At 68.0% G+C, this 90,977-nt stretch carries 91 protein-coding genes and 1 pseudogene; 63 read left to right on the top strand and 29 right to left on the bottom strand.

Annotated elements, in window-relative coordinates; translation table 11 throughout:
- Positions 1 to 310 precede the first annotated feature (310 nt).
- The 8 genes from A5727_RS26575 (at position 311) to A5727_RS26540 (ending at position 6,805) form a co-directional block, all read left to right on the top strand.
- A complete protein-coding gene (locus A5727_RS26575) occupies positions 311 to 574 on the top strand; it encodes a hypothetical protein (protein WP_157521581.1) in 264 nt (87 codons plus the stop codon).
- 60 nt (positions 575 to 634) lie between these two features.
- Positions 635 to 2,299, top strand: coding sequence for a DUF8189 domain-containing protein (locus A5727_RS27965; protein WP_082950057.1), 1,665 nt, complete (start codon positions 635 to 637; stop codon positions 2,297 to 2,299).
- Entirely contained in the window at positions 2,292 to 2,726 is a 435-nt protein-coding gene (locus A5727_RS26565; RefSeq protein ID WP_068257778.1) for a hypothetical protein, read from the top strand. Before A5727_RS27965 ends, A5727_RS26565 begins: the two co-directional genes overlap by 8 nt.
- Before the next feature lie 180 nt (positions 2,727 to 2,906).
- On the top strand, positions 2,907 to 3,350 hold the full coding sequence (rplM, locus tag A5727_RS26560; protein ID WP_068257777.1) for a 50S ribosomal protein L13: 444 nt from the start codon (positions 2,907 to 2,909) through the stop codon (positions 3,348 to 3,350).
- Positions 3,351 to 3,409: 59 nt separating this feature from the next.
- Complete coding sequence (rpsI, locus tag A5727_RS26555; protein WP_231992238.1) at positions 3,410 to 3,841, top strand: 30S ribosomal protein S9; 432 nt, start codon at positions 3,410 to 3,412, stop codon at positions 3,839 to 3,841.
- Positions 3,842 to 3,915: 74 nt separating this feature from the next.
- Positions 3,916 to 5,253 carry a phosphoglucosamine mutase gene (glmM, locus tag A5727_RS26550; protein WP_068257776.1) on the top strand — a complete coding sequence of 446 codons (1,338 nt, stop codon included), beginning with the start codon at positions 3,916 to 3,918 and terminating at the stop codon, positions 5,251 to 5,253.
- Positions 5,254 to 5,293: 40 nt separating this feature from the next.
- Positions 5,294 to 5,587, top strand: coding sequence for a type VII secretion target (locus A5727_RS26545; RefSeq protein WP_068257775.1), 294 nt, complete (start codon positions 5,294 to 5,296; stop codon positions 5,585 to 5,587).
- A gap of 3 nt (positions 5,588 to 5,590) precedes the next feature.
- On the top strand, positions 5,591 to 6,805 hold the full coding sequence (locus A5727_RS26540; protein ID WP_068257774.1) for a hypothetical protein: 1,215 nt from the start codon (positions 5,591 to 5,593) through the stop codon (positions 6,803 to 6,805).
- Between the two features lie 9 nt (positions 6,806 to 6,814).
- On the opposite strand, the gene A5727_RS26535 is transcribed toward A5727_RS26540, so the two are convergent.
- Positions 6,815 to 7,855 carry an LLM class F420-dependent oxidoreductase gene (locus A5727_RS26535; RefSeq protein ID WP_068257773.1) on the bottom strand — a complete coding sequence of 347 codons (1,041 nt, stop codon included), beginning with the start codon at positions 7,853 to 7,855 and terminating at the stop codon, positions 6,815 to 6,817.
- A 189-nt stretch (positions 7,856 to 8,044) separates the two neighbouring features.
- Here A5727_RS26535 and A5727_RS26530 point away from each other — a divergent pair, with 189 nt between their 5' ends.
- Positions 8,045 to 8,740, top strand: a complete 696-nt coding sequence (locus tag A5727_RS26530) for a DUF3298 domain-containing protein (protein WP_231992236.1) — start codon at positions 8,045 to 8,047, stop codon at positions 8,738 to 8,740.
- Here the strand turns inward: A5727_RS26530 and A5727_RS26525 are convergent.
- The 11 genes from A5727_RS26525 to A5727_RS28310 are packed head-to-tail and all read right to left on the bottom strand — an operon-like array spanning position 8,718 to position 20,671.
- Entirely contained in the window at positions 8,718 to 10,178 is a 1,461-nt protein-coding gene (locus tag A5727_RS26525) for a carotenoid oxygenase family protein (RefSeq protein WP_068257772.1), read from the bottom strand. The two genes, A5727_RS26530 and A5727_RS26525, sit on opposite strands and share 23 nt — an antisense overlap.
- Before the next feature lie 28 nt (positions 10,179 to 10,206).
- Positions 10,207 to 10,848 carry a hypothetical protein gene (locus A5727_RS26520; protein WP_157521580.1) on the bottom strand — a complete coding sequence of 214 codons (642 nt, stop codon included), beginning with the start codon at positions 10,846 to 10,848 and terminating at the stop codon, positions 10,207 to 10,209.
- A 13-nt stretch (positions 10,849 to 10,861) separates the two neighbouring features.
- A complete protein-coding gene (locus A5727_RS26515; RefSeq protein ID WP_068257770.1) occupies positions 10,862 to 12,136 on the bottom strand; it encodes an MlaD family protein in 1,275 nt (424 codons plus the stop codon).
- 2 nt (positions 12,137 to 12,138) lie between these two features.
- On the bottom strand, positions 12,139 to 13,263 hold the full coding sequence (locus tag A5727_RS26510; protein WP_068257769.1) for an MlaD family protein: 1,125 nt from the start codon (positions 13,261 to 13,263) through the stop codon (positions 12,139 to 12,141).
- Positions 13,260 to 14,363, bottom strand: coding sequence for an MCE family protein (locus A5727_RS26505; protein ID WP_068257768.1), 1,104 nt, complete (start codon positions 14,361 to 14,363; stop codon positions 13,260 to 13,262). Before A5727_RS26505 ends, A5727_RS26510 begins: the two co-directional genes overlap by 4 nt.
- Positions 14,360 to 15,391, bottom strand: a complete 1,032-nt coding sequence (locus A5727_RS26500; protein ID WP_068257767.1) for an MCE family protein — start codon at positions 15,389 to 15,391, stop codon at positions 14,360 to 14,362. Before A5727_RS26500 ends, A5727_RS26505 begins: the two co-directional genes overlap by 4 nt.
- Before the next feature lie 2 nt (positions 15,392 to 15,393).
- Positions 15,394 to 16,434, bottom strand: a complete 1,041-nt coding sequence (locus tag A5727_RS26495) for an MlaD family protein (RefSeq protein ID WP_068257766.1) — start codon at positions 16,432 to 16,434, stop codon at positions 15,394 to 15,396.
- Positions 16,431 to 17,693 carry an MlaD family protein gene (locus A5727_RS26490; RefSeq protein ID WP_068257765.1) on the bottom strand — a complete coding sequence of 421 codons (1,263 nt, stop codon included), beginning with the start codon at positions 17,691 to 17,693 and terminating at the stop codon, positions 16,431 to 16,433. The genes A5727_RS26495 and A5727_RS26490 overlap by 4 nt, the downstream gene beginning before the upstream one ends.
- Complete coding sequence (locus A5727_RS26485; protein WP_068257764.1) at positions 17,693 to 18,550, bottom strand: ABC transporter permease; 858 nt, start codon at positions 18,548 to 18,550, stop codon at positions 17,693 to 17,695. Before A5727_RS26485 ends, A5727_RS26490 begins: the two co-directional genes overlap by 1 nt.
- A gap of 1 nt (position 18,551) precedes the next feature.
- Entirely contained in the window at positions 18,552 to 19,391 is an 840-nt protein-coding gene (locus A5727_RS26480) for an MlaE family ABC transporter permease (RefSeq protein WP_068257763.1), read from the bottom strand.
- The gene (locus A5727_RS28310) at positions 19,388 to 20,671 is read right to left on the bottom strand and encodes a cytochrome P450 (protein ID WP_082950055.1); all 1,284 of its coding nucleotides are present in this window, start codon (positions 20,669 to 20,671) and stop codon (positions 19,388 to 19,390) included. Before A5727_RS28310 ends, A5727_RS26480 begins: the two co-directional genes overlap by 4 nt.
- 127 nt (positions 20,672 to 20,798) lie before the next feature.
- Here A5727_RS28310 and A5727_RS26470 point away from each other — a divergent pair, with 127 nt between their 5' ends.
- Genes A5727_RS26470 through A5727_RS26445 form a run of 6 tightly spaced genes read left to right on the top strand, consistent with a single transcriptional unit; the run spans position 20,799 to position 27,088 of the window.
- On the top strand, positions 20,799 to 21,572 hold the full coding sequence (locus A5727_RS26470) for an SDR family NAD(P)-dependent oxidoreductase (protein ID WP_068257762.1): 774 nt from the start codon (positions 20,799 to 20,801) through the stop codon (positions 21,570 to 21,572).
- Positions 21,569 to 22,969, top strand: coding sequence for an aromatic ring-hydroxylating oxygenase subunit alpha (locus tag A5727_RS26465; protein WP_197507763.1), 1,401 nt, complete (start codon positions 21,569 to 21,571; stop codon positions 22,967 to 22,969). The genes A5727_RS26470 and A5727_RS26465 overlap by 4 nt, the downstream gene beginning before the upstream one ends.
- Positions 22,970 to 23,006: 37 nt before the next feature.
- A complete protein-coding gene (locus A5727_RS26460) occupies positions 23,007 to 23,645 on the top strand; it encodes a TetR/AcrR family transcriptional regulator (protein ID WP_068257789.1) in 639 nt (212 codons plus the stop codon).
- Positions 23,646 to 23,672: 27 nt separating this feature from the next.
- Positions 23,673 to 25,043 (top strand): aldehyde dehydrogenase family protein, encoded by a 1,371-nt coding sequence (locus A5727_RS26455; protein WP_068257761.1) that lies wholly within the window; start codon positions 23,673 to 23,675, stop codon positions 25,041 to 25,043.
- 57 nt (positions 25,044 to 25,100) lie between these two features.
- On the top strand, positions 25,101 to 26,549 hold the full coding sequence (locus A5727_RS26450; protein ID WP_082950054.1) for a carotenoid oxygenase family protein: 1,449 nt from the start codon (positions 25,101 to 25,103) through the stop codon (positions 26,547 to 26,549).
- Positions 26,546 to 27,088 carry a TetR/AcrR family transcriptional regulator gene (locus A5727_RS26445; protein WP_068257760.1) on the top strand — a complete coding sequence of 181 codons (543 nt, stop codon included), beginning with the start codon at positions 26,546 to 26,548 and terminating at the stop codon, positions 27,086 to 27,088. The genes A5727_RS26450 and A5727_RS26445 overlap by 4 nt, the downstream gene beginning before the upstream one ends.
- A gap of 6 nt (positions 27,089 to 27,094) precedes the next feature.
- Here the strand turns inward: A5727_RS26445 and araA are convergent, their stop codons facing one another.
- Genes araA through A5727_RS26405 form a run of 8 tightly spaced genes read right to left on the bottom strand, consistent with a single transcriptional unit; the run spans position 27,095 to position 36,522 of the window.
- On the bottom strand, positions 27,095 to 28,606 hold the full coding sequence (gene araA, locus A5727_RS26440; RefSeq protein ID WP_068257759.1) for an L-arabinose isomerase: 1,512 nt from the start codon (positions 28,604 to 28,606) through the stop codon (positions 27,095 to 27,097).
- Complete coding sequence (locus A5727_RS26435) at positions 28,603 to 29,313, bottom strand: L-ribulose-5-phosphate 4-epimerase (protein ID WP_068257758.1); 711 nt, start codon at positions 29,311 to 29,313, stop codon at positions 28,603 to 28,605. The genes araA and A5727_RS26435 overlap by 4 nt, the downstream gene beginning before the upstream one ends.
- On the bottom strand, positions 29,310 to 30,977 hold the full coding sequence (gene araB, locus A5727_RS26430; RefSeq protein WP_068257757.1) for a ribulokinase: 1,668 nt from the start codon (positions 30,975 to 30,977) through the stop codon (positions 29,310 to 29,312). The genes A5727_RS26435 and araB overlap by 4 nt, the downstream gene beginning before the upstream one ends.
- On the bottom strand, positions 30,974 to 32,002 hold the full coding sequence (locus A5727_RS26425) for a LacI family DNA-binding transcriptional regulator (protein WP_157521579.1): 1,029 nt from the start codon (positions 32,000 to 32,002) through the stop codon (positions 30,974 to 30,976). The genes araB and A5727_RS26425 overlap by 4 nt, the downstream gene beginning before the upstream one ends.
- On the bottom strand, positions 31,999 to 33,003 hold the full coding sequence (locus A5727_RS26420) for an ABC transporter permease subunit (protein ID WP_068257756.1): 1,005 nt from the start codon (positions 33,001 to 33,003) through the stop codon (positions 31,999 to 32,001). The genes A5727_RS26425 and A5727_RS26420 overlap by 4 nt, the downstream gene beginning before the upstream one ends.
- Positions 32,991 to 34,016 carry an ABC transporter permease gene (locus A5727_RS26415; RefSeq protein WP_068257755.1) on the bottom strand — a complete coding sequence of 342 codons (1,026 nt, stop codon included), beginning with the start codon at positions 34,014 to 34,016 and terminating at the stop codon, positions 32,991 to 32,993. Before A5727_RS26415 ends, A5727_RS26420 begins: the two co-directional genes overlap by 13 nt.
- Positions 34,013 to 35,542, bottom strand: a complete 1,530-nt coding sequence (locus tag A5727_RS26410; RefSeq protein WP_068257754.1) for a sugar ABC transporter ATP-binding protein — start codon at positions 35,540 to 35,542, stop codon at positions 34,013 to 34,015. The genes A5727_RS26415 and A5727_RS26410 overlap by 4 nt, the downstream gene beginning before the upstream one ends.
- Positions 35,542 to 36,522, bottom strand: coding sequence for an ABC transporter substrate-binding protein (locus A5727_RS26405; protein ID WP_068257752.1), 981 nt, complete (start codon positions 36,520 to 36,522; stop codon positions 35,542 to 35,544). Before A5727_RS26405 ends, A5727_RS26410 begins: the two co-directional genes overlap by 1 nt.
- A gap of 304 nt (positions 36,523 to 36,826) precedes the next feature.
- Between A5727_RS26405 and chvE the strand changes: the two genes are divergently transcribed.
- From chvE to A5727_RS26320, 17 genes are read left to right on the top strand one after another with little or no spacing between them, the layout of a single operon-like run.
- Positions 36,827 to 37,903, top strand: coding sequence for a multiple monosaccharide ABC transporter substrate-binding protein (gene chvE / locus A5727_RS26400; RefSeq protein ID WP_502687714.1), 1,077 nt, complete (start codon positions 36,827 to 36,829; stop codon positions 37,901 to 37,903).
- A 41-nt stretch (positions 37,904 to 37,944) separates the two neighbouring features.
- Positions 37,945 to 39,456, top strand: a complete 1,512-nt coding sequence (mmsA, locus tag A5727_RS26395; protein WP_068257786.1) for a multiple monosaccharide ABC transporter ATP-binding protein — start codon at positions 37,945 to 37,947, stop codon at positions 39,454 to 39,456.
- Positions 39,453 to 40,685, top strand: a complete 1,233-nt coding sequence (mmsB, locus tag A5727_RS26390) for a multiple monosaccharide ABC transporter permease (RefSeq protein ID WP_068257749.1) — start codon at positions 39,453 to 39,455, stop codon at positions 40,683 to 40,685. The genes mmsA and mmsB overlap by 4 nt, the downstream gene beginning before the upstream one ends.
- Before the next feature lie 4 nt (positions 40,686 to 40,689).
- A complete protein-coding gene (locus A5727_RS26385; protein ID WP_068257745.1) occupies positions 40,690 to 40,905 on the top strand; it encodes a DUF3263 domain-containing protein in 216 nt (71 codons plus the stop codon).
- Positions 40,902 to 41,987 (top strand): galactose-1-phosphate uridylyltransferase, encoded by a 1,086-nt coding sequence (gene galT, locus A5727_RS26380; protein ID WP_231992235.1) that lies wholly within the window; start codon positions 40,902 to 40,904, stop codon positions 41,985 to 41,987. Before A5727_RS26385 ends, galT begins: the two co-directional genes overlap by 4 nt.
- On the top strand, positions 41,984 to 43,087 hold the full coding sequence (locus A5727_RS26375; protein ID WP_068257741.1) for a galactokinase: 1,104 nt from the start codon (positions 41,984 to 41,986) through the stop codon (positions 43,085 to 43,087). The genes galT and A5727_RS26375 overlap by 4 nt, the downstream gene beginning before the upstream one ends.
- Positions 43,084 to 44,037: an aldose 1-epimerase family protein gene (locus A5727_RS26370; protein ID WP_082950053.1), complete on the top strand. Its 954-nt coding sequence runs from the start codon at positions 43,084 to 43,086 to the stop codon at positions 44,035 to 44,037. Before A5727_RS26375 ends, A5727_RS26370 begins: the two co-directional genes overlap by 4 nt.
- Positions 44,038 to 44,083: 46 nt before the next feature.
- Positions 44,084 to 45,070, top strand: coding sequence for a thiamine pyrophosphate-dependent dehydrogenase E1 component subunit alpha (locus A5727_RS26365; protein WP_068257739.1), 987 nt, complete (start codon positions 44,084 to 44,086; stop codon positions 45,068 to 45,070).
- A complete protein-coding gene (locus A5727_RS26360; protein ID WP_068257737.1) occupies positions 45,067 to 46,107 on the top strand; it encodes an alpha-ketoacid dehydrogenase subunit beta in 1,041 nt (346 codons plus the stop codon). The genes A5727_RS26365 and A5727_RS26360 overlap by 4 nt, the downstream gene beginning before the upstream one ends.
- 5 nt (positions 46,108 to 46,112) lie before the next feature.
- Positions 46,113 to 47,603: an AMP-binding protein gene (locus tag A5727_RS26355; protein WP_068257735.1), complete on the top strand. Its 1,491-nt coding sequence runs from the start codon at positions 46,113 to 46,115 to the stop codon at positions 47,601 to 47,603.
- Positions 47,600 to 48,577 (top strand): acyl-CoA dehydrogenase family protein, encoded by a 978-nt coding sequence (locus A5727_RS26350; protein WP_068257734.1) that lies wholly within the window; start codon positions 47,600 to 47,602, stop codon positions 48,575 to 48,577. The genes A5727_RS26355 and A5727_RS26350 overlap by 4 nt, the downstream gene beginning before the upstream one ends.
- On the top strand, positions 48,570 to 49,697 hold the full coding sequence (locus A5727_RS26345; protein WP_231992234.1) for an acyl-CoA dehydrogenase family protein: 1,128 nt from the start codon (positions 48,570 to 48,572) through the stop codon (positions 49,695 to 49,697). Before A5727_RS26350 ends, A5727_RS26345 begins: the two co-directional genes overlap by 8 nt.
- A gap of 1 nt (position 49,698) precedes the next feature.
- The gene (locus A5727_RS26340) at positions 49,699 to 50,007 is read left to right on the top strand and encodes a 2Fe-2S iron-sulfur cluster-binding protein (RefSeq protein WP_231992233.1); all 309 of its coding nucleotides are present in this window, start codon (positions 49,699 to 49,701) and stop codon (positions 50,005 to 50,007) included.
- Entirely contained in the window at positions 50,004 to 50,423 is a 420-nt protein-coding gene (locus A5727_RS26335) for a Zn-ribbon domain-containing OB-fold protein (protein WP_068257728.1), read from the top strand. The genes A5727_RS26340 and A5727_RS26335 overlap by 4 nt, the downstream gene beginning before the upstream one ends.
- Positions 50,423 to 51,571 (top strand): thiolase family protein, encoded by a 1,149-nt coding sequence (locus A5727_RS26330; protein WP_068257725.1) that lies wholly within the window; start codon positions 50,423 to 50,425, stop codon positions 51,569 to 51,571. Before A5727_RS26335 ends, A5727_RS26330 begins: the two co-directional genes overlap by 1 nt.
- Positions 51,568 to 51,759: a ferredoxin gene (locus A5727_RS26325; protein ID WP_231992232.1), complete on the top strand. Its 192-nt coding sequence runs from the start codon at positions 51,568 to 51,570 to the stop codon at positions 51,757 to 51,759. The genes A5727_RS26330 and A5727_RS26325 overlap by 4 nt, the downstream gene beginning before the upstream one ends.
- Positions 51,760 to 51,773: 14 nt before the next feature.
- Positions 51,774 to 52,004, top strand: a complete 231-nt coding sequence (locus tag A5727_RS26320; protein ID WP_068257724.1) for a biotin/lipoyl-containing protein — start codon at positions 51,774 to 51,776, stop codon at positions 52,002 to 52,004.
- Here A5727_RS26320 and A5727_RS26315 read toward each other — a convergent pair.
- Positions 52,001 to 52,843, bottom strand: coding sequence for a dienelactone hydrolase family protein (locus A5727_RS26315; protein WP_068257722.1), 843 nt, complete (start codon positions 52,841 to 52,843; stop codon positions 52,001 to 52,003). The genes A5727_RS26320 and A5727_RS26315 overlap by 4 nt on opposite strands.
- 66 nt (positions 52,844 to 52,909) lie before the next feature.
- On the opposite strand from A5727_RS26315, the gene glmS reads away from it, so the two are divergent.
- Positions 52,910 to 54,784, top strand: a complete 1,875-nt coding sequence (gene glmS, locus A5727_RS26310; protein ID WP_068257721.1) for a glutamine--fructose-6-phosphate transaminase (isomerizing) — start codon at positions 52,910 to 52,912, stop codon at positions 54,782 to 54,784.
- A 25-nt stretch (positions 54,785 to 54,809) separates the two neighbouring features.
- Here glmS and A5727_RS26305 read toward each other — a convergent pair whose 3' ends face one another.
- Positions 54,810 to 55,145: a hypothetical protein gene (locus A5727_RS26305; protein WP_082950052.1), complete on the bottom strand. Its 336-nt coding sequence runs from the start codon at positions 55,143 to 55,145 to the stop codon at positions 54,810 to 54,812.
- Between the two features lie 47 nt (positions 55,146 to 55,192).
- Here A5727_RS26305 and A5727_RS26300 point away from each other — a divergent pair, with 47 nt between their 5' ends.
- Genes A5727_RS26300 through A5727_RS26260 form a run of 9 tightly spaced genes read left to right on the top strand, consistent with a single transcriptional unit; the run spans position 55,193 to position 63,323 of the window.
- The gene (locus A5727_RS26300) at positions 55,193 to 56,608 is read left to right on the top strand and encodes an NAD(P)H-hydrate dehydratase (RefSeq protein WP_068257717.1); all 1,416 of its coding nucleotides are present in this window, start codon (positions 55,193 to 55,195) and stop codon (positions 56,606 to 56,608) included.
- A gap of 10 nt (positions 56,609 to 56,618) precedes the next feature.
- Positions 56,619 to 58,007: a glutamate decarboxylase gene (gene gad, locus A5727_RS26295; protein ID WP_068257712.1), complete on the top strand. Its 1,389-nt coding sequence runs from the start codon at positions 56,619 to 56,621 to the stop codon at positions 58,005 to 58,007.
- Between the two features lie 37 nt (positions 58,008 to 58,044).
- On the top strand, positions 58,045 to 59,199 hold the full coding sequence (gene alr / locus A5727_RS26290) for an alanine racemase (RefSeq protein WP_068257710.1): 1,155 nt from the start codon (positions 58,045 to 58,047) through the stop codon (positions 59,197 to 59,199).
- Positions 59,196 to 60,284 (top strand): alpha/beta fold hydrolase, encoded by a 1,089-nt coding sequence (locus tag A5727_RS26285; protein WP_068257708.1) that lies wholly within the window; start codon positions 59,196 to 59,198, stop codon positions 60,282 to 60,284. The genes alr and A5727_RS26285 overlap by 4 nt, the downstream gene beginning before the upstream one ends.
- A complete protein-coding gene (gene tsaE, locus A5727_RS26280) occupies positions 60,277 to 60,747 on the top strand; it encodes a tRNA (adenosine(37)-N6)-threonylcarbamoyltransferase complex ATPase subunit type 1 TsaE (protein WP_068257706.1) in 471 nt (156 codons plus the stop codon). Before A5727_RS26285 ends, tsaE begins: the two co-directional genes overlap by 8 nt.
- Positions 60,744 to 61,382 carry a tRNA (adenosine(37)-N6)-threonylcarbamoyltransferase complex dimerization subunit type 1 TsaB gene (gene tsaB / locus A5727_RS26275; protein WP_068257781.1) on the top strand — a complete coding sequence of 213 codons (639 nt, stop codon included), beginning with the start codon at positions 60,744 to 60,746 and terminating at the stop codon, positions 61,380 to 61,382. The genes tsaE and tsaB overlap by 4 nt, the downstream gene beginning before the upstream one ends.
- Positions 61,379 to 61,855 carry a ribosomal protein S18-alanine N-acetyltransferase gene (gene rimI / locus A5727_RS26270; RefSeq protein ID WP_068257704.1) on the top strand — a complete coding sequence of 159 codons (477 nt, stop codon included), beginning with the start codon at positions 61,379 to 61,381 and terminating at the stop codon, positions 61,853 to 61,855. The genes tsaB and rimI overlap by 4 nt, the downstream gene beginning before the upstream one ends.
- On the top strand, positions 61,852 to 62,877 hold the full coding sequence (gene tsaD / locus A5727_RS26265) for a tRNA (adenosine(37)-N6)-threonylcarbamoyltransferase complex transferase subunit TsaD (protein ID WP_068257698.1): 1,026 nt from the start codon (positions 61,852 to 61,854) through the stop codon (positions 62,875 to 62,877). The genes rimI and tsaD overlap by 4 nt, the downstream gene beginning before the upstream one ends.
- Positions 62,874 to 63,323 carry a nuclear transport factor 2 family protein gene (locus tag A5727_RS26260; RefSeq protein ID WP_068257692.1) on the top strand — a complete coding sequence of 150 codons (450 nt, stop codon included), beginning with the start codon at positions 62,874 to 62,876 and terminating at the stop codon, positions 63,321 to 63,323. The genes tsaD and A5727_RS26260 overlap by 4 nt, the downstream gene beginning before the upstream one ends.
- Positions 63,324 to 63,334: 11 nt before the next feature.
- Here A5727_RS26260 and A5727_RS26255 read toward each other — a convergent pair whose 3' ends face one another.
- The gene (locus A5727_RS26255) at positions 63,335 to 64,903 is read right to left on the bottom strand and encodes an HNH endonuclease signature motif containing protein (protein ID WP_068257689.1); all 1,569 of its coding nucleotides are present in this window, start codon (positions 64,901 to 64,903) and stop codon (positions 63,335 to 63,337) included.
- Between the two features lie 253 nt (positions 64,904 to 65,156).
- Here A5727_RS26255 and groES point away from each other — a divergent pair, with 253 nt between their 5' ends.
- On the top strand, positions 65,157 to 65,459 hold the full coding sequence (gene groES / locus A5727_RS26250; RefSeq protein WP_003929249.1) for a co-chaperone GroES: 303 nt from the start codon (positions 65,157 to 65,159) through the stop codon (positions 65,457 to 65,459).
- Positions 65,460 to 65,544: 85 nt separating this feature from the next.
- On the top strand, positions 65,545 to 67,170 hold the full coding sequence (gene groL, locus A5727_RS26245) for a chaperonin GroEL (protein WP_068257685.1): 1,626 nt from the start codon (positions 65,545 to 65,547) through the stop codon (positions 67,168 to 67,170).
- Between the two features lie 56 nt (positions 67,171 to 67,226).
- On the opposite strand, the gene A5727_RS26240 is transcribed toward groL, so the two are convergent.
- Positions 67,227 to 67,442, bottom strand: a complete 216-nt coding sequence (locus tag A5727_RS26240) for a hypothetical protein (RefSeq protein WP_068257682.1) — start codon at positions 67,440 to 67,442, stop codon at positions 67,227 to 67,229.
- Positions 67,443 to 67,511: 69 nt separating this feature from the next.
- Here A5727_RS26240 and A5727_RS27250 point away from each other — a divergent pair, with 69 nt between their 5' ends.
- From A5727_RS27250 to A5727_RS26210, 8 genes are all read left to right on the top strand, one after another.
- A complete protein-coding gene (locus A5727_RS27250; RefSeq protein ID WP_082950051.1) occupies positions 67,512 to 68,363 on the top strand; it encodes a TIR domain-containing protein in 852 nt (283 codons plus the stop codon).
- 375 nt (positions 68,364 to 68,738) lie between these two features.
- Positions 68,739 to 69,134, top strand: coding sequence for a DUF2510 domain-containing protein (locus A5727_RS26235; RefSeq protein WP_068257679.1), 396 nt, complete (start codon positions 68,739 to 68,741; stop codon positions 69,132 to 69,134).
- A gap of 84 nt (positions 69,135 to 69,218) precedes the next feature.
- Complete coding sequence (locus tag A5727_RS26230) at positions 69,219 to 69,884, top strand: Ltp family lipoprotein (RefSeq protein ID WP_082950058.1); 666 nt, start codon at positions 69,219 to 69,221, stop codon at positions 69,882 to 69,884.
- Between the two features lie 296 nt (positions 69,885 to 70,180).
- Complete coding sequence (locus A5727_RS26225) at positions 70,181 to 71,695, top strand: adenylate/guanylate cyclase domain-containing protein (RefSeq protein ID WP_068257673.1); 1,515 nt, start codon at positions 70,181 to 70,183, stop codon at positions 71,693 to 71,695.
- Between the two features lie 32 nt (positions 71,696 to 71,727).
- A complete protein-coding gene (locus A5727_RS26220; protein WP_068257671.1) occupies positions 71,728 to 72,234 on the top strand; it encodes a lipocalin family protein in 507 nt (168 codons plus the stop codon).
- A gap of 13 nt (positions 72,235 to 72,247) precedes the next feature.
- Positions 72,248 to 73,759, top strand: coding sequence for an adenylate/guanylate cyclase domain-containing protein (locus A5727_RS26215; RefSeq protein WP_068257668.1), 1,512 nt, complete (start codon positions 72,248 to 72,250; stop codon positions 73,757 to 73,759).
- A gap of 68 nt (positions 73,760 to 73,827) precedes the next feature.
- The gene (locus A5727_RS27725; protein WP_157521578.1) at positions 73,828 to 74,097 is read left to right on the top strand and encodes a hypothetical protein; all 270 of its coding nucleotides are present in this window, start codon (positions 73,828 to 73,830) and stop codon (positions 74,095 to 74,097) included.
- A gap of 32 nt (positions 74,098 to 74,129) precedes the next feature.
- On the top strand, positions 74,130 to 74,936 hold the full coding sequence (locus tag A5727_RS26210) for an enoyl-CoA hydratase (RefSeq protein WP_068257665.1): 807 nt from the start codon (positions 74,130 to 74,132) through the stop codon (positions 74,934 to 74,936).
- A gap of 15 nt (positions 74,937 to 74,951) precedes the next feature.
- On the opposite strand, the gene A5727_RS27720 is transcribed toward A5727_RS26210, so the two are convergent.
- Positions 74,952 to 75,155: a DUF732 domain-containing protein gene (locus tag A5727_RS27720; RefSeq protein WP_286150296.1), complete on the bottom strand. Its 204-nt coding sequence runs from the start codon at positions 75,153 to 75,155 to the stop codon at positions 74,952 to 74,954.
- 384 nt (positions 75,156 to 75,539) lie between these two features.
- On the opposite strand from A5727_RS27720, the gene A5727_RS26205 reads away from it, so the two are divergent.
- Positions 75,540 to 76,598 (top strand): 3-deoxy-7-phosphoheptulonate synthase, encoded by a 1,059-nt coding sequence (locus tag A5727_RS26205; protein ID WP_068257662.1) that lies wholly within the window; start codon positions 75,540 to 75,542, stop codon positions 76,596 to 76,598.
- A 29-nt stretch (positions 76,599 to 76,627) separates the two neighbouring features.
- On the top strand, positions 76,628 to 77,377 hold the full coding sequence (locus A5727_RS26200) for an SDR family oxidoreductase (protein ID WP_068257658.1): 750 nt from the start codon (positions 76,628 to 76,630) through the stop codon (positions 77,375 to 77,377).
- On the opposite strand, the gene A5727_RS26195 is transcribed toward A5727_RS26200, so the two are convergent.
- Positions 77,378 to 78,628 (bottom strand): DUF7373 family lipoprotein, encoded by a 1,251-nt coding sequence (locus A5727_RS26195; protein ID WP_157521576.1) that lies wholly within the window; start codon positions 78,626 to 78,628, stop codon positions 77,378 to 77,380.
- A gap of 83 nt (positions 78,629 to 78,711) precedes the next feature.
- Between A5727_RS26195 and A5727_RS26190 the strand changes: the two genes are divergently transcribed.
- From A5727_RS26190 to A5727_RS26180, 3 genes are all read left to right on the top strand, one after another.
- Entirely contained in the window at positions 78,712 to 79,449 is a 738-nt protein-coding gene (locus A5727_RS26190; RefSeq protein WP_068257652.1) for a hypothetical protein, read from the top strand.
- A 16-nt stretch (positions 79,450 to 79,465) separates the two neighbouring features.
- Complete coding sequence (locus A5727_RS26185; RefSeq protein ID WP_068257649.1) at positions 79,466 to 81,019, top strand: HD domain-containing phosphohydrolase; 1,554 nt, start codon at positions 79,466 to 79,468, stop codon at positions 81,017 to 81,019.
- 71 nt (positions 81,020 to 81,090) lie between these two features.
- On the top strand, positions 81,091 to 81,948 hold the full coding sequence (locus tag A5727_RS26180) for a DUF4349 domain-containing protein (RefSeq protein WP_502687715.1): 858 nt from the start codon (positions 81,091 to 81,093) through the stop codon (positions 81,946 to 81,948).
- Here the strand turns inward: A5727_RS26180 and A5727_RS27245 are convergent.
- Positions 81,873 to 82,163 (bottom strand): WhiB family transcriptional regulator, encoded by a 291-nt coding sequence (locus A5727_RS27245; protein ID WP_082950050.1) that lies wholly within the window; start codon positions 82,161 to 82,163, stop codon positions 81,873 to 81,875. The two genes, A5727_RS26180 and A5727_RS27245, sit on opposite strands and share 76 nt — an antisense overlap.
- 361 nt (positions 82,164 to 82,524) lie before the next feature.
- Here A5727_RS27245 and A5727_RS26175 point away from each other — a divergent pair, with 361 nt between their 5' ends.
- From A5727_RS26175 to A5727_RS26165, 3 genes are all read left to right on the top strand, one after another.
- On the top strand, positions 82,525 to 83,325 hold the full coding sequence (locus A5727_RS26175; protein WP_068257643.1) for a hypothetical protein: 801 nt from the start codon (positions 82,525 to 82,527) through the stop codon (positions 83,323 to 83,325).
- An 89-nt stretch (positions 83,326 to 83,414) separates the two neighbouring features.
- Positions 83,415 to 83,993 (top strand): sigma-70 family RNA polymerase sigma factor, encoded by a 579-nt coding sequence (locus tag A5727_RS26170; RefSeq protein ID WP_068257640.1) that lies wholly within the window; start codon positions 83,415 to 83,417, stop codon positions 83,991 to 83,993.
- The gene (locus A5727_RS26165; protein WP_068257637.1) at positions 83,986 to 85,152 is read left to right on the top strand and encodes an anti-sigma-D factor RsdA; all 1,167 of its coding nucleotides are present in this window, start codon (positions 83,986 to 83,988) and stop codon (positions 85,150 to 85,152) included. The genes A5727_RS26170 and A5727_RS26165 overlap by 8 nt, the downstream gene beginning before the upstream one ends.
- A 16-nt stretch (positions 85,153 to 85,168) precedes the next feature.
- On the opposite strand, the gene A5727_RS26160 is transcribed toward A5727_RS26165, so the two are convergent.
- Complete coding sequence (locus A5727_RS26160; RefSeq protein WP_068257633.1) at positions 85,169 to 85,573, bottom strand: DUF5319 domain-containing protein; 405 nt, start codon at positions 85,571 to 85,573, stop codon at positions 85,169 to 85,171.
- Positions 85,574 to 85,697: 124 nt separating this feature from the next.
- On the opposite strand from A5727_RS26160, the gene guaB reads away from it, so the two are divergent.
- Positions 85,698 to 87,248, top strand: coding sequence for an IMP dehydrogenase (guaB, locus tag A5727_RS26155; protein ID WP_068257630.1), 1,551 nt, complete (start codon positions 85,698 to 85,700; stop codon positions 87,246 to 87,248).
- A gap of 22 nt (positions 87,249 to 87,270) precedes the next feature.
- A complete protein-coding gene (locus A5727_RS26150) occupies positions 87,271 to 88,398 on the top strand; it encodes a GuaB3 family IMP dehydrogenase-related protein (RefSeq protein WP_157521575.1) in 1,128 nt (375 codons plus the stop codon).
- A 50-nt stretch (positions 88,399 to 88,448) separates the two neighbouring features.
- On the opposite strand, the pseudogene A5727_RS26145 reads toward A5727_RS26150, so the two are convergent.
- Positions 88,449 to 89,006 (bottom strand): annotated as a pseudogene (locus A5727_RS26145) (type IV toxin-antitoxin system AbiEi family antitoxin); the annotation flags it as partial.
- Positions 89,007 to 89,180: 174 nt separating this feature from the next.
- Here A5727_RS26145 and A5727_RS26140 point away from each other — a divergent pair.
- Positions 89,181 to 90,950 carry a GMC oxidoreductase gene (locus A5727_RS26140; protein WP_068257780.1) on the top strand — a complete coding sequence of 590 codons (1,770 nt, stop codon included), beginning with the start codon at positions 89,181 to 89,183 and terminating at the stop codon, positions 90,948 to 90,950.
- Positions 90,951 to 90,977 lie beyond the last annotated feature (27 nt).

Below are 90,977 nucleotides of genomic sequence, written 5' to 3'. Positions count from 1 at the left end.
CACACCCCCCTCTTCACCCCCCACCACACCCCCCACCCCACCACCCTGCTGGTGAGCTACAGCAACAAGGCTCTGGGCTTCTTCTGATCCCCATCCCCTGCCCCCCCCCCGGGGCTGCGGCCGGGGGGTCGTCTTCGTTGCCGCCTCAACAAGTACTCGACTACTCACGACGGGTTCCGGCGGCGTCAGTAGCGTCCCCCGTGGCGGTCGGCAACCAGGCCGACCGATCTTCAGGGGGAGCGACGCCATGTCACTTACGAAATCGAATGGTTCTGGGCCACCGCAGATCTCGGCGATGCCGGCCGGAGTCATGACCAATGCTGAACCGATCACCACCGCAGACCACGGCGGGATGCCGGTGGGTGCGATGGACGCCGACTCCAGCGGAGCCGGTCGCGCCGAGACCGGCGGTATGCCGGTCGGTTCGATGACCGGGGAACCCGGCGACACCGCCGTGTCGCCGGCGGGGGAGATGCCCGGCGATCCGGGCGCGGCCAGTGCGCCGGCGACACCGGCCACGGCGGGACTGGTCATCGGCGGCACCTGGCGCGTCACCATCGGCGTCGACTCCTAGTCGGCGTCAACCATTCAACACATCCGCCGGCCTGCCGGTCGGCACATCAAGGGGGAGAACATGTCAGCACCAACAAAGTCCAAGCGCGTCACCGAGGCTCAACTGGCTCGGCAGACCAGGGACAAGGATTACGTACCCGGGGCGACCGGGCTCAAGATCGGCGACTCCGGTGACGAGGTGGAGCGCCTCAACCGGTACCTGCAGACCTTCGGCTATCTCGCGTCGGACACGCTCGAGGACTTCGGCTTCGCGACGGCCGCCGCCGCGGCGCCCGCACCGGACGCACCCGAGACCTTCGGCGAGGCCACCGTCGCGGCGCTCGAGCGGTTCCAGGAGTTCAACGGGCTCGAGGTCACCGGCGAGCTCGACGAGCCGACCACCGCGCTGATGGGCCGCCCGCGGTGCGGGTTCCCCGATGCGTCCGCCGACTTCGTCCTGCAGGGCAGCAAGTGGACCAAGACCCATCTGACCTACGCCTACAACGAGTTCTCACCGGACCTCTCGCAGGCCGCGATCCGCGCCGCGATCGCGCAGGCATTCGGGTTGTGGGCCTCGGTGACGCCACTGACGTTCCAGGAGGTGGCCATCAACCAGGCGCCCGACATCGTCATCCGGTTCGCGGCCGGAAACCACGGTGACGGAAGCAACTTCGACGGCGCCAGCGGTGTGCTCGCCCACGCCTACTATCCGCCGCCCGGCGGAGGGAACCTCGCGGGCGACACCCACTTCGACGAAGCGGAGACATGGTCGGTGAACCTTCCGCCGTCCGGGATCGATCTGGTCACGGTGGCCGCACACGAGTTCGGGCACGCACTCGGACTGGCGCACTCCACCGTCGCGGGGGCGCTGATGTACGCCTACTACGGGGGCGCGCATCGCCAGCTCGAAGCCGACGACGTTGCGGGGATCCAGCAGCTCTATGGCGCCAAACAGGGCTGGAGCAACTGGGAATCGCTCGGCGGGGTGCTGACCTCCGACCCCGACGTCTCGTCGTGGGCCCCCGGCCGCCTGGACACATTCGTGCGCGGGACAGACAATGCGCTGTGGCACAAGTGGTTCCAGAACGGCTGGAGTCATTGGGAGTCCCTCGGCGGGGTGCTGACCTCTGGGCCGGGCGCGGTGTCGTGGAGTTCGGGCCGCATCGATGCGTTTGTTCGCGGGACAGACAACGCGCTGTGGCATAAGTGGTTCCAGAACGGCTGGAGCAACTGGGAGTCGCTCGGCGGGGTGCTGACCTCGGATCCGGCGGTGTCGTCGTGGTCGGCGGGGCGCCTGGATGTGTTCGTGCGGGGAACTGACAATGCGCTGTGGCATAAGTGGTTCCAGAACGGCTGGAGCAACTGGGAGTCCCTTGGCGGTTTCCTGACCTCGGGTCCGGGTGCGGTGTCGTGGAGTTCGGGCCGCATCGACGTGTTCGTACGCGGTGGTGACAACGCCCTGTGGCATAAGTGGTTCCAGAACGGCTGGAGCAACTGGGAATCGCTCGGTGGAGTGCTGACCTCGGATCCGGCGGTGTCGTCGTGGTCGGCGGGGCGCCTGGATGTGTTCGTGCGGGGAACTGACAACGCGCTGTGGCATAAGTGGTTCCAGAACGGCTGGAGCAACTGGGAGTCCCTTGGCGGTTTCCTGACGTCCGGGCCCGGTGCGGTGTCGTGGAGTTCGGGCCGCATCGACGTGTTCGCGCGCGGCGGGGACAACGCCATGTGGCATAAGTGGTATGGCTGAGCCCACGCCGTCCGGCGACGTGGCCGCCCTGCAGCACCTGGTGCTCACCAGCATGCTGACCGGGCGGCCTCTTCCGGGTGCTGTCCACGTTCCGCTCCCGGCGGCGGCGCGGGACCAGGATCGCCGTCCGATGCTGCTGCTCGACGAGAACATCGCCGCTGCCGGCGGTGCGGAGCCGAACCCAGCCCGTCTCGGGGATGTCGAACTGGTGGATCGGGCGCGCCTCGAACACCTGGCCGCCGAGGGGCGGGAACCGCGCTATCTTCAGTTCGACCCGGCTCAGCAGGAGCCCGGGCGCGTCGTCATCACGGTGAACGTCGAAGCCCAGCGTCGCACCGGCCCGGTACGACTGGAGGGCGTCGTCGTCACGTTTCTGCAGGTCGGAGGACAGTGGGTGGCGGAACCTCCCGCTGCCTTCGCCACCTGAGGCGTTTTGACCTGCATCGATGTCTGCGGGTAAGCTGCTGCGGTTGGTGTGCGTCTGCCCTGCTCAGGGCGGCGAGTCCCGGGTCGATGTCGGTCGCCGGGGGTCACTCGTGTCGCTCGCACCAGACCGGCGCCCGGTGAGAACCCGGGATCAACCCGAGAAGATCGAGAGGTAAGCGCTGTGCCTACGTACACGCCCAAGGCGGGTGACACCACGCGTGAGTGGTACGTCATCGACGCCCAGGACGTGGTGCTCGGCCGTCTCGCCGTCGCGGCAGCCAATCTGCTGCGCGGCAAGCACAAGCCGACATTCACGCCCAACGTCGACGGCGGTGACTTCGTCATCATCGTCAACGCAGAGAAGATCGCCGTCAGCGGCGACAAGCTGACCAACAAGTTCGCGTACAGCCACTCGGGTTATCCCGGCGGTCTGCGCAAGCGCAGCATCGGTGAGCTGCTGGAGAAGCACCCGACCCGCGTCGTCGAGAACGCGGTGATCGGCATGCTGCCCCACACCAAGCTCGGTCGGCAGATCCAGAAGAAGCTGAAGGTCTACGCGGGTCCCGATCATCCGCACGCGGCCCAGCAGCCGGTGAAGTACGAGATCAAGCAGGTGAGCCAGTGACCGAGATCGATGTGACCGAAGAGATCACCGAGACCCCCGACGGCGTCGAGGCTGTCGAGGTGGACATCGTCGAGGAGACCGCTCCGCGTGAGCCCGTCTACATCGACCGCCCGATCCAGACCGTCGGCCGCCGCAAGGAGGCCGTCGTCCGCGTCCGCCTGGTGCCCGGCACCGGCAAGTTCAACCTGGACGGCCGGACCCTGGAGAACTACTTCCCGAACAAGGTGCACCAGCAGCTGATCAAGGCTCCGCTGGTGACCGTCGATCGGCTGGAGAGCTTCGACATCTACGCCCACCTCGATGGTGGTGGCCCCTCGGGTCAGGCCGGCGCGCTGCGCCTGGCCATCGCCCGGGCCCTCATCCTGGTGACGCCCGAGGATCGCCCCGCCCTGAAGAAGGCCGGCTTCCTCACGCGTGACCCGCGTGCCATCGAGCGCAAGAAGTACGGCCTCAAGAAGGCCCGCAAGGCGCCGCAGTACAGCAAGCGCTGATCGTTGCTGTTCGTGGGGCGGGCGTGTCGCACTCTTCGACACGCCCGCCTCCGGCGTTTCATGGAGAGGTGCGCATGGGTCGACTGTTCGGCACCGACGGTGTCCGAGGACTCGCCAACCGCGATCTGACTGCCGAACTGGCACTCGCGTTGGGCTCTGCCGCGGCACGGCGACTGGCCCGAAGCGGCCCCGCTCGGCGCCGCGTGGCCGTGGTGGGGCGAGACCCCCGGGCCAGCGGCGAGATGCTCGAGACCGCGGTGATCGCGGGTCTGACCAGCGAAGGTGTCGACGCCCTTCGTGTCGGTGTGCTGCCCACCCCGGCGGTGGCCTACCTGACGAACGCCTATGACGCCGATTTCGGCGTGATGATCTCCGCGTCGCACAACCCGATGCCGGACAACGGCATCAAGATCTTCGGCCCCGGTGGCCACAAACTCGATGACGACACCGAGGACCGCATCGAGGAACTCGTGGCGGCGGGCCCGGGGGAGCGCCCCGTCGGGGCCGGCATCGGCCGGATCGTCGACGCCCAGGACGCCCTGGAACGCTATCTGCGTCATGTGGCCAAGGCCGCGACCACCCGACTGGACGGCCTGACCGTCGTCGTCGACTGCGCCAACGGCGCGGCGTCCGCCGCCGCACCCAGCGCCTATCGCGCCGCGGGCGCGACGGTGGTGGCCATCAATGCCGCCCCGGACGGGCTCAACATCAACGACGGCTGCGGCTCCACGCATCTGGACGGGCTGCGGGCCGCGGTGCTCGCACACGGCGCCGATCTGGGCCTGGCCCACGACGGCGACGCCGATCGGTGCCTGGCCGTCGACGCCACCGGTGCGGTGATCGACGGTGACGCGATCATGGTGGTGCTCGCGCTGGCCATGCAGGAGGCCGACGAGCTGGCGTCGAACACCCTGGTCGCCACCGTGATGAGCAACCTGGGTCTGCACCTGGCGATGCGGGAGGCCGGTATCGCCGTCCGCACCACGGCGGTCGGCGACCGCTACGTGCTGGAGGAGCTGCGTGCCGGAGAGTTCACCCTGGGCGGTGAGCAGTCCGGGCACATCGTGCTCCCCGCGTTCGGCACCACCGGCGACGGCATCGTCACGGGCCTGCGGTTGATGTCCCGGATGGCCCAGACCGGCCGGCCGCTGAGCGACCTGGTCGCGACGATGCGCACACTTCCGCAGGTGTTGATCAACGTCGCGGTCTCGGACAAGGCCACCGTGGCGCAGGCGCCCGAGGTGCAGACAGCCGTCCGGGAGGCCGAGGTCGAACTCGGCGACACCGGTCGGATCCTGTTGCGGCCGTCGGGAACTGAGCAGTTGGTGCGCGTCATGGTGGAGGCCGCCGACGAAGACACCGCGAGTCTGGTGGCAGCACGCGTGGCCGAGGCGGTCAGCAGGCAGCAGTAGATCCGCGGAACCGGATCGCCGGTTGTCCCGTCTGACAGACATGGGACAACAGGACGTGCGGGCGGATCAGGCTGCGCTGCGCGCGGTGGCCGAGGACTTCGAGGGTCTGGCGCGCACGGTTTCGCGGGCGGCGCAGTGCCCATTGCGGTTCGGTGGTGGCAGCGCGGGTCGTGCGCACAGTGCCGACGGCGACGCCTGGCGGCGCGCGCTGGACCACCTGATCGCTGACTGCGTCCTCTGGGCACGCGCGGCGGACGAGGTCGCCATGAGCCTGCACACGGGTCTCGCCCGGTATCGCGAGGCCGATCGCTTCGCGGCCGCGGCCCTCGGTTGAGTCGTGGCTTCTCGATACGGCGTCGCGGCCCGACTGTTCGAGGGTCTGCCCGCGGTGGAGGACTTCTCGACCTATGTGTGGGCGTGCCGCATGCGCGGGTACAGCCACCCCGAGTTGACCGTGCACCCCGGTCAGGTTCGCGAACTGTATTCCACCGAGGACGGTTTGGATCTTGCCGCCCTCGACGCCGACTGCGCCGCGCTGCGGGACGGTGCCACAGGGCTGCGTGAGGCGATGGCCCTGACGGAGCGGCAACCCGCGGCGCTCGCGGCCGGGTGGACCGGGTTCGGTGCCGACTCGAGCGTGGACTTCCTCCAACGGCACTGTGCGGCAGCGCAACTGGTGGCGACCGCATGGCGGGACGCGGCGGTGGTCTGTGCGGCCCTGTGCGAGGAGTTGTGGCGTGCGGTCGACGGCAGGGTCGCCGCGACGGCCACCGCCGCACGGGCTGCGCAGCCGCAGAGTTGGCTGCCCGCGGCTCGCGCCGTGCTCGCCGGGGACGTCGACGAGGCGACGGTGGCCATCGTGGATCAGCATGTGCGGCCGTTCGTCGACACCGTCATCGGTCAGCAGTGGGTGGGGGACATGCGGTCGGCGACCGCCGCGGTGCGAGCCGCCTATCGCACAGCGCTGGATGGCGTCCGGTCCGCTGGGCGAGTGCAGTTCGAGATCCCGGGTGATCTTGGGCCGCGTGCCGATCTCGGCACTCGTATGGTCCCGGTGGGACTTCCCGCGGCTCCCGTGGCCAGGCCTGCTGCGGCGGCTGCCCCGATGCCCGAGCCGGTCGCCGCCACCCCCGCAGCCACACCGTTACCCGAGGCGCCGGCCGCCGCGCCTGCTCCGGCAGCACCCCTCACGCTGCCCGAACTGGGCGGATTGGCTGATTCGTCCCGGCTCGGCCAGCCGGATGTGGACCCGGCCGAACCGGCGTCGCCGTCTGAGCACGGCCTCGAATCCGATGAAGCCCTGCCAGATGACGACGCTGAACCGGAAGCTGCTGACGACGGGCCCGAGGAGGAGTCAGAACCAGAAGCAGAGCCAAACTCGGCAGAGCCAGACCCGGGGGAACCCGAACCCGTGCCTCCGACAGAACCCGAACCCGTGCCCGAACCCCCAGTGGCGGTTCCCGCGGCTCCGTCGGCCCCGGACTGCCCTGAGCCGGCGCCCGCCACCCCCTGCGAGATGGCCGCCGACGAACTCCCGCAGGTGGGTCAGTGAGTCCCAGGCTCAGTGCACCAGTTCCACCAACTGCTCGCTGAAGCGGACCACCTCGGCGGTGTCCACACCCAGCGGATGCGTCAGCATCGTGGTGACCCCCGCTTCGGCGAAGGCCGCCAGGCGTTCCTTGACGTAGCCCGCCGGGCCGATCAGCGACGTCGCGCGGACCAGTTCGTCCGGCACGGCCGCGACGGCCTCCTGCTTCTTGCCGGCCAGGTACAGATCCTGGATGTGGTCGGCGGCTTCCCCGAAGCCGTACCGGGTGGCCAATGCGTGGTAGAAGTTCTTGCCGCGCGCCCCCATGCCGCCGAGGTACAGCGCCAGTTGGGGTTTGGCCCACTCCAACCGGTCCTCGACGTCGTCGCCGATGGCAAGGCTGGCCGACACCATCACGTCGAGATCACCGAGTGCGGGGTCGCGTTTGGCGAAGCCGGCCCGCAGGGAGTCGCCCCACACCTCATCGGCCTTCTCGGGCATGAAGAACACGGGCTGCCAGCCTTCGGCGATCTCGGCGGTCAGCTCCACATTCTTGGGGCCCAGCGCGGCGATGTGGATCGGGATGCGTTCGCGGACAGGGTGGTTGATGAGCTTGAGCGACTTGCCCAGGCCCGTTCCCTCACCGGCGGGCAGGGGAAGTTGGTAGTGCTTGCCGTTGAAGTTGACGCGCTCGCGGCGCCAGACCTGACGGCAGATCTCCACGACCTCGCGCGTGCGCCCCATCGGGGCGTCGAACGGCAGCCCGTGGAAGCCCTCCACCACCTGCGGGCCCGACGTGCCGATACCGAGGCGCATGCGGCCGTCGGACACGTAGTCGACGCCCGCGGCGGTCATGGCGAGCAGGCTGGGGGTTCGGGTGTAGATGGGCACCACGCCCGTGCCGAGTTCGATGGTCGACGTCTTGGCGGCCAGATAGCCCAGTTGGCTGATGGCGTCGAAGGAGTAGGCCTCGGCCACCAGTACGAGGTCGATGCCGACCTTCTCCAACTCCACGACCTGCTCGGCCGCCTCGCGGAAGCCGCCGGCATAGCCCAGGAAGATTCCAGTGCGCATAGGAAGGTTCTACCACCAACCAGTTGGTTGGAGCACCCCGGGGTTCTGCTTGGGGTGTTCGGGGAACCCCGCCGAGTCATTGCAATGGTTTAAGTGTCGCGGACGAAGGTGCGGTCACCCAAACGCCCGAACGCTCCAATTTCACCACCCAAGACGATACATTGAATTCCAGTGAGAAAAGGGTGGGACATGTCGCGAATCATCGCCTCAACAATTCTTCTGGGCGCGCTCCTGTGGGGCGCGGCACCCGCCGCCGCCGAACCCGCAGGGGTGGACCCGGGCTACGCGGCGGCGCCGGCCTTCATCGCGGGCCGCAGCCCAGATATGCTGGGCAACTGGCGAGTTGACTACCAGCGAGTCGTCGGCGGTGACCCCGTCATCGCCGATCGCATCAACGAGGTCATCGACGCAGAGGCGCGCGGGCAGGTTGCGACCTACGAACCGAGTGCCACCAAAACCCATCCCTGGACGCTCAACATCGAGGGAACACTGCAATTCGCGCCGATGACCGTTTCCGCATTGTTCACCGGAATTTACGACACGGATCTGCCGAATATGCCGATCGAAACTGTCGCCACCCGAGTATTCGACAATCGCAGCGGAATTCTGCTCAGTTGGGACAATCTGTTCATCGACAAGCAGGCCGGGCTGAATCGGCTCTCCGCACTGACTCGGGCCGCGATGCCCGGTCGGCAGTGGGGCAGCGAGGTCGCGCCGGTCGACGACAACTTCCGGTATTGGCTGCCTACGGCCGATGGCATCGACCTGCACATCCCGCACGGTCAGTTCGGCCGTGGCGTCACCGTCGTCAGCGTCCCGGGGGCGGCGATCGCGGACCTGATCGCACCGGTGTTCGCGCGCCTCATCCCCGCACCGGTTGCCTGACCGACTGCGGACGAGCGACGCGCGGCGTGTAGCACCCGTGGAACGTCAACGGCAGGTGGTGCCGCAGCCTGCCGACGTACACGGGTCCAGCCTCGATGTCGCGGGCGTCCAGGATGCTCAGGTTCGCGATGTTGCCCACGCCGTCGACGACGGGCATCAGCAGCCACCCGTCATCCTCGGCGACACCGCCCGGACGCGCCGCGAACACCGCCTCATGGGGCAGATGCCCGTCGGGAAGACGGTATGTCGTCTCGGTGCCGGTGTCGTCGTCGACCTTGGCGACCGAGTTCGGGAACGCACTGCCGTCGAGGCCCGCGGTCAGGTACGTGTAGCGGTTGCGCCTGGACATGTGTTGGACGTTGATCGACGGGAACTCGCCCTGCAGGCCACTGGACTCGTCGATCGTGATGCGACCGGACCGGGAGATGCGCACCCGGGTGGGATGACCGCCGTAGGGCATCGTCGCGGTGTCGGCCAGGCTCTCGACGGCTGACAGTTGGCCGTTCAGCTGCTCCCACGTGGCGTGGTAGTTGAGCAGCTCGACGACGGTGTCGTCCCCATCCTCGTACGCATTGGACAGGTGCAGGTGCAGCAGCGGATCGGTGTGGAACACCAATGGCTTTCCGCCGTCGCGGGGCACCAACCCGATCGTCGTGCCCATGGACGCGTCGTACTCCAGTGCGTCCATGTAGTTGCGCAGACCGAACGCCGCCCCGAAGAACTTCGCCAGCGGGAACACCAGCGGCGGAATCACGAACACCATGTAGCGCTCGGTGAGTCCGACATCGTGGTTGAACATCGGACCCGGAAGCCGCAGGCTGCCCAGCCGTTTCATCCTGCCCTGCCGGTCCACGCGGTAGCAGATCAGCTTCGGCACCGGCATCATCGCCATCCCGAAGTTGAACATCTCCCCGGTCTCGGGATCCCACTTCGGGTGGGCCGAGAACGCACCCAGCCATTTGAGTTCGCCGCCGAAGTCGTGCTCGCCCATGGTGCGCAGGTTGTCGGGATCCAACCGCGTCGGCCGTCCACCCTCCCAGCACGCCAACAGCTTTCCGGCGTGCATGATCACGCTGGTGTTGGCGACGTTCGCGGGGAACCTCAGCGCGTTGGCCAGCAGCCCACCGGGCCGCATGGTGCCCAGCGCGCGGAACGGGGCGCCCTCGGAGATGATCGACTTCTGGTAGTGCCGGGTCTGCACATAGCGATTGCGGAAGTGCACCTGACCGTCCGACATCGCGAACATCGACAGCATCCCGTCGCCGTCGAACAGGTGCCCCAGCGGGGTGCCGCCGGCCTCGAGCTTGCCCGGGCCGTTGCGGTACAACGTGCCGCGGAGCTCCTCGGGCAGGGCTCCGTCGACGTCGTCGATGACGTAGTCGAACTCGTCGTAGAGGGGTGTGTATGCCGAGATGCTGTCGGCGGTGGGGCTGGTCATGGATGGCCTCCGATCGAAAGCTGGACAGTCAGGCGGACTTGCGGACGCGCAGCGTGCACGACAGCCCGGGCAGGTGCGGATCGAACTCAAGGGGCATCACCGACGAGGCCGGGAAGACCTTCTCACACGCGGCCTTGCAGCCCATCAGGCACGAGTTCGGTTGTGCGGCACCGGTGCCCGCCGTGGTGTGCATCGCGCATTCGGGAATGTCGTAGACGAGAGTGCCGTCGGGTTCTTCATCCACCCGGCGGATCGGGCCGACGAGGAAGGTCGCGAACTGCACACCGGCATCCATCACCTGCGGATAGAGCGACTCGGGCAGGACCTTCACGGCGCCGAACATCGGCAGCATGAAACGCAGCCACCGCTTCAAACGCTGCGACACCGCCTCGGAGATCAACTCCTCGACCGCGGATGCGGGCAGCACCCTGAGCAGTTCGGTGCTGACGAACTCGAGTTCGCGGACGAACTGCCCGTAGCGGCGCTCCCACCCCCTCCGCGGCGACTCGAACAGCGGCCCGCGCCGGCGCTGCGCACTCACCGCGGACCAGCCGGCCTCCACCGCCTCCCGGTCGTCGGCGACCAGACGCAGCATCGGCAGGAAGACGAACTCCGGCAGGTCGCCGACGCGTTTGAGCATCGAACGCATCAGCAGATCGTCGAGCAGCATCACGGCTCCTTCGTCAGTAACGGGTGCCCTGGCGGATGGGCTGGGACTCCGGCGGCAGTGCCGGACCGCCGTAGGGCAGGTCGATGGTGTGGTCGGTGATCGGGGTGGGGTCGGTGCGTCGGTGCACGTCGAGTCCCGGTGGGGGAGCGGCGGTGTCGTCACCGGGTGGCCGCGGGGCGTTGCGGGCGCCGCGGATCAGCACGCCGGGATCGTCGTTCTGGCAGTAGGTGTACATGAACGGTTCCGGGTAGTTCGGGACGAACGGCACGTCCCGGCGGTGCGGATAGTCGCAGACGTAGCGCGGATAGATGTCGGCGATCGCCCAGATCGAACCGTCGTGCATGAGCGACCTGACACCGTCGAGCAGGGGTTTGCGCTCGTCGTTGAACATCCGGTCCAATGCGGGCACCCGCACCATCGACAGTTCGGCGACCGTGGTGAGATCGCCCAGCAGTTGAACCATCGTCGGAGAGTTGTCGGCGATGACGCGGTCAAGGCTGGCCAGCACCTCCGGCGTCTGGTCCAGCAGGTGCCGGACGCCGCCGTCCTTCCCGGCGATGCCGCTCAGCGATCCGGACAGGTTGTCCGACAGGGCCGCCAGGCCCGCCGAGGAGTCGTCGAGGATGCGGAACACCGTGCGACTGCTGCGCAGCAGCGTCATGGTCTGGGGCAGTACGCCGTCGAGCGTGGACAGCAGAAGCTGTGCGCCGTTGAACAGTTCGCGCAGTTTCTCCGGGCCCTGCTCGCTGACTCCGAGCTCGTCGATGACGGAGCGGATCTGCGCCGGGTCGGCCTGGGCGAGCACGCCGTCGATATCGGTCAGCAGGCGCCAGAGCGGAATCGGGGTCTCGGTCTGACCGCGGTCGATGACGGTGCCGTCGCCTATGAACGGGCCCGTGGTGGCGGTCGGTGTGAAGTCCAGGTACTGCTCGCCGGCCGGTGACAGGCCGGAGACACGGACGACCGTGTCGCGCAAAGGGATTCGCAGGTCGCCGTCGAGACGAGCGGTCACGAGCACGTCGTCACCGGCCAGTTCCACCGACTGCACCCGCCCGACCGGGATGCCGCGCACGGTGACGTCCTGGCTGGCCAGCAGCCCACCGGACTCGGCCAACTGCACCTGCACGGTCATCTGCTCGGCGAAGGGGTTGAACCGTAGGGCCCCGAACGACAGGTAGGACACGCCGACGGCGACCAGCACCAGTTGGCCGACACACGACAGCAGCAGCCTGCGTGAGCGTGCGCTGGAGACCGCGCGCAGTACGGCCGCTGCGACCGGTTCGACCACGTTCACTGCGGTGGCCCCCAGATCCGGCCGCGGTCGGGTCCCCAGACCCGGTCGCCGAGTTGGGTCAGGACGAACCGGATCGAGCCGACCATGTTCTCCCAGTTGGCCCACTTGGGTCCGGTGAAGGCCGGATCGCCGAGGTGATTCATGTCCGGGATGTGTCCGAGCGCGACCTGCTGCAGGTCGACGTCGGCCGCGGCGGCGTTGCTGCCGAAGATCTTGAGCACCGCCGGAATCGCCCGCATGAAGTTCGCCATCGACACCCGCGGATCCGTGGACACGTCGTTGAACGACCTCGACAGCGTGTTCAGGTCGCGCATCAGGCTGCGGGTGTCGGTGCCCGCGACGGCCGGGAACCTCTGGAGATGGGTGGTGACGGCGCCGATCTGGTCGATCAGTTCAACGATGGCCGCGGTGTTGGCCGCGATGGTCATCAGGGCGGGGGCCGACGAGTCGAGCAGCTCGTTGATCTGATCGCGCCGCTCGTTGAGCTGCTGTGCCAGGTCCGAGGTCTGGGTCAGGACCGTCCGGATCTCCTCGGTGCGGGCCGACATCGTCGACACCAGCGCGCGCGACTCCCGGATCAGTGTCGTGAGCCCTTCACCGTCTTTGCCGACCGACGTCCCGACGCCGTTGAGCACCCGCGTGAGGTTGCGGATCACGCCGCCGTTGACCAGCAGTGACGTCGTGGCCAGCACCTGCTCCACGGTCGCCGCGGCCTGCGTGGCCGCCAGCGAGATGGTGTCACCGTCGGCCAGCAGGGCGGGTTGGGCACCGACCTGCTCGGGTGGGCGCAGCGCGACGAACACGTCGCCCAACGGTGTGGCCGAACGCAGTTCGGCCGTGGTGCCCTTGGGCAGTCGCACACCGTCGACGATGCGCATGTCCACGATCGCGACGTAGTTCTGCGCGCGCATGGCGACGACTTCACCGACGTCGGCGCCACCGACCCGGACCTTGGCGCGATGGGGCAGGTTCAGTGCGTTGGCGAACTCCGCGGAGAGGTCGTAGGTGGGGCCGGACAACCCGGGAGCGGGCAGCGGCAGCTCCTCGACCCCGCCCGCGCAGCCCACGACGACGGCGGATACGCACACGGTCGCGCATACGACGCGGATACGCGCTGTCATTCGGCCAACCTCGTCATCCCCTCGAGCACCGAGGTCAGCCCGAAGTCCGGCCCCAGGTCGGTGATCGTGCCTGTGCGACAGCCGAGTTGGCGCAGCCCCAGGATGTTGCAGACCTCCTTGGTCATCGAGCTGTCGAAGAACACCGAGTCGAAATGCGCACCGACGCGCAGCATTCCGTTGTCGGTGTCGATCGCGTTGGAGACGTTGTCCAGCGCCAGCGGGGCCACGTCGAACACCTCGGCCAGCTCACGCCGGTAGTCCACCAGCGCCCTGCTCATCCGGGCGGTGCTGCCCACGGTGGCCTTGAGGTGGTCTGAATTGGTGTCGAGGAGGCCGTTGATCTCGCCGAGCAGTTCGTTGAGCTTGCGGCCCGTGTCACCGCCGCCCACATTGTGGTCGGCCAGGATGTCGCTGACCTGCCGCACGTAGGTGCCGAATTCCCGCACCTGGCCCTCGTTGCGTGCGGCGGCATCGGTGAGTCGGCTCAGTTCGGTGACGACGGTGTCGATGTTGGCCCTGGTGGCCGCCCCGCCGTCGGCGCCGGTGCGCAGCGCGTCCGACAGGCTCGCGAGCGCGGCCTTGATCTGTTGGCCGCTGGTGCTGGTGATGTCGGAGGTGACCGAGGTGATGTCGGCCAGCGGGCCACCGCCCTGACCGTCCCCGCCCATCGCCGTGCCGAGCTTGTCGACCATCTTGAGCACGCGGTCGAATTCGATGGGTGTGCGGGTGGATTCGATGCCCAAGACGTCGCCCGGCTCGAGTTTGGGACCGCCGTCATACGGCGGGGTCAGCTCCACGTGCCGGTCGGTGAGGATCGAGGTGCCGACCGTGACGGCCTGGACGTCGGCGGGAATGTCGATCCCCGGGTCGATCTCCAACTCGACGTTCACGTGGTCGCCGCCGGGCGCGATCGACAGCACCCTGCCGACGGGCATGCCCAGCACGGCCACGGTGTTGCCCTCGTAGAGGCCGACCGCGTTGTCGAAGTGCGCGGTGATCCTCAGCGGCGACTTCTCACTGGGCCAGATCAGGTACGCACCGCCGACGACGATCGCCACGACAGCGAGTGCGACGGCCATGACCACTGTGCGCCTGATCATTCGCAGTCCTTGAAGTACTGGTAGCGCTCGGGCCATTTCCACTGTTCGGCGCGCCCGCTGATCGCACACATCCAGGAGTCGACCATCAGGCCGCCGGGCAGCATGAAGTCGAGGAATGGGCCCGTGCCGGTGGCGTTGGCGATGTTGCGCATGGTGATCGGCATGATCTGGAAGAGGTTGCGCAACAGCTCATCGTGATCGCCGAACATCGCCATGACCTCGCGGACGTCGGCCAGCATCCGGTCGAGGTCGCCGCGGTCCTCGACCGTGACGTCACGGATCGTGGTGATGAGCTCGGTCGCGGCGACGAGCAGTCGATCCACACTCGCGCGCCGCGCCACGATCTCCTGGGTCAGCTGCCTGCCCTGCGTCACCAGGGCGCTCAGGTCCTCCTGCTGATCGCCCAGAATCTGGGCGACGGCGGCGGTGTTCTTCAGCAGATCGGCGATCTGGGCCCGGCGGTCGGCGATCACCATCGAGAGGTCCTGAACGCCGGCCAGCGCCTCGGGCAGCACCGCGGGGACACCGTGCAGTTGGCCGGCCACCGTCTGCAGCGATTCCGCGAACCGTTGCGCGTCGACGTCTTCGAACGTGCGCGTCGAGTCCTGCAGAAGCTTCTGCAGGTCATAGGGTACCGCGGTGTTGGCCAACGGGATTCGGTTGTCGGCCAGCGGATCACTGCCCGCGGGCCGCAGCTCGACGTAACGCGAACCCAGCACTGTGGTCAGCTTGATCGAGGCCCTGGTCTGGGCGCCGAGCCTGACTCCGCCGTCGAGTTTCATGGCGACCAGGACACGGTCGCGGGTCAGCGTGGTCGAGTTGACGGTGCCGACCGGGACGCCGGCGATGCTGACCTGATCGCCGGCCCGGAGGTTGGCGGCCTGCAGGAACTCCGCGGTGTAGGTCTTCTTGCCCAGGTGAAGCGAGTTCACCAGCGTCGTGGCACCGATGAGCACGACCAGCGCGAGCACCGCGAGGGTGCCCAGCACCAGCGTGCTGCGGTCTTCGAGGGTGCGAGGTCTGGTCATGGTCACCTGCACTTCGCCGAGTACTTGCGCTGACCGCCGGGGGTGGCTGCGTCAGCGATCGTCGGGATGATGGGCTTGAGGAAGTTGAAGAGTGTGAAGTTGAAGTCGCACGGCATGGCGCTCATGGCCGTCGAGTCGCCGGTGATGCGTGCGACGCCCTTGAGGATCGCGGGCAGGTTGGCGCCGACGGTAGCCCAGTCGTCACGCTTGGCCACCATGGTCGACAACATGCCCGGCTGGCGGTGCAGCATGTCCCGCAGGTCGGGGCTTGCTGCCGAGGAGATGGCCGAGAGTCGGCTCACCACATGGGAGATCGACCCGGTGGAGGACACCAGTTCGTCGCGGTGGGAGTTGAGGTCGGCGACCACCGCGCGCAGATGGATCAGGGTGCCCTGCAGCTGCGTGCCGCGGGACGCGAGGTTGGCGGTCACGGCGTTGAGGCTGTCGATGACCCGACCGAGCACCTCGTCGGGCCCGGCCAGTGACCGTGCCAGCCGGGAGGTCTCGCTGATCAGCACCACCAGGGACTGCGAGTCGCCCTGCAGCGCATTGATCAGCGCGGTCGACAGATTCCCGCGGTTGTCCGGGTCGAGCAGGGTGAACATCGGCTCGAACCCGTTGAGCAGGTTGGTCACGTCGAAGGACGGCGCGGTGTGCTCGAGCGGGATCTGGGCGCCGTCGGCCAGCGGCTGGGGCTGCCCGAAATCCGCCAGCGACAGGTCGATGTAGCGCTGGCCGATGATGTTCTGGTAGATCACCGACGCCTTGGTGTTGCCCGTGACGGGTTGGTTGCTCTCGACGCGGAATTCCACGCGGGCAAGGTCGTTGTCGAGTGTCACGGCGTCGACACGGCCGACACGAACCCCCGCCATCCGGACGTCGGATCCCGCGCGCAGACCCGTGGCGTCGGTGAACACCGCCGAGTAGGTGTGCGTGGATCCGGTCACGTCGCGCCGGAGCGTCACGAAGATCGTCCAGGTCAGGGCCAGGCAGCCCACGACGAAGACCGTGAGCCACACCAGGTTTCGATGCGCGCTGGTCACGGCGGCCCCGGGGCTTCGGCGGGGGCGAACACCTCCGGCGGGGGTGGGGTGTCGACGGCGCCGATCAGCAGTTCGTCGGCGACCGACCCCGGCTCGGGCACCGTCGTACCCGGGGGCGGGACGTAGGCGCGGGGGTCGGGCAGGCCGCGGGTGTCGATGATGGGCGTGGTCGCGGGCGCGGTGTCGCAGCTGGGACCGCGCAGCTCCCCGTACACGGGGCAGTCGGACCGCGTGTAGAGCCGCAGCGGCGCCAGCGCGACGACGAGCTTGAAGGTGAACGTCACCTTTTTGCCTGTGCGGGTCCACAGTTCGTCGAAGAAGCCGTTGATGACGTTGTTGACGCCGACGGCCACGGCCGGGAACTTCGCCGACCGGTCGGCCAGTACGCCGACGACGGGGGTGAGGTTGGTGGTGATGCCGACCAGCCGATCGGCGTTGTTGTCCATCGCGGTGCGCAGCGTGCCCATCGTGTGGTTGGCGCCGGAGAGCAGATTGGCCAGTGCGCTGTGCTGCTCTGCGACCGTGCGCATGGGCACCACGGCGGCGTGCAGCGAGTCGACCAGCTCCGGTGCGGTGGTCTGCAGCGCCGCGATGGCCGAGTTCCAGGTCTCCAATGTGGGTGGGCCGGTCTCCTCGGCCTCCAGTGCGTTCATCTCGGTGACGATCCGGTTCAGGCCCTGGGCGGCCGCGGTCAGCTGCACACCTTTGCCCGAGGTCGCCTCCGAAATCGTCTGCAGCAGGCCGAGAGTGCGGTCGCCGTCGGGTCGGCCGACGGCCGCAGCCAGCTCGCGCAGCTTGACCAGCGTGGTCTGGAACAACTGCGTCGGCAGGCTGTCGTCCTGCTCGATCACCGCCCCGTCGGAGATCTGCGGTCCGGGACCGTGCTCGACGAGTTGCACGGTCGAGACCGCGAAGGCGTTTCCGGGGACGATGCGCGCTGTGACCGTCGCGGGGATACCCCGGGCGTGGTCGGGATCGAGGTCGATCGAGACCATGTTGGGGCCGCCGTCGAGGCTGGGTGTGACATTGCGGACCATGCCGACCAGCACGCCGCGGAACTTGACGTCGGACTTCGGCGGCAGGCCGTCGCCGACGGTGGGCAGGCTGGCCACCACGCGGACACCGCGGTCCAGTGCCCCAGTGGATTTCGCGAGCATCAGCGTCAGCAGCAGCGCGCACACCACCCCGAACGCCAGACAGGTCAGCAGCAGGGCGCCGTTGGACGGTCCCCGGCCGTCGATTTCGAAGCGGTTGGGCATCAGCCGCCCAGCCTTCCGCCCGAGTCGATGCCCCAGAACGCCATCGTCATGAACATGTTGACGATCACCATCAGCGTGATGCTGGCGCGCATGGCGCGTCCGGCGGCGATCCCCACGCCGCGCGGTCCGCCGGTGGCGTAGAAACCGTAGTAGCACTGCACCGTCGACATGATCGCGACGAACACCCCGACCTTGATGACGGCGAAGAGCATGTCCCGGCCCGACAGCATGAGCGTGAAGTAGTGCAGGTAGGTGCCGGAGGCCTGGCCGCTGGCCAGTGACACCACGAACTCGCACACCAGGAAGTTCAGCGCCAGGCACACCACGAACAGCGGGATCACCGCCAGCGCCGAGGCCAGTACGCGGGTGGTCACCAGATACGGAATCGGCCTGATGGCAACCGATTCCAGTGCATCGATCTCCTCGGAGATGCGCATGGCGCCCAGCTGGGCGGTGAACCGGCAGCCGGCCTGGATCGCGAAGGCCAGGGCGGCCATCATCGGTGCGAGCTCACGCACGGTCGCCAGGGCGGTGATCAGGCCGGTGGCCGGTCCCAGCCCCAACAGGTTCAGGGCGTTGTAACCCTCGATCGCCACCACGGCACCGGCCGCCGCACCGACGACCAGCACCACGCCGGCGGTGCCGCCGCCCACCACGATCGACCCGTTGCCCCAGGTGACGTCCGAGGACAGGCGCAGGAATTCGCGGGGATAGCGCTTGAGGACGATGGGAATCCCGGCCAGCGTGCGGAAGAAGAACGCGACCATGTGGCCGATCCGGTCCATCTGCACGCGGACCGACTGTCCGCCTGCGACGACGGGCCGGATGCCCAGCGGGAGGTGGGTGGTGGCGGACATGTCAGAACCCCGCCTTGGGGAACAGCACCAGATACATCTGACTGATCAGGACATTGGCGAGCAGCAACAGCAGGATCGACTGCACCACAGCGGCATTGACGGAGTTGGCGACACCGGCCGGCCCGCCATGGGTGGACAGGCCCTTGTAACAGGAGATGATCGCGACGATCACCCCGAACACCACGGCCTTGACCAGGGTGACGACGAGGTCGTCGACGGTCGCGAATGAGGAGAACGTCGCGGTGTAACTGCCCGGTGTCCCGCCCTGCAGCATCACCGTGAAGGCGTAGCCGGCCAGGAACCCGATGAAGCACGTGAAACCCGTGAGGCACACCGCGACCAGCACGCTGGCCGCCAGGCGCGGGACCACGAGCCGGCGGATCACCGAGACTCCCATCACCTCCATGGCGTCGGTCTCCTCGCGGATGGCGCGCGAGCCCAGATCCGCACTCGTGGCGGAGCCGACCGCGGCGGCCATCAGGATCGCCGCGACCAGCGGGGCGCCCTGCCGGATCACCGCGAGGCCGTTGGCGGCCCCGGCCAGCGAGGTGGCGCCGAGCTGTCCGGCCAGCAGGCTGAACTGGATGGCCAGGGTCACACTGATCGGCACCGCGACGAACAGGGTGGGAACCACCGCGGTGCGGGCCATGAACACGGCCTGCTCGACGAATTCGGTGAACGGGAAGCGGCCGCGGAGCACGTCGACGGTCAGGTGCTGGAACGTGCGCACCGCCAGCACGCATTGGCCGCCGACGGTGCGCAGCGCGAGGAACGGGTGGCGGTCCAGATAGCCCCTGGACCACTGGGCTATCTGGGTGCTCGCCGGGTTGGGCGCGGTCAAGGCCGCGGGCCTCCCGTGGTGCCGAACACCAGCGACAGTCGTTTGAGTCCGCGCAGCATGAAGCTCGGCTCGTACTCGAAGTCGTTGTCGTCGGCCAGGGTGACTCCTGCGTAGCGGTTGGCGAGCTCCTCGAGCGCGATCCTGGCCTGCAGCCGTGCCAGCGACGCACCCAGGCAGGTGTGGATGCCGGAGCCGAAGGCCAAGTGCGACTTGGCATTCTGCCGTGTGGGATTGAACTCCTCGCCGTCCTCGAAGTGCGCTTCGTCGCGGTTGGCCGAGCCGAAGGCGAGCACCACCATCGAGCCCGCCGGGATCGTGTAGTCGCCGAGCCTCGCCTCGGCCTTGGTGATACGGAACATCGACTGCACCGGGGTCAGGAAGCGCAGTGCCTCCTCGACCAGGTCGGCGGAGCGCTGCGCGGGGTCCTCCTTGAACCAGTTCCACCACTTCGGGTTGAGTGCGAGCTGGTGCAGCGTGCCGGTCATCAGCTTGCGTGACGTCTCGTTGCCGGCGATCAGGATCTGCTGGATGATGCTCAGCGCCGCACCGTTGCTCAGCGGTTCGTCGTCGCCTGCGTTGGACGCCTGCACCAGACCCGTGATGAGGTCGTCGCGTGGGTTGGTGCGCCGGTCCTCGAGTTGCTCGACGAAATAGCGCTGATACTCCAGCAGGCTGCGGGCCTGTTCCAGGGCGCCGTCGGCGTCGATCTCGGCGCCGATGGTCAGCGCGAACTGATCCGACCACCGCCGGAAGTCGTCGATGCGGTCGTCGGAGACGCCGAGTGCGGCCGCGATGATGCGCAGCGGCAGCGGTGCCGCGAACGACTCCACGAACTCGACGGGTTGTCCCTCGGGGACCTCGGCCAGCAGGTCGGCCACGATCTGGCGGATCTCGGGTTCACGTTGCGCGACGAACCGCGGCGTGAACGCGCGGGCCACCATCCGCCGGTAGTAGTGGTGCTCGGGCGGGTCGGCCGTCAGCAGCGTCGGCAGATGCTCCCAGCCCTCGGCGGCGATCGCGGCGACCTCCTCGGCCACCGAGTCCGGCGGCGGCATCTGCGGCAGGCCGAATGCGGACGAGAACACCTCGTGGTTCAGCAGCGCCTCATTGACCAGGTCCTTCGAGCTGACGAACCACATGCCCAGGCCGGGGACGAGGTGCACCGGCGCGTCTCGGCGCAACGACTGGTACCAGGGGTGGGGGCACTGCATGGTCTCCGGATCGAGCGGGTTGAACGAGCTGACCGGGCAGGCGTTGGCGGGGTTCGCGATGTCGGTCAAAACCGTCTCCAGAGTGTCGAAGGGGGACTGCGCTCGGGTGCTTGACTAATTGGTGGACCAATATAATAGTGAGCTAGGTCATAAACAAGGGTGATCGATCTCGACAACCGGGGAAGCGAGGGGTGGCGTGCAGACAGCGGTGGTGACCGGGGCCGGAAAGGGTATCGGGCGTGCCGTCGCCGCCCGTCTGGCCGCCGACGGAGCGCGACTGGTCGTGGTGGACGTCGACCTCGCGGCGGCCCAGGAGGTCGCCGAGGCGGTGGGCGGGCGGGCCGTGGCCTGCGACGTCTCCGACGCCGCTGACGTCGATGCCCTGGCCGCCGAGCTCGACACGGTCGACGTCCTGGTGAACAACGCCGGCATCTGGCGCTCGCAGACGCTGGATGAGAGCACCGAGGCCGACATCAACGCGGTGCTGCGGGTCAACGTGCTCGGCACGTGGCTGGTGACCAAGGCGCTGCTGCCGAAGTTCGCCGCCGGGGGTGCCATCGTCAACCTCGGATCGGTGCTCGGTGATCTCGGCGGCGTGGGGCGCGGGATCTATCCGGCCTCCAAGGCCGCGATCAGCGCCCTGACCAAGCAGATGGCCGCCGAGTTCGCGCCCAGGAGGATTCGCGTCAACGCGGTGGGCCCGGGCCTGGTGCTCACCGACGGCACCGAAGGTGAGTTCGCGGACCCGGGGCTGCAGGCCGCGGTCGGCGACTCGATGCCCCTGGGTCGGTTGGGCGTGCCCGACGACGTGGCGCAGGCCGTGGCGTTCCTGGCCTCAGCGCAGGCCGGCTACATCACCGGCCAGACGCTGTACGTGGACGGGGGCTGGGGGATCAACGCCTCGGCGTTCATCGGGACGGCGATCGGACAGTACTTCGAACAGTTGACGGCGACGGGAGCAGCGCAGTGACCGACACGACGGATCGCACGACGCCCGAACCGGGGATGGCCCGGTCGGCGGGACCGACAGTGCAGAGCCTCTTGGCGACGGACAGCCGCGAGGTGCCGGCGCCGCTGCTCGAGGAGTCGGCGGTCCACCTCGGCTCCGAGGACATCGACATCCAGCGTTACTTCACGCAGGAATTCCACGAGCTCGAGGTCAAGCACGTCTGGAACCGCACCTGGCAACTCGCGTGCCGGGAGGAGGACATCCCCGAACCGGGTGACTACCACGTGTATGACGTCGCGGACCTGTCGCTGATCGTGGTGCGCAGCGCGTCGGGGGAGATCAGGGCCTTCCACAACGCGTGCCTGCACCGCGGCACGCGGCTGTGCGATGACGAGGGACGGGTCAACCAACTGCGTTGTCCCTTCCACGGATTCACGTGGAGCCTGGAGGGCGCGCTCACCGACGTCCCGTGCCGGTGGGATTTCCCGCATGTCGAGGACGAGAAGTTCGCCCTTCCGCAGGCCCAGGTCGGGGTGTGGGCGGGGTTCGTGTTCGTCAACCCGGACGCGGGCGCCCCGCCGCTCGCGAAGTACCTGGGCGACCTCGACAAGCATTTCGCGCCGTTCAACCTCGAAGACCGGTTCAAGGCCGTGCACGTGGCCAAGGTGATCGACTGCAACTGGAAAGTCGGCATGGAGGCGTTCCTGGAGTCCTACCACGTCATCGCGACCCATCCGCAGCTGCTGGAGTACCTCGGCGACTCGAACACGCAGTACGACGTGTATCCCCGGACGGATGGTCTGCCGGGCTTCAACCGGATGATCACCCCCCAGGCCACCAGCAGCCCGCATCTGGAACCGCTGGAGCCCCAGGACGTCCTCGACGCGATGTTCCGGGACTTCTTTCCCGAGGGCGTCGGCGCGTTCGAAGTGCCCGAGGGGTCCTCGGCGCGCCCGATCGTCGCGGCCGCGATGCGGGAGAACCTGGCTCAGACCACCGGGGCGGATCTGTCGCGGACCAGCGACTCCGAGATGCTCGACGCGATCCAGTACTTCGTGTTCCCCAACATGGTGCCGTGGGCGGGCGTCGGTGCTCCGTTGACCTATCGGTTCCGGCCCTATGGAAACGATCCCAACCGGTGCATCTTCGACATCATGCTGCTCATCCCGCTGCCGCCGGGCGTCCCCAAACCGAAGACGGCTCCGGTGCATTGGCTCGGGCCCGACGAGGACTACAACGCCGCACCGGAGTTGGGCGGGCTGTGCGCGGTCTTCAACCAGGACCTGGCGAATCTGCCCCGGATCCAGCGCGGCCTGCGGGCCATGACCAAGCCGGGGGTGACGCTGGCCAATTACCAGGAGGTTCGGATCAGGCAGTTCCATCAAGACCTCGACAGATGCCTCCGTGGTGACGGTTGAGGGCCTGCGCGACAGTCCCGTGCGCCATGATTGGTCCATGGCTGACACCAGAGTGGCGCGGACGGGCCCGGGTCGTCCCGCGGGCAGCGACAGCTTCGACACCCGGCAGCGGGTGATCGAGGCGGGTTGCCGCTGTTTCGCGCAGCACGGCTACGGGGCCGCCACCAACAGCCTGATCGCCGAAATGGCTGGAGTCACGGCCGGTTCGGTCTACTACCACTTCGGCGCCAAGCGCAAGCTGTTCGAGGCCGTCTGCACGTACGTCTACGGCAACATCGTCACGCGCGCCAGGGCGGCGATGGCTGGCGCGCACACCGTGCCGGAACTGCTGCGGGCCATCCTGACCGAGTCGATCCGGATCAACCACGAGTCGCCCGAACTCGCGGGTTTCGTGGCCGCCGCGCCCGTCGACGCGCGCCGGCACACGGAGTTGACCGAGATCTTCGCCCAGCAGACCGAGGGCATGCGCTCCTCCCTGGCCGAGGCCGTGATGACCGGGCAGCAGGGTGGGCACATCCCCGCCGACGCCGACCCCCTGCTGGTGGCGGGAATGATCAGCGCGGTCGTCGACGGCTTCGCCCACGCCGCGGCCTCGGTCGACGCGGCCGCGCTCGACGCCATGACCCAGTTATTCGACGCATTGATTCTGACGGGCGAGGCCGGCACCGGTTCCTGAGGTGTCCTCCTGCCCGGAGAGGCAGGAATGACAGCTGACCCCGCGCAGACCGTGGCCCGGTTGCGGCAGACCTTCGACACAGGGCGAACGCTCGACATCGGTTGGCGCCGAGAGCAGTTGTCGGCGCTGGCGGACATGATGATCGCCAACAGTGAGGCGATCGTCGAGGCGCTGCAGGCGGATCTGGGTCGTCCTCCGTTCGAGACCTGGCTCGCCGACATCGCGACCACGGTGCGGGAGGCGCGCCATGCCGCTCGGCACGTCGCGGCCTGGTCGCGGCGTCGCCGCCGCCCGCTGGAGTGGACGCAGCTGCCCGGCCGGGGCTGGATCGAGTACGAACCGTATGGCACGGTGCTGGTCATCGGCACCTGGAACTTCCCGTTCCAGCTCACGCTCGGTCCCGCCGTCGGGGCACTGGCCGCGGGAAACACCGTGGTGCTCAAGCCGTCTGAGATCGCCCCAGCGGCATCGGCCCTGATGGCCGACCTGGTGCCCCGCCACCTGGACTCGGATGCCGTGGCCGTCGTCGAGGGCGGCGCCGAGGTCTGCGGGCAGCTGATCGCACAGGGTCTGGGCCGCGTGATGTTCACCGGCGGTACCGGCGTGGGCCGCAGGGTCATGGCCGCCGCGGCCGAACATCTGACTCCGGTCACCCTGGAGTTGGGCGGCAAGAGTCCGGTGATCGTGGCCTCCGATGCCGACATCGACGGTGCGGCCAGGCGTATTGCCTGGGTCAAGTTGATGAACTCCGGACAGGTCTGCATCGCCCCCGACTACGCCCTGGTCCACTCCGGCGTCCGCGATCGGTTCGTCGAGCGGATCTGCGCGACGTTCACGGCTTTTCGCACGGGTTCCGACCCGGGCATGCGCATCGTCAACGAGGCCCATGTCACGCGCCTGGAGGGTCTGCTGGCCGGGACGTCAGGACAGATCGTGCATGGCGGAGCCGCCGACCCGGCGCGGCTGACGGTCGAACCGACCGTGGTGGTGGACCCCGATCCGGATGAGCCCGTGATGACCGAGGAGATCTTCGGCCCGATCCTGCCGGTGCTCACCGTCGACTCGGTGGCCGAGGCGATCGACTTCATCCGGGCGCGGCCGAAACCTCTTGCGGCCTATCTGTTCACCAGATCACGGACCACCCGTGACGAGGTGGTGCGGCGGGTGCCCGCGGGCGGGATGGTGGTCAATCACCTGTTGTTCCAGGTGGCCACGGCCAGACTGCCGTTCGGTGGTGTGGGCCCGTCCGGGATGGGCGCCTACCACGGCAGGTTCGGTTTCGAGGAGTTCAGCCACCGAAAGTCGGTGCTGACCAAGCCCACCCGGCCCGACCTGACCAGGATGTTCTATCCGCCGTACTCCGCCGGGGCCATTTCCCTGGTTCGGCGCATGCTGTGAACAACAGTACGCTACCGTACTGTTGACAGTACGCAACCGTACACTTGGGGAGACCTCATGGATGCCACGCTGATTCGAGAGAGCCCGTTCCTGACCGGACATCACCAGCCCAACCGGATGGAGGTCGACGCGCCGGATCTGCTGATCCGCGGGCAGATCCCCGAGGACCTGGCCGGGGTGTTCTACCGCAACGGCGCCGAACCGCTGTACCCACCGACCGACGAGGACTACCACTGGTTCGACGGCGACGGCATGGTGTACGCGTTCTTCATCGAGAACGGTCGGGTGTCGATGCGCAACCGGTGGGTCCGCACCGACAAGTTCCTGTTGGAGCAGGGGCAGGGGCGCCGCCTGTTCGGGGTGCTCGGCAACCCCATGACCGCCGATCCGAAGTCGCAGGGCACGCGGTACAACACCGCGAACACCAACGTCATCATTCATGGTGGGAAACTGTTGGCGCTCATGGAGGGTGCCCCGCCGGTCGAGCTCGATCCGCGCACCCTCGACACCGTCGGCGAGCACACCTACGGCGACCTCATCACCACGACGTTCTCCGCACACCCGAAGGTCGACCACCGCACGGGTGAGTTGGTCAACATCGGCAACGCCGTGCACGGCCTCGGGGGAGAGGCCGTGATCCGCTACGACGTCATCGACGCCGCCGGCACTCCCACCAGGACTGAGTTCATCCCAGTCCCGCACATGACCATGATGCACACGTTCCTGCTCACCGAGAACTGGGTGGTCTTCCCGGTCAACCCTCTGGAGTTCAGTCTGGAGCGCGCCATGGCCGGCGGTCCGATGACGGCCTGGGTCCCGGACCGGCCCAGCAAGCTCGGCATCATGCCGCGCACCGGCACCGCCGACGACGTGCGCTGGATCGAGATCGACCCGCGGCACATGCTGCACGAGGCCAACGCATGGGAGCAGGACGGCATGATCGTCGCCGACGTCGCGGCTGCCGAGGGCACCGCGCTGTTCCCCGACATCCACGGAAACCGGGCCTCCCACAAGGAGACCCAGCAGAGCCTGCGGCACTGGACCATCGACCCCGCCGGTGTGCAACCGTGGCGAGAGGAGGTCATCAACGACCGCGACATCCAGTTCCCGCGTCCCGACGACCGGCTGATGGCCGAACGCAGTCGCCACGCGTACGCCAACAGCAACCTCAACTCGACCGACGGCCGCGTCGACGGAATGGACTCCGCCCTGCGCGTGGACACCCAGACCGGGGTTGAGGACCTCTACCACTTCGGCGCCGGAACCGCCGCCGGCGAGCTGATCTTCGCGCCCCGAGTCGGCAGCGCCGGAGAGTCGGACGGCTACGCGATCACGCTCATCCACCGCAAGGAGGCACTGGAGAGCGAACTGGTGATCTTCGACGCGGGGGACATCGCCGCCGGTCCTCTCGCCAGCGCGGTGATCCCGTTCCGGGTGCCCAGCGGCTTCCACTGCAGCTACTACAGCGTGGACAGCCCGTTGTACGGACAGGCCTTCGGCAGGTGACGCGCGACGCCGAGATCCTCGAGGCCGTGCTGGACATGCTCAGTGCCGGTGGCTACGAGGGTCTTTCGATGGATGCGCTGGCCAAGCGGGTACATGCCAGCAAGGCCACGCTCTACGGCTCGTGGGGTGGCAAGAAGGCGCTGGTGCTCGCGGCGATCCGGTATGCGGTGCACCCCCTCGGTGAGATCGACCACGGCGACCTGCGCGCCGACCTGATCGCGATCGGCCGTGCCCTGGACCACTCCAAGCAGCGTTCGGCCGGATTCATGCTGGCGATCGGGCACACCGCGACCATGGACCCCGACTTCGCCAAGGCGGTGCAGGAGAACCTGGGCGGCCCGGTGATCAACGCGACGCGCAGGGCGATCCGTGCCGCGGTCACCCGCGGTGAACTCAATCCCGCGGCCGAGAAGCTGGGCTACGTCGCCGACATCCTGCCGTCACTGGCGCTGGGCCGCCGGGTGTTCGGCGTCAAGGGACGCATCGACGTCGAGGAGATCGTCGACACCATCGTGCTTCCCGCCCTGCGGGCCGCCTGAGCGGGATCAGAGCCCAGCGGCGACGTGGTGGTACACGTCGTTCCACTTCAGTTCCCGTTGGAAATCGCGGACCGTGGTGGACTCATCGATGACCAGAAGTTCGGTGTCGGTGATGGTCGCGAGGTCCTCGAGCACCTCGGTGCCCACCGCGGTGGTCAGCACCGTGTGGTGCGGCGCACCGGACATCAGCCACGCCTCGGCCGAGGTGCGCCAGGACGGCCTCGGCTCCCACACCGCACACGCGACCGGGAGGTTCGGCAGCTCCGCGTCCGGTTCGACGACCCGAACCTCATTGGCCACAAGCCGGAATCGGCTGCCCATATCGCAGATCCCGACGATCACCGCGTCCGCGGGCGCCGCGGTGAACCGCAGTCGGACGGGGTCCTCGCGGTCGCCGATGGACAGGGGATGCACCTCCAGCGTCGGTGTCGCGCCGGCGATGCTCGGGCAGACCTCGAGCATGTGCGCTCCCAGGATGCGCTCCTGACCGGGTGTCAGATCGTAGGTGTAGTCCTCCATGAACGACGTGCCACCGGCAAGTCCCTCCGCCATCACCTTGACGGTGCGCAGCATCATCGCGGTCTTCCAGTCGCCCTCGCCGCCGAATCCATACCCGTCGGCCATCAGGCGCTGTACGGCCAACCCCGGCAGCTGACGCAGCCCGCCAAGGTCTTCGAAGTTGGTGGTGAAGGCGTGGAATCCGCCGTCGACGAGGAACTTTCGCAGTCCCAGTTCGATCTGCGCGCCGTCGCGCAGCGAGGTGTGCCGGTCGCCGCCGGGGAGCAGTTCCGGGGCGACGCGATAGGTGTGCCGGTACTCCGTGACCAGTTTGTCCACGTCGGTCTGCGGGACCGCCCGCACCGCATCCACGAGGTCGTTGACGCCGAAGCTGTCGATCGAAACGCCGAAGTGCGCCTGCGCCTCCACCTTGTCACCCTCGGTGACGGCCACCCCGCGCATGTTGTCCCCGAACCGAACCACTCGCATCGTCGAGAGTTCGGCGGCGCCGAGTGCGGCCCGCACCCACGACCCGATGCGGGCGCGGGTGTAGGGGTCGCTGACATGGCCGGCGACCGTCTTGCGCGCGGTGGACAGCCGGGACTGGATGTAGCCGAACTCGCGGTCCCCGTGCGCCGCCTGGTTGAGGTTCATGAAGTCCATGTCGATGCTGTGCCAGGGCAGTTCGACACCGAACTGAGTGTGCAGGTGCAGCAGCGGTTTACGCAGTGTCCTCAGACCGCGGATCCACATCTTGGCAGGGGAGAAGGTGTGCATCCAGGTGATCACCCCGACGCACTCCGGCGTGGCGTCGGCCTCGGCGAACACCCGCGCGATCTGGTCGGGGTCGGTCACGACGGGCAGGCAGCGCACAGCCACCGGGATCTCGGCGGCGCCGTCGAGGCGCTCGGCGATCTGACGGGACTGATCGGCCACCTGGTCCAGGATGTCGGGTCCGTACATCGATTGGCTGCCGGTGATGAGCCAGACCTGGCTGGTGGCGAGTCGGGACGCGATCATCGCTGGTTCTCCTGGGTGTCGTCGCGGTGGCCGGGTTGGCCATACACGTTCTGGTAGCGCTCGAACAGGGCCGTGACGTCGGCCGCGTCAAGCGACGGCGGGACGCCGAGTTGCCGGCTGATGTGCACGGTGCGGGCGACGTCCTCGACCATCACCGCGGCTTTCACGGCATCGCGGGCGGTGCGGCCGATGGTGAACGGTCCGTGGTTGCGCATCAGCACCGCGGGAGATCGGCTGCCGCGCAGGGCTTCGACGATCCCGCGGCCGATCGAGTCGTCACCGATCAGCGCGAACGGCCCCACCGGGATCTCGCCGCCGAACTCGTCGGCGATCATGGTGAGCACGCACGGAATCGGTTCACCGCGCGCTGCCCACGCGGTGGCATAGGTGGAATGCGTGTGCACGACGCCGCCCACCTCGGGCATGTGCCGGTAGACGTAGGCATGCGCGGCGGTGTCCGACGACGGGGTCAGCGTGCCGTCGACGAGGTTGCCGTGCAGGTCACAGACCACCATGTCGTCGGCGGTCAGCGACGCGTAGTCCGCACCGGAGGGCTTGATCACCAGGAGATCGCGTCCGGGTACTCGGGCGGACACGTTGCCCGCGGTCCAGATCACCAACTCGTAGTGGGTCAACTGGGCATGGAGGTCGCAGACCTCCTCGCGCAGCTCGGCGATGGTGCGGGTGACGTCAGAGGTGATGCTCATGCCTGGGCTCCCAAGGCGACTCGGGTGTCGATGCGCCGAAGTCGACGCATCATGTCGTTGCCGCGACCGAACCACTCGTAGGCCGCGACATACTCGCGGTAGAGCTGGTTGTAGGCCGCGACGTTCTCGGGGATGGGGGTGTAGGCGTCGCGGACACGTCCGCCCATCCGTGCGGCCGCCGCGGGCACGTCACGGAAGGCGCCCGCGGCGGTGGCGGCGTGAATCGCGGCGCCCAGCGCCGGGGCCTGCGCCGAGGACACGGTCGACAGCGGCAACCCGACGGCGTCGGCGTAGATCTGCATGAGCAGTTCGTTCTTGAGCAGGCCGCCGGCCACCACCAACTCCTCGACCGCGACACCGTTGGCGACGAATGTCTCCACGATCATCCGGGTGCCGAATGCCGTCGCCTCCAGAAGCGCGCGGTACATGTCGACGCAGGTGGTCTGCAGGGTCTGGCCGATCATCACGCCGGAGAGTTCGTGATCGACGAGCACCGAGCGGTTTCCGCTGTGCCAGTCCAGGGCGACCAGGCCGTGTTGACCCACCCGCTGCCGGCTGGCGAGGTCGGTCAGGTGCTGGTGCACGGACAGGCCGCGGCGGCGCGCCTCGATGTGGTGACTCTCCGGCACACAGTTGTCGACGAACCAGCCGAAGATGTCGCCGACCCCCGATTGGCCGGCCTCGTATCCCCATGTGCCCTCGGAGATTCCGCCGTCGACCACGCCGCACATGCCGGGCACCTCGCGCAGTACGTCCGAGTTCATCACATGACAGGTCGAGGTGCCCATGATCGCGACGAGGCGTCCGGGTTGCAGAGCGTCGGCGGCCGCGACCGTGACGTGTGCGTCGACGTTGCCGACGGCCACCGCGATGCCCTCCGGCAGGCCCGTCCACTGCGCGGCCAGTGCGGTCAGGCCGCCGGCGCGATCACCGAGCCGACCGATCGGGTGATCCAGTTTGTCGGCGACGAAGTCGGCGAAGCCCGGACGAACCTCGGCGAGGAATTCGCGCGACGGGTACCGGCCATCCTGACGGATGCCCTTGTATCCGGCGCTGCACGCGTTGCGCACGTAGCGGCCGCACAGCTGCCAGACGATCCAGTCGGCGCCCTCCACGAAGTGGTCGATGGCGTCATACACCTGCGGATCCTCGTCGAGGATCTCCAGCGCCTTGGCGAACTCCCATTCGCTGGAGATCAGACCCCCGTACCGGGGCAGCCAGGTCTCGCCGCGCCGGGCCGCGACGGCGTTGATGCGGTCGGCCTGTGGCTGCGGCGAATGGTGGCGCCACAGCTTGGCGTACGCGTGCGGTCGATCACCGAACTCGGCGAGTTCGCACAGTGGAGTGCCGTCGCCGCGCACCGGCACCATGGTGCAGGACGTGAAATCGGTGCCGATGCCGATGACGTCGGCCGGGTCGACCCCTGACTCGGCGACCGCCTGTGGAACCGCGGTGCGCAGCACCTCGATGTAGTCGGCGGGAACCTGCAGCGCCCACTGCGGTGGAAGCTGGGCGATGCCGCCGGGCAGGGTGTCGGTGACGACACCGTGCCGGTAGGCGTGCTCGGCGACCGCGAGTTGGTGCCCGTCACGGACCCGGACCACCACCGCGCGGCCGGACAGGGTGCCGAAATCGACTCCCACGGTGTACTTGTCGCGGCTCATGCCGACTCCTTGTGCACTCGGGTGCTGTCCCGGACGATCAGTTCGGGGGACAGCAGTGGAACGCTGGCCGTGGCGCCCTCCAGCGTTGCGATCACCAGTTCGAGCGCGCGCTGCCCGACGGCCTTGAAGTCCTGCCGGACGGTGGTCAGGGCCGGGTTCAGGTAGGCGGCCTCGGGGATGTCGTCGAACCCGACGACGCTCACGTCGTCGGGCACAGACAGGCCGGCCTCGACGAGGGCATGCAGCACGCCGATGGCCATCTGGTCGTTGGCGACGAACGCCGCCGTCGCATCGCCGTCTCGGACCAGGGCGCGGCCGATGTCGTAACCGCAGGCCGGTGTCCAGTCCCCCTCCGCGAGCACCCGGGGCGTGAGCCCGGCCGCGCGCATCGCCTCCTCGTATCCGATCCGCCGGCCCTTGGCCTCGGTCCAGGTGGGTGGTCCGGCGATGTGGACGATGTCTCGGTGCCCGAGCTCGATGAGATGTTCGGTGGCCTGCCGGGCGCCGGCTGTCTGGTCGACGCCGACGCTGAGTCCGCTTCCCGACAGGTCGCCCTCGACCACGATCATCGGCATTCCGGCCTCGGCGGAGCGCGCCACGGCGAGCGCGTCCTCCTGGGCGGCGATCATCACAATGGCCTCCACCGATTGGCGGGCGAGATGGTCGAGCGCGTCGCGAAGCGCCTCGCGGGTCACCTCCGCCAGCGGCACCATGCTGGAGAAGTAGCCGGCCGCACGGGCGGCCTCCTCGACGGAACGCTGGATGCTCGACGGTCCGTACAGGGCGCCGTTGGTGCCGACGATCCCGATGATGCCGGAGCGTCGGGTCACCAGGGCGCGGGCGGCGGTGTTCGGGCGGTAACCCAGTTCGGCGATCGCATGCTCGACGCGCGCCTTGGTGGCGGGCCGGATGCTGGGCGAGCCGTTGATCACCCGAGAGACGGTCTGGTGGCTGACCCCGGCCAGACGCGCGACGTCGGCCATCACCGGCTTCGGCGTGATCGATTGTGCGGGGCGGTCTTTCATGGTCCTGACTTCCTCACCACTAGTCGCTGAACGAGGACAAACACAAGGAGTAGGGCGCCGGTCATGATCCGGGTCCAGTAGGAGTCGAGATTGGCTGCCGTCACGAATGTCTGAATGGTGCCCAACACCAGCACGCCGACCACCGATCCCAGGACGAAACCCACACCGCCGGAGAGCAGCACCCCGCCGATGACCGCCGCCGCGATCGCATCGAGTTCCAGACCGACGCCGTTGAGACTGTAGCCCGACAGTTTCTGCGTGGCGAGCAGAAGCCCGGCCAGCGCGGCGCACAGACCGCTGATCGCGTACACCGACACTGTGGCGCGGGACGCGGACAGGCCCATCAACTGAGCGGACTGCCGGTTGCCGCCGACGGCGTACACGGTTCTGCCGAACCGGGTCTGGTGCAGGATGTATGCGGCGGCGAGCACGACCAGGATCGCGACCACCACCGACCAGCGGATGAACTTGTCCTCGTAGAGGTACAGGTAGTCGAGTCCGAACTGACGCAGCAGCGGATCCCTGATCGGCAGGGTGTCGACGCTGATGACGTAACACAGGCCGCGGGCCAGGAACATGCCGGCCAGGGTCACGATGAACGGTTGGATCTCGAAGTACTCGATCATCAGACCCATCAGCAGTCCCAGCAGGGGCCCGATCGCCAGCACCGCGCCCACGGCCAGCGGCATCGGCCACCCCGCCTGCAGGGTGGACGCGAGCACGACGGTCGACAGCGCGACCACCGCTCCCACGCTGAGATCGATGCCGCCGGTGAGGATCACGAAGGTCATACCCACGGCCAGGACGATCAGGTACGCGTTGTCCACGAGCAGGTTCAGGAACACCTGTGTCGGACTGGCGAAGTCATAGCCTGTGATGACGGCGGCGAACAGCGCCGTGAACAGGACCAGCGCGGCCACCGGTGACAGGTGCCGGGCGTGTACCCGCCGGCGGATCTCGGTGGTGACCGTGCGGGGTCGCACCGCGGTCAGTGTGCCCATGCGGGTGCCTTTCGTGACAGCAGAGCCCGGAACTTCGGCGCCTGCAGCAGGCACACCACGACGACGACCAGCGACTTGAACACCAGGGTCGCCTCCGGGGTGATGCCCGCGGTGTAGACCGTGGTGGTCAGGGTCTGGATGATCAGCGCCCCGAGGATGGTGCCGGTCAGGCTGAATCGTCCACCGGCCAGCGATGTTCCGCCGATCACGACGGCAAGAATCGCATCCATCTCGATCCAGAGCCCGGCGTTGTTGGCGTCTGCCGCGGAGATGTTCGAGGCGATCATCAGGCCCGCGACGCCGGCGCACAGTGCACAGAAGACGTACACCGCGAAGACGATCGTGCGGTGCCGAACCCCGGCCAGCCGACTGGCCTCGGGATTGATGCCGACCGACTCGAGCAGCATGCCCAGTGCGGTGCGCCGGGTGATCACCCCGACGAGCACAAACATCGCCAGGCTCACCAGAATCGCCACCGGCAGGCCCCAGAGGTGACCGGCACCGAGAAGCCGGAATGGTGGGCTGGTCACCGTGATGATCTGTCCGTCGGTGACCAACAGAGCGATGCCCCGGCCGGCGGTCATCAGCACAAGGGTGGCGATGATCGGTTGAATGCCGCACACCGACACCAGGACTCCGTTCCACAAGCCGAGGGCGATCGCGACACCGAGGGCGATGCCCATCGCGGTGAGCGCGGCTGCGGCACTGGCCGGATCCGCAGCCGTGGCGAGATGCGCACAGGCCAGGGCCCCGCTGATCGCGACCACCGCCCCCACGGACAGGTCGATTCCGCGGCAGGCGATCACGAGGGTCATGCCGAGGGCCACCAGCATGGTCGGTGCACCGTTGCGCAGGATGTCGATCAGGCTGCCGAACAGGTGCCCGTCCTGGACCCGAATGGTCAGAAAGCTCGGCGTCAGAATGACATTGACGATGAGCAGGGCGACCAGCGCCAGCGCCGGCCACACCAGCGGTGATGTCGTCACCGTCGCCCGCAGGTCCCGCCGGGTCACTGCGCCACGCCCCCGGCGATGAGCGCGGTGAGTTCGCCGACGGTGGTGTCGGCGCCGGCCCGCGCGACACAGCGACCGTCGCGAAGGACGATGATGCGGTCGCTGATCCGGGCGACCTCTTCGAGTTCCGCGGAGATGAACACCACCGCCATACCGTCGGTGGCCAGTTCGGCGACCAGCTTCTGGACCTGCGCCTTGGCGCCGACGTCGACACCTCGGGTGGGTTCGTCGAGGATGAGCAGCCGCGGTGTGGTGATCAGCCACCGGGCCAGCAGGACCTTCTGCTGGTTGCCGCCGCTGAGGTTCTTCACCAGCGCATCGGGGTCGCGCGGACGGACGTCGAGTCGCTCCAGCCAGTGCGACACCAGCGCGTCCTTGGTCTTCTGGGACAGCGGGCGGGCGAATCCGCGACGTGCCTGTGCGGCCAGCACCAGGTTGTCGCGGACCGTCAGCTCACCGATGATGCCCTCGCCCTTGCGGTCCTCGGAGCAGAACGCGATGCCGTGGGCGATGGCGGAGCGCGGAGTGCGCAGTGTGACCGGAGTGCCGTCGATGCGGATCTCTCCGGTGGTCGCACGGTCGGCGCCGAAGAGGAGCCGGGCCAGTTCGGTTCGGCCCGATCCCAACAGCCCCGCGAGGCCGACGACCTCACCGCGATCCAGGTCGAGGTCGATGGGGTGCACGGCGGGGGAGCGGCCGAGGCCGCGGGCCGCCAGAACCGTCTGGCCGCTCGGGCCGTGTCCAGCCGCGTGGCCGTCGAGCTCTTCGAGCACCTCGAGCTCGTGGCCGAGCATGGCTGCCACCAGCTGCCGCCGGTCCAACTCGGCGCTGTCATACTCTCCGACCAGACAACCGTTGCGCAGCACGGTCATTCGGTCGGAGATCTCGTAGACCTGGTCGAGGAAGTGGGAGACGAACAGGATCGCCGCCCCGCCGTCGCGCAACCGCCGCATGACCCGGAACAGCTCGGTGACCTCGTCGGCGTCCAGGCTTGAGGTGGGTTCGTCGAGGATCAGGACCCGTGCCGAGACCGCCATCGCCCGCGCGATCGCCACCAGCTGCTGAAGGGCGATCGGATGGGTGCCGAGGGTGGACCTGGGGTCGATGGTCAGGTCGAGTTCGGCCAGCAGAGCCGCGGCCCGCCGGTTCATCGCTCGCTGGTCGATGCGGCCACGGCGACGTGGCTCCCGGCCCAGCAGGATGTTCTCCGCCACAGTCAGGTTGGGGCACAGATTCACCTCCTGGTAGACGGTGCTGACCCCGGCCTGCTGGGCGTGCCGTGGGCCGCTGAAGCGCTGCTCGACCCCCGCGACCGCGACGTTGCCGGAGGTGATGTCGTAGACGCCGGTGAGGGCCTTGATCAGGGTCGACTTCCCGGCCCCGTTCTCGCCCATCAGCGCGTGGATCTCGCCGGGAAACAACCGGAAGTCGACTCGGTCGAGCGCCTTGACGCCGCCGAACTCGACGGTGACGTCTCGCATCTGCACCACGGGTGTGACACCCGGCGCTGTGACCACGGCGGTCATCAGTACTTGCGGTCCGGCAACGCGGCGGCGGCCTGCTGCTGGTCGAAGGCCTCGTCCGGGATGACCACCCGGGCGGGGACCGGCCTGCCCGCGACCACGTCGGTGGCCAGTTGCATCAACTGCGGGCCGATCAGCGGGTTGCATTCGACGATGTAGTTGAACTTTCCCGCGGCCAGGGCCGCCATGCCGTCGTGGGTCGCGTCGATCGCGACGATCTCGATGTCCTTGCCGGGCTTGAGACCGGCCGCCTCGATGGCCTCCATCGCGCCGAGGCCCATATCGTCGTTCTGGGCGAACACCAGGTCGATCCTGGGATTGGCCTTGAGGAAGGCCTCCATCACCTGCTTGCCGCCCGAGCGGGTGAAATCGCCGCTCTGCGAGGCGATCACCTTGAGATTGGGATTGGCGGCAATCGCCTGGGCGAATCCGGTGTTGCGCTCGATGGCGGGGTCGGCGCCCGTGGTGCCCTCCAGCTGAACGATGTTGACGGGCCCCGGTGTCGAGGCGTGCCGCTGAACCACCCAGTCGCCGGCGCGCCTGCCCTCGGCGACGAAGTCCGCGCCGACGAACGTCCGATAGACGTCGCTCTCCTCGGTGTCGACGGCACGGTCGGTGAGGATGACCGGAATGCCGGCGTTCTTGGCCTCCAGCAGCACTGCGTCCCATCCGGTGCGTACGACCGGGCTGAAGGCGATCACGTCGACGCCCTGTTGCACGAAGGACCGAATGGCCGCGATCTGGTTCTCCTGCTTACCGCCCGCATCGGAGAACTTCAGGTTGACCTTTGCGGACTTCGCCGCGTCCTGGATGGACTGGGTGTTGGCGGTTCGCCAGCCGCTCTCGGCGCCGACTTGGGAGAACCCCATCGTGAGCTGACCGCCGTCGCCGCCGGACTCACCCGCGGGCGCTGGGCCGCTGCCGCAGCCCGCCAGGGCGGCCACCGCGGCGATACTGACGATCGCAGAGCGAAGACTCTTCACAGTGACTCCTTCAAGTGGTGTCTGCCGAGGTCAGCGGGGTGCTGACGCGGTGGGTGTCGACGGGCGCGAGGCGCGAAGGCGGTGTGACTGCCGTTACACAAGTCGGAATGTTAACGCTCACATTCGGCGCGTGTCAACGGTGTCCAGCGGCGGAGCCTGGGTGAACCGCACCCCTTGACAAGTCGTGAGCCGCGTCACAAAATCGGAAATGTTAGCGCTCACATTTCGTTGGGGCTGACTGTGTCCGCCGCGGTCAGCGGCGAAGCAACCGGAGGATTTGATGCGTAAAAGCTTTGTTCGAATCGTGGGAGCACTTGCGGCCGTGGCCGCGGTGACCGCCGTCGGCTGCGGTCGCCAGGCGCCGACCGAGGCGGGCGACCCAGGGGCGGACCGCGCGGGCACCATCGGTATCGCGATGCCCACGAAGTCGTCGGAGCGATGGGTCGCCGACGGCGCCAACATCGCCCAACAGTTCGCCGACCTCGGCTACCAGACTGATCTGCAGTACGGCGATGACGTTGTGCAGAACCAGGTTTCGCAGATCGAGAACATGATCACCAAGGGCGTGAAAGCCCTGGTGATCGCTCCGATCGACAGCTCCTCGCTGACCGACACCCTGCAGCGTGCGGCGGACGCGGGGATCCCCGTGGTCTCCTACGACCGGCTGATTCGCGGCACCGAAAATGTGGACTACTACGCGACATTCGACAATTTCGGAGTCGGGGTGCTGCAGGCGTCCTACATCGTGGACTCACTCGGGGTGAAAGACGGCGCCGGGCCCTTCAACATCGAACTGTTCGCCGGCTCGCCCGACGACAACAACGCGACGTTCTTCTTCAACGGCGCCATGAGCGTGCTGCAGCCGTATCTGGACAGCGGCAAGCTCGTCGTCAAGAGCGGTCAGACCTCGTTCGATCAGGCGGCCACGCTGCGCTGGGACGGTGCGCTCGCGCAGTCCCGGATGGACAACCTGCTGAGCCGGTCCTACACCAGCGGGCGGGTGGACGCCGTGCTGTCGCCCTACGACGGGCTGTCGCTGGGCATCATCTCGGCCCTGAAGAGTTCGGGCTACGGAACACCGAACAACCCGCTGCCGATCGTCACCGGCCAGGACGCCGAACTGGCGTCGGTCAAGTCCATCGTCGCCGGGGAGCAGACCCAGACCGTCTTCAAGGACACCCGCCAGCTGGCGAAGGCCGCGGTGCAGATGACCGATGCGCTGCTGACCGGAGGCGAGCCCGAGGTGAACGACACCACGACCTACGACAACGGGGTCAAGGTGGTTCCGGCCCTGCTGCTCGATCCCGTGAGCGTGGACCGAACGAATTACCAGCAGGTCCTGATCGACTCCGGCTACTACACACCGGCACAGCTCGCGTGACCGAGACCCGCGACCCGGCGGCGGGCTCGCCGCTGCTTGCGATGCGCGGCATCACCAAGCGCTTCGGCAACGTGACGGCGCTGCGTGACGTCAACCTCACGGTGCGCGAAGGCGAGATCCATGCCATCTGCGGAGAGAACGGCGCCGGGAAGTCGACGCTGATGAAAGTCCTCAGCGGGGTTCATCCGCACGGGAGCTACCAGGGTGAGATCACCTTCGACGGTCGTCCGGGGGAGTTCAAGGACATCCGGTCCAGCGAGCGCAGCGGCATCGGCATCATCCACCAGGAACTCGCGCTGGTGCCGGTGCTGTCGATCGCCGAGAACATCTTCTTAGGCAACGAGCACGCCTCCTCCGGTGTCATCAACTGGCACGAGACCATGGCGGACGCACAACGCCTGCTCGACCGGGTGGGACTGCGCGAGAGCCCACGGACCCGGATCAGCGACATCGGCGTCGGTAAACAGCAGCTCGTGGAGATCGCCAAGGCGTTGTCCAAGCAGGTCAAGCTGCTCATCCTCGATGAACCCACCGCGGCCCTCAACGACGCCGACAGCGCCCACCTGCTCGACCTCATCGTCGAGCTCAGCGGTCAGGGTCTGACCTGCATCATCATCTCGCACAAACTCAACGAGGTGATGCGGGTCGCGGACACCGTGACAATCCTGCGCGACGGGCAGACCATCGAGACCCTCCCGGTCGACTCCGGGCTCACCGAGGAGCACGTCATTCGCGGCATGGTGGGCCGCGACATGGTCGACAGGTTCCCGCCGCGGTCAACCCATCCGATCGGTGAGGTCACCTTGGCGATCGAGGACTGGACCGTGCACCATCCGCTGGACCCGCAGCGCAGGGTCGTCGACTCGGTCTCGGTCAACGTCCGCCGTGGTGAGGTCGTGGGACTGGCGGGACTGATGGGCGCCGGCCGCACCGAACTCGCGATGAGCGTGTTCGGCCGCAGCTATGGAAGGAAGACCGCAGGACGAGTCTTCAAGGACGGCAGACAGATTCGTACCCGTACCGTCCCGGAGGCGATCAGCCACGGCATCGCCTATGTGACCGAGGATCGCAAGCACTACGGCCTGAACCTGATGGACGACATCGCCAGAAGCGTGACCCTGGCCTCGCTGCAGAAGGTGAGCCGCACCGGCGTCGTCAACGAGCACGAGGAGACGCTGGTCGCGGAGGGATTCCGATCCGACATGAAGATCAAGGCGCCGTCGGTGCGGACCACCACGGGCACCCTGTCCGGCGGAAACCAGCAGAAGGTGGTGCTGAGCAAGTGGGTCTTCGCCGACCCTGACGTGCTGATCCTCGACGAGCCCACCCGCGGTGTCGACGTCGGCGCCAAGTACGAGATCTACACGATCATCAATCACCTTGCAGCGCAGGGAAAATCCGTGATCGTCATCTCCTCGGAACTGCCCGAGCTGATCGGTCTGTGCGACCGGATCTACACCCTCAACGAGGGCCGGGTCACCGGCGAGGTGGACCGCGCGGACGCCGCGCAGGAGACGTTGATGCATTTCATGATGAAGGGACCGACCACATGACCACCAGTTCGACACTGGACGCCGGGTCCAGCACGCCCGCACCCCCGACGCCGGACTCGCCGCGACAGCGGCTGAAATCACTTCTGCGTGGGAACTTTCGGCAGTACGGCATGGTCGTCGCGCTGGTCCTGATCGTCATCCTGTTCCAGGTCTGGACCAGTGGCATCCTGCTCAAACCGCTCAACGTCACCAACATCGTCCAGCAGAACGGCTACATCCTGATCCTGGCGATCGGCATGGTGATCGTCATCATCTCGGGACACATTGACCTGTCGGTGGGGTCGATCGCGGGTTTCGTCGGCGCCATGTCGGCCGTGTTGATGGTGCACCATCACATGTCGTGGCCCATCGCGGTGGCGCTGTGCCTGCTGCTGGGTGCGCTCATCGGTGCGTGGCAGGGGTTCTGGATCGCCTACGTCGGCATCCCGTCGTTCATCGTGACCCTGGCGGGCATGCTGGTGTTCCGCGGGGCGACACAGTATCTGCTCGAAGGCCAGTCGATCGCCCCGTTCCCGCGCAGTTTCAGCCAGGTCAGCAGCGGATTCCTGCCCGAACTGGGGAACGCGAGCATGTATCACTGGCCGACGGTCATCCTGGGTGCGGTCGTGATGTGCGTCGCGGTGTGGCAGCAGGTTCGACAGCGACGGACGCAGATGCGCTATGCCTTCGACGTCATGCCCCTGGGATGGTTCGTGCTGAAGTGCGTGGGCATCGTCGCGGCACTGGCGGCCTTCACCCTCGTGCTCGCGAGCTATCGCGGGGTGCCCGTGGTCGGCGTCATCCTCGCGGTCGCCTTCGTCGTGTACGCCTTCGTCATGCGCAGCACCGTCTTCGGCCGCCAGGTCTACGCGGTCGGCGGAAACTCCGCGGCGGCGCGACTGTCCGGAGTGAAGACCAAGCGCGTCACCTTCCTGGTGTTCGTCAACATGGGCCTCCTGTCGGCCCTGGCCGGTCTGCTGTTCGCGGCGCGGCTGAATTCCGCCACACCGCAGGCCGGTATCGGGATGGAGCTCGAGGCCATCGCCGCGGCATTCATCGGCGGCGCCTCGGCGAACGGCGGTGTGGGCACGGTGTTCGGCGCGATCATCGGCGGGTTCGTCCTCGGAGTGCTCAACAACGGGATGTCGCTGATCGGCATCGGCAGCGACGTCCAGCAGGTCATCAAGGGACTGGTGCTGCTGGCGGCGGTGGGCTTCGACGTCTACAACAAGAAGAAGGGCGGGTCCTGACCCGATGGACCGCTTCGACCGCGAGATCCTCGACTACGTCCGCAGCTGGGCAGTCTATGGCGGCCCTCCCGCCGATGCGGTGATGACGAACTTCGGGATGACCCCCGAACAGCTCGCCGCCCGCGTCGAGCGCATCATCTCGGAAGAGAGGGCGCGCATTGCACAGGAGCTGCGCCGGCCCTGGCGGCGGGTGCAGGCCGCGCAGAAGACCAGCCGGTGAGCGTCTCCCCAACGCCGTGGACATTGTCCGATGGCCGCGAGCTGCTGTTCTTCGCACTGCCCGGAAACGTCCCCGCGCCGGTCGTTGACCGTCGAGCGCTGCCCGTCCGCGACGGTGCGCAGTCTCAGGTGCGCTACGACCGCCAGACCGGTGAGTGGGTGATCATCGCCGCGCTGCGCCAGGACCGCACTCACCAACCCGGGATGGCCGAGTGTCCGCTGTGCCCCGGACCGTCCGGGCTCACCAGCGAGGTGCCCGCCCCCGACTACGACGTGGTGACGTTCGAGAATCGATTCCCCAGCCTCTATGGCGGAGGTGGGCTTGTCGCGCTCGACGACCCCCAGGGGTTCGCGTCCGCGCCCGGCCGGGGGCGCTGCGAGGTCATCGCGTTCTCCAGCAGCCACTGCGGGTCGTTCGCCGATCTCGACGAGGCCCACGCCCGGCTGGTCGTCGAGGCATGGCGCCACCGCAGCGCGGACCTGTTGGGCCGGCCCGGGATCGAGCAGGTCTTCTGCTTCGAGAACCGGGGCGAGGAGATCGGTGTCACGCTGACTCATCCGCACGGACAGATCTACGCCCTGCCGCACCTGACCCCTCGGGCCGTGGCGATGTTGGCGCGGGCTCGTGACCACCGGATGAGGCACGGCACCAACCTGTTTGCCGACATCCTTGCCGACGAGGTCGCTGACGGCTCCCGAATCATCGCCCGCGACGACGCCTTCACCGCCTTCGTGCCGTTCGCGGCGCGGTGGCCGGTGGAGGTGCACATCCATCCGAACCGGGCCGTGCGCAACCTGACTGAGCTCTCCGGCACCGAGCTCGACGCCTTCACCCGGATGTACCTCGACATCCTGCGCAGGTTCGATCAGTTGTACGGCGACCCACTGCCGTACATGTCCGCCCTGCACCAGTACAGCGACACCGATGCGCAACGAGAGGGCCGCTTCCACGTGGAGCTGATCTCGATACGGCGCAGCGCCACCAAGCTGAAATACCTCGCCAGTTCGGAATCGGTGATGCGGACGTTCGTCAACGACACCGTTCCCGAGGCCGTCGCCGAGCGACTGCGCGGGCTGCGATGACGGCGCCGGTCATTCGGTATTCGGCCCCCGGCCGGGCCAACCTGATCGGGGAGCACACCGACTACAACCTCGGTTTCGCGTTGCCCATCGCGCTTCCCGTCCGCACCTCGGTGACCCTGCTGCCCGACGACGCCGACACGCTCGAGGTGCACAGTGACCGCGTGCCGGGATCGGTGCGCGTGCCACTGAACACGGTGCCCGGAGACGTCACCGGATGGGCCGCCTACGTGGCGGGCGTGGTGTGGGCTCTGCGGCTCGCCGGCCACCGCGTCCCGGGCGGAACGATGTCCATCAGTGGCGGAGTCGACATGGGTTCGGGTCTGGCGTCGTCCGCAGCGCTGGGATGTGCGGTGCTCGGCGCGATCCTGGCGGCCACCGGCGAACCCATGGATCTGGGGGACCGGGCGCGGGTCGCGCAGCGCGCCGAGAACGGCTATGTCGGCACCCCCACTGGTCTGCTGGATCAGACCGCGATCCTCTTCGCCGAATCCCGGCGGGCACTGCTCATCGACTTCCGCGACCACACCACGCGCCCGGTGCCGTTCGACCCCGAGGCCTACGGGCTGGCGCTGCTGTTGATCAACTCCCATGCGGCGCACCGGCATGCCGACGGCGAGTACGCCACTCGGCGAGCGGCCTGCGAGCGTGCCGCCGGCGCCCTCGGTGTGTCCTCACTGCGGGAGGTTCAGGAGCGGGGAACCGCGGTGCTGTCGGGCGTGCCGGACCCCGTCGACGCCCGCCGCGCCCGGCACGTCCTCACCGAGAACGAAAGGGTTCTCGATATGGTCGCCGCGCTGCAGGCCTGCGACTACCGACAGGTCGGCGGCCTGTTGTCGGCCTCCCACGACTCGATGCGCGACGACTTCGAGATCACCACCGCGCACCTCGATCTCATCGCCGACACCGCGGTGCGCGCAGGAGCCCTGGGGGCCCGGATGACCGGCGGCGGATTCGGCGGATGCGTCATCGCTCTCGTCGACGCCGCGCGTGCCGGTGCCGTCAGCGAGGCCGTGCGCGACACCGTGCGGCGGGCCGGGCACCCCGCGCCGAGCATCGTCGTCACGCAGGCCGGACCCGGTGCGGGCGAGCACATCTCGTGACCGGCGGATATCAGTTTGAGCTCAGCCTGCGTGCCGGCGGACGGTCGGTTCGGGCGCGGATCGCGCAGGTGGGCGCCGCGATCCGGCACCTCTCGATCGACGGGGTCGACCTCACCGCGGGTGTCGATGAGCGCCATCCCGTGCCGCACAGCTGCGGCACGGTGCTGGTTCCCTGGCCGAATCGGGTGCGCGACGGTCGCTGGACTCACCGCGGTTACACCCATCACCTCGAACTCACCGACCCCGGCACAGGCAGCGCACTGCACGGACTGCTCCGTGACACCCCGTACGTGCCCACCCTGCGTTCCGACGCGTCGATCACCCTCAACGCCCTGGTGCGCGCGCAACGCGGTTACCCGTTCCCCCTCGACACCGCGGTCCGCTATCGGCTGGTCCCGGACGGGCTGGTGGTCAGACACACCGTACGCAACGTCGGGATATCCTGTGCCCCAGTCGCACTCGGGGCACACCCGTTTCTGACCATCGGCGATGTGCCGACCGAGGACCTGACGCTGGCGGTCAACGGGTGCAGACACATCGACGTCGATGACCGGCTCATACCCGTTGGCGTCACCGACGTGGACGGGACCGAATGGGATCTCCGCGGTGGCCGCACGGTGGCCCAGCTGGATCTCGACGACGCGTGGGCGGTCGACAACACCGAGGGCACCACTCTCGCGTCCCTGTGCGCGCCCGACGGACGCACCGTGTCACTGTGGGCGGACCCGAGTTTCGGTTATGTCCACGTCTTCACCACGCGAGCGTTCCCGTTCGGGGCCAGCTCGGTGACCGCGGTCGCGCTCGAACCCATGACCGCGCCCGCCAATGCGTTCAACCACGGTGTGGGGCTGCGATGGCTGAAGCCCGGGGAGGCGCTGTCCGCGACCTGGGCGATCCGGTCCAGCTGGGCCCCAGCGGTGGCGACCTCGGACATTGACAGGGGGAAGTGACTCCTGTTACATATTATTTATCCAGCCGACTAATACAGGGGGCGCTATGAGTCCGTCTGATCTCGGGATCGGCGCCGCCGAGTTGACGTCGATCTTCACCACCGCGACCCGGATCAAGACCTGCGATGAGAAGTTCCGCTCCCTCATCCTGACCGGACAGGTCAGCGCGCAGTACTACTCGCCGCGCGGACAGGAGATCGTCTCGGCCGCCATGGGGGCGGTGCTTCGGCCCACCGACTACGTCGTCACGACCTACCGTGGCCTGCACGACCACCTCGCCAAGGGGGTCCCGATGAAGCCACTGTGGGCCGAGTTCTTCGGCCGGGCCACCGGCACGTGCAAGGGCAAGGGCGGGCCCATGCACATCACCCACCCCGACAGCGGCCTCATGGTCACCACGGGCATCGTCGGCGGCGGACTGCCGATCGCGGCCGGCCTCGCGTGGGCCTCGCAGGTTCAGGGCAGCGACCGTGTCACGGTGGTCAACTTCGGTGACGGCGCGACCAACATCGGCGCCTTCCATGAGGCCTGCAACCTCGCCGCACTGTGGAAGCTGCCGGTGATCTTCTGCTGCCACAACAACCGCTACGCCGAGCACACGTCGTTCGAGGACGGCACCAGCGTCGACCGCGTCGCCGACCGCGCCGCGGCCTACCGCATGCCGGGCGTGCGGGTCGACGGCAACGATCCGGTGGCGATGTACGGCGCGGCCAGGGAAGCCGTCGATCGCGCCCGCGCCGGCGAGGGTCCCACCCTGATCGAGGCCATGACCTTCCGGTTCTTCGGCCACCAGATGTCGGACCAGAACGAGTACATGCAACCCGGTGAACTCGAACGCGAGCGCGCCGCCGATCCCGTGCTGCGCCTGCGTGCCCGGTTGATCGAGCAGGGGGTGCTCACCGAGGCCGAGGTGCAGATGATTGAGGCCGACGCCAAGTCGGAGGTCCAGGAGGCCTTCGAGTATGCCGAGGCCTCACCACTGCCCGACCTGGCCGAAGGGCTCACCGACGTCTACGAGGAGGTGCTCGCATGACCGATCCCGCCGAGGCCGTGGAGACCACACCGATGCTGGGGTTTCAGGCCATCGGAAGCGCACTCGACGACGCACTGGGCCGCGACCCGACCGTGCTGCTCCTCGGTGAGGACATCGCCGACCCCAGCGGCGGCGTGTTCAAGGTGTCGGCCGGCCTGTCGACGAAGTACGGTGCGCACCGCGTGCGCGCCACCCCGATCAGTGAGCAGGCCATCGTCGGCGCGGCGATCGGGGCCGCGATCGCCGGCATGCGCCCCGTCGCCGAGATCATGCTGATGGACTTCCTGGCGGTGTGCATGGACCAGTTGTCCAACCACGCGGCCAAACTGCGGTACATGTCCGGCGGGCAGACGACGGTGCCGCTGACCATTCGGTGCGCCGCAGGCGCCGGAATGCAGTTCGGTGCACAGCATTCCGAGATGCTCGAGGCGTGGGTCACCCACATCCCCGGTCTCAAGGTCGTCGTGCCCAGCAACCCGGCCGACGCCAAGGGCCTGCTCACCGCGTCGATCTTCGACCCCGACCCCGTGGTCTTCATCGAGCAGAGCCTGCTCTACTTCGCACCCCCGCAGCCTGTTCCGGTCGGCCACCACGTGGTGCCCCTGGGATCGGCGGCCACCCTGCGGCCCGGCACCGACATCACGCTGATCAGCTACGGCCGTCAGGTGCACGACGCGATGGCCGCGGCGCAACGGCTGGCAGAGGAGCACTCCATCGAGGCCGAGGTCATCGACCTGCGGTCCCTGGTCCCGCTCGACGAACGCACGATCCTGGAGTCGGTGGCCCGCACCCGCCACGCTGTGGTGGTTCACGAGGCTGTGCGGCGCAACGGGTTCGGTGCCGAACTGGCGGCATTGATCACCGAGAACCTGTTCGATGAACTGGGCGCGCCGGTGCAGCGCGTCGCGGGTGCCAACACCCCGATCCCGTTCGCCAAGGTTCTCGAAGACGCGTTCGTCCCCAGCGTCGACGCGATCGTCGCCGCGGCCGCCTCCACGATCAAGCGATCACGCGTCACGGTGTCGGCGAACGGATAAGTCGCGTGGTGCACGGCATCGCGCAGTGTGCGCAACGAGATCCCGATCAGGTCGCCATCACCGACGGCACCACCTCGTGGACGTGGGCCCAACTCAATGACCTGCTCAACCGCACCACCAATTGGCTTCTCGCTCAGGGGATCCGGGAAGATCAGCGGGTCGCGGTGTTCGCCGAGAACAGTGCGTACACCGCACTTGCACATCTCGCCGTCACGTATGCGGGGTGCTCGGCGGTGCCGGTGAATTATCACCTGACCCCGGCCGAGGTCGGATACATCCTGCGTGACGGTGCGGTGCACACCGTGCTGTGCAGCGCGCGCACGGCCCCGACGGCCCGCGCAGCCGATGCCGGAGTGCAGGTGGTGGACCTGACCTCCGGGGTGCCCGACGCCCCGAACGACGAACCGTCGAGCGCCATCAGGCCGGCCAAGCCGCTGTACTACACATCCGGCACCACGGGGATGCCCAAGGGTGTCGAACTGCCCGATCAGATGTTTCCCGGCGGCGCCGACATGGTCGAGCACGTCGACCTGGTGGCCGCCTCGCCGGTGCGCGCGCCGGGACGGCACCTCGTGGTCGCGCCCATGCACCACACCGGGCCGATGACCGGCGTGCGCGGACTCCTGGCCGGAACTCCGCTGGTGATCATGCAGCGCTTCGACGCCGAACAGGTCCTGGCGACCATCGCAGCGGAACGCATCGAGGCCACCATGATGGTCCCCACGCACTTCTCGCGACTCCTTGCCCTGCCCAAACACATTCGTGACTCCTATGACGTCAGCAGCGTGACCCGGATCGTGCACACCGGGGCGGCCTGCCCCATGCATGTCAAGCGCGCGATGATCGACTGGTTCGGGCCGATCCTCGTGGAGGCGTACGGGTCCACCGAGGCCGGCACCATCACCATGATCGACTCGGCCGAGTGGCTGGCGCATCCCGGTTCGGTGGGCAGGGCACTGCCCGGCTGCGAACTGACCATCCGCGACGAGACGGGTGCGGTGCTGCCGCCGGGGGAATCGGGGCTGGTCTGTGTGCGCTCCCTGACCGGTGCGCATCCGCGGTACCACGGCGACCCCGAGAAGACGCAGCGCAGCTACATCGCCGACGGCGTGTTCGTCATCGGCGAGATCGGCCACCTCGACTCCGACGGCTACCTGTACCTGACCGACCGGGCCACCGACCTGGTGGTCAGTGGCGGCGTCAACGTGTACCCGGCCGAATCCGAGGCGGTGCTTCGCACCCATCCAGCGGTGGCGGATGTGGCGGTGATCGGCATTCCGCACGCGGACCTCGGTGAGCAGCTGTGTGCGCTCGTGCAGGCCCGCGAGGGTGTTCCGGTCGACGCCGCCGAGTTGGTGGACTGGACCCGAGACCGACTGGCGCACTACAAGTGTCCGGCGATCGTCGAGTTCGTGGACGCCGACCTGCGGTCGGCCATGGGCAAGCTCAACAAGCGCAGACTGCGCGACGAATACCTGTCGGTGAGGCAACCATGAGTGGGGAATCAGAAGAGCAGCAGGCGCTGCGCGACGTGCTGCGCGCGTTCTTCGCCGGCGGCGACACCGCCACGTGGCAGCGGCTGATGTCGGACATCGGCGCCGACGCTCTGGTCTTCGACGTCGGGCAGCCCGACTGCACCCCAGTCGAACTCGCGATCCTGGCCGAGGAGGCCGGCGCCGCGCTGTTCGACGGACCACTGGTGCCCTCGGTCATCGCGGGTGCGGTGGGTGACGAGACGCTGCTCGCACCACTGCGGGACGGCGCACGCACGGTCGGGGCCACGGTGACCCCGGTGACCGGCCTGAACGTGCACGAGGACACCGTCGATGTTGTGGCCGAACCCGTCTGGGGTGGTGCAGGGGCGTCGCAGGTCATCGTGACGGGTCCGGCGGGCATCGCCTGGCTGGACGCCGAGAGTGTCACCAGCACAACGCTGTCCGGCCTGGACCTCTCGCGCGAGTTCACCCGCGTCACCGCACAGGGGGCCCGTCCGCGACACGTGCTGCAGGGGGCCGCCGCCGAAACCGCCACGCAGGCAGCGGCACGGCTGACCAGCCTGGTGATCTCCGCCGAACTCCTCGGTGTGGCCCAGCATGCGTTCGACCACACCGTGGACCACCTGCGCACCCGGGTGCAGTTCGGCCGCACCATCGGCTCCTTCCAGGCCGTCAAACACCGGCTGGCCGACCTGCTGGCCGCCGTCGAGCTCGCGCGCTCGGCGGTCTACGGCGCCGCGGCGAACCCCGACGACCTGGACCTGGCGGTGGCCGCGACGCTGACCCGCGACGCCGCCCTGTCGGTGACCAGGGCCGCCGTCCAGTTGCACGGCGGCATCGCCATCACGTGGGAACACTGGGCGCACCGGTACCTGCGCCGAGCACACGCGGTCACCGCGCTGACCGGTTCCGCGGCGCAGCATCGCAGGCTGCTCGCCGATCTGATCGATCGCAGGGATGGCATCCATGTCTGAGCACCTGGCAGCGTTGCGGACCGAGATCGAGGGGTGGGTCCGCACACATCTGCCGCAGCCCTGGCCCAGTGACACCGACGCCGCGAGTTGGTTCGCCGAACTCGGTAAGGCGGGCTACAGCGTGCCGGACTGGCCGACCGAGCACGGTGGGTTGGGGTACTCCGAGGAGCAGGCGGCCGTGGTCCGCTCGGTGCTGGCCGCCTACGGTGCGCAACTGCCCACGCACCATTTCGTGCCCATCACGCTGATCGGCCCGGCGATCATGACCTGGGGCACCGCCGAGCAGCAGGAGCGGTACCTGCCCGGCATCGCGTCCGGGGCCGACATGTGGTGTCAGCTGTTCAGCGAGCCCGGGGCCGGTTCGGATCTGGCCAGTCTGGCCACCCGCGCCGTGGCAGTCGACGAGGGCTGGCTGATCAACGGCCAGAAGGTGTGGAGCTCGTTCGCCAGCGAGTCCCGGTACGGAATGCTGTTGGCGCGCACCGATCCCGAGAAGCCCAAGAATGCGGGCATCACGTGCTTCCTGGTCGACATGGAGACACCGGGTGTCACCGTTCGCCCGCTGAAGCAGATCACCGGTGATGAACACTTCTGCGAGGTGTTCCTCGAGGAGGTGGTGCTGCCCGAAGGCAGCGTGCTGGGTGCGGTGGACGACGGGTGGCGCGTCGCGATGACGACGCTGGGCGCCGAACGCTCCGGGCTGTCCGAGACCACCGACGCCAGCGGTGTTGCACTTGCGCCGGTGCTCGCGCTGGCCCGTGAGACGGGTGCCTGGCAGAACCCCGAGGTCCGCGACCGCCTTGCCCAGCTGGCCGCGGTGGAGCGTGCGCTGGCGTTGACGACCCAGCGCACCAACGGGTCGATCACCAAGCTCGTGCTCTCCGAACTGTCCCAGCGGATCAGCGAACTGGGCTTCGAACTGGCCGGTGCCCGGGCGGCGTGCTGGGACGGCGACACCATGCCGGCCGAAGCGCACTCGCTTCTGGACACGCGGCGGTTGACCATCGCGGGCGGCACCTCGGAGATCCAGCGCAACATCATCGCCGAGCGCGTACTGGGCCTCGAGCGAGAGATCGACCCGTACCGCGGACGGCCGTGGCGTGAGCTGCCGCGTGGGTGACATGCCACGTGTGACGGTGCGGCCCAAGGGGCTCGAATTCCTCGCGGAGGACGGCCAGACCGTGATGGCGGCGGCGTTGGCCGCCGGGTACCGGTGGCCCACCGTGTGCGGGGGGCAGGGGGACTGCCTGGTGTGCCATGTCGAGGTGCTCGAACACCCCGACCATCTCTCGGCCGCCTCTGACGAGGAGGCGCGCTCGCTGCGGGACCTGGTCGGCGGTCCCGGTGGCCGCGGCGAGCATGTCCGGTTGGCGTGTCAGGCCGTGGTGCTCGGTGACGTGGTGGTGCTCAAGAGGGGAGTGCGGAGATGACCGCAGTGTCAATGGATCCAACCATTCTCGAATTCGTCGACGGCGCGCCGCGGCTGATCGGCGGGCGCTGCGGCGCATGCGGGGAGGTCGACTTCCCGGTGCCGCAGTACTGCCGGGCGTGCGGAGCCGAAGACATCACCGCGACCACACTCGGTGACCGAGGGACGCTGTGGAGCTGGACCGTTCAGCGTTTCCCACCGCCGAGCCCGCCCTATGTGCCCGACGGCGAGGAGTTCCAGGCCTACGGCGTCGGCTATGTCGAACTGCCCGGCGAGGTCATCGTCGAGGCCCGGCTCACCGAATCCGATCCCGCGCGACTGCGGATCGGGATGCCCATGCGGTTGACCGCACTCGACGTCCCCACCGAAACCGGCACGCGGGCGGTCACTTTCGCCTTCACCCCCGAGGAGCCGTGATGACCGAGCAGGTTGCGATCATCGGAGTGGGCTGCCGCCCCTTCGGTCGCTATCAGGACACCTCGGTGCGCCAGGAGGCCGTCCGCGCGGTGCGGATGGCGCTCGATGACGCCGGGCTGTCGTGGTCCGACATCGACTACGCCGTGGGCGGCAGCATGTCCAGCGGATCGGCCGACACCCTGGTCTCGGAGCTGGGCCTGACCGGAGTGCCGTTCGTCAACGTGTTCAACGGGTGCGCGACGGGCAGCAGTTCGCTGATCTCGGCGGTCCACACCATCGCCTCCGGTGCCGCCGAGTTCGCCGTGGTGGTCGGCTTCGACTCACACCCGCGTGGCGCGTTCACGATCGACCCGTCGGCCATGGGCCTCGGCCAGTGGTACGGCACCACAGGTCTGGCGCTGACGTCGCAGTTCTTCGCCCTCAAGATCCAGCGCTACCTGCACGAGCATGACCTGCCCGAGCGCCTGTTGGCCAAGGTGGCGGCCAAGGCATTCCGCAACGGTTCGCTCAACCCCAACGCATGGCGTCAGAAACCCCTCTCGGAGGCCGACATCGACGCCTCGATGATGCTGTCGGACCCACTGCGGCAGTTCATGCTGTGCTCACCGGGCGACGGCGCGGCGGCCTTGGTGCTGTGCAACGCCAAGCGGGCCAAGGAGTTCAGTCCGCATCCGGTGTACGTCGCCGGGTCGGCCGTGCGCACCCGGCGGCCGGGTTCCTTCGAGGTGCTCAGCCCGTCGCTGTCGGTGCGGCGTGGTGTGAGCCCCACGGTCGACGCGGCCCGCGCGGCGTTCGAGATGGCCGGTATCGCAACCGGTGACGTCGACATCGCGCAGCTGCAGGACACCGACGCCGGCGCCGAGATCATCCACCTGGCCGAGACGGGCCTGTGCGCCGACGGTGAGCAGGCCGAGCTGATCGAGGCCGGGGAGACCGAACTGACCGGGCGCCTGCCGGTCAACACCGACGGGGGCTGCCTGGCCAACGGCGAACCGATCGGGGCGTCGGGCCTGCGACAGATCCACGAGAACGTGCAGCAGCTGCGCGGGACCGCGGGCGCGCGGCAGGTGCCGAACCGGCCGAAGGTGGCGTTGGCGCACGTGTACGGGGCGCCGGGCCTGAGCGCCACGACGATCCTGACTCGATGATGAAAGTGACCGTGGATCACCAACTCTGCGTCGGCAACGGGTTGTGCGAAGCCGCCGCGCCGGACCTGTTCGCCGTCGGCGACGACGGAATGGCGCAGGTGCTGGTTGACGAGATCCCGCATACAGCAGAAGAACTCGCGCGCGAGGCGGTGCGTTCATGTCCCGCCCGTGCGCTCAGTGAGCACTGAACGAAAGGCGCGGCATGGAGATCAAGATGCCCAAACTCGACGTGACCATGACCGAGGGCACGTTCATGGGCTGGCTGGTGCCCGACGGCACCGCGGTCGCCGAGGGTGAGGACCTCTACACCGTCGGCACCGACAAGGTCGAGACCGACATCCCGGCGCCGTCGGCCGGTGTGCTGCGGTACGGCGACGTGCAGTCCGAGCAGACCTACCCGGTCGGCACGACGTTGGGGGTTCTGGAGACCTAATGGCGCAGCAGCGCTGCGATCCGGTCCTCAGGGGTGATCTGGGCCAACTCCTCCGGCGGCATCTCGGTGCCGGGCAGCTGCGCCTGCGGGTCGGCGAACTCGCGGTAGGTCTTGTCGCCGGTCAGGCGGAACAGCAGATATCCGGTCAGCAGTGCCCGCACGGCCTTCTGCGTGGGCTTGTGCGTTCCGCCGAGGCCGAGGAACTTCGCCCAGCGTCTGTTCTCGCCGAGGCCGGCGGCCTCGGCCTTGACGACGGTCCGATGGATGGCCGCGGGCCACGCCTGGGACAGCATCGTGGCGTTCGAGCGCAGGGTCATCGCTTCGCCCGGTGCGCTCAGGATCAGCCCCGGCAGCGTCAACCCGGCCGCCGGCTGCTCCGAGGGTGGCTTGGTGATCGCGGGGAAGATCGCCGCGACTCCCTTGAGGCGCTGACCCATCCCGGCGGCGGCGAACACGGCGCCGGCGCCGCCGAAACCGTGCCCCGCCACGGCCAACCTGCCGGGGTGCACGCTGATCTGTCCCGGCCCCAACCGCACGCCCGCGGCGATGTCGAGCGCCGTGCCCAGGTCGAAGCTCAGATTGAGCACCGACGGCGCCACTCCGCGTTCGGTGTCGGGGGCCACCGCGACGATGCCCCAGGACGCCAGGTGTTCCAGGGTTCCCGCGTACTGCTCGGCGGATGTGACCCAGTCGTGCGCGAACGCCACCGCGGGAAGATTGAACCCGGACGCCGGGGTGTACACGAGCCCCGGCAGGCCCGCAAAGGCCAGGTCACCGCGTAGAACGCGATGCGGACCGCGGCGGCTCAACGCGGACACGAGTCTCTTGGTGCTGGCCACCCGATGACGTTAGCTCACGTCGCCTCGGGACGGGCATACCGCCGCTCTGCACTACCCTGGACAGTCATGTGTGGAATCGTCGGCTACGTCGGGCATCGACCCGCCCGTGACGTCGTGGTCGATGCGCTGCGCCGAATGGAGTACCGGGGCTACGACTCGTCTGGAGTGGCCCTGCTCGACGGTCGTGGCGGTCTGACCGTCCGCAGGCGGGCGGGACGCCTGGCCAACCTGGAAGAAGCGCTGGCCGAAACCGACGCCGCCGACCTGGCGGGCACCTCGGGCATGGGACACACCCGGTGGGCCACTCATGGACGTCCGACCGACCGCAACGCCCATCCGCACCGGGATGCCAGCGGTCGGCTCGCCGTGGTGCACAACGGCATCATCGAGAACTTCGCGGTGCTGCGCGCCGAACTCGAGGCCGAGGGCGTGGAGTTTGCCAGCGACACCGACAGCGAAGTCGCGGTGCACCTGGTGGCACGGGCCTACCGGTCCGGTCCCACGGCGGGAGACTTCCCGGCCTCGGTGTTCGCGGTGCTCAGCCGGTTGGAGGGCCATTTCACGCTGGTCTTCGCCAACGCCGACGACCCCGGCACGATCATCGCGGCGCGGCGGTCCACCCCGCTGGTGGTGGGCATCGGTGAGGGCGAGATGTTCGTGGGCTCGGATGTGGCCGCGTTCATCGAGCACACCCGCCACGCCGTCGAACTCGGCCAGGACCAGGCGGTGGTCATCACGGCCGCCGGCTACGAGATCTACGACTTCCACGGCAACCGCGATGAGTCCGGCGCGAGCGCTCGAGAGTTCGAGATCGACTGGGATCTGTCGGCCGCCGAGAAGGGCGGCTACGAGTACTTCATGCTCAAGGAGATCGCCGAGCAGCCGCAGGCCGTCGCCGACACCCTGCTGGGCCACTTCGTCGACGGTCGCATCGTGCTCGACGAGCAGCGGCTGTCCGATCAGGAACTGCGTGAGGTCGACAAGGTCTTCATCGTCGCCTGCGGCACGGCCTACCACTCCGGCATGCTGGCCAAATACGCGATCGAGCACTGGACCCGTCTGCCCGTCGAAGTGGAACTCGCCAGCGAGTTCCGCTACCGCGACCCCGTGCTGGACCGCAGCACGCTGGTGATCGCCATCAGCCAGTCCGGCGAGACCGCAGACACCCTCGAAGCCGTGCGGCACGCCAAGGAGCAGAAGGCCAAGGTGCTGGCGATCTGCAACACCAACGGCAGCCAGATCCCGCGCGAGTGCGATGCGGTGCTCTACACCCGCGCGGGGCCGGAGATCGGCGTCGCGTCCACCAAGACCTTCCTGGCCCAGATCGCCGCGAACTACCTCGTCGGCCTGGCGTTGGCGCAGGCGCGCGGCACCAAGTACCCCGATGAGGTGGAGCACGAGTACCGCGAACTCGAGGCCATGCCGACCGTGGTCGCCGAGGTGCTGACCCGGATGGATGCCGTGTCCGCGGTGGCCAAGCGGTTCGCGTCGTCGCCGACCGTGCTGTTCCTGGGGCGCCACGTGGGGTACCCGGTGGCCCTCGAGGGTGCGCTCAAACTCAAGGAACTCGCCTACATGCACGCCGAGGGTTTTGCGGCCGGCGAGCTCAAGCACGGGCCGATCGCGCTGATCGAGGACGGTCTGCCGGTGATCGTGGTGATGCCCTCACCCAAGAACGCCGCGATGCTGCACGCCAAGCTGCTGTCGAACATCCGCGAGATCCAGGCCCGCGGGGCGCTGACCGTGGTGATCGCCGAGGAGGGCGACGAGACGGTGCGGCCCTACGCCGATCACCTGATCGAGATCCCAGCTGTGTCAACGCTTTTCCAGCCGCTGCTGTCGACCATCCCGCTCCAGGTGTTCGCCGCCGCGGTGGCGCAGGCGCGCGGTTATGACGTGGACAAGCCGCGGAACCTGGCGAAGTCTGTCACCGTCGAGTAGCCCGAGGACCGTCGAGTAGCCGGCGTCAGCCTCCCACAGCCGCGGTGTACCCGAAGATCCCCAGCAGGCACGCCGCCGCACACAGCACCAGGGTGCCGACGGCGAACGGCCAGGCCCGCACCCGTCGCACCAGCGCCACGATGGTCGCCACCGCCCCGCCGACGGCGATCAGCACGGCCATGCCGAACCCGGTGAAGACCCAGGTGACACCGGCGTCGATGTCGCAGGTGGGTTGGGGGCAGTTGTCGGTGAACGCCATCAACATGACCGCCAGAAATGCCGCACCCGCGGCACCGATGACCGTCAGCGCCAGGGCGGCGATCGAGATACCCAGGTCCACACCAGATATCGGTGGCTTCATGGCAGCTGATGCTAGTTCTTATTCTGACTGTCTACGCTGCACTTACGATGCGCGATTACTACACCGCTGATGCGATCCGCGCCGCGGAGGCGCCGCTGCTCGCCAGCCTGCCCGAGGGTGCGCTGATGAGACGCGCTGCGTTCGGCCTGGCCACCGCGATCGCCGGGGAGCTGCGGGAGCGCACCGGCGGCATTGCCGGGCGACGGGTGTGCGCCGTCGTCGGGTCCGGTGACAACGGCGGAGATGCGCTGTGGGCCGCGACATTCCTGCGCAGACGTGGCGCCGCGGCCGACGCGGTGCTGCTGCGTCCCGACCACACCCACCCCGCGGCCCTGCGCGCGTTCCTGGCCGGCGGTGGACGCGTCGTGCAAAGCATCGGTCCGGCAACCGATCTGGTGATCGACGGTGTGGTCGGCATCTCCGGCAGCGGCCCGTTGCGGCCCGACGCCGCCGCGGTCTTCGCGAGCACATCGGCGCCCGTGGTGGCCGTGGACACCCCCAGCGGGGTCGATGTGCAGACCGGTGCCGTCAGCGGACCCGCGGTGCGCCCCGTCCTGACGGTCACATTCGGCGGCCGCAAACCCGTGCACGCGCTGGCCGACTGCGGGCGTGTGGAGCTCATCGACATCGGCCTGGACCTGCCGCCCACCGACGTGCGGAGTCTCGAGGCCGCCGACGTCCGCCGGCTGTGGCCAGTCCCAGACCGCGCCGACGACAAGTACACCCAGGGCGTCACGGGCGTGGCGGCCGGGTCACGCACCTACCCCGGTGCGGCGATTCTGTGCACGGGCGCCGCGGTGGCCACACACTCCGGCATGGTCCGCTACGCCGGAACCGCTGCCGCCGAGGTGGTTTCGCATTGGCCCGAGGTGATCGCGGTGAACGACTTCGCCGCCGCCGGCCGGGTGCAGGCCTGGGTCGTCGGCCCGGGATTCGGCACCGATGATGCGTCCGCCGCCACCCTGCGTGACGTGCTCGCGGTCGACCTGCCGGTGATCGCTGACGCCGACGCGCTGACCATCCTGGCCCGCAACCCCGAGTGGGTGCGCGATCGCACGGCACCGACTGTGCTGACCCCGCACGCGGGCGAGTTCGAGCGCCTGGCCGGGGCCCCGCCCGGGGCGGACCGGGTGCGTGCAACCCGCGAACTGGCGGCGCGCCTCGGCGCGACTGTGCTGCTCAAGGGCAATGTCACGGTGATCGCCGATCCCGATGGGTCGGTGCTCCTCAACCCCGCCGGGGCCTCGTGGGCCGCCACGGCAGGGTCTGGCGACGTGCTGTCGGGGGTGATCGGCGCACTGCTGGCCGCCGGCCTGGCACCGGCCGCCGCGGCCGCCGCGGGGGCCTTCGTGCACTCCCGCGCCGCAACGTTGGCCGCGTCGAGTCCCGGACCCGCCCCCGCGCCGACATCGGCGTCGGGAATCTTGGCGTGTATCCGGGCCGCGATCGCGGGCATCCTCTAGAAAGGACCTCATGCCGAACGTCTCCCGTCACACCACCCTCGCGCCCGCCTACACCGGGCGGCTGTCGACGTCGCCGGTGCCCGCACTGCGCCTGCCCGACGAGTCGATGGAACCCCAGGCGGCCTACCGCTTCATCCACGACGAGTTGATGCTCGACGGCAGTTCCCGGCTGAACCTGGCGACGTTCGTCACGACCTGGATGGATCCCGAGGCCGGGGACCTGATGTCGGAGACCTTCGACAAGAACATGATCGACAAGGACGAATACCCGGTCACCGCGGCCATCGAGCAGCGCTGCGTGTGCATGGTCGCCGACCTGTTCCATGCCGAGAACCTGCGTGACGACGACCCGTCGACCGCCATCGGGGTGTCGACCGTCGGCTCCAGCGAGGCCGTGATGCTGGCCGGCCTGGCGCTGAAGTGGAGGTGGCGGAAGCGCCTGGAGGAGCGCGGTGAGGACTGGAAGGGCCGCACCCCGAATCTGGTGATGGGCTCCAACGTGCAGGTCGTGTGGGAGAAGTTCTGCCGGTACTTCGACGTCGAGGCGCGCTACCTGCCGATGGCGCAGGGGCGGTACGTGATCACCCCCGAGCAGGTGCTCGACGCCGTCGACGAGAACACCATCGGTGTCGTGGCGATTCTGGGCACCACGTTCACCGGTGAACTGGAACCGGTCGCGGAGATCTGCGCGGCCCTGGACTCGCTTGCCGCCACCGAGGGCAAACCCGACATCCCGGTCCACGTCGACGCGGCAAGTGGCGGCTTCGTCGTGCCGTTCCTGCATCCGGACCTGGTCTGGGACTTCCGCCTGCCGCGCGTCGCCTCGATCAACGTCAGCGGCCACAAGTACGGCCTGACGTATCCGGGCATCGGCTTCGCGGTGTGGCGCAACGCCGAGCACCTGCCCGAGGATCTGGTGTTCCGGGTCAATTACCTCGGCGGTGACATGCCGACGTTCACCCTGAACTTCTCCCGGCCGGGCAACCAGGTCGTCGGGCAGTACTACAACTTCCTGCGGCTGGGCCGCGACGGCTACCTCCAGGTGATGCGATGCCTGTCCGAGACGGCGCAGTGGCTGTCGCACGAGTTGGCCGGTATGGACGTCTTCGAGGTGATCTCGGACGGGTCGGACATTCCGGTGGTCGCGTTCAGACTCGTCGAGGGAACGAAGTTCACCGTGTTCGACATCTCATCTCTGCTGCGTGGGTACGGCTGGCAGGTGCCGGCGTACACCATGCCGGAGGGCGCCGAGGACGTCGCTGTGCTGCGCGTTGTGGTGCGTGAGGGGTTCTCGGCGAACCTGGCCCGGGCGCTGCGGGATGACCTCGTGGAGGTCCTGGAGAAGCTCAAGAAGGTCGGTGTGGGCGGCTTCGCGGACGAGGAGCATTTCGCTCACTGACGGCGGGCCTGGGACAATCGAGGGCGGTGATCATGACATGAACCCGCCCACAACCGCCGATGTGGTGACCCCGAGTGCGCTCATCGACCTCGGCGCCATCGAACACAACGTCCGTACGCTGCGCGAATACGCCGGATCAGCGCAGGTGATGGCCGTCGTGAAGGCCGACGGCTACAGCCACGGCGCGGTCGAGGTGGCGCGCGCCGCGGTGCGTGCGGGCGCCGCCGAACTTGGCGTGGTGACGGTCGCCGAAGCCCTCGCACTGCGTGAGGCGGGAATCACAGCTCCCGTGCTGGCGTGGATGCATCCCGTCGGCACCGACTTCGCTCCCGCCCTGGCCGCCGACGTGCAGATCGGGGTGTCATCGGTGCGCCAACTCGGCGACGTCGTCGAGGCGGCCCGCCGAGCCGGCGTCGTCGCGTCCGTCACCGTCAAGGCCGACACGGGCCTGAGCCGCAACGGGGTGCCGGCATCGGACTTCGGTGAGCTGATCGACGAGCTGGCACGCGCGCAGGCCGAGGGCGCAGTGCACGTGCGGGGGCTGATGTCCCATCTGGCGCACGGCGACGAACCGAGTCACCCGACCAACGACCTGCAGGCGCAGCGATTCCGCGACCTCATCGCGCAGGCTCGGCGGCGCGGCGTCGAGTTCGAGATGGCGCATCTGGCCAACTCACCGGCGGTGCTGACCCGGCCCGACCTGGCCTTCGACATGGTGCGTCCCGGTATCGCGATGTACGGGCTGAACCCGGTGCCGGGAATCGTCGAACCGGACCTGATTCCGGCCATGACGCTGTCGGCCCCGGTGATGATGGTCAAGTCGATCCGCGCCGGGGACGGCGTCTCCTACAACCACACCTGGATCGCCGAGCGCGACACCACCGTCGCGCTGATCCCGCTCGGGTACGCCGATGGCGTGTTCCGGGCCCTCGGCGGCCGGATGGAGGTCTCGATCAACGGCGTCCGGCGACCCAGTGTGGGCCGGGTGTGCATGGATCAGTTCGTGGTCGATCTCGGGCCTGGAGCGGTCGACGTGGTCGAGGGAGACCGGGCGATCCTGTTCGGGCCTGGGACCTCCGGTGAGCCGACGGCCGCGGAGTGGGCGGAGATCATCGGCACGATCCACTACGAGGTGGTGACCAGCCCCCGCGGCCGAGTCACCCGGATCCACGCCCAGGCGGAGCACGCATGAGCGCACGGCGCCGGTGGCTGGCCGGTCTGGCAGGGCTGGGCACCGTGGGCGCGGTCGCGGGCGCCTCGACCGCGCGCTCGGTCGCGGGCCGGGCGCGCCGGGAGGATCGCTGGGCCGGTGAGGATTTCGGCGTCTTCGCCGGCGACCGCAGTTCGGTGGTGACCACCCCCGACGGTGTCGATCTCGCGGTCCGCGAGGTCGGCCCGGCCGATGCCGCGGTGACCGTGGTGTTCGCCCACGGATTCTGTATGAACATGGGCGCCTTCCACTTTCAGCGCCGTGCGCTGGCCGAGGTGTGGGGCGACCAGGTGCGCATGGTCTTCTACGACCAGCGGGGCCACGGGCAGTCCGGGATCGCGTCCTACAAGACCTACACCGTCGAACAGCTCGGCAAGGACCTCGAGACGGTGCTGACCCTGCTGGCTCCGCGCGGATCGGTGATCCTGGTGGGGCATTCGATGGGCGGCATGACGGTGCTGTCGCATGCCCGGCAGTTCCCCGAGCAGTACGGCACCCACATCGTCGGGGCCGCGATCATCTCCTCTGCGGGAGAAGGCCTTTCGCGGTCACCCCTGGGTGAGATCCTGCAGAACCCGGCGCTGGAGGCGGCCCGGTTCGCGACCCGCTACGCCCCGAACCTGCTGCACCGCGGGCGCGGCGCGGTGCGGGCCGTGCTGGCGCCGATCCTGCAGGCCGCCTCCTTCGGGGACGCCCTGGTCAGCCCGACCGTGGCCCGCTACGCCGAGGAGATGATCCACGCGACGCCGGTCAAGACCATGGTGGGCTTCCTGCATGCACTCGGAGTCCACGACGAGTGGGAGGGTCTGCGCACCCTGGAGCCACTGGAGACGCTGGTCGCCTGCGGGTCCGCGGACGTGCTGACCACCCCCGAGCACGCTGCCGATATGGCCGACGTCCTGCCCAAGTCCGAACTGCTGATCATCGGCGGCGCGGGCCATCTGGTACAGATGGAACAACCCGATCTGATCAACGACGCGCTGATCGGTTTGGTGGAACGGGCGACACCGAGCAGGCTGGTGGCCATGACAAGGCGATTGCGCGAGCGGGTCCGGTCCCGTGGCTGAGTCCGATCGGTCGGGCACGGCGACCCTGGTCACCGCCGAGGACACGCTGGCGCTGGGGCGCGAACTCGGTGCGCAGTTGCGCGCCGGTGACGTGGTGGTGCTGTCCGGTCCGCTGGGCGCGGGCAAGACCGTCCTGACCAAGGGCATCGCCGAGGCCATGGACGTCGACGGCCCGATCACGTCCCCGACCTTCGTGTTGGCCCGCCTGCACCGGGCCCGCCGGGACGGCAGGCCCGCCCTGGTGCACGTCGATGTGTACCGCCTGCTCGACCATGCGGCCGCCGACCTGCTCGGGGAGTTGGACTCCTTGGATCTCGACACCGACCTCGACGATGCCGTGGTGGTGGTCGAATGGGGTGAGGGCTTGGCCGAGCGGCTGTCCGACCATCACCTCGACATCCGGCTGGATCGTGCCGCGGACTCTGAGGTGCGGACCGCGACGTGGACTTGGAGTACGACGTGACGGCTGTGGTCCTGGTGATCGACACGGCGACACCCGCGGTCACCGCGGGCATCGTGTCGCGCGGTGCGGGTGACGCGGTGCTGCTCGGTGAACGGGTCACCGTTGATCCGCGCGCGCATGCCGAAACGCTGACGCCCAATGTGCTTGGCGCCCTTGCTGATGCGCAACTGACGATGGCCGATCTGGGCGCGGTGGTCGTGGGTTGCGGTCCGGGGCCGTTCACGGGCCTGCGGGTCGGGATGGCGACCGCCGCGGCCTTCGGGCATGCGTTGTCGATCCCGGTGTTCGGGGTGTGCAGCCTGGACGGCATCGGCGGACAGATCTCCCGCGACGTCCTGGTGGTCACCGACGCGCGGCGGAAAGAGGTGTACTGGGCGCGGTATCGCGATGGCCTGCGCGTGGACGGTCCCGCCGTGGCCGCGCCCGCCGATGTGCCGGTCGACGGTGTGACGGCGGTGGCGGGGACGGCGGCGCAGGCCGCACTGTTCCCGGGTGAGGTCATCGGACCGGAGTATCCGTCGTCGCTGGGACTGGTTGCCGCGGTGAAGGACTGGGATTCCGAGCCCGAGCCTCTGGTGCCGCTGTATCTTCGCAGGCCCGATGCCAAGACGCTGGCCGAGCGAGGGTTGGCATGACGGGGCGCACCGAGGCCGTCGTGATCGAGCCGCTGACGTTCCGCGACGCCGATCGGTGCGCGGAGTTGGAGGCGCAGCTGTTCGTCGGCGATGATCCCTGGCCCGCCAAGGCGTTCCGGCAGGCGCTGGAGTCCCCGCACAATCACTATGTCGCCGCCCGTATCGACGGCGTGCTGGTGGGATACGCGGGGATCTCCCGTCTGGGCAGGACCCCGCCGTTCGAGCATGAGGTGCACACCATCGGCGTCGACCCCGCCTTCCATGGCCGGGGGATCGGTCGCAGGCTGCTCGACGACCTGCTGGCGTTCGCCGGCGACGGTTCGGTCTTCCTGGAGGTCCGCACCGACAATGCCGCGGCGATCGGCCTGTACGAGAGTGTCGGGTTCGCCACGATCGGACTGCGCAAGCGGTACTACCCGGGCAGTGGTGCCGACGCCTACACGATGCGTCTCGACCTCGGAGGTGCCGAATGACCGTCATCCTGGCGATCGAAAGTTCCTGTGACGAAACCGGTGTCGGTGTCGCGCGACTGGGCCCCGATGGCACCGTGACGCTTCTTGCCGACGAGGTGGCCTCCAGCGTCGACGAGCACTCCCGCTTCGGCGGGGTGGTGCCTGAGATCGCGTCCCGTGCGCACCTCGAGGCGCTGGGGCCGACCATGCGGCGCGCGCTCGCGACGGCGGGCGTCTCGCGTCCGGATGTCGTGGCGGCGACCATCGGCCCCGGGTTGGCCGGTGCGCTGTTGGTCGGGGTTGCCGCGGCCAAGGCCTACGCCGCGGCCTGGGACGTGCCGTTCTACGCCGTGAACCACCTGGGCGGTCATCTGGCCGCCGACGTCTACGACCACGGCCCGTTGCCCGAGAGCGTGGGACTGCTGGTGTCCGGTGGGCATACTCACCTGCTGCATGTGCGTTCGCTGGGGCAGCCCATCGTCGAGTTGGGCACCACCGTCGACGACGCCGCGGGGGAGGCGTACGACAAGGTGGCTCGGTTGTTGGGGCTGGGGTATCCGGGCGGGAGGGTGCTCGATGAGCTTGCCCGCACCGGTGACCCGAATGCCATCGTCTTCCCGCGCGGGATGACCGGACCGCGCGATGATCCCTACGCGTTCAGCTTCTCCGGGCTCAAGACCGCCGTCGCGCGGCATATGGAACGCCATCCCGATGCCCGGCCCGCTGATGTCGCAGCGGGTTTCCAGGAGGCCGTCGCCGATGTGCTGACCCGCAAGGCCGTTCGCGCCGCCACCGACCTGGGTGTCTCGACTCTGATCATCGCGGGCGGGGTGGCCGCGAACTCTCGGCTGCGCGAACTGGCCGAAGAGCGTTGCACCGCCGCCGGTATCACGCTCCGCGTGCCCAGGCCGCGGCTGTGCACCGACAACGGGGCGATGATCGCGTCGTTCGCGGCGCATCTTCTGGCCGCCGGTGCGCCCGCGTCGCCGCTGGGTGTCGCCAGCGATCCCGGCCTGCCCGTCGTTCAGAGTCAGGTCGCATGAGTGCGGTGGTGGCCGATCGGATGGCCATCACCGAACTGCTGTATCGCTATGCCGAGCTGATCGACGCCGGTGACTTCGACGGCGTCGGTGTGCTGCTGGGCCGCGGTTCGTTCATGGGGGTCACCGGGGCCCAACCCATTGCCTCGCTGTTCGCCAGTACCACCCGGCGCTTTCCGGACTTCGGCAACACCCCGCGGACGCGGCATCTGGTGCTCAATCCCATCGTCTCGGTGTCCGGGGACACCGCCTCGGCGCGGTCGACATTCTGTGTGGTGCAGCAGACTTCGACGGTGCCGTTGCAGCCGATCGTCGTGGGTCGCTACGCCGACACGTTCGCCCGTGACGGCGACGGGTGGTACTTCACCGCGCGCACCGTGGCGATCGAGATGATCGGCGACGTGTCCGATCACCTGCTGATCGATCCGAGGCAGTTCAGTCAGGACTGACCCCGGCCGGCTCAGAACGGTGGTGGCTGTTCGAGTTCGAGGTCGGTTTGGTTGCGTCGGCGTTCGGCGTTGATCTGGCGTTGCCGGGTTTGGGCGCGGGTCTGCTTGCGCGCGGGCATCATCAACAGCTTGCCGGGGTGGGTTGGGTTCGGTGGCCCTGAGGGTGCTGGACCGGTGTCGACGCGCAGGCCGGGGAACAGGAACGCCCCGAACGGTGTGGTGGTGTAGCGATGCCCCGTCGGGGTGGTGAGCACGACTGTGCCGTCGGGGGACTGTTGGTCGGTGAACCCGTCGACGAAGGTCTTGATCAGGTGATGGCGGCGGCAGTTGCATTTGGTGTTCGACGGATGGGTCGCCCCGGCCGGCCAGGGAGTGGTGTGGTCGATGTCGGCGGCCTCGGCGGGTTTGTCGCAGCCGGGCCACCGGCACGTCAGATCCCGGGCGCGGACGAACCGCTGCAGCGCCGTCGAGGGCCGGTACCGCGGTTCGGGGGTGGTGTCGGGCATGCCGACGAACCGGATGTGGGCGCCCTGGGCGATCAAGCCGGCCAGCAGCGGTGCGGGGACGACGCCGTTGCGGATGCCGGGGATGACTCCGGGCGAGCGGCGGGCGGACGCGGCGGGCGCCAGGGGTTCCTCCCCGGGCTGCTCATCCGGCTCCTCTGAATCCTCCGTCGACTCGTCGGTGGCGCCGGGGTCAGTGTCTGAGTTGCCGTCGGCGTCCGGGTCCGGGCCGTCGAGTTCGGGGTCGACGGGTTCGGCCAGCACCCCGGTGTCGGTGACGATGTGCACGACGACGCTGGTGGCGGCCGCGTCCGGGGCGGTGGCGGGGCAGTCGGGGTTGCCGCAGCGGCAGGCCAGGTGCCACACCCCGGCACCGAGGGCCCCGATGGCGTCGGAGCGGAGTTGATCCAGGGTGCGGGGATCGTCCGGGCACACCCCGGCGATCATCACTGTGAGCCGTTGGTCGAACAGCTGGGCGTTGACGGTGTCGAGTCGGCCGCGCACATGGGTGGCGCCGGGTTCGTCGTTGACCGGGTCTCCGACGGTGAAATACCGGGAACGCAGGGTGCGGCGCGCCCGGCGCACCGCGGCCGGGTCGTGGCGCTGGATCCAGGTGTCGATGGCCTGCTCCAACTTGTACCAGGACAGCGCCTCCCAGTCTTCGGCATCGGCGGCGAACACCGCATCGAGTTGGGCCGCGGTGGCGGCGTCGACCAGGCGGGTGCGGTCCTCGATCAGCGCCACCGTGCGCGCCCCGATCCGCCCGGCCATGAACAGTGCCGCGATCTGCGGGTAGCGATCCCGCAGCAGCACCGCGGTGTCGAGCAGCGTCTCGGCCCGCCCGTGCCCCATGTTCAGCGCACACGAGATCTGCGCGGTGACCGCATCCCAGTCATCGACGGCACACCGCCTGAGGTGGGAGTACTTCTGGCTGCGGCGGCCCATCTCGGCGACCACGGCCAGTCGGCGGGCCTCGGCGGCGTTGACCGCCCGATTCCACTCCACCAGGGCATCGACCAGGGCGGCATCGTCGAGGCCGCCGACCGCGGCAGGCCCCACCATCCCCTGATCGAACATGTGTTCTATAGTGCCACCACCCACCGACAAGTCCGCCTCGATGGGCGGCCGCCGGAGGCCGTCGGCTCCGGCACGTTTCGCCCGGAGCGATCAAGGTCCACATAAGCGCCATCCCACCCTTGAGTGCTAGCACTCTCATGTATAGAGTGCTAGGCGGCAGTCGGACCCGCCCTGGTGTCGGCACCCGCGACGACGGCGCGAGGGCACGGACCACTGCCGAAAACACACACCTATAAGTGAAGGGGCTCCAATCGTGGCGAGCGTGAACATCAAGCCACTCGAGGACAAGATCCTCGTTCAGGCCAACGAGGCCGAGACCACGACCGCGTCGGGTCTGGTCATCCCCGACACCGCCAAGGAGAAGCCGCAGGAAGGCACCGTCGTCGCAGTTGGCCCCGGCCGCTGGGATGAGGATGGCGAGAAGCGGATTCCCCTGGACGTGTCCGAGGGCGACGTCGTCATCTACAGCAAGTACGGCGGCACCGAGATCAAGTACAACGGCGAGGAGTACCTGATCCTGTCGGCTCGCGACGTGCTGGCTGTCGTCTCCAAGTAAGCGACTCGTGTTCCGCCCCGGTCATCCCCGCGTGCATTCGCTCAGGTGATGCCCGGGGCGGCGCGCGTCCTAGCGAAAGACATTTATGAGCAAGCAGATTGAATTCAACGAAACTGCGCGTCGCGCCATGGAGGTCGGCGTCGACAAGCTCGCCGACGCGGTCAAGGTCACCCTGGGCCCGCGGGGCCGGCACGTCGTGCTGGCCAAGGCTTTCGGCGGTCCCACCGTCACCAACGACGGTGTGACCATCGCCCGGGACATCGATCTCGAGGATCCGTTCGAGAACCTGGGCGCTCAGCTGGTCAAGTCGGTTGCGACCAAGACCAACGATGTCGCCGGTGACGGCACCACCACCGCGACCGTGCTCGCCCAGGCCATCATCAAGGCCGGTCTGCGCAACGTCGCGGCGGGCGCCAACCCGATCGCCCTCGGTTCGGGCATCGGCAAGGCCGCCGACGCCGTCTCTGAGGCGCTGCTCGCCGCGGCCACGCCTGTCGAGGGCAAGACCTCGATCGCTCAGGTCGCCACCGTCTCTTCGCGTGACGAAGAGGTCGGCGAACTGGTCGGCGAGGCCATGACCAAGGTCGGCGCCGACGGGGTTGTCAGCATCGAGGAGTCCTCAACGCTGAACACCGAACTCGAGATCACCGACGGCGTCGGATTCGACAAGGGCTTCCTGTCGGCCTACTTCGTCACCGACTTCGACTCGCAGGAAGCCGTTCTCGAGGACGCGCTCGTGCTGCTGCACCGCGACAAGATCAGCTCGCTGCCGGATCTTCTTCCGCTGCTGGAGAAGGTCGCCGAGTCGGGCAAGCCGCTTCTGATCGTCGCCGAGGACGTCGAGGGTGAGGCGCTGTCCACGCTCGTCGTCAACGCGATCCGCAAGACGCTGAAGGCCGTTGCGGTCAAGGCACCGTTCTTCGGCGATCGTCGCAAGGCGTTCCTCGAGGATCTCGCGATCGTCACCGGCGCGCAGGTGGTCAACCCCGACGTGGGCCTGGTGCTGCGTGAGGCCGGCCTCGACGTGCTCGGCACCGCCCGACGAGTCGTCGTCAGCAAGGATGACACCGTGATCGTCGACGGCGGCGGATCCGAAGAGGCCGTCAAGGGGCGCGCGGCTCAGCTGCGTGCCGAGATCGAGACCACCGACTCCGACTGGGATCGGGAGAAGCTCGAGGAGCGGTTGGCCAAGCTGGCCGGCGGCGTGGCGGTCATCAAGGTCGGCGCCGCCACCGAGACCGCGCTCAAGGAGCGCAAGCACCGTGTCGAAGACGCGGTCGCTGCGGCCAAGGCCGCGGTCGAGGAGGGCATCGTGGCCGGCGGCGGTTCCGCGCTGGTTCAGGCCCGCAAGGTGCTGGCCGATCTTCGGTCGTCGCTGTCGGGTGACGAGGCTGTCGGTGTCGACGTGTTCGCCACCGCCCTGAGCGCGCCGCTGTTCTGGATCGCCACGAACGCCGGTCTCGACGGCTCCGTCGTGGTCAACAAGGTCGGTGAACTGCCCGCGAATCACGGCCTCAACGCCGCGACGCTGGAGTACGGCGACCTGGTGGCCGACGGCGTCATCGACCCGGTCAAGGTGACCCGGTCGGCGGTGCTCAATGCCGCCTCGGTGGCCCGCATGGTCCTGACCACTGAGACCGCTGTTGTCGACAAGCCGGTTGAGGCTGCCGACGACGGTCATGGGCACGGGCATCACGGCCACGCGCACTAGCAGTAGTCGGTACGAAGACACCCCCGGTCAGTAAGACCGGGGGTGTCTTCGTTGTCTCACCGAAAGTCAGGATACAGGTTGGCGGCGTATGTGCCGTCGTCACTACGGGGGAATGCGAGCTTCAGTCGTACCAGTTCTTCGGCGGCCTCGACGTGTTCGGCTGCAACTGGGGTGTTCTGCAGGATGGCCTCGGCGGCTGCTTTATGACGAGCACTGTCATTGGTTCGTTCGCTGACTATCTTCAGCCAGGTCTGCTGCCGTTCGTTCTCCACGGTGCCCAGCCTGCCACACGGGTGACGTAACAGTTCTTTATGGAACTCGCATCTTGCTAGGTTGAGGCAGTGGCGCAGGAATCTGGCGGATTGAAGGTTTTCATCAGTTGGTCTGGGGCGTTGTCCAAGCAAGTGGCGACTGTGTGGCGCGAACTCCTGGTGTATATGTTCGATGCTGTAGCTCCGTTCATGTCGGAAGCGGACATCGGCGCTGGCGAGCGCGGATTGCCAAGGATTGAATCAGAGCTGGCTGACACGATTTTCGGCATTATTGTCGTGACGCGGGAGAATCAAACATCGCCTTGGTTGAATTTCGAGGCTGGCGCATTGTCCAAGAACCTCCCCGGTGCCGGTAATCGCGTTGCCCCATCACTTGTGGATTTTTCGCTGAAGAGTGACGCAACTGGACCCCTCGCGCAGTTCCAGGCCAACTTGCTAGATCGCGATGGGGTGCAAAACATACTTGTCGCCATCGCTAAAGTTATGGGGCTGAATGAAGATTCGATACGTAAACGATTTATTAACGCTTGGGATGGTGAATTTGAGGCCAAGTTCGCCAAGGCGCGTGAGTCGTCAACTGCTGCAGAAGTGCACCGGCCTGAGCGGGAGGTGCTTGATGAAATCGTGACGATTGCTCGGGAGTGGCGGCGCAAGGACGGTGGCGGATCGCTGTCGGATGCCCCTATGGTGCCGCTCGATATTCCTGTGGAACGAATTCGCGATACGCTGAGCTCTTTCTCATCGGTCGCCGGTTTGCCGGCCTATTTGGCTCCTTCTGATGACGGCAATGTTTCCGTCGTGATCGACATTGATAAGGCGCAAACTGACAAGCTGCGAAAAGAATTAAATCCACTGGCGGATGAGCTGATTAAGATCGGCGTGTCAGTCTCTTTTAGGGCGGGATATTCAAAGGGTCGTTAAAGCGGCGATCGGCTTATGATCGCACCATGACGTAATCGACGTGTGCCGTTCGGCGGCTCCCGTTGTGCACCATCGCATCACCTTCGATGCAGTACCGCTTGCCGTTCCATTCGATCTGGGGACAATGAACCTCCGACCGAGCGCTACATTGCAGAAGCGCTTCGAAGCGCGGGGTTTCAAAAGCCAGCGGAGTTCATTCGTATCGCTCAGGACATTCTCCGAAACGCTTCTACACCGGATGAGGATTGAGCAGCAGACCCACAGCTGATATCCAGGTCCATCCCAAGATGTCACACGCTGCCGTTATGCTTGCCTCGCCTGCGAGTCGACCAAACAAGCAGGGGGATTGAGTGACTAGGCAGAGGGGTCGAACTAGTGACGCAGCAACAGGTACCGGGGTGGTATCCCGATCCGTTGAATCCGGGTAAGCAGATCTACTGGGACGGCGCGACTTGGGGCGAACCGGTGGGCCTTCCGGATGATTCCAGCAGGAACAAGACGACAGCCGTCGCGATTGGCGTCTGCGTGCTTGCCGTCGTCGGACTCGTAATGTCGATGCAGTCGGCAAGTCTGTTGACTGGCACAGGCTCGATATGGACCGGCGTGGCTCTCGCAGGAGTCGCCACCGCGATCGCTTTCTTCATGGGGGCAGCGACGTGGGTCCGCGTCGTTTCGTGCGTGATCCTGGCCATATCGCTGTTGAACGGCTTCTACATGGAGAACCAGATATCCGAGAAGCGCAATGAGCTGACACAGATGTTCGAAGACTGAAGCTTCGTTTATATTCGCTGGTGCGGAACCAGTTATCGGTAACCATGCGGTCTCCACACCGTAATGAGAAGGAACGATCAAACAATGACTGCTGCAGCCGGCTGGTTCCCGGATCCATCAGATCCAAGCAGGCTCAGGTATTTCGACGGGAGCAAGTGGACCGAGAACTACGCTCAACTCGCTGGCCCGACGCCCGACAACCCTCGGCCCGCGAAACCGGGCAGTAAATTCGATGCAAGGAAGGAACATCTCTGGGGAGTAGGCGTGGTGATTGCCGTATCGATCTTGCTTGTCCTCGTATCCTTCGCCAACGGCGAGAAAGACAAGCGATCGTCCTCGTCATCGAATGCCAGCTCCATAAGCACAAGTAGGACAACGGCTGCTGCGCCCGCGCCAACCAGGTCGGAGGTTGTCCCGACCACGACCGAGCCCCCAAAGCCAAGCTTCACCCCTGCCCAGCGGAACGCAATCAAGAGCGCCGAGAGTTATCTGGACTACGCCGCGTTCTCAAAACAAGGGCTGATCGACCAACTGGAGTATGGCGACTTCAGCACCTCAGACGCTACGTTTGCGGTCGAGTACATCGAGGCTAATGGTGGCGTGGACTGGAATGAGCAGGCGGTGAAGAGCGCAAGACAGTACCTGGAGTACACCTCGTTCTCCTTGCAAGCCCTAGTCGAACAACTGGAGTACAGCGGCTTTACGCCAGCCGAGGCTCAGTACGGCGCAAACCAGGCATACGGGGAGTGAACGAAGCTCCGCGGCTCTGAGAGTTCAACGGTCACGGGCACGGGCATCACGGCCACGCGCACTAGTCAGTCAGTACGGAGACACCCCCGGCCCTTTGGGTCGGGGGTGTCTTCGTTCCACATTCGACGACACACGACGCCCCAGGGGTGAAGACTGGAAGTCCGCTAGGGGGCGAGGGGGCTGAATGGCGCACGTCGGGAGAAGGATCGAGCGCCCGCTGACTGCACACGCGGTGACGGGCACGTCGGAGCCGGTGACGGTTTGCCGCCTCAGCCCAGCAGAAGGCTGAGGTTGGGATGGATCGCATCCTGCAGTGGGCGTGGGATCGCCATCAGGCGGCGTACTCATGGGCTTGGATGGCGGTGGCCTTTGTCGCAGCACTGCCGATCTACCTCTTCTTGTCGTTCGCAGTCGTGGCGTCCGAGCACTCCCGGGGATATCCCTCAGCGGCCTTCGCGGCCGGCATCGTTGTGCTGATGGTCGCCTACGTGGTGATCCTGCCGGGACAGGGCGTGTGGAGGTCGTTACGGGAGTGGTCCAAGGGTTGTGTCATCGATACGGCACAAGTGCTCGAAGAGACCTACACCTACTCGCGGCGAGTGATCGGCAGATCGTTGGCGACAATCGTCGTTGGGGCCGGGTTACTGCTGCTCGTGGTCGCCAGTCTTGCGGGCCAATCTGGGCCTCGGCTCGTTCACTATGCCTTGGCGGGTTGTGTCGCGGGCTTCGCATCACACCTGGTGGGTGTGCACACCCTGGCGGAGGCACCCATGCGACCGGTCCGCATCGCGCTCGCTGACTTGACGGATCACGGAGACGCGTTGCCCCGCCCGCGCCCTTCTTTTGCGACCTGGACCAGGTTGTCGATGCTCGCTGCCGCGATGTCGTTCGCGTTCTCCGGGGCCATCCTGACCACGATCTTCGTCGGCACCGTTGAGGCGCCGCTGTTGTGGATTCTCGTCGGCCTCGTGCTGACAGTGATCTTCGGCTTTCCCATCACAGTAGGGGCCGCCTTTGCGCCCTCCCTGCAGCCGATTCGGGATCTGGCTGAGGGGACGAAGCGTGTTGCTGCGGGTGACTATTCGCAGCGTCTGCCGGTGGTGCAGGATGACGACTTGGGTGTCCTGGCGGCGTCGTTCAATCGGATGCAGGCGGGTTTGGCTGAGCGGCAACGTCTTCAGGCCGCGTTTGGGACGTATGTGGATCCGGGGTTGGCGACGCGCCTGCTGGAGCAGGGTGATGACGTGTTCACCGGGGAGCGACGTGAGGTCACCGTGATGTTCGTCGACATCCGGGATTTCACTCCGTGGGCGGAGGCCAACGCTGCCGAGGATGCGGTGGCGCGGTTGAATGCGTTGTTCGAGATCGTGGTGCCCGCGGTGGTCGAGGCCGGTGGGCATGTGAACAAGTTCCTCGGTGATGGTGCGTTGGCGGTGTTCGGGGCGCCGAATGATCTTGTGAGCCACGCGGATGCGGCGGTGGGGGTGGCGGTGCGGATTCAGGGTCTGGTGAGGGCGCGGTTCGGCGGTGAGCTTCGGGTGGGGATCGGCATCAACACCGGGGTGGTGATCGCGGGCACCATCGGTGGGGGCGGCAAACTGGAGTTCACGTTGATCGGGGACGCGGTCAACGTGGCGGCTCGGGTGGAGCAGCTGACCAAGACCACCGGGGACACGGTCCTGCTCACCGGCCACTGCGTCAACGGGCTGGCCGCTCGTCCCTCGGGCCTCATCGATCGGGGGTCGCATGTGCTCAAGGGCAAGTCGACTCCCGTTCGGGTCTTCGGCCTCGACGCGGCCACGAGTCGCTGACGCCGTCCATTTCACGACAAGGAGAAGTTCCCATGAGTCAGTCCGCCGTCACCTCCGTCGACACTCTGGACCTCAACCGCTACAGCGGGCTGTGGTACGAGATCGGCCGGCTTCCGTTGCGCTGGGAGCAGGCCGAAGCCTCCGACATCACCGCCGAGTACACGGTCCAGGACGACGGGAGTGTGCGCGTCGACAACAGGTGCATCGACAAGAACGGCGCACCGTCACAGGCGCTCGCCCAGGCCACCTCGGTGCCGGGCAGGGCCGGTCAACTGAAGGTGTCGTTCCTGCCGGAGCTTCTGCGATGGATCCCGTTCACCAAGGGCGACTACTGGGTTCTCAAGATCGACGAGGGGTACACGGTGGCTCTCGTCGGCACCCCCGACCACAAGAACCTGTGGCTGCTGGCCCGCGAACCACGGGTCGATGACGCCACCGAGGCGGCATACCTGGCAGAGGCGACGCGGCAGGGGTTCGACCTCACGCAGTGGATCAGGCCGACGCAGTCCGGTCGTCGTGTCACCGACGACATGCTCTGACACCGACCCCGACATGGATCGCATGTGGCAATGGACGTGGGATCGGTACAAGACCCGTTACTCATGGGCGTGCTGGGCGGTCATGTGGTCGCTGGCGCTGCCGGTCTACCTCGCCTGGTCGTTGGGCATCGTCGCGTTCGAGCGCTCTGACCGCTACGTCGAGGCGGCTGCGGTGACCGTGGCCGGCGTGGCGGCGTACCTGTATCTCGTGGCGCTGCCCGGCGGAAAGGCTGTCCGCGTCGTCGAGCGGTGGGCCGCCGGCGACGACGTCGACGGGGAGAGCGCATTGCGCGCCACCTACAGCTATGGCCGGAGCCTGATCGCGCGGGGCATGGTCGTCACCGTGGTCTGGGTCGCGGCGCTCTTTGTCGGCGTCGGGATGATCGCCGGGGCGAGCGGGTGGCGTCTCATTCAATACGCGATGCTGGGCGCGATTGCCGGGACTGCCAGCCAGCTGATCACACTGCACAGCATCGTCGAAGCGACGCTGCGGCCCGCCAGGGCGGCGATTGCCTCGAGTGCGGAGTTCGGCGACATCCTGCCGCGCTCGCGCCCGACATTCGCCACGTGGACCAACGTCGCCATTCTCGCGGTCGGATTCGCGTTCGCCGTCGCGGGCGCGATTCTGGGAGCGGTGTTCGACGTGGCCAGGCACGGCCCGGGACTTGCCGTCGCGCTGGGCGGTGCACTGGTGCTCGTCATCGGGCCGTCGCTCTGGGCGGCGTACTCGCCGCTGCTGCAACCGATCAGCGATCTCGCCGAAGGAACCGAGCGTGTCGCCGCCGGGGATTACAGCCGACGCCTTCCGGTGGTTCAGGACGATGATCTGGGCGCGCTGGCGGGCTCGTTCAACCGGATGCAGGCGGGTTTGGCTGAGCGGCAGAGATTTCAGGCTGCATTCGGGGCGTACGTGGATCCGGTGTTGGCGGCACGGTTGCTGGAGCAGAGCGACGACGTGTTCACCGGGGAGCGTCGTGAGGTGACGGTGATGTTCGTCGACATCCGGGATTTCACGCCGTGGGCCGAGGTCAACAATGCCGAGGATGCGGTGGCTCGGCTGAATGCCCTATTTGAGATTGTGGTGCCTGCGGTGGCGGAGGCCGGTGGGCATGTGAACAAGTTCCTCGGCGATGGTGCGTTGGCGGTGTTCGGTGCGCCGAATGATCTTGTGGGTCATGCCGATGCGGCCCTGGGGGCGGCGGTGGAGATTGCGCGTCAGGTTCGACAGCGGTTCACCGGTGGCCTACGGGTCGGGATCGGCATCAACACAGGGGTGGTGATCGCCGGCACGATCGGAGGGGCGGGCAAGTTGGAGTTCACGTTGATCGGTGATGCGGTCAATGTGGCGGCACGCGTCGAGCAGCTGACCAAATCCACCGGTGACGCGATACTGTTGACCGGGCAGACCGCCGACGCCCTGAACACGCGACCGCGCGACCTGGTGGATCGGGGTGCTTACGGGTTGAAGGGCAAGACCGCGCCCACGACGGTGTTCGGCCTGGACCCGGATTCCGCGGCCCTGTGAATCGTCGGCCACGGGGTGTTGATGAACTCGATCCCGCAGTAGGCTCGACTGCATCGAGGTGAAGTGAGATGAAGCTCAAAGACACACTTGCGATAGCGGTTCTGGCAGTCGGTCTGAGCGCCGGAGGCCTGATGGGGGCCAGCGTGGCCGTCGCCGCCCCGAACGCTCCCGGCATCGACTTTCCCCAGAAACCCCACCACGACTGGGATGACTGGGGCCCCGGGCCCGGGCCTGGGCGCGGGCACGGGAATTGGGGGCCAGGCTGGGTCAACGGAATCGATGCCTGCGTCGGCGCCACCGGTCCGTACGGTTATGTCACGGGTTATGTGTGCATCTAGCGGCTGACGGTCGGTGCTAGCGTCCGACAGTCATGGACCCACTGCTGCTGCAACACCGTGACGATCGCGGTGTGGTGACGTTGACGCTGAACCGTCCCCAGTCCTTCAATGCCCTCTCCGAAGCGATGTTGTCTGCGCTCGGCGAGGCCTTCGACGCGCTGGCCGAGGATGAGACGGTGCGAGTCGTGGTGCTCGGGGCGACCGGTAAGGCGTTCTGCGCGGGCCATGACCTCAAGGAGATGCGGGCCGAGCCTTCGCTGGAGTACTACGAGCGCCTGTTCGCGCAGTGCACCGACGTGATGCTGTCGATCCAGCGACTGCCGGTGCCCGTCATCGCCCGGGTCCATGGGATCGCGACGGCCGCGGGTTGCCAACTGGTCGCGATGTGCGATCTCGCTGTCGCGAGCCACGACGCGCGTTTCGCGGTCAGCGGCGTCAATGCCGGACTGTTCTGCGCGACGCCCGGTGTTGCTCTGTCGCGAAACGTGCCGCGCAAGACTGCTTTCGAGATGCTGGTCACTGGTGACTTCGTCTCGGCCGAACAGGCCAAAGTGTCGGGATTGGTCAACCGGGTGGTCGGGGCCGACGAATTGGACGACGAGATCGAGACGCTGGTGGCCAGCATCGTCGCCAAGCCCGCGGTCGCCGTCGCCATGGGAAAGACGTTGTTCTACCGGCAGATCGAGGTCGGGATGGCCGCTGCCTATGCGGATGCCGGCACCACCATGGCCTGCAACATGATGGAGCCCAGCGCACTCGAGGGCGTTCAGGCGTTCATCGACAAGCGCCCACCCGACTGGTCGGAGGCGCGGGCGTCGAGGGGCGGCCAGAGTCGCTGACCGGCTCAACCCGGATCAGCACAGGTACATCGTCGCGCTGGTGAACAACGCCGTGGCGTCCTCGCGGCCCACCGACTCGTCGGTGTTGGCGTAGATGTTGTCGATGATGACGTCGCGGCTGATGCCGTCGCTCCAGTCGTCGCAGGCGCGGTAGCCCCAGTCGAGCATCTCGGCCTCCGAGCCCGTGAACCCGTTGGCGTGCGGCGGGCGCGGCGCCAGCTATCGCGATGCCTACGACTCCGGCTGCGACAGCAAATCTGATGATGGCATTACCCATGGGACTGCCCTCCCATTTCCCCCGGTGGCTGTGATCACAGCCATGCCAAGCGTAGATCCACAGGCAACTCCGATGTCGCGATTTCGGACTCATCCCAGGGGACGGTTTGGCCGTCGGCGAATGCCGGTATAGCCTGGACGCCGTGAACATCGGTGTGTGTGCCAGCTATTGGCGCTTTATCAAGGCTCCGGGCGGAGCCGATAAAGCGCAGCAGTAACGCACGCATCCACCCGGAGCCCAGGCAGTGACCGTCAGGTCGCTGCCTTTCGTCATTCAAGGGCACCCGGGTCTGCGCAGGTGTCCACATCAGAAAGGCACCCAAGGACATGAACCCCCCTCAGACCGTCACGCCGCCCGCGACGTCGGACCGCCGGATCCGCAGCTTCAGTGAGATCCCCAGCCCGCACGACGTCCTCACCGAGTTCCCGTTGGGAGGCCGGCGAGCGGAACGGGTGGCCCGCGACCGTGATGAGATCGCCGCGATCCTCGCCGGGCACGATGACCGCCTGCTGGTCGTGGTCGGCCCCTGCTCGGTGCATGATCCCGCCGCCGCGTTGGAGTACGCGAGCCGCCTGGTGAAGGTGGCCGATGAGCTCAAGGACACGCTCAAGATCGTCATGCGGGTCTACTTCGAGAAGCCACGCACGACGGTGGGGTGGAAGGGCCTGATCAACGACCCGGACATGGACGGCACCTTCGACGTGGCCCGGGGCCTGCGCATCGCGCGTCAACTGCTGCTCGACGTCATCGACATCGGCCTTCCGGTGGGGTGTGAGTTCCTCGAGCCCACCAGTCCGCAGTACATCGCCGACGCCGTCGCCTGGGGCGCGATCGGCGCACGCACCACCGAGTCGCAGGTGCACCGGCAGCTGGCGTCGGGCCTGTCGATGCCGGTCGGATTCAAGAACGGCACCGACGGCAACATCCAGGTGGCGGTGGACGGTGCGAAATCCGCTGCCGCACAGCATGTCTTCTTCGGTATGGATGACATGGGCCGCGGTGCGGTGGTGAGCACCGCGGGCAACGAGGACTGCCACGTCATCCTGCGCGGCGGCACCGGCGGACCGAACTACGACGGCGATTCGGTGCGTGAGGCCGCCGACAGGCTCGCCAAGGCCGGCCTGCCCGGGCGTGTCGTGATCGACTGCAGCCACGCCAATTCCGGCAAGGACCACATCCGCCAGGCCGGCGTCGCCGACGAGGTGGCGCAGTTGGTGCGAGACGGCCTGCCGATCAGCGGCGTCATGCTGGAGAGCTTCCTGGTGGCCGGCGCACAGGCTCCCGAGGCCACGCCGCTGACCTACGGCCAGTCGGTCACCGACAAATGCATGGACTGGGCGGCGACCGAGCTGGTTTTGCGGGGGCTGGCCAAACGGACCGACTGAGGCGACACTGAGGGGCGGGGAGGCTCATCATGCGTGTTGCAGTGGCCGGTGCCACCGGCAATATCGGTTCCCGAACAGCGGCTGCGCTCGAGCGGGACGGGCACGAGGTGGTGCGGATCAGTCGCTCCCTCGGGGTGGACCTGATCACCGGTGAGGGGTTGGACGCCGCGCTGGACGGCGTGGCCGCGGTGATCGACACGATCAGCTCGCCGCCGATCAGCCCGGAGGAGACCCGTGACTACTTCGGTGTCACGACGACGAACCTGCTGGCCGCCGAAGCGCGCGCGGGAGTGCGACACCACGTGCTGCTGTCCATCGTCGGGATCAACAGAATCGACGGTGGCACCGCGCATTACGCCGGCAAGCGCGAGCAGGAACGGCTGATCGCAGCGGGCCCGGTGCCGTGGACCATCGTGCCCGCCACGCAGTTTCACGACTTCGCCGCGCTGGCCGCCAGCTGGGGCGAACAGGACGGCGTCGCGCCCATCGCGCCGCTCCTGGTCCAGCCGATCGCTCCCGACGACATCGCCGCGGTGCTCGCCGAGGTCGCCACGGGTGCGCCCCAGGGCAGGCACGTCGACGTCGCCGGACCCGAGACTCAGGACCTCGTGGACATGGCCCGTCGCACTCATGCCGTGCTGGGCCGGGACGTGAAGCTGGTTCCGACGTGGTCGGGTCCGCTGGATCTGTCCATGGCCGGCAATGTGCTGCTCCCCGGGCCGGGCGCGCGGATCGCGCCGACGACCTTCGAACAGTGGCTGGCCGCGGGCGCGAGTTAGTCAGCGCCCAGCCAGGATTCGGTACTGCGCCGCAATCTGCTGCTGGGCGTCGGTGAGGTCACTCGAGAACACCGTGAACGCGTACCTGTCGGTGAAGGCGACGCATTTGTGCTGCCAGCGCACCCGCTGCCACGAGATCGCGGAGGTGCCGGATTCACCCCGGACCCGGGTGTAACAGCGGGCCTGGGGAAGTCCCTTGACCGGACGCGCCGGACTCACGCCAGGCTCGGCGCTCGCCTGCTCGCCGAGTCCGGTCGCGACCTTCCGGGCCGCTTCGTCGTCGCGGGCCCGGTACACCGTGGCGCGGCGTTGCGAGACGTAATCGACTCCGGCGTCGCGGAACAGCGCCGCCGACTTGACCGGGTCGGTTTCGAAGTGCACCCACGCCTCCGAAGGCCAAGCGCCCATATTCGCCGGTGCCTGATTGTCCAGATTCCACAGGGTGGCGGCCAGCATCTGACCGGTGGGGTCCATCGGGAGGTTGCCCAGCTTCTCGAGGGGAGTGGGTTTGAAACTGTCGATCCGTTTCCTCTGGTCGCCGATGACCCCCTGAATCAGCGCCTTGGGGGAGTGGGACATCTCCCCGGGAGCGCGTTTCACCCACGCGCGATTGAGGAAGACATACGACTGGTACGGCGTGAAGGACTCCACGATTTCACCGGTCCCAGGAGCCTCGTAGATCGTGGCCAGCGCGTCGGGCTGGCTCACGTCGACCGGCGTCCGCGGGCCCGCCCCGGGCGGCAGCGGGTTCTTCTCGGCCATCTCTCGGGCTGCGGCGGCGGCGCCCGCTGGATCCGCGAAGCGGACGACCATGTTGAACAGCGAACCCGTCGGGGTCGCGTCGGAGAACCGCAGGGTCGAGAACGCCGTGACGAACCCGTGAGCGCCCATGACATCGGCCAGTTCGACCGGGACACCGCCTGCGGACTTGACCACCTCGATCGACGGCAGCGGCAGGGTGCTCGACGTCAGCAGGACGTCACCTCTGCTGCGGAACGCACTGTTGACCTGCCAGGGGCCGACCACGAAGCTCGCCATCCGATGGGCCTCCACAATGTTCCCCGAGGTGGGGGAGACCTCACCCGCACTGGCGAAGGGCGGACCCGCGGCCACCGCGTAGTCGCCGGTGTCCAACTGCGCCACGTCGACACCATCGGAATCGGGCCCGGTCGGTTTGCGGGCAGTGCCTTCGACGGCGGTCGAACAGCCCGTCACGAGCAGTGCGGCCATGAGGCTGGCGAGGAGTCTCATGCCTACAGCATGTCGTACGCCAGCCGAAGAGATGGGGCAACTGCCCCATGCGGCCGCTGTCGCGGGAGCGTGACGATCGCGCTATGAGTAATTCACACACACCACAGACAGCCGCCGCCGAGGTGGCGGCGACCCCCACTCTCCCGTCCGGCGACGGCGACCGGTTCACGGTCTTCGGCGTCATGGGCCTGCCCTTCGCCAGTGGGCACTACCTGGCGCTGCGGGACTTTCCCGCGGCATCCTTTCTGCCGCCGTCGATTCCGGGCTACCGGTCGGTGTGGCACCGTGACCCCGACGGCGTCTGGACGTTCTACGCCACCACGCCGGGGCCGCTCAGCTGCGCCCGGTACTTCAGTTCCGCCACCTCGGTCGACGCCGTCCAGTGCCCCATCGAGACCGACTGGGACGACGACTACACCCTGACGGTGACGATCCCCGGGAAGCTCCGGTGGACCGTCGCCTTCCGCGCCACACCGACGACCCGGCTGCTCAGCACCATCGGAACGATGCTGCCCGAAGGGGCGTGGACGAGTTCCTCGGCGCTGGGCGTCATCGGCCGCTGCGCGGGAATGCTGCTGGGTGCGGGTCAGATCCGGCTGGCCGGGGCCTCACCCAACGGACAGCGGTTCCGCGTCGCACCCAAGCAGATGTGGGAGGTCTGTGCGTCCCACGCTGAACTGGACGGCCAGGACCTCGGTTCCGTTGCCCCGCTGCGCACGCAGGCCCGTCTCGGTGACTTCCGGCTGCCGCAACGAGGGCTGGGCGTGGTGGGCCAGGCGCGATTCAGTCAGGCGGCGAATGCTGCGCCAGTGCGCACCTGAGGAGCACAATCGGCCGATGGACTCCGAAAGCGGTCCCAGCCGAGCCGAACTGCTCGCCGCACTGTCGGTGGCCGTCGACCTCGGTCTGGGGCAGCCGGCCGAGCACATGCTGCGCTCGGCGCTCATCGGCACACGCATCGCCGACCGTCTGGGCCTGGACCGCGACACCCGTGACGTCGTCTACTACTCGACGCTGATCATGTGGATCGGCTGTCACGCCGACTCCCACGAGTACGCCCGCTGGTTCGGTGACGACATCGCGGTGCGCCACGACTCGTACTTCGTCGACTGGTCGGGGATTCCGTATCTGAGGTTCGTGCTGTCGAACGTCGCCCGAGGCGAACCGCTGGCGCGCAGGCTGTCGGTGTTGACGTCGTTGGTGGTCGGTGCCCGTGGGCACATCGCCCAGCTGATCCATTCGCACTGCGCGTCGGCGGTGCTGCTGGCCGAGCGCATGGGGCTCAGTCCCGCGGTCCAGGAGGCGCTGCGGTTCACATTCGAGCGGTACGACGGCGGCGGCCTGCCCGGCGGTGTGAGCGGTGAGGCCATCCCGATCGCGATGCGCGTCGCCCAGGTCGCGGACATGGTCGAGGTTCACCACCGCGTGGGCGGGGTGGACAAGGCGGTCGCGATGGTGACCGAGCGCCGTGGCGGGCAGTTCGATCCCGGCATCGTCGACGTCGTGGTCGGAGATGCCGAGCAGATCCTGGCAGGCCCGAGGGCAGGCGACAGCTGGGCCGCGGCCCTGCGCGAGGCGCCCGACCGTGACCATCGTCTCGACGACACTGGACTCGACGCGCTGCTGTGTGCACTCGGCGACTTCGTCGATCTCAAATGTCCCTTCATGCTTGGGCATTCGCGAGGCGTGGCGCGGTTGGCCGCCGACGCCGTCGCGGTCGCGGGACTGGACGCCGCGGTGGCGACCCGCGTCCGCAGGGCCGGGCACGTGCACGATCTGGGCCGGATCGGGATCTCGAACCAGATCTGGTCCAAGGCGGGCGAACTCACGCCCGCTGAGTTCGAGCGGGTCCGCCTGCATCCCTATCTGACGATGCGAATCCTGCGCCAGGTCAGCGGACTTGAGCACATCGCCAGCCTGGCCGGAACCCACCACGAGAGTCTCGACGGGTCCGGCTACCCGACTGGGCTGGCCGGACCCGCACTCGGACTGCCCGAACGCATCCTGGCCGCCGCGGTCGCCTACCAGTCGGCGCTGGAACCCCGCCCGTACCGGTCCGAGATGTCGCCGGACGACGCGCACCGCCGGTTGACTGGCCGCGTCGCCGCCGGGGAACTCGACGGCGTCGCTGTCGACGCGGTGCTGTACGCCGCAGGACGGTTGCCGCGTCGTCCCACCGGGGGATCGGGGCGGCTGACACCGCGCGAGGTCGAGGTGCTTCGGCTGGTGGCCGGTGGCGCCTCCAACAAGCAGATCGCCGCGCACCTGGTGATCAGTGAGAAGACCGCGCGAAACCACGTCGAACGGATCTACGCGAAGCTCGGCGTCTCGAACCGGATCGGCGCAAGCATGTACGCGCTGCAGCACGGCATCGCCGGAACCCCCGGCTGATCGGCTACCTTGCAGGCATGACCGTGGGGACGGGGTGGATCCGCTGGGTTTCGTTGGTGCTGCTGGCGACAGTGGCGTTGGTCGGGTGCGGTGGGGGCTCGACCGGCGAGATCTCCCGCGGACCGGCGCCGGTGCCGGAGGACGCCGCAATGGCGCCGGCACCCGTCTCCGGGCCGCAACCGCAGGAGCCGGCGGTCAAACGTGACGTGGTCAAGACCGCGTCGATGGTGCTGACCGTGCCCGACACCTCGGCGGCCGCCGACCAGGCCGCGGTGATCGCCGAGGATTCCGGGGGCCGGGTCGACAGCCGGACCGAGGACGCGGGGTCGGGGTCCGGGCGCGCGTCCTCGTCCGTCGTGCTGCGCATCCCGGCCGACCGGCTCGATGAAGTCCTGCGCCGGCTCAAGGAACTCGGCGTCGTCGAGTCGACGGAGACTCGGGCCGACGATGTGACCGCGCAGCGGGTCGATCTCGACGCCCGCATCAGGGCGCTGCAGACGTCGGTCGACCGCCTGCTGGCGATCATGCGGGACGCCGCTGATCCTGAGGCGCTGATCGCGGCCGAGAACGCCTTGTCACAGCGTCAGGCCGAGTTGGACAGCCTGCGTGCTCAGCGCACGCAGTTGGGGGAACAGGTCGACTACAGCACGGTGAATGTCAACTTCATCGCCGAGCAGATCGGCGGACCCGCACCCCAGCGCTACTCCGGCTTCCTCGGAGAGGTGCACCGGGGCTGGGATGCGTTGGTCGGCCTCGTGAAGGATCTGGTCCTGCTGCTGGGCTGGTGGCTGCCGTGGCTGGGCGCGCTGGTGGTCGCGGCCGCCCTGGTCTACGGCGTGGTGGTGGTGCTGCGTCAGGCGCTGCGGCGGATGCCGCGCTTGAGCAGCAGCTCACGCTCGGACTCGGACAACCCGCCCCAGATTCCGTAGGGCTCGCCCACGGCCAGTGCGTGTGAACGGCACTGCGCGATCACCGGGCACCGCCGGCACATCTCCTTGGCGCGCATCTCTCGCTGCGCGCGGGCACGGCCACGCTCCCCGTCCGGGTGGAAGAACATCGAGGAGTCGACGCCCCGGCACATGCCCTGCATCTGCCAATCCCAGATGTCGGCATTTGGTCCCGGTAGTTGCTGCGGCTGCGGCATGGTTAAACCCCTTGTCGCCGAGTTCCGTTGCCTTGCTTAGGAACGTGGGTCCGAGTGCTGTCGCCGATGACTACTCGATTGCCTCCACAACGTAGAAGCGAGCGTGAAAGCGCGTCAATAGTCACCACCTGTGCGCAATGACATAGCCGCAGCGTGAGAATTTACGTCACGTTCATCATTTGAGTCGTTATGTGGCGGGAACCGTGCTAATGGGCACCCTTCGAATCCCCCTGAACTTGAATAGCCCCAGTTCGGCGTCGACGCACGGCGCGAGTTGTTTCCTGCCGATCAATAGGTAGTTGACACGTTCGTAACTTCGGCTAGACGAACTGTTAACCCGAGAATTGGTAGCGTGCGGGCGATGTCCAGGTCATTCTCGTCCGCCCTCCTCGAAGGCGCAGCGTTCGGCGAATGCCCCGGCACCTGGCCGCTGCCGGCCGCCGACACCCTCGCCGAAGGCTGGTGGCGAGCCGTCGCCGCGGCCGGCCAGGGGCACTACGGGCAGGCGTTCAGCGAACTGGCCGGGATCCGTCGGTGTGAACTGGACGGCCCGCTTCGGTCCCTGGCCCTGAGCACCCACGCATCGCTGCTGCGCCAGCTGGGCTGGCACGGGCTGGCTCGAGGCTGGGACGGCCGCGCCCTCCTGGCTGCCGGCTCCGACGTCGACGCACGGTTGGACGCCCTGGTGGGGCTGGCTGCCGACGCACTGGGCACCGCGCGGTTCGCCGCGTCCGAACGACTGCTGTGCGCCGCCCGCGCCGCGATGGCCGAAGGTGGCCATCACGAACGGGCGGGCGTGCGGGTGCAGTGGGTCAGCGCGGAGCTGGCGATGGCTTCAGGCCGCGGCGACGTTGCACTCGACCATGCCCGCCGCGGCGTCGAACTGGCTCACGGGCAGCGCTCCGTGCGGCACCGGGTCAAGAGTGACGTCGTGCTGGCGGCCGCGCTGTGCTGCGCCGGTCGCGTCGACGACGCCCGGACCCACGCGGAGAAACTCCTGGACGAGACCGCGCATCACGGGTTGATTCCGCTGCACTGGGCCGTCGCCAGCCTGCTGTGCGGCATCGGCAGCGCGACGCGCCCGGACCCCGAGATGGCGCAGATCCGCGACGCTGCCGCGAAGTTGGTGGAACATCGCGGGGGAGTCTGGTGCGTGCGGTGACCGTTGGGGCCCCCGCCCGCGCCGTTATTGTTTAGCCAGCCCCGCCGCCGGCATGTGTCCGGCTCGTAACGTTGGAGATACCGCCGTCGATGACAATTCCAGGAGAACGTCTCGACGCTGTCGTTGCTCAGGCAGTGGCCGGCGATCGTGATGCGCTCCGGGAAGTGCTGGAGACCATCCGCCCGATCGTGGTCCGGTATTGCCGGGCTCGTGTCGGAACCGCGGAGCGCAGTGGCCTCTCAGCTGATGACGTCGCACAGGAGGTGTGCTTGGCCGCCATGATGGCGCTGCCGCGCTACCAGGACCAGGGACGACCGTTCCTGGCATTTGTGTACGGCATCGCTGCCCACAAGGTTGCTGACGCGCACCGCGCGGCAGCCCGTAACCGTGCAGAACCGACCGACTCCGTGCCGGAGCGGTACTCCATGGAGCACGGGCCCGAGCAGATGGCGATCAACGTCGACGCGGGGGAGCGCATGAATGCCCTGCTGCAGGTCCTGCCCGAGAAGCAGCGCGAGATCCTGATCCTGCGCGTCGTGGTCGGCCTGTCCGCCGAGGAGACCGCTGAGGCGGTCGGCAGCACCGCCGGTGCGGTCCGGGTCGCCCAGCACCGCGCCCTGGCGAAGCTGAAAACCGAGATCACGGCGACGGGGTACGACTATGCCTGATTTCACCTCCGGGCCCGAGTCGCTCGAAGACATCGCCCGCACCGACATGCTCCTGGACGCACTGGCCGGTCAGCGCCGCGTCCGCCCCGCAGACCGTGCCGACGCCGAAATCTTCGCCCTGCTCGAAGGCTGGCGCGATGACGTCCGGGGCCCGTCGGCGACCCGCGTGGTCACCGTCGACCAGGCCGCCGCGGCGCTCGAGGACGGGTTGGCCGCGCGCCGACCCACGCAGCGCGGATCGCGTCGCGGTCTGACCCTCGTCGCCTCGACGGCCGCGGCCGTGCTGGGCATCGGCGGATTCGGCGCACTCGTGGGCGGCGCCCAACCGGGCGATGCCATGTACGGGCTGCGCACGGCACTGTTCGGCGAATCGCAGGCCGTGCGTGACGATCGCGTCACGCTGGCCGCGCAGACCAAGATGGCCGAGGTCCAGCGCCTGATCGAGACCGGCGACTGGGAGCAGGCTCAGGCCAAGCTGGCCGAGGTGACCTCGTCGGTGGAGTCCGTCGACAACGTCGAGGCCAAGACCGGCCTGATCCAGCAGTACAACGAGTTGAGCGTCAAGGTCGGCACCCGCGACCCCAACGCGAGCCTTCCGGTCGTCGCGCCGGGCGAACCGCCCGTACCGCCGCCGCCGGGAGTCACGCTGCTGGAGCTGCCCCCGGTGACGACGCCGTCGACGACCCCGGGCGAAACCACGCCGAGCGAGACTCCGGGGACCACGACGGCGCCCTCGACGGCGCCCTCGGAGACGTCGGTGCCCCCGACGGAATCGACCGGACCGACTACGGAACCGGCGCAGCCCTCGGACGCCGTGACCGCGCCGACCACCACGCCCACCACGGCCACGACGGCTCCGCCTGCGACGAGCGCGGCACCCACCGTGACCACCACGGCTCCGACCACTCCGACCACGACCACTCCGACCACGACGACGGCGACGACCACGACGGCGCCGTCGCAGGCGCGGGCGAACACCACAACGCCCACCACGGTGGCACCTGCCCTGGAGGCCCCGCCGACCAGCGTGCCGACGGCGGCGAGTCCGGTCGAGGCGGCCGAAGAGGTGCCTCAGAGTGGAAACAGCATCACCACGACGACGCTCCCCGGCAGTGTCATCGAAATCCCGGTAGCGGGAGCAGGAGAAGAGGAGAGCTGATCAGGCGCACGCCTGATCAGCGATATCCGTCACTTTCCGAGGCCGCCTCGTTGAGGGAGGCATCGGCGTATCCCCGGCAGTAGTCCCACGTCACGTAGGCGTCGGGCTCGGGGTCATAAGCGGGCTCATGGGGGCGCACGGTGCCATCCACCAGCAGCTGCAGCAGGTTGGCGCGCAGCATGTCCCAGTCGTGGTAGTGGTCCTGCTGGCATTCGTCACAGCAGACCACGAGCCCACGAATCCCCTTGTGTGCCAACAGGGATTCGTAGACCGCCAGATCGGCGAGATCGGCTTCGACGGCGGCGCGCTCCTGAGGATCCAGCGGCTGCCCCGGTTCGATGGCGTCCAGCGCGGCCGACGGATCGTAGGGGTCGTCGGCGAACGGATCCGGCGGCAATCCCGGAGGCAGATGGTCGCGCACGCCTCTACAGTACGCAGACCCGCTGGGCTAAGCCAGCGATACCCGGGGTGAGGCGTGACGGCATCCGTACTGCGAGCCGATAGGATGTCTCCATCGCCCGTATGCCTTAGTGGAGGCCCTCTCAATGGCTCGACCCCTGTCTGACGCCGAGCACACCGCCGTGCCCACCGGTGGCGATGACCCGCACAAGATCGCGATGCTGGGACTGACTTTCGACGACGTCCTCCTGCTTCCCGCGGCGTCGGACATCATCCCCGCCACGGCCGACACGTCGAGCCAGCTGACCCGCAACATCCGGCTCAAGGTGCCGTTGGTCAGTTCGGCCATGGACACCGTCACCGAGGCGCGGATGGCGATCGCGATGGCGCGCGCGGGCGGAATGGGCGTGCTGCACCGCAACCTGCCGCTGGCCGAGCAGGCCGGCCAGGTGGAGACGGTCAAGCGGTCCGAGGCCGGCATGGTGACCGACCCGGTGACGTGCTCACCCAACAACACGCTGGCCGAGGTCGACGCGATGTGCGCCCGGTTCCGGATCTCGGGCCTGCCGGTCGTCGACGACACCGGATCCCTGGTGGGCATCATCACGAACCGCGACATGCGCTTCGAGGTGGACCTCAACAAGCCGGTCTCCGAGGTCATGACCAAGACGCCGCTGATCACCGCGCGCGAGGGTGTCACCGCGGACGCCGCGTTGGGCCTGCTGCGCCGCAACAAGATCGAGAAGCTCCCGATCGTCGACGGGAACGGCAAGCTCACGGGCCTGATCACCGTCAAGGACTTCGTCAAGACCGAGCAGCACCCGCTGGCCACCAAGGACAGCGACGGCCGCCTGCTCGTCGGTGCCGCGGTGGGTGTCGGCGACGATGCCTGGGAGCGGTCGATGGCGCTGGTCGACGCCGGTGTGGACGTCCTGATCGTGGACACCGCACATGCGCACAACCGCCGCGTGCTCGACATGGTCAGCAAGCTCAAGGGTGAAGTCGGCGAACGCGTCGAGGTCGTCGGCGGCAACGTCGCGACCCGTGGCGCCGCCGCCGCGCTGGTCGAGGCGGGTGCCGACGCGGTCAAGGTCGGCGTGGGCCCCGGTTCGATCTGCACCACCCGCGTCGTGGCCGGTGTCGGTGCGCCCCAGATCACGGCGATCCTCGAGGCCGTCGCGGTGTGCCGGCCCGCCGGGGTGCCCGTGATCGCCGACGGAGGCCTGCAGTACTCGGGTGACATCGCCAAGGCGCTGGCCGCGGGCGCGTCGACCGCCATGCTGGGCTCACTGCTCGCGGGTACCGCCGAGTCGCCCGGCGATCTGATCTTCGTCAACGGCAAGCAGTTCAAGAGCTACCGCGGCATGGGGTCACTCGGGGCGATGCAGGGCCGTGGTGCCGCAGGTGCCACCCGTGGGTCGTTCTCCAAGGACCGCTATTTCCAGGACGACGTGCTCTCCGAGGACAAGCTCGTGCCCGAGGGCATCGAGGGCCGGGTGCCGTTCCGCGGTCCGCTGTCGACGGTGATCCATCAGCTCACCGGCGGCCTGCGCGCAGCGATGGGCTACACCGGAGCGGCCACCATCGAGGATCTGCAGCAGGCGCAGTTCGTGAGGATCACGCCGGCGGGGCTCAAGGAGAGCCACCCGCACGACATCACGATGACCGTCGAAGCACCGAACTACTACTCGCGCTAAGGGGGACCAGTCCGTGCGCGACATGGTCGAAATTGGCATGGGCCGCACTGCGCGGCGCACCTACGAACTCGCCGACATCAACATCGTGCCGTCCCGGCGGACGCGCTCGAGCCAGGATGTGTCGACGACGTGGCAGCTGGACGCCTACCGGTTCGACATCCCGGTGGTCAGCCACCCCACCGACGCCGTGGTGTCGGTCGAATTCGCCATTGAGCTGGGCCGCCGCGGCGGCCTCGGGGTCATCAACGGCGAGGGACTGATCGGCAGGCACGCCGACGTCGAGGCCAAGATCGCCCAGGTGGTGGAGGCCGCCGCGAAGGAGCCCGAGTCGACGGCCGCGATCAGGCTGCTGCAGCAGCTGCATGCCGCGCCGCTGGACCCCGATCTGCTCGGCGCCGCCGTCGCGCGCATCCGTGAAGCCGGAGTGACCACCGCGGTCCGGGTCAGCCCGCAGAACGCGCAGGCACTGACCCCGGTGCTGGTGTCCGCCGGAATCGACCTGCTGGTCATCCAGGGCACCATCATCTCGGCCGAGCGCGTCGCCTCCGACGGTGAGCCGCTCAACCTCAAGACGTTCATCTCCGAACTCGACATCCCGGTGGTCGCCGGTGGTGTGCTCGACCACCGCACGGCGCTGCACCTGATGCGCACCGGCGCGGCCGGCGTCATCGTCGGGTACGGCTCGACGGCGGGCGCGACCACCAGCGACGAAGTGCTGGGCATCAGCGTGCCGATGGCCACCGCGATCGCCGACGCCGCCGCCGCACGTCGGGAGTACCTCGACGAGACCGGCGGTCGGTACGTGCACGTGCTGGCCGACGGCGACATCCACACCTCCGGTGAGCTGGCCAAGGCCATCGCCTGCGGCGCCGACGCCGTGGTGCTCGGCACGCCGCTGGCCGCCGCGGCCGAGGCGCAGGGTGACGGCTGGTTCTGGCCGTCCGCCGCGGCGCACCCGTCGCTGCCGCGCGGCGCGCTGCTGCAGATCGCGGTCGGGGAGCGGCCCTCGCTGGACCAGGTGCTCAGCGGGCCGTCAGACGACCCGTTCGGCGGGCTCAACCTCGTGGGCGGCCTGCGCAGGTCGATGGCCAAGGCCGGGTACTGCGATCTCAAGGAGTTCCAGAAGGTCGGCCTGACCGTCGGGAGCTAGCCTCCCCCCTTGGCGCGAGCAGACGCAAACTCGCACTGATTCGGGCAGAATCACGCGAGTTTGCGTCTGCTCGGCCTGTCCAGGTGATACCTGAGTCGCTCGGCGAGCTCTGCCTGGTAGATCCGCACGTCGGTGACGACCATGGGGACCATGGTCCAGCCCACCTGCTGAATACCGGCCAATCGCAACTTGTCGCGCAGCATCTCTTCGCGCCCGGCATGGTGGGCGACGCTCTCGTACTCGGCGCACAGCATGGCCTCGGGCCAAGCGAAGTCGGTGCGCCACTCTTCGCCGTTCGGGCCGTAGATCACGTACTGCAGTTCGGGTTTCGGCAGGTTGTAGTCGATCATCACCAGGCGGGCCTCGCTCTCCATGGCCGACTCGGCGCGGCCGTCGGCGTGTTCCAGTAGGGCCCTGACCTCGACGATGCCGCGCCGGCCATGCTGTTCGTACACCACGGCGGCCAGTTCGTCGGGTGTGCACCGTCCGGCGTGCAGTGCCGCGTCGAGGGTGGCCAGTGCACGCGGTCGCGGTAGCTGTCGCGCGACCTCCACCGCCGTCCATGCCGGGGCGGTGGCCGAACGGCCAGCGACACGCTGCGAAGCCGCCTAGGCGGTGAATGAGAGCGAGCGCGTTGTCCACGCCCGAATGGTGTGCAGGTGGGGCCTGCGCCCATGTGCATCCATTCACAGGCTTCCCGCGAGCAGACACAAAATCGCATGTTGGAGGCCGAGATCGTGCGAGTTTATGTCTGCTCGCGGATGGGGTTCATACTTGGGGCCATGGCTCCGGATTACGACGTGTTGATCATCGGGTCGGGCTTCGGCGGCAGCGTGTCAGCGCTGCGCCTCACCGAGAAGGGCTATCGGGTCGGTGTGCTGGAGGCCGGCCGCAGGTTCTCCGACGCCGACTTCGCCAAGACCTCGTGGAACCTGCGGAAGTTCCTGTGGGCGCCGCGGTTGGGGTGCTTCGGCATCCAGCGCATCCATCTGCTGCGCAACGTGATGATCCTGGCCGGGGCGGGCGTCGGCGGTGGATCGCTGAACTACGCCAACACGCTGTACGTGCCGCCGGACCCGTTCTTCAACGACCCACAGTGGAAGCACATCACGGACTGGCGCGCCGAACTGATGCCGCACTACGAGCAGGCCAAGCGCATGCTCGGGGTGGTGACGAATCCGACCTTCACCGACGCCGACCGAATCATGAAGGAGGTCGCCGACGACATGGGTGTGGGTGACACCTTCGTGCCCACCCCCGTCGGGGTGTTCTTCGGGCCGGACGGGCAGAAGGTGCCCGGAAAGCGCGTGCCCGACCCGTATTTCGGGGGAGTGGGACCCGAGCGCACCGGGTGCATCGAGTGCGGATCGTGCATGACGGGCTGCCGCTACGGCGCCAAGAACACTCTGGTCAAGAACTACCTCGGCCTCGCGGAATCGGCTGGGGCACAAGTGCATCCGATGACCACCGTGACGGGTTTCGCGCAGCGGCCCGACGGACTGTGGGAAGTCCGGACGGCGCGCACCGGATCGGGCCTGCGGAAACGACGGACATTCACCGCCACACATCTGATCCTCGCCGCCGGCACCTACGGCACACAGCGCCTGCTGTTCAAGATGCGCGACAGGGGCGCGCTGCCCAAGCTGTCCGACCGACTCGGCGTGCTCACGCGAACCAACTCCGAGTCGATCGTCGGTGCGGGTCGGCTTGAGGTCGGATCCGACCTGGACCTCACCCACGGCGTCGCCATCACATCCTCGATCCACCCGACGTCGGACACCCACGTCGAACCCGTGCGGTACGGCAAGGGCTCCAACGCGATGGGTCTGCTGCAGACCCTGATGACCGACGGCGCCGGACCCGAGGGCACCGATGTGCCGCGCTGGCGGCAGCTTGTGGAGCAGGCACGCCAGGATCCACGCAAGATGCTTCGGCTGCTCAACCCGAGCCGATGGAGCGAACGCACCATGATCGCCCTGGTGATGCAGCATCTCGACAACTCCATCACGACCTTCACCCGCAGGACCCGGCTCGGGTTCCGGATGATGAGCAGCAGGCAGGGGCACGGCGAGCCGAATCCCACGTGGATCCCGGCAGGCAACGAGGTCACGCGGCGGATCGCGGCCAAGATCGACGGCGTCGCGGGCGGCACTTGGGGTGAGCTGTTCAACATCCCGCTGACCGCTCACTTCCTGGGCGGCGCGGCCATCGGCGACAGCCCGGAAACCGGTGTGATCGACCCGTATCAGCGGGTCTACGGCTACCCGACCCTGTCGGTCATGGACGGCGCGGCCATCTCGGCCAACCTCGGGGTCAACCCGTCGCTGTCCATCACCGCGCAGGCCGAGCGCGCAGCATCGTTGTGGCCCAACAGGAATGGGCAGGATCTGCGGCCCGAGCAGGGGCAGCCCTATCGGCGGCTGGACCCGGTGGCGCCCGAGCATCCGGTGGTTCCGGCGTCCGCACCCGGGGCGCTGCGGTGGCTGCCGATCGAACCGGCAAGTGTGATGTCTCAGGACATCGGTGACGGTTCTGCATCAGGACTTCGGTGACGGTCAGTGTGTCAGGACTTCGGTGAC

Origin of the sequence: Mycobacterium sp. ACS4331 (genome assembly GCF_001667265.1) — a bacterium.
Taxonomy (GTDB): Bacteria; Actinomycetota; Actinomycetes; order Mycobacteriales; family Mycobacteriaceae; genus Mycobacterium.
The sequence above is the reverse complement of the archived record's forward strand: the minus strand, read 5'-3'. Positions and strand labels throughout refer to the sequence as shown.

Coding starts and splice junctions, on each gene's coding strand:
- A5727_RS26575 (WP_157521581.1), top strand. CDS start 311: ATGACCAATGCTGAACCGATCACCACCGCAGACCACGGCGGGATGCCG.
- A5727_RS27965 (WP_082950057.1), top strand. CDS start 635: ATGTCAGCACCAACAAAGTCCAAGCGCGTCACCGAGGCTCAACTGGCT.
- A5727_RS26565 (WP_068257778.1), top strand. CDS start 2,292: ATGGCTGAGCCCACGCCGTCCGGCGACGTGGCCGCCCTGCAGCACCTG.
- glmM (WP_068257776.1), top strand. CDS start 3,916: ATGGGTCGACTGTTCGGCACCGACGGTGTCCGAGGACTCGCCAACCGC.
- A5727_RS26545 (WP_068257775.1), top strand. CDS start 5,294: ATGGGACAACAGGACGTGCGGGCGGATCAGGCTGCGCTGCGCGCGGTG.
- A5727_RS26535 (WP_068257773.1), bottom strand. CDS start 7,855: ATGCGCACTGGAATCTTCCTGGGCTATGCCGGCGGCTTCCGCGAGGCG.
- A5727_RS26530 (WP_231992236.1), top strand. CDS start 8,045: ATGTCGCGAATCATCGCCTCAACAATTCTTCTGGGCGCGCTCCTGTGG.
- A5727_RS26525 (WP_068257772.1), bottom strand. CDS start 10,178: ATGACCAGCCCCACCGCCGACAGCATCTCGGCATACACACCCCTCTAC.
- A5727_RS26520 (WP_157521580.1), bottom strand. CDS start 10,848: ATGCTGCTCGACGATCTGCTGATGCGTTCGATGCTCAAACGCGTCGGC.
- A5727_RS26510 (WP_068257769.1), bottom strand. CDS start 13,263: ATGACAGCGCGTATCCGCGTCGTATGCGCGACCGTGTGCGTATCCGCC.
- A5727_RS26505 (WP_068257768.1), bottom strand. CDS start 14,363: ATGATCAGGCGCACAGTGGTCATGGCCGTCGCACTCGCTGTCGTGGCG.
- A5727_RS26500 (WP_068257767.1), bottom strand. CDS start 15,391: ATGACCAGACCTCGCACCCTCGAAGACCGCAGCACGCTGGTGCTGGGC.
- A5727_RS26490 (WP_068257765.1), bottom strand. CDS start 17,693: ATGCCCAACCGCTTCGAAATCGACGGCCGGGGACCGTCCAACGGCGCC.
- A5727_RS26485 (WP_068257764.1), bottom strand. CDS start 18,550: ATGTCCGCCACCACCCACCTCCCGCTGGGCATCCGGCCCGTCGTCGCA.
- A5727_RS26460 (WP_068257789.1), top strand. CDS start 23,007: ATGGCTGACACCAGAGTGGCGCGGACGGGCCCGGGTCGTCCCGCGGGC.
- A5727_RS26455 (WP_068257761.1), top strand. CDS start 23,673: ATGACAGCTGACCCCGCGCAGACCGTGGCCCGGTTGCGGCAGACCTTC.
- A5727_RS26450 (WP_082950054.1), top strand. CDS start 25,101: ATGGATGCCACGCTGATTCGAGAGAGCCCGTTCCTGACCGGACATCAC.
- araA (WP_068257759.1), bottom strand. CDS start 28,606: ATGATCGCGTCCCGACTCGCCACCAGCCAGGTCTGGCTCATCACCGGC.
- A5727_RS26435 (WP_068257758.1), bottom strand. CDS start 29,313: ATGAGCATCACCTCTGACGTCACCCGCACCATCGCCGAGCTGCGCGAG.
- araB (WP_068257757.1), bottom strand. CDS start 30,977: ATGAGCCGCGACAAGTACACCGTGGGAGTCGATTTCGGCACCCTGTCC.
- A5727_RS26425 (WP_157521579.1), bottom strand. CDS start 32,002: ATGAAAGACCGCCCCGCACAATCGATCACGCCGAAGCCGGTGATGGCC.
- A5727_RS26420 (WP_068257756.1), bottom strand. CDS start 33,003: ATGGGCACACTGACCGCGGTGCGACCCCGCACGGTCACCACCGAGATC.
- A5727_RS26410 (WP_068257754.1), bottom strand. CDS start 35,542: ATGACCGCCGTGGTCACAGCGCCGGGTGTCACACCCGTGGTGCAGATG.
- mmsA (WP_068257786.1), top strand. CDS start 37,945: ATGCGCGGCATCACCAAGCGCTTCGGCAACGTGACGGCGCTGCGTGAC.
- mmsB (WP_068257749.1), top strand. CDS start 39,453: ATGACCACCAGTTCGACACTGGACGCCGGGTCCAGCACGCCCGCACCC.
- A5727_RS26385 (WP_068257745.1), top strand. CDS start 40,690: ATGGACCGCTTCGACCGCGAGATCCTCGACTACGTCCGCAGCTGGGCA.
- A5727_RS26375 (WP_068257741.1), top strand. CDS start 41,984: ATGACGGCGCCGGTCATTCGGTATTCGGCCCCCGGCCGGGCCAACCTG.
- A5727_RS26365 (WP_068257739.1), top strand. CDS start 44,084: ATGAGTCCGTCTGATCTCGGGATCGGCGCCGCCGAGTTGACGTCGATC.
- A5727_RS26360 (WP_068257737.1), top strand. CDS start 45,067: ATGACCGATCCCGCCGAGGCCGTGGAGACCACACCGATGCTGGGGTTT.
- A5727_RS26350 (WP_068257734.1), top strand. CDS start 47,600: ATGAGTGGGGAATCAGAAGAGCAGCAGGCGCTGCGCGACGTGCTGCGC.
- A5727_RS26345 (WP_231992234.1), top strand. CDS start 48,570: ATGTCTGAGCACCTGGCAGCGTTGCGGACCGAGATCGAGGGGTGGGTC.
- A5727_RS26340 (WP_231992233.1), top strand. CDS start 49,699: ATGCCACGTGTGACGGTGCGGCCCAAGGGGCTCGAATTCCTCGCGGAG.
- A5727_RS26335 (WP_068257728.1), top strand. CDS start 50,004: ATGACCGCAGTGTCAATGGATCCAACCATTCTCGAATTCGTCGACGGC.
- A5727_RS26330 (WP_068257725.1), top strand. CDS start 50,423: ATGACCGAGCAGGTTGCGATCATCGGAGTGGGCTGCCGCCCCTTCGGT.
- A5727_RS26325 (WP_231992232.1), top strand. CDS start 51,568: ATGATGAAAGTGACCGTGGATCACCAACTCTGCGTCGGCAACGGGTTG.
- A5727_RS26320 (WP_068257724.1), top strand. CDS start 51,774: ATGGAGATCAAGATGCCCAAACTCGACGTGACCATGACCGAGGGCACG.
- glmS (WP_068257721.1), top strand. CDS start 52,910: ATGTGTGGAATCGTCGGCTACGTCGGGCATCGACCCGCCCGTGACGTC.
- A5727_RS26305 (WP_082950052.1), bottom strand. CDS start 55,145: ATGAAGCCACCGATATCTGGTGTGGACCTGGGTATCTCGATCGCCGCC.
- A5727_RS26300 (WP_068257717.1), top strand. CDS start 55,193: ATGCGCGATTACTACACCGCTGATGCGATCCGCGCCGCGGAGGCGCCG.
- gad (WP_068257712.1), top strand. CDS start 56,619: ATGCCGAACGTCTCCCGTCACACCACCCTCGCGCCCGCCTACACCGGG.
- alr (WP_068257710.1), top strand. CDS start 58,045: ATGAACCCGCCCACAACCGCCGATGTGGTGACCCCGAGTGCGCTCATC.
- A5727_RS26285 (WP_068257708.1), top strand. CDS start 59,196: ATGAGCGCACGGCGCCGGTGGCTGGCCGGTCTGGCAGGGCTGGGCACC.
- rimI (WP_068257704.1), top strand. CDS start 61,379: ATGACGGGGCGCACCGAGGCCGTCGTGATCGAGCCGCTGACGTTCCGC.
- tsaD (WP_068257698.1), top strand. CDS start 61,852: ATGACCGTCATCCTGGCGATCGAAAGTTCCTGTGACGAAACCGGTGTC.
- A5727_RS26260 (WP_068257692.1), top strand. CDS start 62,874: ATGAGTGCGGTGGTGGCCGATCGGATGGCCATCACCGAACTGCTGTAT.
- A5727_RS26255 (WP_068257689.1), bottom strand. CDS start 64,903: ATGTTCGATCAGGGGATGGTGGGGCCTGCCGCGGTCGGCGGCCTCGAC.
- groL (WP_068257685.1), top strand. CDS start 65,545: ATGAGCAAGCAGATTGAATTCAACGAAACTGCGCGTCGCGCCATGGAG.
- A5727_RS26230 (WP_082950058.1), top strand. CDS start 69,219: ATGACTGCTGCAGCCGGCTGGTTCCCGGATCCATCAGATCCAAGCAGG.
- A5727_RS26225 (WP_068257673.1), top strand. CDS start 70,181: ATGGATCGCATCCTGCAGTGGGCGTGGGATCGCCATCAGGCGGCGTAC.
- A5727_RS26220 (WP_068257671.1), top strand. CDS start 71,728: ATGAGTCAGTCCGCCGTCACCTCCGTCGACACTCTGGACCTCAACCGC.
- A5727_RS26215 (WP_068257668.1), top strand. CDS start 72,248: ATGGATCGCATGTGGCAATGGACGTGGGATCGGTACAAGACCCGTTAC.
- A5727_RS27725 (WP_157521578.1), top strand. CDS start 73,828: ATGAAGCTCAAAGACACACTTGCGATAGCGGTTCTGGCAGTCGGTCTG.
- A5727_RS26210 (WP_068257665.1), top strand. CDS start 74,130: ATGGACCCACTGCTGCTGCAACACCGTGACGATCGCGGTGTGGTGACG.
- A5727_RS26205 (WP_068257662.1), top strand. CDS start 75,540: ATGAACCCCCCTCAGACCGTCACGCCGCCCGCGACGTCGGACCGCCGG.
- A5727_RS26200 (WP_068257658.1), top strand. CDS start 76,628: ATGCGTGTTGCAGTGGCCGGTGCCACCGGCAATATCGGTTCCCGAACA.
- A5727_RS26195 (WP_157521576.1), bottom strand. CDS start 78,628: ATGAGACTCCTCGCCAGCCTCATGGCCGCACTGCTCGTGACGGGCTGT.
- A5727_RS26190 (WP_068257652.1), top strand. CDS start 78,712: ATGAGTAATTCACACACACCACAGACAGCCGCCGCCGAGGTGGCGGCG.
- A5727_RS26185 (WP_068257649.1), top strand. CDS start 79,466: ATGGACTCCGAAAGCGGTCCCAGCCGAGCCGAACTGCTCGCCGCACTG.
- A5727_RS27245 (WP_082950050.1), bottom strand. CDS start 82,163: ATGCCGCAGCCGCAGCAACTACCGGGACCAAATGCCGACATCTGGGAT.
- A5727_RS26175 (WP_068257643.1), top strand. CDS start 82,525: ATGTCCAGGTCATTCTCGTCCGCCCTCCTCGAAGGCGCAGCGTTCGGC.
- A5727_RS26170 (WP_068257640.1), top strand. CDS start 83,415: ATGACAATTCCAGGAGAACGTCTCGACGCTGTCGTTGCTCAGGCAGTG.
- A5727_RS26165 (WP_068257637.1), top strand. CDS start 83,986: ATGCCTGATTTCACCTCCGGGCCCGAGTCGCTCGAAGACATCGCCCGC.
- guaB (WP_068257630.1), top strand. CDS start 85,698: ATGGCTCGACCCCTGTCTGACGCCGAGCACACCGCCGTGCCCACCGGT.
- A5727_RS26150 (WP_157521575.1), top strand. CDS start 87,271: ATGGTCGAAATTGGCATGGGCCGCACTGCGCGGCGCACCTACGAACTC.
- A5727_RS26140 (WP_068257780.1), top strand. CDS start 89,181: ATGGCTCCGGATTACGACGTGTTGATCATCGGGTCGGGCTTCGGCGGC.